Origin of the sequence: Mycobacterium cookii (genome assembly GCF_010727945.1) — a bacterium.
In the GTDB taxonomy this organism is placed as follows: Bacteria; Actinomycetota; Actinomycetes; order Mycobacteriales; family Mycobacteriaceae; genus Mycobacterium; species Mycobacterium cookii.
This window is the reverse complement of the sequence record NZ_AP022569.1, coordinates 975,305-1,084,377: the sequence shown is the minus strand read 5'-3', so window position 1 is coordinate 1,084,377 and position 109,073 is coordinate 975,305. Positions and strand designations below refer to the sequence as shown.

General features: G+C 65.9%; 125 protein-coding genes and 3 pseudogenes (2 of these 128 running past the window's edge). 64 read left to right on the top strand and 64 right to left on the bottom strand.

The window, feature by feature from the left end; all coding sequences use genetic code 11:
- Together G6N27_RS05290 and G6N27_RS05285 are read right to left on the bottom strand one after the other, a co-directional pair.
- Positions 1–593, bottom strand: the 5' portion of a protein-coding gene (locus G6N27_RS05290) for an SDR family oxidoreductase (protein ID WP_163775397.1). 352 nt of this gene lie to the left of the window's left edge; 593 of the gene's 945 nt are visible here — the first part of the coding sequence; its start codon is at positions 591–593; its stop codon lies beyond the left edge, outside the window.
- Positions 594–631: 38 nt separating this feature from the next.
- Positions 632–1,261, bottom strand: coding sequence for an NADPH-dependent F420 reductase (locus G6N27_RS05285; RefSeq protein WP_163775396.1), 630 nt, complete (start codon positions 1,259–1,261; stop codon positions 632–634).
- Between the two features lie 95 nt (positions 1,262–1,356).
- On the opposite strand from G6N27_RS05285, the gene G6N27_RS05280 reads away from it, so the two are divergent.
- Complete coding sequence (locus G6N27_RS05280; RefSeq protein ID WP_163775395.1) at positions 1,357–1,839, top strand: MarR family winged helix-turn-helix transcriptional regulator; 483 nt, start codon at positions 1,357–1,359, stop codon at positions 1,837–1,839.
- 220 nt (positions 1,840–2,059) lie between these two features.
- Positions 2,060–2,407, top strand: a complete 348-nt coding sequence (locus G6N27_RS05275) for a DUF732 domain-containing protein (RefSeq protein ID WP_163775394.1) — start codon at positions 2,060–2,062, stop codon at positions 2,405–2,407.
- Positions 2,408–2,429: 22 nt separating this feature from the next.
- On the opposite strand, the gene G6N27_RS05270 is transcribed toward G6N27_RS05275, so the two are convergent.
- The 4 genes from G6N27_RS05270 to hadC form a co-directional block, all read right to left on the bottom strand.
- Positions 2,430–2,858 (bottom strand): cellulose-binding domain-containing protein, encoded by a 429-nt coding sequence (locus G6N27_RS05270; protein ID WP_163775393.1) that lies wholly within the window; start codon positions 2,856–2,858, stop codon positions 2,430–2,432.
- Positions 2,859–2,975: 117 nt separating this feature from the next.
- Positions 2,976–3,287 carry a type II toxin-antitoxin system PemK/MazF family toxin gene (locus G6N27_RS05265; RefSeq protein WP_163775392.1) on the bottom strand — a complete coding sequence of 104 codons (312 nt, stop codon included), beginning with the start codon at positions 3,285–3,287 and terminating at the stop codon, positions 2,976–2,978.
- On the bottom strand, positions 3,277–3,510 hold the full coding sequence (locus G6N27_RS05260) for a hypothetical protein (protein WP_163775391.1): 234 nt from the start codon (positions 3,508–3,510) through the stop codon (positions 3,277–3,279). Before G6N27_RS05260 ends, G6N27_RS05265 begins: the two co-directional genes overlap by 11 nt.
- A 45-nt stretch (positions 3,511–3,555) precedes the next feature.
- On the bottom strand, positions 3,556–4,080 hold the full coding sequence (gene hadC / locus G6N27_RS05255) for a (3R)-hydroxyacyl-ACP dehydratase subunit HadC (protein ID WP_163775390.1): 525 nt from the start codon (positions 4,078–4,080) through the stop codon (positions 3,556–3,558).
- A gap of 282 nt (positions 4,081–4,362) precedes the next feature.
- Between hadC and G6N27_RS05250 the strand changes: the two genes are divergently transcribed.
- Positions 4,363–5,844: a biotin carboxylase gene (locus G6N27_RS05250; RefSeq protein ID WP_163775389.1), complete on the top strand. Its 1,482-nt coding sequence runs from the start codon at positions 4,363–4,365 to the stop codon at positions 5,842–5,844.
- A complete protein-coding gene (locus tag G6N27_RS05245) occupies positions 5,841–7,022 on the top strand; it encodes a serine hydrolase domain-containing protein (RefSeq protein WP_163775388.1) in 1,182 nt (393 codons plus the stop codon). The genes G6N27_RS05250 and G6N27_RS05245 overlap by 4 nt, the downstream gene beginning before the upstream one ends.
- A gap of 15 nt (positions 7,023–7,037) precedes the next feature.
- Here the strand turns inward: G6N27_RS05245 and G6N27_RS05240 are convergent.
- Positions 7,038–7,282, bottom strand: a pseudogene (locus G6N27_RS05240) (hypothetical protein).
- Between the two features lie 35 nt (positions 7,283–7,317).
- Positions 7,318–7,965 (bottom strand): SOUL family heme-binding protein, encoded by a 648-nt coding sequence (locus G6N27_RS05235; RefSeq protein ID WP_372512997.1) that lies wholly within the window; start codon positions 7,963–7,965, stop codon positions 7,318–7,320.
- A 114-nt stretch (positions 7,966–8,079) separates the two neighbouring features.
- Here G6N27_RS05235 and G6N27_RS05230 point away from each other — a divergent pair, with 114 nt between their 5' ends.
- Both G6N27_RS05230 and G6N27_RS05225 read left to right on the top strand, forming a co-directional pair.
- A complete protein-coding gene (locus G6N27_RS05230) occupies positions 8,080–8,718 on the top strand; it encodes an FKBP-type peptidyl-prolyl cis-trans isomerase (protein ID WP_163775386.1) in 639 nt (212 codons plus the stop codon).
- Between the two features lie 43 nt (positions 8,719–8,761).
- Positions 8,762–9,685 (top strand): NADP-dependent oxidoreductase, encoded by a 924-nt coding sequence (locus G6N27_RS05225; RefSeq protein ID WP_163775385.1) that lies wholly within the window; start codon positions 8,762–8,764, stop codon positions 9,683–9,685.
- 25 nt (positions 9,686–9,710) lie between these two features.
- Here G6N27_RS05225 and G6N27_RS05220 read toward each other — a convergent pair whose 3' ends face one another.
- Both G6N27_RS05220 and G6N27_RS05215 read right to left on the bottom strand, forming a co-directional pair.
- Entirely contained in the window at positions 9,711–10,649 is a 939-nt protein-coding gene (locus G6N27_RS05220) for a lytic transglycosylase domain-containing protein (RefSeq protein ID WP_232064865.1), read from the bottom strand.
- 10 nt (positions 10,650–10,659) lie between these two features.
- Complete coding sequence (locus G6N27_RS05215) at positions 10,660–11,040, bottom strand: DUF732 domain-containing protein (protein ID WP_163775384.1); 381 nt, start codon at positions 11,038–11,040, stop codon at positions 10,660–10,662.
- A 95-nt stretch (positions 11,041–11,135) separates the two neighbouring features.
- Between G6N27_RS05215 and G6N27_RS05210 the strand changes: the two genes are divergently transcribed.
- Entirely contained in the window at positions 11,136–11,552 is a 417-nt protein-coding gene (locus tag G6N27_RS05210; RefSeq protein WP_163775383.1) for a ferritin-like domain-containing protein, read from the top strand.
- Here the strand turns inward: G6N27_RS05210 and G6N27_RS05205 are convergent.
- The gene (locus tag G6N27_RS05205; RefSeq protein ID WP_163775382.1) at positions 11,531–13,042 is read right to left on the bottom strand and encodes an FAD-dependent monooxygenase; all 1,512 of its coding nucleotides are present in this window, start codon (positions 13,040–13,042) and stop codon (positions 11,531–11,533) included. The genes G6N27_RS05210 and G6N27_RS05205 overlap by 22 nt on opposite strands.
- Before the next feature lie 168 nt (positions 13,043–13,210).
- On the opposite strand from G6N27_RS05205, the gene G6N27_RS05200 reads away from it, so the two are divergent.
- Genes G6N27_RS05200 through katG form a run of 3 tightly spaced genes read left to right on the top strand, consistent with a single transcriptional unit; the run spans position 13,211 to position 16,659 of the window.
- Complete coding sequence (locus G6N27_RS05200; RefSeq protein WP_163775381.1) at positions 13,211–13,903, top strand: phosphorylase family protein; 693 nt, start codon at positions 13,211–13,213, stop codon at positions 13,901–13,903.
- A gap of 55 nt (positions 13,904–13,958) precedes the next feature.
- Positions 13,959–14,414, top strand: coding sequence for a Fur family transcriptional regulator (locus tag G6N27_RS05195; protein WP_179963351.1), 456 nt, complete (start codon positions 13,959–13,961; stop codon positions 14,412–14,414).
- 37 nt (positions 14,415–14,451) lie between these two features.
- The gene (gene katG / locus G6N27_RS05190; protein WP_179963350.1) at positions 14,452–16,659 is read left to right on the top strand and encodes a catalase/peroxidase HPI; all 2,208 of its coding nucleotides are present in this window, start codon (positions 14,452–14,454) and stop codon (positions 16,657–16,659) included.
- A gap of 60 nt (positions 16,660–16,719) precedes the next feature.
- Here katG and G6N27_RS05185 read toward each other — a convergent pair whose 3' ends face one another.
- Complete coding sequence (locus tag G6N27_RS05185) at positions 16,720–17,094, bottom strand: NYN domain-containing protein (protein WP_163781367.1); 375 nt, start codon at positions 17,092–17,094, stop codon at positions 16,720–16,722.
- 42 nt (positions 17,095–17,136) lie between these two features.
- Between G6N27_RS05185 and G6N27_RS05180 the strand changes: the two genes are divergently transcribed.
- Both G6N27_RS05180 and G6N27_RS05175 read left to right on the top strand, forming a co-directional pair.
- Positions 17,137–17,937, top strand: coding sequence for an alpha/beta fold hydrolase (locus tag G6N27_RS05180; protein WP_163775380.1), 801 nt, complete (start codon positions 17,137–17,139; stop codon positions 17,935–17,937).
- Complete coding sequence (locus G6N27_RS05175; protein WP_163775379.1) at positions 17,934–19,103, top strand: PP2C family protein-serine/threonine phosphatase; 1,170 nt, start codon at positions 17,934–17,936, stop codon at positions 19,101–19,103. The genes G6N27_RS05180 and G6N27_RS05175 overlap by 4 nt, the downstream gene beginning before the upstream one ends.
- Before the next feature lie 12 nt (positions 19,104–19,115).
- Here G6N27_RS05175 and G6N27_RS05170 read toward each other — a convergent pair whose 3' ends face one another.
- Positions 19,116–19,763, bottom strand: coding sequence for a hypothetical protein (locus G6N27_RS05170; RefSeq protein ID WP_163775378.1), 648 nt, complete (start codon positions 19,761–19,763; stop codon positions 19,116–19,118).
- Between the two features lie 67 nt (positions 19,764–19,830).
- Between G6N27_RS05170 and G6N27_RS05165 the strand changes: the two genes are divergently transcribed.
- Positions 19,831–20,997, top strand: coding sequence for a glycosyltransferase (locus G6N27_RS05165; protein WP_163775377.1), 1,167 nt, complete (start codon positions 19,831–19,833; stop codon positions 20,995–20,997).
- A 3-nt stretch (positions 20,998–21,000) separates the two neighbouring features.
- On the opposite strand, the gene G6N27_RS05160 is transcribed toward G6N27_RS05165, so the two are convergent.
- A complete protein-coding gene (locus tag G6N27_RS05160) occupies positions 21,001–21,762 on the bottom strand; it encodes a DUF1906 domain-containing protein (protein ID WP_163775376.1) in 762 nt (253 codons plus the stop codon).
- A gap of 7 nt (positions 21,763–21,769) precedes the next feature.
- Positions 21,770–22,615: a class I SAM-dependent methyltransferase gene (locus G6N27_RS05155; protein ID WP_163775375.1), complete on the bottom strand. Its 846-nt coding sequence runs from the start codon at positions 22,613–22,615 to the stop codon at positions 21,770–21,772.
- 61 nt (positions 22,616–22,676) lie between these two features.
- Here G6N27_RS05155 and G6N27_RS05150 point away from each other — a divergent pair, with 61 nt between their 5' ends.
- The 3 genes and pseudogenes from G6N27_RS05150 to G6N27_RS05135 all read left to right on the top strand — a co-directional run bounded on the left by G6N27_RS05150 (position 22,677) and on the right by G6N27_RS05135 (position 25,382).
- Positions 22,677–23,726 carry a class I SAM-dependent methyltransferase gene (locus tag G6N27_RS05150; RefSeq protein WP_163775374.1) on the top strand — a complete coding sequence of 350 codons (1,050 nt, stop codon included), beginning with the start codon at positions 22,677–22,679 and terminating at the stop codon, positions 23,724–23,726.
- Positions 23,609–24,544 (top strand): annotated as a pseudogene (locus G6N27_RS25200) (alpha/beta fold hydrolase). The gene G6N27_RS05150 and the pseudogene G6N27_RS25200 overlap by 118 nt, the downstream one beginning before the upstream one ends.
- 28 nt (positions 24,545–24,572) lie before the next feature.
- Positions 24,573–25,382: a glycoside hydrolase family 16 protein gene (locus tag G6N27_RS05135; protein ID WP_163775371.1), complete on the top strand. Its 810-nt coding sequence runs from the start codon at positions 24,573–24,575 to the stop codon at positions 25,380–25,382.
- A 65-nt stretch (positions 25,383–25,447) separates the two neighbouring features.
- Here G6N27_RS05135 and G6N27_RS05130 read toward each other — a convergent pair whose 3' ends face one another.
- Positions 25,448–25,792 carry a hemophore-related protein gene (locus G6N27_RS05130; RefSeq protein ID WP_163775370.1) on the bottom strand — a complete coding sequence of 115 codons (345 nt, stop codon included), beginning with the start codon at positions 25,790–25,792 and terminating at the stop codon, positions 25,448–25,450.
- Between the two features lie 150 nt (positions 25,793–25,942).
- Here G6N27_RS05130 and G6N27_RS05125 point away from each other — a divergent pair.
- Positions 25,943–27,234 (top strand): annotated as a pseudogene (locus tag G6N27_RS05125) (acyltransferase family protein).
- Here the strand turns inward: G6N27_RS05125 and tpx are convergent.
- Positions 27,218–27,721, bottom strand: a complete 504-nt coding sequence (gene tpx / locus G6N27_RS05120) for a thiol peroxidase (protein WP_163775369.1) — start codon at positions 27,719–27,721, stop codon at positions 27,218–27,220. The pseudogene G6N27_RS05125 and the gene tpx overlap by 17 nt on opposite strands.
- Positions 27,722–27,849: 128 nt before the next feature.
- On the opposite strand from tpx, the gene G6N27_RS05115 reads away from it, so the two are divergent.
- Positions 27,850–28,674: a glycoside hydrolase family 16 protein gene (locus G6N27_RS05115; protein WP_163781365.1), complete on the top strand. Its 825-nt coding sequence runs from the start codon at positions 27,850–27,852 to the stop codon at positions 28,672–28,674.
- Between the two features lie 4 nt (positions 28,675–28,678).
- Here the strand turns inward: G6N27_RS05115 and G6N27_RS05110 are convergent, their stop codons facing one another.
- The 3 genes from G6N27_RS05110 to G6N27_RS05100 are packed head-to-tail and all read right to left on the bottom strand — an operon-like array spanning position 28,679 to position 31,685.
- Positions 28,679–30,202 carry a glycosyltransferase family 39 protein gene (locus tag G6N27_RS05110; RefSeq protein ID WP_163775368.1) on the bottom strand — a complete coding sequence of 508 codons (1,524 nt, stop codon included), beginning with the start codon at positions 30,200–30,202 and terminating at the stop codon, positions 28,679–28,681.
- A gap of 47 nt (positions 30,203–30,249) precedes the next feature.
- Positions 30,250–31,011 (bottom strand): hypothetical protein, encoded by a 762-nt coding sequence (locus tag G6N27_RS05105; RefSeq protein ID WP_163775367.1) that lies wholly within the window; start codon positions 31,009–31,011, stop codon positions 30,250–30,252.
- Positions 31,012–31,070: 59 nt separating this feature from the next.
- Positions 31,071–31,685: a TetR family transcriptional regulator gene (locus G6N27_RS05100; RefSeq protein ID WP_163781363.1), complete on the bottom strand. Its 615-nt coding sequence runs from the start codon at positions 31,683–31,685 to the stop codon at positions 31,071–31,073.
- 210 nt (positions 31,686–31,895) lie between these two features.
- On the opposite strand from G6N27_RS05100, the gene G6N27_RS05095 reads away from it, so the two are divergent.
- From G6N27_RS05095 to G6N27_RS05080, 4 genes are read left to right on the top strand one after another with little or no spacing between them, the layout of a single operon-like run.
- Complete coding sequence (locus tag G6N27_RS05095; RefSeq protein WP_163775366.1) at positions 31,896–32,600, top strand: hypothetical protein; 705 nt, start codon at positions 31,896–31,898, stop codon at positions 32,598–32,600.
- Positions 32,597–33,370 (top strand): hypothetical protein, encoded by a 774-nt coding sequence (locus G6N27_RS05090; protein ID WP_372512998.1) that lies wholly within the window; start codon positions 32,597–32,599, stop codon positions 33,368–33,370. The genes G6N27_RS05095 and G6N27_RS05090 overlap by 4 nt, the downstream gene beginning before the upstream one ends.
- The gene (locus G6N27_RS05085; RefSeq protein ID WP_163775365.1) at positions 33,367–33,966 is read left to right on the top strand and encodes a cytochrome c oxidase subunit 3; all 600 of its coding nucleotides are present in this window, start codon (positions 33,367–33,369) and stop codon (positions 33,964–33,966) included. Before G6N27_RS05090 ends, G6N27_RS05085 begins: the two co-directional genes overlap by 4 nt.
- Positions 33,967–33,969: 3 nt before the next feature.
- On the top strand, positions 33,970–34,248 hold the full coding sequence (locus tag G6N27_RS05080) for a cytochrome C oxidase subunit IV family protein (RefSeq protein ID WP_163775364.1): 279 nt from the start codon (positions 33,970–33,972) through the stop codon (positions 34,246–34,248).
- Here G6N27_RS05080 and G6N27_RS05075 read toward each other — a convergent pair.
- A complete protein-coding gene (locus tag G6N27_RS05075; RefSeq protein ID WP_163775363.1) occupies positions 34,243–35,304 on the bottom strand; it encodes a phosphotransferase family protein in 1,062 nt (353 codons plus the stop codon). The two genes, G6N27_RS05080 and G6N27_RS05075, sit on opposite strands and share 6 nt — an antisense overlap.
- Positions 35,305–35,368: 64 nt before the next feature.
- On the opposite strand from G6N27_RS05075, the gene G6N27_RS05070 reads away from it, so the two are divergent.
- Genes G6N27_RS05070 through G6N27_RS05060 form a run of 3 tightly spaced genes read left to right on the top strand, consistent with a single transcriptional unit; the run spans position 35,369 to position 37,182 of the window.
- On the top strand, positions 35,369–35,815 hold the full coding sequence (locus G6N27_RS05070) for a tautomerase family protein (RefSeq protein ID WP_163775362.1): 447 nt from the start codon (positions 35,369–35,371) through the stop codon (positions 35,813–35,815).
- A gap of 10 nt (positions 35,816–35,825) precedes the next feature.
- Entirely contained in the window at positions 35,826–36,821 is a 996-nt protein-coding gene (locus tag G6N27_RS05065) for an LLM class flavin-dependent oxidoreductase (RefSeq protein ID WP_163775361.1), read from the top strand.
- Positions 36,822–36,837: 16 nt separating this feature from the next.
- The gene (locus G6N27_RS05060; protein WP_163775360.1) at positions 36,838–37,182 is read left to right on the top strand and encodes a DoxX family protein; all 345 of its coding nucleotides are present in this window, start codon (positions 36,838–36,840) and stop codon (positions 37,180–37,182) included.
- A gap of 51 nt (positions 37,183–37,233) precedes the next feature.
- Here G6N27_RS05060 and G6N27_RS05055 read toward each other — a convergent pair whose 3' ends face one another.
- The 4 genes from G6N27_RS05055 to G6N27_RS05040 form a co-directional block, all read right to left on the bottom strand.
- Positions 37,234–37,590: a DUF732 domain-containing protein gene (locus tag G6N27_RS05055; RefSeq protein WP_163775359.1), complete on the bottom strand. Its 357-nt coding sequence runs from the start codon at positions 37,588–37,590 to the stop codon at positions 37,234–37,236.
- 219 nt (positions 37,591–37,809) lie between these two features.
- The gene (locus G6N27_RS05050; protein WP_163775358.1) at positions 37,810–38,982 is read right to left on the bottom strand and encodes an LLM class flavin-dependent oxidoreductase; all 1,173 of its coding nucleotides are present in this window, start codon (positions 38,980–38,982) and stop codon (positions 37,810–37,812) included.
- Between the two features lie 83 nt (positions 38,983–39,065).
- Positions 39,066–39,758 (bottom strand): Rv0518 family GDSL lipase, encoded by a 693-nt coding sequence (locus tag G6N27_RS05045; protein WP_372513004.1) that lies wholly within the window; start codon positions 39,756–39,758, stop codon positions 39,066–39,068.
- Positions 39,759–39,913: 155 nt separating this feature from the next.
- Positions 39,914–41,146, bottom strand: coding sequence for an acyltransferase family protein (locus G6N27_RS05040; RefSeq protein ID WP_163775357.1), 1,233 nt, complete (start codon positions 41,144–41,146; stop codon positions 39,914–39,916).
- Between the two features lie 217 nt (positions 41,147–41,363).
- Between G6N27_RS05040 and G6N27_RS05035 the strand changes: the two genes are divergently transcribed.
- The 6 genes from G6N27_RS05035 to G6N27_RS05010 all read left to right on the top strand — a co-directional run bounded on the left by G6N27_RS05035 (position 41,364) and on the right by G6N27_RS05010 (position 45,263).
- Complete coding sequence (locus G6N27_RS05035) at positions 41,364–41,756, top strand: tautomerase family protein (RefSeq protein WP_163775356.1); 393 nt, start codon at positions 41,364–41,366, stop codon at positions 41,754–41,756.
- Complete coding sequence (locus tag G6N27_RS05030) at positions 41,753–42,709, top strand: NAD(P)H-dependent flavin oxidoreductase (RefSeq protein WP_163775355.1); 957 nt, start codon at positions 41,753–41,755, stop codon at positions 42,707–42,709. The genes G6N27_RS05035 and G6N27_RS05030 overlap by 4 nt, the downstream gene beginning before the upstream one ends.
- A gap of 5 nt (positions 42,710–42,714) precedes the next feature.
- A complete protein-coding gene (locus G6N27_RS05025; RefSeq protein ID WP_163781358.1) occupies positions 42,715–43,344 on the top strand; it encodes a nitroreductase family protein in 630 nt (209 codons plus the stop codon).
- 195 nt (positions 43,345–43,539) lie between these two features.
- On the top strand, positions 43,540–43,998 hold the full coding sequence (locus G6N27_RS05020; RefSeq protein WP_163775354.1) for an STAS domain-containing protein: 459 nt from the start codon (positions 43,540–43,542) through the stop codon (positions 43,996–43,998).
- A gap of 55 nt (positions 43,999–44,053) precedes the next feature.
- Complete coding sequence (locus G6N27_RS05015; RefSeq protein WP_372513005.1) at positions 44,054–44,569, top strand: hypothetical protein; 516 nt, start codon at positions 44,054–44,056, stop codon at positions 44,567–44,569.
- 19 nt (positions 44,570–44,588) lie between these two features.
- Positions 44,589–45,263, top strand: a complete 675-nt coding sequence (locus G6N27_RS05010) for an alpha/beta hydrolase family protein (protein WP_163775352.1) — start codon at positions 44,589–44,591, stop codon at positions 45,261–45,263.
- Here G6N27_RS05010 and G6N27_RS05005 read toward each other — a convergent pair.
- A complete protein-coding gene (locus G6N27_RS05005) occupies positions 45,210–46,478 on the bottom strand; it encodes an esterase/lipase family protein (protein ID WP_163775351.1) in 1,269 nt (422 codons plus the stop codon). The two genes, G6N27_RS05010 and G6N27_RS05005, sit on opposite strands and share 54 nt — an antisense overlap.
- Before the next feature lie 163 nt (positions 46,479–46,641).
- Here G6N27_RS05005 and G6N27_RS05000 point away from each other — a divergent pair, with 163 nt between their 5' ends.
- On the top strand, positions 46,642–47,859 hold the full coding sequence (locus G6N27_RS05000; protein WP_163775350.1) for an acyl-CoA dehydrogenase family protein: 1,218 nt from the start codon (positions 46,642–46,644) through the stop codon (positions 47,857–47,859).
- A gap of 3 nt (positions 47,860–47,862) precedes the next feature.
- On the opposite strand, the gene G6N27_RS04995 is transcribed toward G6N27_RS05000, so the two are convergent.
- Positions 47,863–48,441 carry an XRE family transcriptional regulator gene (locus G6N27_RS04995; RefSeq protein ID WP_163775349.1) on the bottom strand — a complete coding sequence of 193 codons (579 nt, stop codon included), beginning with the start codon at positions 48,439–48,441 and terminating at the stop codon, positions 47,863–47,865.
- 120 nt (positions 48,442–48,561) lie between these two features.
- The gene (locus G6N27_RS04990) at positions 48,562–49,629 is read right to left on the bottom strand and encodes an amidohydrolase family protein (RefSeq protein ID WP_163775348.1); all 1,068 of its coding nucleotides are present in this window, start codon (positions 49,627–49,629) and stop codon (positions 48,562–48,564) included.
- 141 nt (positions 49,630–49,770) lie between these two features.
- On the opposite strand from G6N27_RS04990, the gene G6N27_RS04985 reads away from it, so the two are divergent.
- Together G6N27_RS04985 and G6N27_RS04980 are read left to right on the top strand one after the other, a co-directional pair.
- Positions 49,771–50,685 (top strand): alpha/beta fold hydrolase, encoded by a 915-nt coding sequence (locus G6N27_RS04985; RefSeq protein ID WP_163775347.1) that lies wholly within the window; start codon positions 49,771–49,773, stop codon positions 50,683–50,685.
- Positions 50,686–50,788: 103 nt separating this feature from the next.
- Positions 50,789–51,988 (top strand): MFS transporter, encoded by a 1,200-nt coding sequence (locus G6N27_RS04980; protein WP_232064982.1) that lies wholly within the window; start codon positions 50,789–50,791, stop codon positions 51,986–51,988.
- Here G6N27_RS04980 and G6N27_RS04975 read toward each other — a convergent pair.
- Both G6N27_RS04975 and G6N27_RS04970 read right to left on the bottom strand, forming a co-directional pair.
- A complete protein-coding gene (locus G6N27_RS04975) occupies positions 51,973–53,238 on the bottom strand; it encodes a competence/damage-inducible protein A (protein WP_456320142.1) in 1,266 nt (421 codons plus the stop codon). The two genes, G6N27_RS04980 and G6N27_RS04975, sit on opposite strands and share 16 nt — an antisense overlap.
- 10 nt (positions 53,239–53,248) lie before the next feature.
- Positions 53,249–53,557 (bottom strand): MTH1187 family thiamine-binding protein, encoded by a 309-nt coding sequence (locus G6N27_RS04970; protein ID WP_163775345.1) that lies wholly within the window; start codon positions 53,555–53,557, stop codon positions 53,249–53,251.
- Between the two features lie 38 nt (positions 53,558–53,595).
- On the opposite strand from G6N27_RS04970, the gene dtd reads away from it, so the two are divergent.
- Both dtd and G6N27_RS04960 read left to right on the top strand, forming a co-directional pair.
- Positions 53,596–54,027, top strand: coding sequence for a D-aminoacyl-tRNA deacylase (dtd, locus tag G6N27_RS04965; protein WP_163775344.1), 432 nt, complete (start codon positions 53,596–53,598; stop codon positions 54,025–54,027).
- A gap of 12 nt (positions 54,028–54,039) precedes the next feature.
- Positions 54,040–54,960 (top strand): class I SAM-dependent methyltransferase, encoded by a 921-nt coding sequence (locus G6N27_RS04960; RefSeq protein WP_163775343.1) that lies wholly within the window; start codon positions 54,040–54,042, stop codon positions 54,958–54,960.
- Here G6N27_RS04960 and fadD1 read toward each other — a convergent pair.
- Genes fadD1 through G6N27_RS04925 form a run of 7 tightly spaced genes read right to left on the bottom strand, consistent with a single transcriptional unit; the run spans position 54,957 to position 61,386 of the window.
- Positions 54,957–56,531: a fatty-acid--CoA ligase FadD1 gene (gene fadD1 / locus G6N27_RS04955; protein WP_163775342.1), complete on the bottom strand. Its 1,575-nt coding sequence runs from the start codon at positions 56,529–56,531 to the stop codon at positions 54,957–54,959. The two genes, G6N27_RS04960 and fadD1, sit on opposite strands and share 4 nt — an antisense overlap.
- Positions 56,524–56,943 carry a Zn-ribbon domain-containing OB-fold protein gene (locus G6N27_RS04950; RefSeq protein ID WP_163775341.1) on the bottom strand — a complete coding sequence of 140 codons (420 nt, stop codon included), beginning with the start codon at positions 56,941–56,943 and terminating at the stop codon, positions 56,524–56,526. Before G6N27_RS04950 ends, fadD1 begins: the two co-directional genes overlap by 8 nt.
- A gap of 1 nt (position 56,944) precedes the next feature.
- The gene (locus G6N27_RS04945; RefSeq protein WP_163775340.1) at positions 56,945–58,147 is read right to left on the bottom strand and encodes a thiolase family protein; all 1,203 of its coding nucleotides are present in this window, start codon (positions 58,145–58,147) and stop codon (positions 56,945–56,947) included.
- Positions 58,144–58,581, bottom strand: coding sequence for a MaoC family dehydratase (locus G6N27_RS04940; protein WP_163775339.1), 438 nt, complete (start codon positions 58,579–58,581; stop codon positions 58,144–58,146). The genes G6N27_RS04945 and G6N27_RS04940 overlap by 4 nt, the downstream gene beginning before the upstream one ends.
- Positions 58,581–59,078: a MaoC family dehydratase gene (locus tag G6N27_RS04935; RefSeq protein ID WP_163781354.1), complete on the bottom strand. Its 498-nt coding sequence runs from the start codon at positions 59,076–59,078 to the stop codon at positions 58,581–58,583. Before G6N27_RS04935 ends, G6N27_RS04940 begins: the two co-directional genes overlap by 1 nt.
- Before the next feature lie 2 nt (positions 59,079–59,080).
- Positions 59,081–60,208 (bottom strand): acyl-CoA dehydrogenase family protein, encoded by a 1,128-nt coding sequence (locus tag G6N27_RS04930; protein WP_163775338.1) that lies wholly within the window; start codon positions 60,206–60,208, stop codon positions 59,081–59,083.
- Positions 60,208–61,386 carry an acyl-CoA dehydrogenase family protein gene (locus tag G6N27_RS04925; protein ID WP_163775337.1) on the bottom strand — a complete coding sequence of 393 codons (1,179 nt, stop codon included), beginning with the start codon at positions 61,384–61,386 and terminating at the stop codon, positions 60,208–60,210. Before G6N27_RS04925 ends, G6N27_RS04930 begins: the two co-directional genes overlap by 1 nt.
- Before the next feature lie 100 nt (positions 61,387–61,486).
- Between G6N27_RS04925 and G6N27_RS04920 the strand changes: the two genes are divergently transcribed.
- Positions 61,487–62,353 (top strand): TIGR03619 family F420-dependent LLM class oxidoreductase, encoded by an 867-nt coding sequence (locus G6N27_RS04920; RefSeq protein ID WP_163775336.1) that lies wholly within the window; start codon positions 61,487–61,489, stop codon positions 62,351–62,353.
- Between the two features lie 4 nt (positions 62,354–62,357).
- On the opposite strand, the gene G6N27_RS04915 is transcribed toward G6N27_RS04920, so the two are convergent.
- A complete protein-coding gene (locus G6N27_RS04915; protein ID WP_163775335.1) occupies positions 62,358–63,095 on the bottom strand; it encodes a glucose 1-dehydrogenase in 738 nt (245 codons plus the stop codon).
- 87 nt (positions 63,096–63,182) lie between these two features.
- Between G6N27_RS04915 and G6N27_RS04910 the strand changes: the two genes are divergently transcribed.
- Together G6N27_RS04910 and G6N27_RS04905 are read left to right on the top strand one after the other, a co-directional pair.
- Positions 63,183–63,641: a hypothetical protein gene (locus G6N27_RS04910; RefSeq protein WP_163775334.1), complete on the top strand. Its 459-nt coding sequence runs from the start codon at positions 63,183–63,185 to the stop codon at positions 63,639–63,641.
- 100 nt (positions 63,642–63,741) lie between these two features.
- The gene (locus G6N27_RS04905; protein WP_163775333.1) at positions 63,742–64,872 is read left to right on the top strand and encodes a nitronate monooxygenase; all 1,131 of its coding nucleotides are present in this window, start codon (positions 63,742–63,744) and stop codon (positions 64,870–64,872) included.
- On the opposite strand, the gene G6N27_RS04900 is transcribed toward G6N27_RS04905, so the two are convergent.
- Complete coding sequence (locus G6N27_RS04900; protein ID WP_163775332.1) at positions 64,873–65,082, bottom strand: Rv1893 family protein; 210 nt, start codon at positions 65,080–65,082, stop codon at positions 64,873–64,875.
- 17 nt (positions 65,083–65,099) lie between these two features.
- Positions 65,100–65,543: a hypothetical protein gene (locus G6N27_RS04895; protein ID WP_163775331.1), complete on the bottom strand. Its 444-nt coding sequence runs from the start codon at positions 65,541–65,543 to the stop codon at positions 65,100–65,102.
- 235 nt (positions 65,544–65,778) lie between these two features.
- On the opposite strand from G6N27_RS04895, the gene G6N27_RS04890 reads away from it, so the two are divergent.
- The 4 genes from G6N27_RS04890 to G6N27_RS04875 are packed head-to-tail and all read left to right on the top strand — an operon-like array spanning position 65,779 to position 69,505.
- Positions 65,779–67,041, top strand: coding sequence for a cytochrome P450 (locus G6N27_RS04890; protein WP_163775330.1), 1,263 nt, complete (start codon positions 65,779–65,781; stop codon positions 67,039–67,041).
- Between the two features lie 9 nt (positions 67,042–67,050).
- Positions 67,051–68,064 carry an alcohol dehydrogenase catalytic domain-containing protein gene (locus G6N27_RS04885; protein WP_163775329.1) on the top strand — a complete coding sequence of 338 codons (1,014 nt, stop codon included), beginning with the start codon at positions 67,051–67,053 and terminating at the stop codon, positions 68,062–68,064.
- On the top strand, positions 68,061–68,627 hold the full coding sequence (locus tag G6N27_RS04880; protein ID WP_232064862.1) for a YceI family protein: 567 nt from the start codon (positions 68,061–68,063) through the stop codon (positions 68,625–68,627). The genes G6N27_RS04885 and G6N27_RS04880 overlap by 4 nt, the downstream gene beginning before the upstream one ends.
- A 2-nt stretch (positions 68,628–68,629) precedes the next feature.
- A complete protein-coding gene (locus tag G6N27_RS04875; RefSeq protein WP_163775328.1) occupies positions 68,630–69,505 on the top strand; it encodes an LLM class F420-dependent oxidoreductase in 876 nt (291 codons plus the stop codon).
- Positions 69,506–69,514: 9 nt separating this feature from the next.
- Here G6N27_RS04875 and G6N27_RS04870 read toward each other — a convergent pair whose 3' ends face one another.
- Complete coding sequence (locus G6N27_RS04870) at positions 69,515–70,696, bottom strand: DUF7159 family protein (protein WP_179963348.1); 1,182 nt, start codon at positions 70,694–70,696, stop codon at positions 69,515–69,517.
- Between the two features lie 411 nt (positions 70,697–71,107).
- Between G6N27_RS04870 and G6N27_RS04865 the strand changes: the two genes are divergently transcribed.
- On the top strand, positions 71,108–72,091 hold the full coding sequence (locus G6N27_RS04865) for an esterase family protein (protein ID WP_163775327.1): 984 nt from the start codon (positions 71,108–71,110) through the stop codon (positions 72,089–72,091).
- Positions 72,092–72,118: 27 nt separating this feature from the next.
- On the opposite strand, the gene G6N27_RS04860 is transcribed toward G6N27_RS04865, so the two are convergent.
- Together G6N27_RS04860 and G6N27_RS04855 are read right to left on the bottom strand one after the other, a co-directional pair.
- Entirely contained in the window at positions 72,119–72,697 is a 579-nt protein-coding gene (locus G6N27_RS04860) for a hypothetical protein (protein WP_179963347.1), read from the bottom strand.
- Positions 72,687–73,076 (bottom strand): RagB/SusD family nutrient uptake outer membrane protein, encoded by a 390-nt coding sequence (locus G6N27_RS04855; protein WP_163781345.1) that lies wholly within the window; start codon positions 73,074–73,076, stop codon positions 72,687–72,689. Before G6N27_RS04855 ends, G6N27_RS04860 begins: the two co-directional genes overlap by 11 nt.
- 283 nt (positions 73,077–73,359) lie before the next feature.
- Between G6N27_RS04855 and G6N27_RS04850 the strand changes: the two genes are divergently transcribed.
- The 3 genes from G6N27_RS04850 to G6N27_RS04840 all read left to right on the top strand — a co-directional run bounded on the left by G6N27_RS04850 (position 73,360) and on the right by G6N27_RS04840 (position 75,712).
- Complete coding sequence (locus tag G6N27_RS04850) at positions 73,360–73,812, top strand: SRPBCC family protein (protein ID WP_163775326.1); 453 nt, start codon at positions 73,360–73,362, stop codon at positions 73,810–73,812.
- Positions 73,809–74,315 (top strand): nuclear transport factor 2 family protein, encoded by a 507-nt coding sequence (locus G6N27_RS04845; RefSeq protein ID WP_163775325.1) that lies wholly within the window; start codon positions 73,809–73,811, stop codon positions 74,313–74,315. Before G6N27_RS04850 ends, G6N27_RS04845 begins: the two co-directional genes overlap by 4 nt.
- 74 nt (positions 74,316–74,389) lie before the next feature.
- Positions 74,390–75,712: a cytochrome P450 gene (locus G6N27_RS04840; RefSeq protein WP_179963381.1), complete on the top strand. Its 1,323-nt coding sequence runs from the start codon at positions 74,390–74,392 to the stop codon at positions 75,710–75,712.
- Here the strand turns inward: G6N27_RS04840 and G6N27_RS04835 are convergent.
- From G6N27_RS04835 to G6N27_RS04825, 3 genes are read right to left on the bottom strand one after another with little or no spacing between them, the layout of a single operon-like run.
- A complete protein-coding gene (locus G6N27_RS04835; RefSeq protein WP_163775323.1) occupies positions 75,702–76,574 on the bottom strand; it encodes an acyl-CoA thioesterase in 873 nt (290 codons plus the stop codon). The two genes, G6N27_RS04840 and G6N27_RS04835, sit on opposite strands and share 11 nt — an antisense overlap.
- A gap of 15 nt (positions 76,575–76,589) precedes the next feature.
- On the bottom strand, positions 76,590–77,483 hold the full coding sequence (locus G6N27_RS04830) for a dienelactone hydrolase family protein (protein WP_163775322.1): 894 nt from the start codon (positions 77,481–77,483) through the stop codon (positions 76,590–76,592).
- Positions 77,484–77,540: 57 nt separating this feature from the next.
- The gene (locus G6N27_RS04825; protein WP_163781343.1) at positions 77,541–79,334 is read right to left on the bottom strand and encodes a CocE/NonD family hydrolase; all 1,794 of its coding nucleotides are present in this window, start codon (positions 79,332–79,334) and stop codon (positions 77,541–77,543) included.
- 182 nt (positions 79,335–79,516) lie between these two features.
- On the opposite strand from G6N27_RS04825, the gene G6N27_RS04820 reads away from it, so the two are divergent.
- Positions 79,517–79,963, top strand: coding sequence for a nuclear transport factor 2 family protein (locus tag G6N27_RS04820; RefSeq protein ID WP_163775321.1), 447 nt, complete (start codon positions 79,517–79,519; stop codon positions 79,961–79,963).
- Between the two features lie 14 nt (positions 79,964–79,977).
- Here G6N27_RS04820 and G6N27_RS25600 read toward each other — a convergent pair whose 3' ends face one another.
- Both G6N27_RS25600 and G6N27_RS25595 read right to left on the bottom strand, forming a co-directional pair.
- Positions 79,978–80,952, bottom strand: coding sequence for a hypothetical protein (locus G6N27_RS25600; protein ID WP_163775320.1), 975 nt, complete (start codon positions 80,950–80,952; stop codon positions 79,978–79,980).
- Entirely contained in the window at positions 80,880–82,379 is a 1,500-nt protein-coding gene (locus G6N27_RS25595) for an ATP-binding protein (RefSeq protein ID WP_163775319.1), read from the bottom strand. The genes G6N27_RS25600 and G6N27_RS25595 overlap by 73 nt, the downstream gene beginning before the upstream one ends.
- A 105-nt stretch (positions 82,380–82,484) precedes the next feature.
- Between G6N27_RS25595 and G6N27_RS04805 the strand changes: the two genes are divergently transcribed.
- Complete coding sequence (locus tag G6N27_RS04805; protein WP_163775318.1) at positions 82,485–83,969, top strand: FAD-dependent oxidoreductase; 1,485 nt, start codon at positions 82,485–82,487, stop codon at positions 83,967–83,969.
- 10 nt (positions 83,970–83,979) lie between these two features.
- Here the strand turns inward: G6N27_RS04805 and G6N27_RS04800 are convergent, their stop codons facing one another.
- The 8 genes from G6N27_RS04800 to G6N27_RS04765 form a co-directional block, all read right to left on the bottom strand.
- On the bottom strand, positions 83,980–84,327 hold the full coding sequence (locus tag G6N27_RS04800; RefSeq protein ID WP_163775317.1) for a DUF732 domain-containing protein: 348 nt from the start codon (positions 84,325–84,327) through the stop codon (positions 83,980–83,982).
- Positions 84,328–84,440: 113 nt separating this feature from the next.
- A complete protein-coding gene (gene phoU / locus G6N27_RS04795; RefSeq protein ID WP_163775316.1) occupies positions 84,441–85,088 on the bottom strand; it encodes a phosphate signaling complex protein PhoU in 648 nt (215 codons plus the stop codon).
- A gap of 86 nt (positions 85,089–85,174) precedes the next feature.
- Positions 85,175–85,417: a hypothetical protein gene (locus G6N27_RS04790; protein ID WP_163775315.1), complete on the bottom strand. Its 243-nt coding sequence runs from the start codon at positions 85,415–85,417 to the stop codon at positions 85,175–85,177.
- 174 nt (positions 85,418–85,591) lie between these two features.
- Complete coding sequence (locus tag G6N27_RS04785) at positions 85,592–86,044, bottom strand: SRPBCC family protein (protein ID WP_163775314.1); 453 nt, start codon at positions 86,042–86,044, stop codon at positions 85,592–85,594.
- Positions 86,044–86,877 (bottom strand): 1-acyl-sn-glycerol-3-phosphate acyltransferase, encoded by an 834-nt coding sequence (locus G6N27_RS04780; RefSeq protein ID WP_163775313.1) that lies wholly within the window; start codon positions 86,875–86,877, stop codon positions 86,044–86,046. The genes G6N27_RS04785 and G6N27_RS04780 overlap by 1 nt, the downstream gene beginning before the upstream one ends.
- An 8-nt stretch (positions 86,878–86,885) precedes the next feature.
- Positions 86,886–88,022 carry an amidohydrolase family protein gene (locus G6N27_RS04775; protein ID WP_232064861.1) on the bottom strand — a complete coding sequence of 379 codons (1,137 nt, stop codon included), beginning with the start codon at positions 88,020–88,022 and terminating at the stop codon, positions 86,886–86,888.
- Positions 88,023–88,024: 2 nt separating this feature from the next.
- The gene (locus G6N27_RS04770) at positions 88,025–89,377 is read right to left on the bottom strand and encodes a type I glutamate--ammonia ligase (RefSeq protein WP_163775312.1); all 1,353 of its coding nucleotides are present in this window, start codon (positions 89,375–89,377) and stop codon (positions 88,025–88,027) included.
- Between the two features lie 22 nt (positions 89,378–89,399).
- Complete coding sequence (locus tag G6N27_RS04765) at positions 89,400–89,894, bottom strand: carboxymuconolactone decarboxylase family protein (RefSeq protein WP_163775311.1); 495 nt, start codon at positions 89,892–89,894, stop codon at positions 89,400–89,402.
- Between the two features lie 559 nt (positions 89,895–90,453).
- On the opposite strand from G6N27_RS04765, the gene G6N27_RS04760 reads away from it, so the two are divergent.
- Positions 90,454–91,017 carry a hypothetical protein gene (locus G6N27_RS04760; RefSeq protein ID WP_163775310.1) on the top strand — a complete coding sequence of 188 codons (564 nt, stop codon included), beginning with the start codon at positions 90,454–90,456 and terminating at the stop codon, positions 91,015–91,017.
- 61 nt (positions 91,018–91,078) lie between these two features.
- On the opposite strand, the gene bfr is transcribed toward G6N27_RS04760, so the two are convergent.
- Positions 91,079–91,576 (bottom strand): bacterioferritin, encoded by a 498-nt coding sequence (bfr, locus tag G6N27_RS04755; protein ID WP_163775309.1) that lies wholly within the window; start codon positions 91,574–91,576, stop codon positions 91,079–91,081.
- Positions 91,577–91,847: 271 nt separating this feature from the next.
- Between bfr and G6N27_RS04750 the strand changes: the two genes are divergently transcribed.
- A complete protein-coding gene (locus G6N27_RS04750; protein WP_163775308.1) occupies positions 91,848–92,030 on the top strand; it encodes a (2Fe-2S)-binding protein in 183 nt (60 codons plus the stop codon).
- Between the two features lie 3 nt (positions 92,031–92,033).
- On the opposite strand, the gene G6N27_RS04745 is transcribed toward G6N27_RS04750, so the two are convergent.
- Genes G6N27_RS04745 through G6N27_RS04730 form a run of 4 tightly spaced genes read right to left on the bottom strand, consistent with a single transcriptional unit; the run spans position 92,034 to position 95,109 of the window.
- Positions 92,034–92,792, bottom strand: coding sequence for an enoyl-CoA hydratase/isomerase family protein (locus G6N27_RS04745; RefSeq protein ID WP_163775307.1), 759 nt, complete (start codon positions 92,790–92,792; stop codon positions 92,034–92,036).
- Between the two features lie 10 nt (positions 92,793–92,802).
- Entirely contained in the window at positions 92,803–93,501 is a 699-nt protein-coding gene (locus tag G6N27_RS04740; protein ID WP_163775306.1) for an EthD domain-containing protein, read from the bottom strand.
- Positions 93,502–93,512: 11 nt separating this feature from the next.
- Positions 93,513–94,139, bottom strand: coding sequence for a PaaI family thioesterase (locus G6N27_RS04735; protein WP_163775305.1), 627 nt, complete (start codon positions 94,137–94,139; stop codon positions 93,513–93,515).
- 34 nt (positions 94,140–94,173) lie between these two features.
- Complete coding sequence (locus G6N27_RS04730; RefSeq protein ID WP_163775304.1) at positions 94,174–95,109, bottom strand: hydrogen peroxide-inducible genes activator; 936 nt, start codon at positions 95,107–95,109, stop codon at positions 94,174–94,176.
- Between the two features lie 107 nt (positions 95,110–95,216).
- On the opposite strand from G6N27_RS04730, the gene G6N27_RS04725 reads away from it, so the two are divergent.
- Genes G6N27_RS04725 through G6N27_RS04710 form a run of 4 tightly spaced genes read left to right on the top strand, consistent with a single transcriptional unit; the run spans position 95,217 to position 98,124 of the window.
- Positions 95,217–95,804, top strand: a complete 588-nt coding sequence (locus G6N27_RS04725) for a peroxiredoxin (protein WP_163775303.1) — start codon at positions 95,217–95,219, stop codon at positions 95,802–95,804.
- A 2-nt stretch (positions 95,805–95,806) separates the two neighbouring features.
- Positions 95,807–96,343, top strand: coding sequence for an alkyl hydroperoxide reductase (locus G6N27_RS04720; protein ID WP_163775302.1), 537 nt, complete (start codon positions 95,807–95,809; stop codon positions 96,341–96,343).
- A gap of 21 nt (positions 96,344–96,364) precedes the next feature.
- Positions 96,365–96,844 carry a nucleoside deaminase gene (locus G6N27_RS04715; protein ID WP_163775301.1) on the top strand — a complete coding sequence of 160 codons (480 nt, stop codon included), beginning with the start codon at positions 96,365–96,367 and terminating at the stop codon, positions 96,842–96,844.
- A complete protein-coding gene (locus tag G6N27_RS04710; RefSeq protein ID WP_163775300.1) occupies positions 96,841–98,124 on the top strand; it encodes an alpha-amylase family protein in 1,284 nt (427 codons plus the stop codon). Before G6N27_RS04715 ends, G6N27_RS04710 begins: the two co-directional genes overlap by 4 nt.
- Here G6N27_RS04710 and G6N27_RS04705 read toward each other — a convergent pair.
- Positions 98,109–98,540, bottom strand: coding sequence for a DUF1810 domain-containing protein (locus G6N27_RS04705; RefSeq protein ID WP_163775299.1), 432 nt, complete (start codon positions 98,538–98,540; stop codon positions 98,109–98,111). The genes G6N27_RS04710 and G6N27_RS04705 overlap by 16 nt on opposite strands.
- Between G6N27_RS04705 and G6N27_RS04700 the strand changes: the two genes are divergently transcribed.
- Positions 98,541–99,797, top strand: a complete 1,257-nt coding sequence (locus tag G6N27_RS04700; protein ID WP_163775298.1) for an alpha-hydroxy acid oxidase — start codon at positions 98,541–98,543, stop codon at positions 99,795–99,797.
- A 2-nt stretch (positions 99,798–99,799) separates the two neighbouring features.
- Here the strand turns inward: G6N27_RS04700 and G6N27_RS04695 are convergent, their stop codons facing one another.
- Entirely contained in the window at positions 99,800–100,267 is a 468-nt protein-coding gene (locus G6N27_RS04695; RefSeq protein WP_163775297.1) for a hypothetical protein, read from the bottom strand.
- Positions 100,268–100,297: 30 nt separating this feature from the next.
- A complete protein-coding gene (locus G6N27_RS04690; protein ID WP_163775296.1) occupies positions 100,298–100,891 on the bottom strand; it encodes a TetR/AcrR family transcriptional regulator in 594 nt (197 codons plus the stop codon).
- Positions 100,892–101,089: 198 nt separating this feature from the next.
- On the opposite strand from G6N27_RS04690, the gene G6N27_RS04685 reads away from it, so the two are divergent.
- The 8 genes in view from G6N27_RS04685 to G6N27_RS04650 are tightly spaced (at most 40 nt apart) and all read left to right on the top strand, a layout consistent with a single transcriptional unit that may run on beyond the window.
- On the top strand, positions 101,090–101,752 hold the full coding sequence (locus G6N27_RS04685) for an HAD-IA family hydrolase (protein ID WP_163775295.1): 663 nt from the start codon (positions 101,090–101,092) through the stop codon (positions 101,750–101,752).
- 40 nt (positions 101,753–101,792) lie between these two features.
- Positions 101,793–103,019, top strand: a complete 1,227-nt coding sequence (locus G6N27_RS04680; RefSeq protein WP_163775294.1) for a sedoheptulose 7-phosphate cyclase — start codon at positions 101,793–101,795, stop codon at positions 103,017–103,019.
- Positions 103,020–103,047: 28 nt separating this feature from the next.
- A complete protein-coding gene (locus tag G6N27_RS04675; protein ID WP_232064860.1) occupies positions 103,048–104,400 on the top strand; it encodes an ATP-grasp domain-containing protein in 1,353 nt (450 codons plus the stop codon).
- Complete coding sequence (locus G6N27_RS04670) at positions 104,401–105,465, top strand: D-alanine--D-alanine ligase family protein (protein WP_163775293.1); 1,065 nt, start codon at positions 104,401–104,403, stop codon at positions 105,463–105,465.
- Positions 105,462–106,244, top strand: coding sequence for a TauD/TfdA dioxygenase family protein (locus G6N27_RS04665; RefSeq protein WP_163775292.1), 783 nt, complete (start codon positions 105,462–105,464; stop codon positions 106,242–106,244). Before G6N27_RS04670 ends, G6N27_RS04665 begins: the two co-directional genes overlap by 4 nt.
- Before the next feature lie 28 nt (positions 106,245–106,272).
- Entirely contained in the window at positions 106,273–108,588 is a 2,316-nt protein-coding gene (lon, locus tag G6N27_RS04660; protein WP_163775291.1) for an endopeptidase La, read from the top strand.
- Between the two features lie 9 nt (positions 108,589–108,597).
- Positions 108,598–108,987 carry a nitroreductase/quinone reductase family protein gene (locus G6N27_RS04655; protein ID WP_163775290.1) on the top strand — a complete coding sequence of 130 codons (390 nt, stop codon included), beginning with the start codon at positions 108,598–108,600 and terminating at the stop codon, positions 108,985–108,987.
- A gap of 2 nt (positions 108,988–108,989) precedes the next feature.
- Positions 108,990–109,073: the start of a TfoX/Sxy family protein gene (locus tag G6N27_RS04650; protein ID WP_163775289.1), read on the top strand. It continues 249 nt past the right edge of the window; 84 of the gene's 333 nt are visible here — the first part of the coding sequence; the start codon lies at positions 108,990–108,992; its stop codon lies beyond the right edge, outside the window.

Here is a 109,073-nt window from a genome sequence, read left to right as displayed (position 1 = left end):
TCTCCCGGGTAGCCGGCGAAGTTCCTCTCCTGCGCGAGCGCGATCAGCCCCGGAAGGAAGCCGGCACGATCGGTTGTGCTGTGCGCGATGAGCGGAAGCCGCACGATCGAAGACCGCACTCCCCGCTCGGCGAGGCCGACCACCGCGCGTTCCACGACGTTACGAACACGCAGCGTGCCCTTGTGCTCCTGGCCGCTGGGAAGAGCGGGGTCTTCCTCGGTGGCCGGTCGGCCCAGGTTTCCAGGCGAGCCGATACTCCCCGCTGCGACCAGCGGCTTTCCCGTCCCTGCCAATGCGTCGCCGTACGCGAGCATGATCGGCAGCTCCGCGGCGGCCACGGCGTCGATCCCGCCGGAGGGAAGCAGGTCTTGCCGGTGTGCGACATGGATGACCCCGTCGGAGTCCGCAGCCGCCTCCTTGAGCCCGTCGAGGTCCTCGAGTTCGCCGCGACGCACCTTCGCGCCGAGCGCGGACACCGCCGCCGCGGCGGCGTCCGACCGGGCCAGGCCGGTGACCTCATGTCCGGCACCAATCAGCTCGGGGATGATGTGCGAACCGGCGTGGCCGGTCCCACCAGCGATAAAAACGCGCATGTGAGTGTCCTTCCGAGGTAGGTGGTGGAGGCCGTCGTCTAACTGACGAGGTTGACGCCGAGGGCGAAGTTGGTGTGCTTGAGGGAGTGGGTAAGGCCCATCTCCAGCAGGCCGGCGTTCTCCAGTGACCGCGCCATCGGCAGCTGTCCGGCGTCGAACGGACGCAGTCCCAGGCTCTCGATGAACACCGACACATGCGCCTTGGCCTGCGCGTCGTCGCCGGCGATGAACACATCCAACGGGCGACCCTCGGCTGAGCCGGCGGCCAGAACATTGGCAAACAGGGTGTTGAACGCCTTGACGACATGCGCGCCGGCCGGGGCGGCCTTGGCGATCTCCTGCGCGCCGGAACTGCCGTCAGGGGTGACAAAGCCCGTGAGATCGGGGGCGACGGGGTTGGTGATGTCAATGACGATCTTGCCGATGAGTGCGTCCCCGTACTCGCTAACCACCGCCGCCGCGCTGCCGTACGGCACGGCGAGGATAACGATGTCCCCCGCCGGGGCGGTGCCGGCCGTCCCAACGGTGGCGCCGCCGAGTGATGCGGCCAACTCCTTCGCTTTGGCCGGGTCGCGGCCGATGATCTCGACCGCGTTGCCGCCGGCGATCGCCCGCTCGGCCAAGGCGCCGGCCATGTTCCCCAGGCCGATGATGCTGATGCTGCTCATGAAAGTCCCGTCTCGGTTGATGACCAAAAGGTTGATGGTTCAACCATATGGAAAGATTGGTGATGCGTCAACCAATTGGGGTAGCATGGAGATCGATGGAACCGAACTGGCTGAACGCTCATGAAGACCGTGCATGGCGAGCCTTCATGCACGGCCATCATCAGCTCGTGGCACACCTGAACCGCGGCCTCCAGCAATCAGGCCTGTCCGGCGCCGACTACGAGGTCCTCGCGGCGCTCTCGGCTTACGACGGGGACCGCATGCCCGCCCGCGACCTGTGCAAAGCCCTGAGCTGGGAAAAAAGCCGGGTGTCTCACCAGCTGCGGCGGATGCAGCAGGACGGCCTGATCAGCCGCGAGCCCAACCCCGACGACGCCCGCAGCACGCTGGTCTGCCTGCTAGACGCCGGCCGTGCCGCCATCAAGAAGGCGGCACCCAGCCACGTCGAGGACGTCCGCCGGAATTTCATCGACCTGCTCACCCCGGCTGAACTCGACACGCTCGCGACCCTCAATGAACGGGTCCTGCACCACCTGGCCGCAAACTACGACTCCCCCGCCGAAAACGAACCTTCTTAACCTCAACCTGCGACCCCTGCGCCGACGCATCGGCTTCATCACGAGTGACGACCGACCCGTCCCCCGCCCCGCATGCGGCATTCGTCCCGAAAGATCCGACGCAAGCCTGGCCGCCATCCGCCAAACACGGGCGGGTCTAAACGCGGCATTAATCGCAGTTGTCTGCAAAATGAACTAAAGTAGGTGAAAAGGTAAACAGCAAACGAACAGGGGATCTCTCGTGATCGGGAAACTGCTGGTCGGCACCCTTGGAGCCGTCATCTCCGTAAGCTTGGCCGCGCCAGCCGGCGCCAGCCCGGCACCGCAACCCAACGCCGTTCCGGACTTCTTGGCCGCCGCACGCGCAGCGGGCATCACCGGAGCGGACCCGGCGATGCTGGCAGACGGCTACAGCGTGTGTCGGCAACTGTGGGTTCTGCAAGCCCCCGGTACTGAGGTGGCCGCGGGCTTGGTGCGCGACCATCCGACGCTGACCAGCGAGCAAGCGGGACATTTCGTGATGGCCGCATACAACGACCTCTGCCCGCAACCCGGCACGTTCGACTACTGGGCATACAGCACCAGCTGAAAATCAGGCGGTCTCCCAGCCTCTAGCTGCAGAGATACTGCCTGTTCAACATGCAATTAGACGGTGGCGAGTACGAGCCGGACACGACGCCTCTGAAACCGCCTGTGGCTGAACTACCGGGTGCAATGGTGAGGTTCCAATTCGCGGGGCTGAGGACGTAGTGCGTGCCCGATTGTGCGAGGGTGCTATTCCACGTGTGAGAGATGGATTCGTTCGCCGGCAAGTCGAATTCAAGCTTCCAGTCGGACAGCGGCGCCGCGCTCGAGTTGATAACAGTGAAGTGGGCGATGAAACCCGTTTGCCAGGCATGCTCCACCGACAACGTCGCCGTGGCCGCAGCCGCGTGCGCCGCGGGTGTGACGGCGAGTCCAACGACGGCAACCATCAATGCCGACATGGTTATGTGCAGCACTGTGCGCCCGCGCTTCACGCAATTGTCCAGTCGGGCCATAGGGCCAACGTTAGGCGCAGGCAGGCGATTTCGGCCTTCGCATCGCGGCTAGGCTGCGGGACCTTTGCCCAACCGAAACCGTCGCGAGATGTCGGCTTCGATCCCCAGGCGCTGCGGTCATAGATCCAGGACGATGCGCAGTGCGGCGTCCACGCGGCGTATCTCGTCGCGGCTGAGGAATCCGACACTGCCGCCGAGCCGAGCAGGGTCGACGGCTGCGGTCTGTTCGGCCAGTACGCGGGTTGTCGTTGTGCCGATCTGGATCTCGGGTCGGAAGCTCGCGGCGCGCGCCGACGTGGACGTCGGTGCGACGAGCCAGGTCGACAGCGGTAGTTGGTCTGACTGGACTACGACGACGTAGCGCGAGCCGGACTGTTCGTGACCGCGACTCCCCCGCGGCGCGCGCAGCTCAAATACCTCACCACGCACGCAGGGTCTCCATATCGCGCAACACCTGCATTGCTTCAGCGCGATCTACTTCGTCCTGTGCGAGCCGCTCCGCTTCGGCGCGAATTGCCTCGCCCGCCTTTCGTCGCGCGGCCTCAATGAGAGCGGCCCGGACGGCTGCCGAAACCGGTGTCCCATCGCTCGTCAAAACCCGCAGTGCTTTTGACGTGTCGTCGTCGGGCCGAAAGGTGATCGTGTCTGCCATCGCGAAAGTGTACGACGTTTTGTAAGACAGCGATGCCGCCGCGAATTACGGCGAGTTCGGCCCCTGCCAGCCGGGAGTGCGCACGTGTCGGCCCTCAGCATTGTCCCAAGTCAGATACTCGGACATATCCTCGTGGCGACCCATCATGGTTGTCGACGCTTCGAGGACCATGTCGCCGTGCTGATCGGTGCAGACGCTGCGCGTCGTGACAATGTCAGCGCCGAACCGCTCGTCGACCGACTCGACATACATCGTCCCGCGAAGTACATCGCCGGCCACGATCGGTCGATGGTAGCGAAAGCGCTGCTCGACCTGGATCATCTGAATCTCGTCCATGCCGACGTCGACATTGCTGAGAAAATGCCGCTGAATGAGCGAGGCGAATATCGCCGGGAACGTCGGTGACGCGACGACCGCTACGTAACCCATTTCGGAGGCGGCATCGTCATCGAACGTGGCGGGATCGTTCGCCTGCACGGCCCTGGCGAAATCGCGTACATCTTCTCGCCCGACGACGAATGTTTCGGGATAGGGCCACGCCATGCCTTCGATGTCCGTTTTCAGGGCCATTGCTAGGACCCTACGGCGCTGAACGCCAGACCGACACATTACGCGTCTTGCCGGACTATTGCATTTATCGACAGCCCGTGGCCAGTCCTTCTCCCCTGCCGAATAGCTTCTGCGTATTGCGCTGCGGCCCAGCGTTATTCGGCAACAGGCCAGGCTCGGCGGTCCTCAACGCCGAACCGCGGACGCATACGGCCATCGGCGGGTGCACACTTGTCGCATGGATGTCACCGAACTCGCCACTGCCGCGCCGACCACCGCGCCTACGCGCCGGACGCGGCCGACGTGACCGCGCCGCTCGGCGGTTCGGAACCCGCGCCGCGCCGCGTGCTGAACGGCATCTCAGACGTGCGCGCGTTCTTTCACACCAACGCGGTGCCGCTGTACTTCATCTCACCGACCCCGTTCAACCTGCTCGGTATCGACCGCTGGGTGCGAAACTTCTTCTATCTGAACTACTTTGACTCTTTCGAGGGCGCACATTCGCGCGTGTTCGTGCCTCGGCGGCGCGACCGGATCGATTTCGGGTGCATGGGCGACGTGTGCAACCACCTCCTGGGTGATCCCGAGACACTTGAATTCATCGCGCGACGAGGCCTCGGCGGCAACGCCTGCTTTGTGATGCTCGACGGGGACACCGAGGCCCTCGCGCGCCAGGCGGGGCTCAATGTCATGCACCCGCCGGCGGAGCTGCGTCATCGTCTCGGCTCCAAGATCGTCATGACCCGCCTGGCCAATGAAGCGGGTGTGCCGAGCGTGCCGAACGCGATCGGGCGGGTCGGCTCCTACGACGAACTGACGGCGCTCGCGAACAACGCCGGGCTGGGCGACGATCTCGTCGTCGAGGCCGCGTACGGCGCCGCCGGCAGCGCGACTTTCTTCGTCCGCGGTCAGCACGACTGGGATCAGTGCGCCGGCGACCTGGTCGAGCAGGAAGTCAAGGTCATGAAGCGCATCCGCAATGTCGAGGTGTGCATCGAAGGCACCGTGACCCGCCACGGCACCGTGATCGGCCCCGCGATGACGAGTCTCGTCGGTTACCCGGAGCTGACTCCAACCAAGGGCGGCTGGTGTGGCAATGACGTGTGGGGCGAGGTGCTGCCGCCCGCGCAGAAGCACGTCGCGCGACAGATGGTGCGGAAGCTCGGCGACGTGCTGCGCCGCGAGGGATACCGCGGCTATTTCGAGGTCGACCTGTTGCACGATCTGGACTCTGACGAGCTCTATCTCGGGGAGGTGAATCCGCGGCTGTCCGGCGCGAGCCCGATGACGAACCTGACCACCGAGGCCTACGCCGACATGCCGTTGTTCCTCTTCCACCTGCTCGAATACATGGACGTCGATTACGAACTCGACGTCGACGAGATCAACGAGCGGTGGGAGCGCGGCTACGGCGACGACGAGGTCTGGGGTCAGCTGATCATTTCGGAGACCGCAACCGATGTCGAGCTCTTCACCGCCACCCCGCGCACCGGAGTGTGGCGCCTCGACGAGGAGGGGCGCGCGTCCTTTGCGCGCCAAGGCAACGACTCGGCCACGCTGCTCGACGAGTCCGAGGCCTTCTTCATGCGTGTCGCGGCGCCCGGCGACTTACGTTGCGAGGGAGCTCAACTCGGCGTGCTGATCACCCGGGGGCACCTGCAGACCGACGATTACCAGCTGACCGAGCGCTGCCGACGCTGGGTGAGCGCCATCAAGGCGCAGTTCGTCTCCACGCCCCTGACGCCGGCCACGCCAATCGTCTCGCGGCTCGTCGCACGAGCGTGAGCAACCGGCCGGCCGGTATCACTTTGGGCAACTGGTTGTCGGCGCCACATTCGCACTGGTCCTTCCAACACGTCGAAGACTTCGTGCCGACCGCGTTGATTGCGCGCGGGACCGGGCCGACGGTGGCGTTGCCCGCCGCCAAAGCTCCGGTCGGCGAGATCCGCGTCACCAGCACGCACGGTGCGGCCACCACCGTCGATGCGGTGATGGCTGCCACCGCTACCGATGGCTGGGCGGTGGCGTACCGCGGTTCGGTGGTGGCCGAGGAATACCTCGACGGAATGGTGCCCCGGACCCGGCACCTGCTGTTCTCGGTGAGCAAGTCACTGGTGGCAGCCGTCGTCGGTGCGCTGCACGGGGCCGGCGCGATCGATCTCGACGCGCCGGTCACGACATTCGTTCCCGCCCTTGCGAATTGCGGCTACGCCGGTGCGACGGTCCGCCACCTGCTGGACATGCGGTCGGGAATCGCCTTCTCGGAGAACTACGACGACCCGGCCGCCGAGATCCACCTCCTGGACCAGTCGATGGGGTGGGCGCCGAAAAGCAGCCCGGACGGTCCCGCCACGCTGCAGGATTTCCTGCTGACCTTGCGGCGGAAATCGGCGCACGGCGGCCCGTTCGAATATCGCTCCTGTGAAACCGACGTCCTCGGCTGGATCTGCGAGGCCGTCGGCGGTCAACGGATGCCCAAACTGATGTCGGAGCTGCTGTGGAGCCGTATCGGCGCGCAACACGATGCCACCATCGGCGTGGACACGGTCGGCACTGGACTCTTCGACGGCGGCATCAGCGCCTGTCTCACCGACATGATCCGGTTCGGTTCGCTGTTCTTGCGCGACGGCGCCTCGTTGACCGGACAGCAGGTGGTGCCGGCGGCGTGGATCGCGGACACCCTCGACGGCGGGCCCGACTCGCGACACGCATTCGCCGCCAGCCCCGACCACGACACCGATTTGCCCGGCGGGATGTACCGCAACCAGATGTGGTTTCCCTACCCGGGCAGCAACGTGGTGCTGTGCCTCGGCATGTGTGGCCAGATGATCTACGTCAACCGCGCCGCGGAGATGGTCGCCGCCAAGTTGTCCACCCAGGAACATTCGCACGAGCCGCACATGTTGGACACGCTGCGCGCTTTCGACGCGGTGGCATACGAACTCGCCGGAATCACCAATTAGCTTGCCGCGCAGGCGCTAACCCGGTTCGGACACCTCGGCCTGCCACCGTTCGCGGCGTTGCTCGTCGGTCTGCTCCCACCACGGCGGCGAGCCACGCTCCCCCAGAGCGACTTTGGCGGCGTGCCCTTGGTGCGACCCACATCTCGGCGCCACGCCATCAGTATCCGGACGAGTTCGGTTCGACGGTCCTCAGGAATCGACGGGTCGGTGGCACGCCATCGGTGACCATCGATGACGACGCAATGCCCGTCACCCGTCATCTACGGTCCGCTCACCCGGTGATGGTATTCGCTTGCTAGGCAGCGGGTCTGACCGGTATGACGATCTCGGTGCGGCGCAGGAAGGGCAGGGTCCACGGCGGATCGTAGAACCACACGGCGGGCGAGTCGGTCGCTTCCAATCCCTGGTCATGCAGTGTCTGCACCAGAGCCGCTGTCTGCGCGGCGAGCGCGTCGGGGCTGGTGCTGCCGGAAAACCGGCGCACAGCAATGGTTTCGGCCGGGGCAGTCACCAAGCTGACCGCCGGGTCGTCCGGCGCAGGCAGCGACTCCAGCGTCTTGGCGCTGGGCATGAAAAACCGGATCACCCATTGCCCTTCGGGGCTGGCGTATTGTGTGACCGGCGCCGTCATCGCGATCTTCTCGCCGCGTCCGCCGCGGAACTGCGCGACGACCGGTGCCCGCTTCGGGGCGCCGATGTCGACGTGGTTCGCGCCGAAGATATAGCCGGCCAGGCGCTGAAACCCGATCCGCCGCGCGGATTCCTCATCGGGGTCGTCAACCGTTGTCTCGGCGGCGACCCGCGCTTCGTAGCGTCGTAGCTCCACGCCGCCTGGAAGCCGCTGAGTGCTGTGGGCGGGCTCCTCGGTGAAGCCACGAAACCCGACCACCGATCCGCCGGCTTCGATGATGCTCTTGGCAATCTTCACGACCGCTGTCAACACAGCCATCTCCCTTTCATATTCGGCAGGGTTATAGCGGAAAGCCTAGTTTCGACATTCACCAGTTGCCTAATAGCCGGCTTTGAAGACCGGTCACCCGGCTGTAGCGTCACGCCGGTGAACTCTTCGCGTGTGTCCTCCTCCATCGTGCTCGCAGTCTGCGCGGCCTCAGCCGCTATGGCGCTGACGGCGTGCAGCTCCGACAAAACACCCCCATCGGCCAAATCGTCGTCCAGCTCGCCCGTTTTCAGCGAACCGGCGGCACCTGCTCCCGCCGAGCCGGCGACCACCAACAGCAGTTGCCCGACGGCGGCACCGGCCAGCGGTGGCGCCCCCGAGTGGACGCTGACGGGTGCAACCGGCAGCGTCGCGGTCACGGGTTCCACGGACGCCGCGGCACCGCGCGTCGACGTGACAACGCCGTTCAGCGTGGCCCAGACCGAGGTGCACACCCTGCGCGCCGGCGACGGGCCGGTCGTCGCACCTACCGCCACCGTGTCGGTCTGCTACATGGGCGTCGACGGACGCGACGGCAAAGTGTTCGACAGCAGCTATCAACGCGGCGCTGCGGTCGACTTCCCCCTTGACGGTGTCGTTCCGGGTTTCCAAAAGGCCATCGCCGGGCAAAAGGTCGGGTCCACCGTCGGAGTCGCGATGAGCTCTGCGGATGGCTACCCCGACGGTGAGCCCCGCGCCGGAATCCAGAAGGGCGACTCGCTGGTTTTCGCGATCAAGATCCTCAGCGCCTCCAGCTGACGCGCGCGTTTACGCACGACGGGCGGCGGGGTAAGCGCGGGCCATGGTGAAGGCTTTCGGTTACAGCAGCAATGGCGGACCCGACGTTCAGGAGTTCCTCGACCTCGAGATGCCGAGCCCGTTGGCGGGTGAACTGCTCGTCGAGGTCCGCACCGCCGGCGTGAACCCCGTCGACTGGAAGATTCGCTCCGGAATGCTCGGCGCCGCCAGCCCCGGCGATCTGCCCGCGGTGTTGGGGCGGGAAGTATCCGGCGTGGTTCGAGAAGTCGGTCAGGACGTCGACGGCTTCGCGGTCAACGACGAGGTCTTCGGCAACGTCGCGCCCGGCTCGGGCGGTTATGCGGAGTACACGTTGGTGTCGGCCTCGACCGCGGCGCACAAACCGCCCCAGGTGTCGTTCCATGACGCCGCGACGCTGCCGGTGGCGGCGGCCACCGCCTATGACGGGGTAAGCCAACTGAAGCTCGATGAGGGCGACACGCTGTTGATCAACGGCATCGGCGGTGGCGTCGGCGTCGCGGCCGCTCAGATCGCCCGGGATGCCGGCATCAACGTCATCGGCACCGCGAGTGAGGACAAGCGTGCGCTGGTGGAATCGCTAGGCGCAACGCTCGTCCCGTACGGCGACGGCGTCGCCGACCGTGTCAGGCAACTGCTGCCGGACGGCGTCGACGCGATTTTCGACCTGGCCGGTGGTGATGGGCTGCGCGCCGTCGCGGATCTGCTGTCTGATCGGGAGAAGTTGATCACCGCCGGAGATCCGGTCACCGCGGGTGAGCTGGGCGGGCGCATGATCGAGCGCGACGGCACGGGCCGCGTCCTCGAGATCGTGGGACGCCTGGTCGCCGAGGGCAAGCTCGATCCGCACATCGAAGACGTCCGCCCGCTCGACGAGGCAGCCGACGCGATCGCCGCAGTCGAGGTCGGCCACGCCAAGGGCAAAGTCGTGATCGAGGTCAGTTCTTAGCCAGACGTGCGGGGTTCGTCGCCAATTACTGCGGGTGCGTCGCCACGTAGTCGGCGGCCGGGATCGGCGATGTCGCGGCGTAGCCGATGGGCATCAGCACGTCTCCCGCGGTCGTGCGGCAATAGACGTCCCACCGGTAATAGCTTGCGAACGCCGCCGGGTCGCCTGCGATCAGGGCGGCGTACTGGTCAACCGCGCGCACGTATTGATTCGCATGGTTGTAGCGGTAAATGGCGTGATCGCGATCGGTGGCGAAACCGTTCGCGGCGAGATACCGACCCGCGGCCAGGATGCTGTCGTGTGGCGAATGGATATCGCCGCCCTGGCCGTAGGCGGCGAACGTCCCCGGCAGGAACTGCATGGGGCCCTGCGCGTCGGCGGTGCTCACGCCGTCGATGCTGCCCAGCCTGGTTTCGATGAGATTGATCGCGGCCAGGTAATTCCAGCTGACGCCGGTCTCGGAGTCGGCCTGGTGATAGAAGCCCAGCAATTGGTCGGCCGGCGCCGGCGGCACGATGCGCCACGCGGGCAGGGTGGTCCTGGTGGGTGTCATCGCGTCGAGTTGCCGCCGGGCGTCGACGTTGCGGTCGTAGGTATCGATCAGATCCGCCGGGATGCGTGGTCGCGTCGTCGCATCCCACTGCGGGTGGCGCCCGATCGCACGATAGGCAGCTTGCTGGCGATGGGCCGCCGCCGCGAGCGCCGGCTCGCCAGTCGACGGGTCGCGCAAGGCGTGCTCGTCGGCGACCAGGTCGTCGGCCAGCTGCGCGGGGTCCGCAGCCAGCCGCGGCTGCGCACCCGGAGGGGTGTTCGGCGCCGCGGCGACCGCGACCGTGGTCGACGGCGCCGGTGCGGCGGCGGCCGGCGGCGCGGGCGGCCCTGGCGGCTGCGAGCACCCGGCGACGGTCAGGATCGACGCGCCGAACGCAACGGCCGCGACGTGGTATTTGACGGTGACGCTCATGGTCACGTGTCTACAGCGCTGCCGGTAGGGGCGGCAATGGGAAGTCGATTGGCGGGGACCACTGCTGCGTCGGCGGCGTTGGAACAATTCCCCACGTGTGCTGCGGACAAAAGACGTTCTCCGAGATTTGGGTGAACTTCGTCGCGGCGTCGTCCGTCAAGCCGGCATTCTCCTGGGTCATGCTTTTGACGACATCAGCTTGCGAATTGCCTTGGTCCATCAACTCGCATGCCCGGCGGCCGCTGGCGATGGCGGCGGGACCGTTGTTATAGGTGATGCCGGCTTTGTTGAGAGCGCCGAGAAATTTGGCATCGGGGTTGGGATCGGCGTGCGCCGGGGCAGCCAGGCCGATGAACGCGGCCGAGGTCAGGTAGACCAGCTGAGATCGCATGACCCCATACTCGTACAAATCGGCACTCCGGTACAGGAACACTGAGCGAATAGTCAAACGTTTGAGCCCGACGTGTTCCGTGAAACCTAGCGCGCATGGATACCAGCGCTTTCATCGAAAAACTCAACGAGGACCTAGGCACCGAGTACCAGTCGATCGTGCAGTACATCCAGCACATTGCGACGATCAAAGGCCCTGAGTTCCACTCGATCACCGAAGAACTGGCGAATCATTTGGGCCAGGAACTGCAGCACGCGAAAATCCTTGCCCAGCAGATCGATTTTCTCGGTGGCACCCCGACGGTGAAAGTCCCCGACGTTCCCGATGTCACCGACGGCGCGGCAGCCCTCAAGGCTGACGTGGAACTCGAGCAGCGCCAGCTTGATCGCTATCGCAAGCGGGTCACGGAGGCTAACGAACTCGGGTTGCCCGATGTGGCAGAGGCGCTGCGGCCGCTGCTGCAACAGACGCAGGACCACGTCCGCGAACTTCAGGATGCGCTTGAGCAGTAGCGGCTCGGCGCCCCGAACCATCGGGTGAGCGCCTCGGTTAACCCGGCGTCGCTTCCGTCGCCAACCCAGGCGACATAGCCGTCGGGCCGAATCAAGACACCAGTCGGCGCAGTGACCATCCCGAGTACTGGAAGTTGCCACCCGCCAACATATTCCGCATCAGCACGCTGCACCCGATCCGCCCAGGAGTTCGCCGCCAAGCTGGCGTTGTCCAAGTCGAGTAGTACGCCACGACCGTCGTGCAGCAGGCGGTAAACGCGCGTCGAGGCGCTATCGACGTGCAGATCCAGGTCGGGCATCCGGCGGCCGAGCAATGGGTGGCCGTTGCCTAGATCGTAGTGAATGTCCAGCCCGGACATCATCGCGGCGAAGCGCCGACGCGGCTCATCCGTACTCAAGAGATCAGACATGATGTCGCGCAACGCTTTTGTGCGATCGCTGTCCGGACGACGTAGCAACTCCATCTGCGCCATCGTGTTTCGCAGCACTCGCGCAGCAATCGGATGCCGTTCGGTGTGGTAGCTGTCGAGCAGGCTGTCCGGCGCGAACCCCTTCACCACCAGCGCCAGCTTCCACCCGAGATTCACCGCATCCTGCACACCGGTGTTGAGGCCCTGGCCCCCGATCGGGTGATGCACGTGCGCGGCGTCGCCGGCCAGCAGAACTCGCCGATCGCGATAGGCGGCCGCCTGTCGGGCCATGTCAGTGGACCTGGAAATCCAACGGGGACTGTGAATTCCGTAATCTGATCCGTAGGCGCAGACCAGGGCCGCCCGGAGATCGTCCATAGTCGGTTCGTCGTCGGTGACGATGTGCCGTTCGGTCACCATGATCCGCACCGCGCCGCCGTCTGCCACCTGACTCATCGAGTGGACCCCGAGCGCGTCGTGCCGGATACCCCACGGCGGCGTCCGACCCGGCTCACCCGGCATCGCGACCTGAGCAAGCAGATAGCTCATCGTCGGGTCCCACCCCGGGAACTGGATGCCCACCGATTTGCGGACCGCGCTGCGTCCCCCGTCGCTACCGACCAGATACTCCGCGCGCAGCCTCGGGCCATCCGACAGTTGCGCATCGACACCGGCATCGTCCTGCGCGACGCCGATCACCTCATGCTCGTGGGAGATCGGAACGCCCAGCTCCTCCACCCAGTTGGCCAGTAGCTGCTCAATACGGTTCTGCCACAACGCAAGTCCGTAAGGATGTCGGGTCGGGAAATCGCTGATGTCCAACCGAATCTGCGAGAAACCCGCGACCTGCGCCACCTGACCCAGCGACAGGAAGCGATCGGCGATGCCGCGCTGATCGAGCACCTCGATGGTTCGGCAATGCAAACCGCCGGCGCGGGAGCCGACCAGATCCTGGTTGCGGCGCCGCTCGACGATCGCGACGTCGACTCCTGCCAGTGCCAATTCACCCGCCAGCATCAGGCCTGTCGGGCCTCCCCCAACGACGATGACCGAATGGTCGAATGTCGATTCTTTACGCATGCGGCAATCCCCGGTGTGCTGAATTCTGTCGTCGGCCAGGGATTTTGCAGCATCGCCCGGGTCTTGCCGCAAGCCCCGGTGTGCGCTATATGTTGAAAGTGAGGAGATGAATTCTCCGACTTCCCCATTGCTTCCAGAAGCGCATCGGCGTCTGCCTACGATCACACCGTGATCGGGTTCGTCTGCGCGATGCCCATGGAGTTGCGGCCGTTACGCCGCAGGCTCGGGCTTCGTCGGTCCAGCGTCGGCTATACCGGCCGCATCAACGATCGCGCGGTCATTGCGGTGGTCACCGGCATCGGCACCGCCGCTGCGGCCGGCGCCACCGCGCGGCTACTGGGCGCGGCGGAGGTGGAATGGGTGATCGTCGTCGGCATCACCGGTGCAATCGAGAACGACGTGCCGATCGGAACGCTCGTGCTGCCCGACCGCGTCGTCAACGGCGCCACCGGATCGGCGTATCACCCGCGACCGCTCGGCGTCGGCGACGGACACGGGACGATGTGGACGACCGATGAGTTGCTGTTGGATCCTGCGGTGCTCGCGGACCTGCGGGCGCAAGGCGTCGTGTCGCTGGACATGGAGACGGCCGCGGTGGCCGAGGTGTGCGACGGGCACGGTGTCGCGTGGTCGGTGGTTCGGGCGATCAGCGACCGGGCCGGCGACGGCGACGTGGACGCGGACATCGTGAGCCTCACCCGCCCGGACGGCACGGCGAAGCTGTCGGCGGCCGCTCGATATCTGGTGCGGCACCCCCGTGCTCTCCCCCGCCTGGTGCGTCTTGCCAACGGCTCCCGGCTCGCGGCCGTCCGTGCGGCGGACGCGGCAATCCTGGCCGTAAGCAGGGTGATTAATTCTTGACCAACTCCAGATTAGGTCTTGACTGGTTCCAGACAACAGCGGCATATTGGGGGTCGTGTCGTCGACGTCGACGGATTACTCGGCTCAGCTTCGGCTGGCCGATCTGCGCGTGACCCGGCCCAGAGTCGCGGTGCTGGAAGCCGTCCACGATCACCCGCACGCCGACACCGAGACGATTCTGGCGGCAGTTCGAGCCAGACTCCCCGAAGTCTCGCGGCAGGCCGTGTACGACGTCCTCAACGCCTTTACCGCCGTCGGTCTCGTTCGGCGGATTCAACCCCTGGGCATGGTTGCCCGCTACGAATCCCGGGTCGGCGACAACCACCATCACGTGGTGTGCCGTTCCTGCGGCGTTATCGCCGACATCGATTGCGCGCTCGGTGACGCGCCGTGCCTGACTCCGTCCGACGAAGACAACGTGCTCGACGGCTTCATTCTCGACGAGGCCGAAGTCATCTACTGGGGTCTGTGCCCCAGCTGTTCGAGCGCAACTCAACGATCACAACCGTGATCACAGCCCCACCCCACCCACCCCTGGAAGGAACACAGTGTCATCCGATACAACCCACAAGGGCAGCGAGAGCGAGAACCCGGCACTATCTGCGCCAGAGCCGAAATCGCATGCGCCACTGACGAACCGGGACTGGTGGCCCAATCAGGTTGACGTGTCACGGCTACATCCCCAAGTGGCGCAAGCGAACCCGCTCGGTGAAGACTTCGACTACGCCGAGGCATTCTCCGGACTCGATGTCGACGCGCTGAAAGCCGATCTGGTCTCGGTGATGACGACCTCGCAAGACTGGTGGCCGGCCGACTACGGCCACTACGGCGGCTTTTTCATCCGGATGAGCTGGCACGCCGCTGGCACCTACCGCATCTACGACGGTCGCGGCGGCGGCGGGCAGGGCATGCAGCGGTTCGCCCCGCTCAACAGCTGGCCGGACAACGGCAACCTGGACAAGGCGCGCCGGCTGCTCTGGCCGGTCAAGAAGAAGTATGGCAACAAGATCTCGTGGGCCGACCTGCTGGTGCTCGCCGGCAACGTGGCCCTGGAGTCGATGGGCTTTCAGACGTTCGGGTTCGCCTTCGGACGCGAAGACGTGTGGGAACCCGAGGAGATCCTGTTCGGCGAAGAGGGCGAGTGGCTGGGAACCGACAAGCGCTACTCGGGCAAGCGCGACCTGGCAGAGCCGTACGGCGCGACCACGATGGGCCTGATCTACGTCAATCCCGAAGGGCCCGAAGGCAAACCGGACCCGGTGGCTGCCGCGGTCGACATCCGCGAAACGTTCGGGCGGATGGCGATGAACGACGAGGAGACCGCCGCGCTGATCGTCGGCGGGCACAGCTTCGGCAAGACGCACGGCGCCGGCGACGCCGACCTGGTCGGACCCGAGCCCGAGGCGGCCCCGATCGAGCAGCAGGGCTTCGGCTGGAAGAGCGCTTACGGCAGCGGTAAGGCCGAAGACGCCATCACCAGCGGCCTCGAGGTGGTCTGGACCAAGACGCCGACCAGGTGGGGCAACGGATACCTGGAGAACCTGTACGGCTACGAGTGGGAGCTGACCAAGAGCCCCGCCGGTGCCTACCAGTTCGTCGCGAAGGACGGCGCAGGGGCGGGCACCATCCCCGACCCGTTCGGCGGACCCGGGCGTGCCCCGACGATGCTGGTCACCGACATCTCGTTGCGGGAAGACCCGATCTACCGCGAGATCACCAAGCGCTGGCTGGATCACCCCGAGGAGCTGGCCGAGGCCTTCGCAAAGGCGTGGTACAAGCTGCTGCACCGTGACATGGGGCCGATTTCCCGCTACCTCGGACCGTGGATCCCCGAGCCGCAGCTGTGGCAGGACCCGGTGCCGGCGGTCGACCATGAGCTGGTCGACGACAAGGACGTCGCGGACCTGAAGAAGAAGGTGCTCGACTCCGGCCTGTCGGTGCCGCAACTGGTCAAGACGGCGTGGTCGTCAGCGGGCAGCTACCGCAACACCGACAAGCGTGGCGGCGCCAACGGTGCGCGTGTTCGCCTTGAGCCGCAAAAGAACTGGGAGGTCAACGAGCCTTCCGAGTTGGGCAAGGCGCTGGCCACGCTGGAGAAGATCCAGCACGACTTCAACGGCTCCGCTTCCGGTGGGAAGAAGATCTCGCTGGCCGACCTGATCGTGTTGGCCGGGTCTGCGGCAGTCGAGAAGGCCGCCAAGGACGCCGGATACGACATCACGGTGCACTTCGCGCCGGGCCGCACCGACGCCACGCAGGAGAACACCGACGCGGAGTCGTTCGCGGTGCTCGAACCGCGGGCCGACGGCTTCCGCAACTACGCGAAGCCGGGTGAAAAGGCACCACTGGAGCAGCTTTTGGTGGAGCGGGCCTACTTGCTCGGTGTGACCGCACCGGAGTTGACGGTTCTCATCGGTGGGCTTCGTGCCTTGGGCGCCAACCACGGTGGCAGCAAGCACGGCGTATTCACCGACAAGACGGGCGTGCTGACCAACGACTTCTTCGTCAACCTGCTCGACATGAACACCGAGTGGAAGGCATCGGAGTCTGCGGAGAACGTCTACGAGGGTCACGACCGGTCCTCGGGCGCGCTGAAGTGGACCGCGACGGCGAATGACCTTGTGTTCGGGTCGAACTCGGTGCTGCGCGCGTTGGCCGAGGTCTACGCACAGGATGACAACAAGGGGAAGTTCGTCGAGGACTTCGTCGCCGCGTGGGTCAAGGTGATGAACAACGATCGGTTCGACCTCAAGTAGCGGCCGATCGTCAGAGTTGAGCTGCACCCCGCGAGCGACATGTTCGCGGGGTGCAGTGCATCAGGCGTCGATCGGGTCGATGAGATCGCGGAACTTCGCCGCGGGATAGACCGCAGCGCCTGCGCGGCGGACCCGCTCGGCCAACGTGGCGTCGGAGGTCACCACGGTGATCTCGCTGGGCCGATCATCGGCGGCCACCAATCGGACGATCTCGTCGTCCGCCGAATTCGCGGCGGCCTTGGGCGCGTTGTGAATTGCGATCGACGCCGAGTGGATCGACGTCGGATGCTCGAAGACCACGGTCACAGTCTGGCCGTGCGCCGATGTCCACTGCTCGAGTTGTCGGACCAGCCGTACTCTGGCGCTCTCCCGGTCCTTCCACCAACCGTCTGGCCGAGAGCCGATGACATTCATCGCGTCGACGATCCACTGCACAATGCCGACGGTACTGATGAACAACGGTGGCAGTATGAGCACGTGAGCTTGCAAGCGCGAAACAACGTGAGGATCGCCGGAGTCGAGGACGGTCCCACGATCATGCTCGCTCACGGCTTCGGGTGCGATCAGCACCTGTGGCGTCTGGTGGAGGCCCGCCTTGCGTCGAGCTTCCGGTTGATCCTGTTCGATCACGTCGGCTGCGGTGCGTCGGATCCCACGGCCTGGGATCCCGAGCGTTACGAAGCGCTGCAAGGGTATGCCGACGATATCCTCGGCATCCTTGACGAGTTGGACGAGCACGATGTGACTTTCGTGGGCCACTCGGTCGCCGCCATGATGGGCGTGCTCGCAGCCGCGACCGATCCGAGCCGCTTCGCCAGTCTGGTGCTACTCACTCCCTCACCGTGCTATCTCGACCAGGGCGACTATCGCGGTGGATTCTCCCGCACCGACATCGACGAACTGCTGGACTCCCTGGAGAGCAACTACCTCGGCTGGTCGCGAGCGATGGCGCCGGTGATCATGGGCGCGCCGGATCAACCGGAGCTTTCCGACGAGCTCACCGAGAGCTTCTGCCGCACCGACCCGGCATGCGCCCGGGTATTCGCGCGGACCACGTTCCTGTCGGACAATCGTGCTGACCTCGCCCGAGTATCGGTGCCCACGCTGGTGATCGAATGCGCGCATGACACGTTGGCGCCGCGCGAGGTCGGCGCCTACGTGCAGCAGCGAATCGACGGCAGCGAGCTGGTCACTCTCGACGCCGTCGGCCATTGCCCCCAGCTCAGCGCCCCGGACATCACCGCACAGGCCATCGCGGCGTTCGCCGGCGCGACGTGACACCGGAACCGGTTGCCGGCGAAACGGCCGAGGACCTGTACGAGAATGCGCCCTGCGGATACATCGTCGCTCGACCTGACCGGAGCATCGTCACGGTGAACGGCACGCTTTTGGCGTGGCTTGGTTACGAGCGAAACGCGTTGATCGACAAGCCTTTCACCGATCTGCTGGCTACCGGCAGCCTCATCCACTACGAAACCCATTTCGCGCCCTTGCTGCAACTGCAGGGCCGGCTTGCCGGCGTCACCGTCGATGTGGTGACCGCCTCGGGTATCCGGCTTCCGGTGTTCCTCACCGCCAACATCAAAGCGGACGACGACGGCCGACCGATCCTGTTACGCATAACGTTTCACGACGCCGGCGATCGACGCTCGTACGAGCGAGAACTCCTCGACGAACGGCAGCGGGTCGAACGCGAACGCGCGCGAGTAGAGCTGTTCGCCCGGACCCTTCAACGCTCGTTGCTGCCGCCGTTGCTGTCACCTCCTGCGGGCATCGATGCGTCCGCTCACTATCACGCGGCCTCCGCGGACGATGTCGGCGGGGATTTCTACGACTTGTTCCCGCTCGCGCATGACAAGTGGGCGTTCTTCATCGGTGACGTGAGCGGCAAAGGCGCGGGGGCTGCCGCGGTGACCTCATTGACGCGTTACACGCTACGGGCCGCCGCGGCCTTCGACGCCGACCCGGTGGTGGTGCTGCAGAACCTGCACACGGTGCTGAGTCAGGAGTTTCGCGATACCGTAAATCAGTTTGCCACAGTGATTTTCGGCATTCTTACGCCATGCGACGACGAATTCGACGTGCAGATGGCGAGCGGGGGGCATCTGCCTCCGTTGATAATCGGCGCCGACGGCGAGGCACGCTACGCGGATGTCATCGGCGGTCATCCCGTCGGCATTCCCATGGAGCCCAGATTTGTCTCTACTCGAATTCGACTGGGGCCGGGCGATACCCTCGTCCTCTACACGGACGGGCTGACGGAGGCGCGGGTAGGCGGCGGCGCCGAACGCTACGACAACCACGGCGCATTGCTGGAATTCGCCGCCGCCCACGCGCCGACGACCGCGTCAGCCATAGTCGTCGCGATCCAATCGCTACTCGACGACTTCGGCTCGGGCGTCGAGGACGACGTGGCCGTGTTGGCGCTGGGCGTACCCCTTTGACACCGCACGGCATCATCCGTCGATCTGGCCGGAGATTCCACGTTCGATGCCGGCCTGCGTCGCGGGCGGCAACACCAGCAGACCGTCGAGCTCCCGGCGCGCCACGTCGTACGCGCGCCGGCGTTCTTGCGGTGTCGCCGCCGCGTCGGACGCGACCCGCAACAAACTCTGGGCCCGAGCAAGTCGCTGCTGTGCGTCCGGGGAAAAGTCGTTGCGCCGCCGACGTTTTGCTTCGGCCTCGGCGATATCGAATGCGGTGACATACTCCTCGACGGCGCTCAGGTACCGTGCCGCGGAATCCGGATCGTCGAGAAGATCCTCGGCCTTGGCCGGCCGCAGGAAGTCTGCTCGGAGCTTGGCCTTGTGGAACGCGACGGTGAGCGGATTGGTCATGTCCGTCATCAGCGGGAAGTCGAGCAGCTTGGCATGGTCGAGCTCGTATTCGAGCCAACGGGTATCGGTGCGATCGTGTTCTCGTACGACGCGGGTCAGCGAGCGCCATTGCGCGGCCTGATTGGCGGCCTTTCGAACCGGACCCGGCTGCGGGGCCGGCTCGGCCGCGGGCTTTCTGGCCGAGAACGCTCTGATCGCGGCGATGATGACGCCCGCCAGCGGCGCGATGATGAGCAGCAGCTCGGCCAACCGGAACAGCAGTCCCATCCCACCAGGATGCCACCAAGCCGCGCTACACTCGGCGCCGCTGCGTTCCCCAGGTGAGGTGTGACCGATGAAATGTGTCGTGGTCAGCTACGGAAGTCGAGGTGACATCGAACCCTGCGCCGTGGTCGCTCGCGAGCTGCTGCGCCGAGGCCATGACGTGCGCGTGGCGGTCCCGCCGAACATGCTCGACCTGGTGGAGTCGCAAGGGCTGGAAGCGGTCGCCTACGGGCCGGATTCGCACGAGCAACTCAACGCGCTTCCGCAGTTCATGGCCCAGATGGCGAACCCCTACGAAGCGCTGCCCGACATCGTGCTGCGCGTCGGCGAGATCTGGTCGGACAAATGCGCGGTGCTGGCGTCGTTGACAGAAGGCGCCGACGTGCTCCTGACCGGAATGAACGAGCAACGGCTGGCCGCCAATATCGCTGAATATCAGCGCATTCCATTGGTCGCACTGCACTTCTTCCCCGCTCGGCTGCAGCCGTCGGGTCTGTTGCACGCACAGATCACCGAGCTCGCCGAAGACCCCCAGCGCCGCGCGCTCGGCTTGCCGGAGTCGACCGGTCCCACGCCGCCGTCGCTGGAGATTCAGGCCTACGACGATCGTTGCCTGCCGGCGCCGGCGACGCAGTGGGTGGAACCGGCCGCTGAACGGCCCTTCGTGGGGCCGCTGACGCTGGAGTTGCCCGCGGATACCGACGAGGAAGTCCTGTCGTGGATCGCCGACGGCACACCCCCGATATATTTCGGCCTGGGCAGCACGCCGGTCTCCTGCCCTGATGAGACGGTCGGGATGGCCGTTGCGGCGTGCGCGCAGCTGGGTGAGCGCTTGCTGGTGTGCTCCGGGCCGAACGATTTCTCGCACCTCGAGCACTTCGACCACGTGAAGGTCGTCAGCGCGGTCAACCACGCGGCTGTCTTTCCCGCCTGCCGTGCGATCGTCCATCACGGTGGCGCCGGCACCACCGCCGCGGCGCTGCGGGCCGGGGTGCCGATGTTGATCCTGTGGCTCTGGCTGGATCAACCTGTGTGGGCGGCGGCTATCGAGCAGCTGAAAGTTGGTGTGGCGCGCTGCTTCTCGCAGACAACGGAGCGGACGCTCGTCGCAGATCTTCGGTCCTTACTGGCGCCGCAGTATCTTGCCCGAGCTCAAGAGATCGCGCCTCAGACCATTGCACCACACGAAAGCGCCACTCGTGCTGCTGATTTCGTGGAGCACGCCGCGCAACACTGAATCTCAGCGGGCGAGATCCCACTGTCCGTAGTCGGCGGCGAGTACGTCGTCGATGTCCACATGGATGCCGCCCAAGAGTGGGCCCGGTTCGGACGGGGTGTTCACCACGGCCTGATACAGCACCGCCGCGGGCTCGCGCTGGCCATGAGACCAGGCCTTGGTCTGCCACGCCCAGCGATGTCCCGCGGTGCTGGAATGCCCGATCACGCCGTCGTTGATCGACCACGCGCACGCCTGAGCATGCCCGTAGATTCCGGTCCGCTCGATGCCCAGTACGGAATTGATGCCGCGAAACCAATTGACTGCCAGGCTGTTCCAGATGTCGGCGTTGATGTCGTCGTCGACGCTGAAGAAGATCGGCGCCGAACCGCTACCGCCGGCCGCGGTGTGGATCTGCAATGCGGTGTGCGCGTCGGCCACGCCACCGTCGAAGCCGCGGGTGAAGTCGGACGGCGCTGACCCGTTCGGCTTGCCGTACTGGAAATTGCTGACGATGTGCAGTCCGGCCGCGCGCAACGAGTCGGCGTAGTCGCGGGTCAGCGGTTTGGCCTCGAAGTCGACGCCGGGTCGTGCGGTGGACACGTAGTTCACCACGCCTGCGTAGCCTGCGGCCTTGATCTCGGCGGGCGCGATCCTGCGCTCGGCGAAGTCGATCAGCCTGATGGTGTCGGCCGAAGCTCTGGGCTCGTCGAGCATGCCGGCCGGCCCAAGACTCAGCGCGACGGCTGCAGATCCGTATTTGATGAACTCGCGACGGGTAACCATGGCGGCCTCAGTGGGTGAGCAGGGCGGCCGCGCTCCACGGTCGCTTACCCGGGTGGCGTGGATCGGGTTGCGGTCCCCATGTGGCCGGCCGCATAAAGAACGGCAACCGACGGAACCGCTTGGCGGCCAACATCAGTGATTCGACTTGACGCACCTGCCAACCGTGGTCCTCGAACCAGGCCACCCCGTTGTCGGGCGCGAACTTGAACGGCGCGTTCTGCAGCATGCCGGACATCTTCTTGTTCATCATCTCCTTCAATCGCGCACCGCCGAAGTCCAACATCCACCAGGCCACCTCGGGCCGCTGGATCGAGTCGGACAGCGCGGCGACCTCGCTGTCGTCCAGGTAGTGCAACAGACCTTCGCTCAGCACCAGGGCTTTGCTGACGCCGTCGAGCGCTTCGTTGAAGAACGCGTCGCGCGCGGCGGGATCGGCCAGGTCGACGGCCATCCGGGTCAACCGGCATCGCGGTGTCTGATCGGCCAGCAGTTCCGTCTTCTCATCCAGTAACGGCGCGAGATCGGCCTCGATCCACGGAAAATCGGGCGGTAGGTCCAGTCGATACGGCCGGGTGTCCAAGCCGGCTGCCAGGTTCAACACCCGATCGCAGCCGTCGGCGATTGCCGCGGCGATCGCGTCGTCGATGATCTTGGTACGTGCGATCAACCACCACCCGCTGCGGCTCGTCAGCGGGGTGTTCGCGACGATCGCGCGGCCCTGCTCACCGGCCAGACGCTCGGCCAGCGAATCCCGGAACAGCGCGTCAGGCCGTACCGACTCGGTAGCCCGGTAGAGGGCCGTCCATCGGGCGGTGTCGCTGACGTGCGTGATCAAGTGCCCGGCATCTGACATAGCTTGCGTTATAGCACCTGGCCGCTGGTGGAACCGGGGTCGGGTCGTGTACAAGAGTCTCATGGAGGATCCGGCCATCAGGTCTTTCGATCCGTCCATGCTGGGCGACGCGATGGCCCGTCGGCTCTACCGCCGATCGGTGGTGACGGCGCAGATCACCGTGCCCGCCGTCCCGAGCATGATCGACGAGTACATCACGATGTGCGCCAATGTCTTTGCCGCCGCAGGCGTCCAGTACACCGCCGAACAATCCGCGCAATTGAAGACGGTGCTGGCCGCCGAGTTGGCCAAGGCCTACACGACGTCGCACCGCTCGAACATCGTGATCTCGTTCCACGCTCCGTTCGGCATCACGATGAATTACCGCGTCGCGACCGAATCCGTGACCATCGGCGGCGCCTACGACGGCTGGGTGGCAACTCGCGGCGAGGGACCGCTGTTCGGCGTTGAGCCCGACGCCCGAGTGTGGGCTCTGGCTGGTGAGGCGGCCGACCCCGCCGCTCATCCGATTCTGGACGTCGGTGCCGGAACCGGGCGTAACGCGCTGGCTCTGGCGCGGCGCGGCCACCCGGTCGATGCCGTGGAGATGAGCCCGAAATTCGCGGACATCATTCGTGCGGAGGCCCAACGCGAATCCCTACCGGTGCGCGTGCTGGACGGCGACGTCTTCGAGACGATGGACGGCGTCCGCCGCGACTATCAGACGATCATTCTGGCCGAGGTCGTGCCCGATTTCCGGACCACAGCCGAGCTGCGCGGCATCTTCGAACTCGCAACAGATTTCCTGGCACCGGGTGGTCGTCTGGTGTTCAATTCGTTCTTGGCGCGCCGCAGCTATACCCCCGACAGCGCGGCGCTCGAACTCGGGCAGCAGTGCAACACGATGATCTTCACCCGCGACGAATTGGCCACGGCCGCATCTGAATTGCCGCTGCATCTGATCGCTGACGACTCGGCCTGCGAGTACGAGAAAGCCCATCTGCCCGACGGGGCATGGCCGCCCACCGACTGGTTCGAAGGGTGGGCGCACGGCCTCGACGTCTTCGACCTGGAGCCTCAGGATTCCCCCATCGAGCTGCGTTGGCTCGTCTATCAGAAGGATCTGCCGTGACCGAGTCGATCCGCTTCGTCGCGGCGAACGGCCTGGATTTCGCCTACCTCGAAGACGGTTCCGGGCCGCTGGTGTTGATGCTGCACGGATTTCCGGACACCGCACACACCTGGGACGACCTTCGCCCGCGGATCGCCGCCAAGGGATATCGCGCCGTCAGCCCCTACACCCGCGGGTACCACCCCACCGCGATCCCGGACCGCGACGCCGACCAGGAGACGTTGGCGCACGACATCCTCGCGCTGATCGACGCGCTCGGGGCCGACCAGGCCATTGTCATCGGGCACGACTGGGGGGCCGCGGCCGCCTAAGGCGCGGCCGCGCTCGCACCCGATCGGGTCACGAAGCTGTTTGCGCTCGCCATCCCCCACCCGGCCACCCTCAAGCCGTCACTGAAAAAGCTCTGGGGTGTGCGCCATTTCGCCGCATACAAAATGCCGGGTGCGGCAAGCCGTTTCGCGCGCGACGACTTTGCGGCGCTGCCCGCGATCTGCAAGCGGTGGTCGCCGGACTGGAACCCCAGCCCCGACGAATTCGACCCGGTTCGCGAATGCTTCTCGAACCGCGCGAGCCTGAACGCGGCATTCGGCTACTACCGGAAGCTCTCGCCGATACCCAGCGCCGCATTGAAGGCGACGATCACCGTGCCCACCGTCGTGTTCGCCGGGCTCGACGACCCCGTTGCCGAGCCCGCGGACTATCGGCGCGCCGCCCGGATGTTCAGTGGCGACTATGTTGTCGAAGAGGTTCCGGGCGGACATTTCATGCACCGTGAGCACCCCGACGTTTTTGCGGAGCGACTCCTGGCTCATCTGTGACAGCCGGCGCTGCTATGGTGCTGTGCTTATGCCGCAGATGGATCGTCGCACCTTCATGTTGATGACGGGCTTCGGCGTGACGGCGGCCGCGGTGCCCGTCCCGCAGGCCCGGGCATATCCGCGACCGCCCGCCGCGCCGGCCGGTGGCTACATCTTTCAGGACGAGTTCGACGGAGCGGCCGGCTCGGCCCCCGACCCCGGTAAGTGGGCGGTGGCCACGGCGCGCGAAACGATCAAAGACCCGACGTTCTGGGAGCTGCCCGAACACATCGGGCAATACCGTGATGATCGTCGCAACGTGTTCGTCGACGGCAAGTCCAACCTGGTCCTCAAGGCCGCCAAGGATGGACCCACGTTCTACAGCGGGAAGGTGCAAAGTCACTGGCGGGGCGGCGTCGGTCATATCTGGGAAGCCCGGATCAAACTGGACTGCCTCACCCCCGGCAGCTGGCCCGCCTACTGGCTGGGCAACGACGACCAGGGCGAGATCGACATCGTCGAGTGGTATGGCAACGGCAGCTGGCCGTCGGCCACCACCGTGCACGCCAAGGCGAATGGCGGCGAATGGAAGACCCACAACGTCGCGATGGACAGCGCGTGGCACACCTGGCGCTGCCAGTGGGATTCCGCCGGTATCCGGTTCTGGAAGGACTACGCCGACGGCGCGCAGCCGTACTTCGACGTCCCGGCCGATTCGTTACCGGATTGGCCGTTCAATGGCCCCGGTTACACCGTCTACCCGGTGTTCAACCTCGCCGTCGCCGGATCCGGCGGCGGCGATCCCAGCGGAGGAAGCTATCCCTCACAGATGCTCATCGACTGGATTCGGGTCTGGTAGGACCTTCAAAAGCAAATGACGCGGTGAACCTGCAGGTTGCAGATTCACCGCGTCACCGCGAAGCGTCAGAAGTTGTTGCAGGTGGCAGCAACAGTGTTGATCACCGGGATGAACGCTCCCGCCTGGGCCGGGTGAGTGGCTTGGGCGTTCTGAGCCTTCGCACGGCGGGCAGCGGGTGGCGAAGCGAGGTAATCCTGCAGAAAACTCTGCGCATCGGGGTGGCTGTCCAGGATGTTGGCAAAGCTCGGGTTCTGCGCCTGGAGCGCAGCGTGCACCTGCCCGTAGTTGCAGGTGGTGTTGATCGCCTGTTCCGACAGCCCGTCCGCGGACGCGATCCCCGCGCCAGCGAGCGCCACCAACGCCAGACCCCCGGCTGCAGCAGCCAGCTTGCTCATTGAACGCGTGACCATATAAGGAACACCTTCCGGATATATATCGCCGAACCTCGGCGTCGAGAACCTCAGTTTACCGGAAGGAATCGACGGTCGACCTTGTCGCGGATTGGACACACAAACCTCACAGGTCACACTTAGCCCTCCTTATACGGGTAGCTTGCGGATATGCCCGACGGCCCGAGCCGCGATTCGGCGGTCGACTTCTACCGCGCGTCGGGAGTGGTCCTCATCGTTCTGGGGCACTGGCTGGCCGGTTCGGTGACCTACCGCACGGATCTTTCGGTCGGCAGAATCCGCTCGTCGACCTGCCGTGGACGCAGTGGTTGACATGGATCTTCCAGGCCGTGCCGACCTTTTTTCTGGTCGCCGGTTGGGCCACCGCGGTGTCGTGGACCCGTCGGCGGACCGACGCGGGGCTGTCGCGGCAGGCCTGGTTGCGGCATCGAGTCGCCCGGGTGCTGGGACCGTCCGCGGCGTACGTCGTGCTGGTATCCGCCGTGGTCGTGCTGTTGCAGATCGCTCACGTGGCGAGCTCGACGCTGGAGTACGCGGGCTGGGCGATCGCAATGCATCTGTGGTTTCTTGGTGTCTACCTTGTCGTGGTGTCACTGACACCGATTGCGGTTGCCGCGCAACGCCGTTGGGGACTGCTGGTGCCCGCGGTATCGGCGGTGATCCTGGTGGCTGTCGACGTCGCCCTGCGGCTCGGCCTGATCTCGCATATGGGCTGGCTGAACTACTTACTGTGCTGGGGCGTGCTCTATCAACTCGGAATCGCCTGGCGGAACGGATTATTGACGGGGCCTCGGCCCGTCCTGCTTGCCGTCGGCTCAGCAGCTGTCTTGGCGCTGTTGATCTGGCAGGGGCTGTACCCGGTCAGCATGATCGGCGTTCCCGGCCAGGCGGTGCAGAACACCTCGCCGCCTTCGGCGGCGATGCTGGCATTCGGGTGCGCGCAGGCCGGACTGGTGATCGCCCTGGCGCCGGCGTTGAATCGCCTCCTGCGCGGCAGCGCGGTGCAACGGGTGCTGACTCTGGCGAACAGCAACGTGATGGCGCTGTACCTGTGGCACATGATCCCCGTCGTGCTCGTGGCGATCATCGGCTATCCGGCCGGACTGTTGCCGCAACCTCCGGAGGGCACCGCCGCGTGGTGGCTGGCACGGTTGGAATGGGTGTTCGTGCTCGGCCTCGTGACAGCGGCAGAGCTGGCGCTGTTGTGGTGGGGCCGAAGACTTTTCGCGGCGCCACTGCCAACGTTCAGTGCGGTACCCGGCCGCTGGGCGGAGCCGGCGACACTGGTGGGCGCCGCATCGGCGGCGTATGGGCTGGCGTACCTCGCCGCGGCAGGCTTCGCTCCGGACGGGAACTTCCCCTGGTTGGCCGCGGCGACCTTCGCCGCCGGGGTGCTACTTGTCGCGCTTGCCCCGTCGCGGGCTGCTATCCCGACGAGCTGAGTGCGGACAGCGCCGCATCGTAATTGGGCTCCTGGGCGATCTCGGGCACCAGCTCCGTGTACGCGACGTTGCCGTCGGCGCCGATCACCACGACGGCCCGGGCCAGCAGTCCGGCGAACGGTCCGTCGGCGATGGTGACGCCGTAATCCTGGCCGAAGTTGTCCCGGAACGCCGACGCGCTCTGCACATTCTCGATGCCCTCGGCGCCACAGAACCGTGCCTGCGCGAACGGCAGGTCGTTGGACACGTTGATCACGGACAGACCGCCGGCGGAAGCCTTCTCGTTGAAGGTGCGCACGCTGGTGGCGCAGACCGGCGTGTCGACCGACGGAAAGATGTTCAGCAACACGGGCTTACCGCTGAACTGGTCGCTGCTGACCGCGCTCAAATCGGATCCGGTCAGGTGAAAGTCAGGGGCTGACGCGCCGACGGCGGGCAGCTCACCCACGGTGTTGATCGGGTTTCCACGCATAGTTATCTGTGCCATGGCCACAGTCTGCCAAGCTCGGCGAATTGACGTCGGAGCGGGTCTGCCGACCTAGTCCTTCGCCCGACACGTCGCGGACTGTCATGCGCACACAACGGCCCGCTATATATGGTCTACGTGTGCCTGAGATGAATCGACGGAACGTCATGATGACGGTGGGGCTGGGCGCACTGACAGCCGCGATGCGACTCCCGCAAGCCTGGGCTCACCCGTCTCCGCCGGCCGCGCCGGCCAACACGCCTGGGTCTTACATCTTTCACGACGAGTTCGACGGACCGGCCGGCCAAGGTGTCGACCTGGCCAAATGGACGCCCCAGACCTGGCAGGACGACGTGTACCCGCCGGTAGACGGGATCTACAGCGCCGGGAACGTCTTTCTGGACGGGAATTCGAACCTGGTCCTGAAGGCCACCAAGGTAGGCGACCAGTACTACACCGGGAAACTGCGGGGCAATTGGCGTGGCTCCATCGGAACCACCTGGGAAGCGCGGATCAAACTCGACTGCCTCTACCCCGGCTTGTGGCCGTCGTTCTGGACCGTCAACGAGGATCCGCAACCGGACGGCGAGGTCGACCTCTTCGAGTGGTACGGCAACGGCCAATGGGCTCCCGGCACCACCGTCCACGCGGCATCCAACGGAAAAACCTGGGAAGGAAAATCGATTCCCGGGATGGTGGACGATGCCTGGCACACCTGGCGCATGCGCTGGGACGAGGAAGGTTTCAAATTCTGGCGGGACTACGTCGACGGAGCCAAGCCGTACTTCGCCGTGCCACCCAAGCCCATCCACGTGTTCGGCGCGCCGCCCGAAGACAAGCGGTGGCCCTTCAGCAATCCGGGCTACTGGATGTCGCCGATGTTCACCCTCGCGGTCGGCGGTGTGGGCGCCGGCGATCCCGCAGCGGGCACCTTCCCGTGCCAGATGCTCGTCGACTACATCCGGGTCTGGTAACGACTCACCGCACCGCCTTGATCACCTGAACCAGGTTGAACTGCCACCGCTCGACCAGCCGGAATCCGAGGTCGCGTGGAACCGCGAAGGCCGGGGTCGCGCCGTAGAGCGGGCCGGGCGGGATAGCCGAACCTTGCTCGTGAGCGGGCACCGACGTGTCTGCCTGAGTGATGATCCACACCACCCCGCACCGGCCGAGTGGCTTCGCGACCACCTCCGGGATGAGATTGGTGTCGAAGACTTCCCCGTGGTCTGCCGCGCGCTGCCAGAGCGTGAGGTCGACCAGCTTCCGATACGCGTCTGGCCGCGCCGCCAGCAGCGGACGCATCGGTGCAGGCATGAACGTCACCGTGTCGTTGACGAGCAAGCAGTCACCAGGTGCTGCTTTCGCGCCGATCAGATCGGCGACCTGGCTGTAGTCCATTCCATATTTCGCATATGGATTCCGTTGCGCTGAAACATAATTCGGCGCCGCAGCCATGACGAAGAGTGCGAGTACCGCCGCAACCGCCCAGGGTCTGGCGGCCACTGCGGCGATGCAGACACCAAGGACCAGCGCCATCGCCGGCGCGGTGAAGGCCAAATAGCGCGGCGTGTAGATGGGGTGGACCAACGCCGACCAGCCGACAATCAGCGCGGTCGGTATCAGCAGCCACGCGATCGCCAGGATCAACAGTTGTCGACCAGTCGATGTCAGGCGGGTGGGCGCACGCAGCCACAACACCGCGGCCGTCGCCACCACCAGTGCCGACAACAGCGCGAACAGCGGGCTTCGTTCGAAATACTGTTGAATCGTCACGTCTTCGATCGTCCGGTGTCCGATCGGTGCGACCCATTTGATCTGGCCCGCCTGGCCCAGGGCCGCGATCACCAACGGCGTGACAGCGCAACCGGCCAGCACCGATGTGGCGGCAAACCTGACCAGGACTCTTCGCTCGGGCTTGAGGGCGCAGAGGAAGGCGGCGTGCGCCAGACACAGCAGCAGCACGTACACATCGAGCAGGCTCGATGTCACCAGCAGGATCCCGTAACACAGCCAGCCCCAATGGTTGTCGCGCCGAGCGGCATACACGAGGGCGACCGTCAGCCACACGGCGGCCATCATCGACAGCGCGTAGGGCCGCGCTTCGATGCCGGCCCAGGTGGCCCGCGGCAAGATCGCGCAGACAACGCCGGATGCCACGGCCGCGGTGCGGGGCATGCATTGTCTGCCCAGGACCACGACGCCCGCCGCAGCACCACCGACCGCCAGACCGCTGGGTACGCGAGACCAGAACTCCGTTGGTGGAACTACTTGGAACCAGGCGTGCATGAGGAGGTAGTACAGGCCCTCGACCGCGTCGACGTTGTTCAACATCTGCCACAGCTGAGGCAGCGAACGACTGTAGGACGCCGAAATGGTCGCCGCCTCGTCGTACCAGAACGACGGACGGCCCGCCCCGGCGAGACTGACCACGGCGCCGAATACCCCGACGAGCAGGGGGTCGAGTGCCGCTGGCGTCTTCGGGAGATCTTTGCGGTCAGTCATCTGGAATCGTCGTTATGTTGCCAGACGTGGTTCCGCCGTGCGGACCGCTAGCGTCGGGCCGCGCGCACTTTGTACGTCGACGGCCAGGACTGCCGCGACTCGTCGCCCACCAACGCCGTGCCTTTGCTTCCGACCTTGATCGCGTATGCCTCCTGACCGGCGCCGACTTCGCGGTTGGCGTGTTCGGTGGCCAGGTAATACAGCTCGTCGATGGTGGCTTCGTGATAGGCGACGAACGTGGTTTTGCGTTCGATGTCGCCCGCGCCGGCGGTCATCAGGTCAGGCAGGATCTTGGTCGCCAGCGCTCCGAGCGCCAACAGCGTGAACGGAATCACCCAGGACAAGACGTAGGTCAACGACGCCTCGGTCCACAGAATCGGCGGAATGGATGCCGACACCGTCATGGCCCCGAAGACACCGATCCACAGCCAGTTCAGCCGCGACGTGACTCGCCCGAACACGTCGCTGTCGACGACGCCCTGGGGCTGACCGGCGGCGGTGAACTCGTGGACGAACGACGAGCCGGTCAGCACACCCACGACAGTGACCAGCAGGATCCCCGCGATACTCAGCGGCAGCACCCAGCGTTGCACGGCCGAGTGGCTCGCCAGCAGGGTCAGCGCTGCGACGGCCAAGAATGTTGCCACAGAACCGATTTCGAGTACGCCGGCGGATGTCCTGGCGATTCGGCCGGCCGCCAATCCCACTGCTGCTATCACGAGCGCGACGACTGCCGCGACCAGCAGCGGCACGTTGCCGACCAGCGTCCAGTAAACGATCCACGGTGCGAAGCCAAACAGAATGCCCACGGTTGGCCAGTGTATGAGCGAGGCCACACCGATCGGTTCGCCGGGTGCTGTGCTGGTGCTCAGCGCTGCAGACTGCGCAGGGTGCTCTTGGCGAACTTCCTCAGCACCTCGTCGCGGCCCGGACCTGATTGCCTGGCGCTGATCAGCTGTGCGTGTAGACCGATCAAGAAGAACGCGGCGCTGTCGTACGCGTCGACGTCGTCGTACAGTTCGCCGCGGCTCCGGGCGCGCTCGATCTCGGCGGCCAGCAACACGAACGTCGGGTGTTGGGTCCAATTCTCGTCTTTGGGTGCTGCCGGCGAGAAGTAGAGGCTTATGACGTCACGGAATAGGGCTGCGCCCCAGCGGTTTTCGAGGGCCACGACGAGCTTGATGATTTCGTCCAGGACGTCCGGCAGGGTGCGGCGGGTGTCGAGGAATCGGCTGAGTTCTGCCGCGAGGTAGTCCTCGTCGCGGCGGATCAACTCGAGCAGGACGTGTTCTTTGGTCGGGAAGTGGAAGTAGAAGGTGCTACGGGCAACCCCGGCCGCTTCGACGATCGCGTTGATATCCGCCGAGTTCGCGCCGGCACGCTGGAATTCCACGATCGCAGCGTCCAGCACCCGGGCGCGCGTTTGGCGGCGCTGAGCTTCACGGCTCGTCGTGGTGTCCGGCACGTGGCCATTCTGCCGTATCGGCGCCATTTGCTGACAGGTGTCACTCGAAATTGGTGGTCGTGTGGAACTCCGGTGTAGTCATTCGCCTTGACTGCGAGCCAGTTCGAGTCCAGTGATCGGTCGGAGCATGTCTGTGCTTGGTTCCGAAATGCCGTCGATTTCGTTGTCATTTGTCAGCGAACGTGCTAGAACAGCTGAATTCGCATCAGGTGAGGCAGGACGGCAGCGATGAACACCAAGGGTCAACGCATCCTGTTGTGGACCGCGCCGCCGGCGGTAGCCCTGTTTGTTCTTGCCTATCTGGCGTTCCCGGTGTTCTCACCGCCGCTGTCGCCGACGTTGACACCCGAGCAGGTCGCCGCATTCTTCCGGGGCAACGTCACCGGCGTCCTGGGTGTGGCGCTCCTCTGCAACCTCATTGCGTGCTCTCTGGTGCCGCTGTTCGCGGTGACGGCTGTGCAAATCTCGCGAGCCGCCACGTCGAGCACCGTCCTGACATACGCGTATGTCATCTGCGTCGGCGTCGGGACGACCGCTTTCATCCTGGCCGACTACTGCTGGGGCATGGCCGCTTTCAGGCCCGACCGCGATCCGCAGCTGACCAGCCTGCTCAATGACATGGCATGGTTCTTCTTCATCGCGCCGGTCGGCACCATCATGGTGCAGAACCTCTGCTTCGCGCTGAGCGTGTACCTCGATGAGCGGCCAGAGCCGATCTTTCCGCGCTGGGTGGCGCATTTCAACGTCGCGACCGTCGCACTGCTGGCTCCGAGCGCGTTCTCGATCCTCTACAAGTCGGGCCCGCTCGCATGGAACGGCCCGCTGTCTTTCACCCTGCGGTTGACCACATTTGCCGTCTACATCGTGGTGATGTTCTGGGCACTTCTGCGTGCGGTGCGACGCCAAGGCGATGATCGGGTGGTTCTCGCGTGAGCAGCGGTGTCGCGACCGCCCCTCAGCCGGCGCCGAACCACGCACGGTCCTGGCGCTCGAATCGCAAACTCGACCAGTGGATTGCGTTTTGGAGCGTGCCGTTCTTCTTCAATGTGTTCGGGCTGGTGTTCGTGCCGCTGAGTTGGATGATGCCGCCGCGGTCGCCGAGCAGTCCGACACCGCACATCGTCGACTTCATGCACTCCCACAACCTGCTGATCGCGTGTCTGATCCTCACGCTGTCCTACGGGCTCGCGCCGGTGTCCAACGGTTGCTATCTGATGCAGGTCAAGCGAATGTCGGTCAGCCCTGCATTCCGCTATTCGATGATGATCGGCGCGATCACCGGCGCGATCGTCGGCATGCTGTTCCCGATGTTCTGCTTCGGCCTCGGCGCCTTTCGGCCCGGCTACAGTTCCGCGGTCTTGACGATGCTCTACGACTTCGGCTACCTGGCGTTCATCGGCTCACTGGGATGCTTCTGCGTCATGTGGATGGCCTTCGGATTGGCCATCATTCTCGACGAGAACAACATCCTGCCAAAGTGGTTGGGCTACTACACCATTTGGCAATACGTGACCGAGCTGATGGCCGCCCCGGTCTGGATCACCAAGACGGGGCCGTTCGCCTGGAACGGCCTGATGACCTTCTGGTTCGCCATGGTTCTCTACGTGTCATGGCAGATCATCGTGTACGTCTGCATCTTCAAGGCGATCAAGAACCAACCGGAATCCGAACTCGACAACGCACCGTCGAGGATTGACGCATGACCGACGTTGCCGCCGACGTCGACCAGACTCAGCGGTCCGCCCGCGCTGAAGGTCACGTCCCCGGGGAATCCAGCATGTGGTTCTTCGTCATCGGCGACCTGCTGATCTTCGGCGTGTATTTCGTTGGCTACATGTACTTCCGGGGTCAGAATCACGAACTGTTCCTCACCAGCCAGGCACGGCTGAATGTGGACATCGGCGCCGTCAATACCATCGTGCTGCTGACCAGTTCACTGTTCGTGGCGCTCGGCACCGCGGCGGCGCGCGCCGGCGACACAGCCGAGGGCCTCCGGAGGTTCTGGGTCGCGCTGGCTTTCGGCGCGGCGTTCCCGCTGCTCAAGATGTTCGAGTGGATCCCCGAGATCAGCGCCGGCCTGACGCCGGGAAAGAACTTGTTCTTCATGTACTACTTCGTGATGACCGGGATGCATCTGTGCCACGTCCTGCTGGGTCTGGTCATCATGGGCTTCGTCATCCGCAACTTGAAAACATCGACGCCGCCGAAGGGTTCGTTCATCGAGACCGGCGCCACGTATTGGCACATGGTCGATGTGTTGTGGCTGGTCCTGTTCGCTCTGCTCTACTTGATGAGGTAGACCGTGACGTCACTGATCCGCAATCCGCTGACGATCGTGTGGGCACTGCTCGTCACGGTCACCGTCGCGTCATCGTTGATCGCCGTCGACGGCGGAGCCTCGCACCAGATCAACACCGGCGTCACGACCATCGTCTTGCTGATCGCCGCGGTCAAGGCGCAGCTGGTGATCTGGCATTTCATGGAAGTCCGTTGTGCACCCGCCTGGCTCAAGGCCACTAGCAGCGGATGGGTAGTCGTGCTGTTTGCGCTACTGCTGGGTCTCTACTTCGCCGGTCTATAAGCCTTGCGCCAATTCCCATGCAATCTCCGCCATCTCGCGATAGCGCTGGCGATATTCGTCGCTGCCGGCCCGCGAATCCGCCGCATTGCCATCGACGCCCCGCCGCCAGACCCCGGCGGTGATCGAGGCCAGCCGGAACATCGAGAACACCACGAACACGTCGAGCGAGTGCGAAAGCTCGCCTCCGGCATGCGCGCAGTAGCTGTCGAGGAACGTCTGCTCGTCGGGAAGCCCGGTGCCGGTGAGGTTCTCGCCGGCGACGCCGCTTCGGCCGCCCGGTCCACCCGGCACGTGATACGTCACGCAGAAATAGCCCAAGTCGGCCAGCGGGTTGCCGATCGTCGACAGCTCCCAGTCCAGCACCGCCACCACCCGCGGTTCGGTCGGGTGCAGCAAGACGTTGCCCAGCCGGTAGTCACCGTGGGCGATGCACGACGGCGGGTCATCGGACGGCAGGTGCTCCGGCAGCCAGGTCGCCAGCAGATCCATCGCCGGCATGTCCTCCATCCGTGCGGCCTCCCACTGGCGAGTCCACAGCGCCACCTGGCGTTGCATATAGCCCTCGGGCCGGCCGAACCCCTCCAGACCGACGGCACGCCAATCGACGCGATGCAGCGCGGCAAGCACGCGGGCGAGGTCCTCGTACACCGCCGCGCGGTGCTCGGGAGTCTCCTCGCGCATCACCCGGTCCGGAAAGATCCGCCCCGCAACGTGATCCATCACGAAAAATGGCGTACCGAGCACGGTGTCGTCGTCGCACAGCAGCCGCATGCGCGGTACCGGCACGTCCGTGTCAGCCAACGCGGCCATCACCCGGTGCTCGCGCTCCACTTCGTGAGCCCGCGGCAACAGCTTGCCCGGCGGCTTCTTGCGCAGCACGTGTTCGCCGCCGGCGGTTTGCAGGTGAAACGTGGGGTTGCTCTGCCCGCCCTGGAATTGGCGAATCTCCAATTGCCCGTCGAAGCCGGGCAGCCGCCCGCGCAGATACTTGGCCAACGCAGCCTCGTCGAAGCGATGCGCGGGCAGCACCGGCACCAGCTCTGCCATCCCCGCCATCTGCGGCCCCTTGTTGATGCGTGCGTGAACGTCCGCGAGAACCCTACCGAGGAGTGACCTGGCGATGCCGATGATCGACCTGACCTATGTGCGCGGCTCGCTGCACCAGCAGGCTTTGGGCCGGCTGACCGACGAACTGGTCACTGCGTTGCTGCGGGCCGAGCGAGTCCCGGACACCCCGTTCCTGCGCGAGAACACGTTGGTCTACCTGCATGAGCTCGATTCGACGGCGCTATCGGTCGGCGGCCGTGGCGAAGGTGCGTCCCGATTCCGCGTCGAAATGACGGTGTTCGACGGCGCGCTGTCGAAGGACCGCAAAGAGCAACTCGCGGCCGACGTTCACGTTGCGGTGTGCGCTGCCGCGGGCATCGAGCCGGACGGCGACCGGGCGTTTCACGTCTGGACGCTGATTCACGAGATCCCCGAAGGCAATTGGGCCGGCGGCGGCAACATCGTCTACTACCAACAGGTCAAAGGTCTGGTCGCCGACGACCCGACGGTCGGTGAGTAGGGTCCGACTCATGGACATCTCCTGTGCGTTCGCCACCTCATCGGACACCCCCGCGCACGTCGAGTTGGCCGAGACGCTCGGCTTCCGGCGGGCATGGCTCTACGACTCCCCCGCGCTGTATCCCGACGTCTGGATGATCCTGACCCGATGCGCTGAGCGCACGTCGCGGATCGGACTGGGTCCGGGTGTGCTGGTGCCCAGCCTGCGTCATCCGATGGTCAACGCCGCTGCCATCGCCGAGCTTGTCGACCTGGCGCCGGGTCGGGTCGCGGTGGCCGTCGGATCGGGTTTCACCGGGCGGTTCTCGCTGGGCAAGCGGCCGCTGCCGTGGCGTCAGGTCGCCGACTACGTTCGCTGCCTGAAGGCGCTGCTGGCCGGTGAGACCGCCGAATGGGACGGCGCCGCGATCCGCATGATGCATCCGAGTGGCTTCGGGGCGAAGCGGCCGATCGATGTCCCGATCCTGATCGGCGCCGACGGCCCCAAGGGCCTGGCCGTCGCCGCCGAACTCGGCGACGGGGTGTTCTCGGCCGCCGTTCCTCAGCCCGACGCCGTCCAGGCGTCCGACTGGCGGGCGCTGTTGGCCTTCGGCACGGTGCTTGACGACACCGAGGAGCTGACCTCTGATCGGGTCGCCGATGCGGCCGGACCGGGAGCCGTGGTGATGTATCACGCCATCTACGAGCGCGGCGGCGCCGCAGCGGTCGACGGACTGCCGGGCGGACGCGGCTGGCGTGCGGCGATCGAGTCGCATCCCGCCAACGAACGACACCTCGCCATCCATGAGGGCCACCTCGTCAAAGCCAACGCCCGTGACGAACCCTACGTCGCCGATTTGCTGCCGCTGGCCAGCGCCGCGTCGTTGACGGGCACCGCAGACCAGGTGTCGGCGCGCATCGGCGAATTCGCGGCGGCCGGCGTCACCGAAATCGCCTATCAGCCCGCGGGATCCGACATCGAGCGGGAACTGCGTTCTTTCGCATCCGCCGCCGGGCTGGTCGGCTGAGGTTTACCGTTTAGCGATGATCGCCAAAGTGGTCGTCACGGCGCTGCTCGCAGCGATGTTCGCGTTCGCGGGACTGATCAAGGTTGCCGGGGTACGCCAATCGCTGGCCATTCGCGACCACCTCGGAGTCGACCCGATGCAATGGCGGCTGATCGGCTCACTCGAACTCGCCGGTGTCGCCGGGGTCTTGGTGGGCCTGAGGTGGGCGCCGATCGGTATCGCCGCGGCGATCGGTCTCGCATTACTTGTGTTGGGCGCCATCGTGTTTCACGTGCGGGCATCCGACAGTGCCACGGACACCGCCCCCGCGGTGATCGGCCTGGGTCTGGCGGTCGCTACCGCCTTCCTGCAGTCGACGTAGCCGGCTAGGCGATGGTCCAATCTTGTGCCCTGACGCGCTTGCGGGCGGCCATCAGTACTCGTCCGGGCAGAAGTGCCACTCGGCCGCGTGCACGACATACTGCGCATCGCTGACGCTGACCGCTGCACCGCGGGAGACCTCGCCGGCCACGATGTCGCCCTCGCTGCGGCCATTGGCCAGCCAGGTGCATATGTCCGCGCCGAGTTGCCCGGCTTGGGCAATCGTCAGGTCCTTGACGGAGTAGTTGATGTCAACAAACATCGCCGCCGCGTCATGATCACCCTCTGGCCCGCTGAACGCGCCGTTGGGGCCGGCGGATGCCAGCCCCGCGCCCATGATGCCGGTAGCCATAGCCAGCGACGCCGCTGCCAAGTGACGTGCGGTGGTCGTAACTGCCAGCCCTCTCATCAGTGATTCATACGCGCAACTACACGCCGCTGTGGAGGGCATTTAGGCCTTACAACAAACACACCGCGCTCGAGTTGATGAACGCAATCGACCTGATGAACTTCGATAACCAGCGCAACATGCGATGACGGCGGCACAGGTGCACACGTCACGGCTAGTTAGCTACGGGTCCGTGCCAGGGTAAGGATATTCGCGGTAGCCGTACCGCAAAACAGCAGGTTAGACGGGTTTAATTTGCTGCTTCTCTTCCTCATACTTCTTGGTCATGTGCTCGACGGCCTGATTCTGTGACTGCGCCAAGCCTTCTCGCGCTTCGCTGGCGCGCGCGGCGGCATCCAGTGTCGGCTGCGCCTGACCCTGAAAATGCGGAATGACTTCGGCGGCGATCAATTCCGCGGAGCGCTTGGTCGCCGCGGGGTTGGCCCACTCGTGGCCCATCTGCAGCATGCAGCCGAATCCGCCGGATTGGTCCCACATTCGTTGCACCTGCTCGCGGGCCCGCTCTGGCGAGCCGATCACGCCCGCGCCGTTGTCGTTGATCACGTCGATCATTTCGTCGATCTGCTCACCCGGCATGGTCATCTGCGGGAACGCGGCAACCTTCTGGAAGTAGTTGAACCACGGTGCGAGGCCGAACTTGACATCCTCGCGGGCCTGCTTGTCGGTCTCTGCGACGTGAAACGGCCCGACCAAGCTCCAGTTCCGCCGATCGACCTTCGTGCCGTACACCGCGGCGCGCTCCTCGACGATGTCCCAGTGGTACTGCAGTGCGTTGAAGCCCTCGATGGTCAGCGTCGCGCCGATGGACAACAACCCGATCCCGTGCCTGCCGGCCAACCGCGCTCCGGTCGGCGACGCCACCGCGGCGACCGCCAGCGGGATGCCGCCATCGGAATACGGGGCGAGTTGCAGCTTCGCGTCGTGCAATTCGTGGGTGGGCGTTTTGGCCGACACGGTCTCCCCCGCCAGCAGCCGCACCACGATGTCGAGGTTGGTCTCCAGTAGCTCGCGGGTGTCGGTGGGGTTGAGTCCGATCATTGCCGAATCGGTGGGCAGGGAGCCCGGTCCGACGCCGCCGATGATCCGGCCGTGGGTCAGATGATCGAGCAGCATCAGCCGGTCGGCCACCCACAACGGGTTGTGGTATGACAGCGAAATCACCCCGGTGCCGAACCGAATCCGCTTGGCGCGCTCGGCAGCCGCGGCGATGAAGATCTCCGGCGAGCTGATGATCTCGCTGCCCGCCGAATGGTGTTCGCCCAGCCAGACCTCGTCGTAGCCGACCGCATCGAGGTGTTCGATGAACTCGAGATCGCGTTGCAGCGCCAGTGTCGGGTTGGTCCCGGCGCGATGAAACGGTGCGATGAAATACCCAAACCGGAGCTTGCTCATGGAGGTCCCCTAGCAATCGAGTTGCTCCAGAACCTTAATCGCCTCAGGCGCCGCGAGTTAACGGTTTAGCGCGTGTGCACGGATCAGCTGCGTCTGGACAGCTGCGCACGGATCAGCGGGGCGATCTTCTCGGCCATGTAGGCGTGGCCGGCGTCGTTGGGGTGCACACCGTCCGGGCCGATCAGGTCGGGCCGGTCCACGAACCAGCCCTCACTGATCGGGTCGATGAACGTCGCGCCTACGTCATTCGCCTGCCCGCTGAGGATGTCGCGGACGTAGAGCACGTCGATCGGCGGGTCGGCGTTCGTCCACGGCGGGCCGATCACCAGCAACTTCGACGACGGTGCGATGCGGCGGGCCACGTCGAAAGTGTCGTGCGCCATGGCCGACATCTGCGCCGGGTCGACGCCGTGGTCGTTGCGGGAGCCGAAGAACACCACCAGGGCGTCGTCGGGGTGGACGGCGCGATTGGTCAGATCCTCGAAAACGCTGCCGTGGTCGCCGCGTACGACGTAGCCGGCTCGTCCTTCGGACGCGACGTTGGGCACGACCTGCATGCCCTGACGTGACAGCGTGAGCCAGGCGCGGTTGGTCCACGCGCTGGTTCCCCAACCGCCTTCGTCGGTGCCGGTGGTGTAGGAGTCCCCGACCACCGCGACGTGGTCGATCGGGGTGCCGCGAGCCACCATTTGATACGGCCGCGGCGGGCTGGGGCGGTGGCCGGACAGGCTGACCAAAGCAGCAACCGAGATGACCACCGTGGCGACATGACCCACCGCTACCTTCACAGCCCACCACCTTGCACCCGTATAAGCGGCATCGTAAAAGCACAACGACGAATTTCCTTGACGACGCGCGCCGGTGAAGCCCCCATGCGTCGACGCGGCGCTGAAACACCCTCGCGCCACCCGGAATCGTACTTGAGCTGGTTTCAGCCCGCGCGCGCTGAGCGCGGCGTCACTCGCCCCTCGTGGGCGCCGTCGATCGACTGCAGCTTGCCGCTCGACGGGTGCACCTCGGCCTCGGGTTCGGCCCTGCGACGTCCGTCGCCGACCATCCGGCGCATCCACCGGCGAGCCGGTTCCTCGACGATCAGATACAACGCCGACGAAAGGGCGAAGATGATCGCGAGCAGGCCGAGGACGATCCACTTACCGTCGCTGCCGAGCAGGTCGAGCTGAAACTGCTCCGCCGTCCATATCCATGCGGTGTGGACCAGTTCGTGAACCATGTACACGCAGAACGACACTTGCCCGCCGAACACCAGTGGTCGCACGGACAGTGCCGCCGGCAAGCTGCCCGTGCCGATCGCCAGCGTCATCACCAACGGCACGAACAGAACGTCGACAAGTCCCGCGGTGTCGGTCACCCCGTGCAGGGGATGCGCGTCGAATAGGTACAGCAGACCCACGACCGCGGCGATCAGCAGCAGCGACGCATAGCCGGCCGCGCGGCGACCGCGATCCGACGGGCGCAACCTGCTGACCGCGGCCGCGACCAGAGCCCCGGCGGTGAACTGCATGACGATGCGCGGCAGCCAACTCCACGGGGTGTAGAACTGTCCGGTCACCAGCAGCAACACCACCGGCGGCAGGGATGCGGCGACCGCCAGCCACAGCAGGCTGCGCGCGCGGGTGGCGTTGGCCAGCCGGAAGATCACCAGCACCAGCACGCCGAACAACAAGTAGGCCAGCCACTCGGCGCTGATCGACCAGGCCGGACCGTCCCAGCTGGAACCGTCGAAGAACGGCTGGAACCACAACTGGACCAGCAACACCTGGCGCACATAGCTGATCGCGTTGAAACCACTGAAGTCCTGCCACGGCACATGGCCGACATGCAGGGTGAAAATCACCCACAGCGCGGCCAGGTGCAGGGTCACCAGATACACCGGCCACACCCTGGCCAGCCGCAGCCACAGGAAATGCAGCGTGGCGCGGGTTGACCAGGATTCGCCCATGCGATCGAGGTAGTTCCAGGTCAGCACGAATCCACTGAGCATGAAGAACAGATCCACACCCTGGGCGCCGCAGTTCAGCACCGGCGCGAGCGCGTCGCGGAAACCGGGCATCGCGTCGCGCAGCAGTGGGCGGAAGTGGAAGAGCACTACCCAGACCGCGGCGACGATCCGAAGCCCGGTGAGGGACTTGATCTCTCCGCGCACGACATTCTTTCCGTGGGAACCTGAAATGCTTCGTTCAGCACCGACGCATCGTCACAATTGACGGCGTTTGGGAGGCTATCAGTGCGCCTGCGTGATAGCGAGTTGTCGACCCGGTGTGCCTTGGTCTCAATATGGACGCATTGTCGCAGGCAGGACTCCTAGGTGTGTGGTGCAGCGGCCTTTCCCGGCCGCTGCTCATCCGGCTAGCGTCAAGGTCATGCCGCTGCTGTACGTCGACCTGATCGAGGGTCGCTCGCCCGCCGAGATCCGCACGCTGCTGGACGCCATTCACGACGCCGTCGTCGAGGCATTCGCGGTGCCGACGCGCGACCGCTATCAAGTGGTGCGCACCCATCGGGCCCACGAGATCGTGGTGTGGGACACCGGCCTTGGAATCGACCGGTCGTCTCAGCTGGTTGTGCTGCACGTGGTGAGTAGACGGCGCTCTACGGAGATGAAGCAACGGTTCTACGAGTTGGTGGCCGCCAACCTCGCCGCGCGGTGCGGGGTCGACTCGGCAGATCTGGTCGTGTCGGTCACCGAGAACGATGATGCTGACTGGTCGTTCGGCCATGGCCGGGCGCAGTTTCTGACGGGAGAGCTGGCATGAAAACTCGGCTCACGGAGTTCTTCGGCATCGAACATCCGATCGTGTCCGCGCCGATGGCGCTCATCTCCGGAGGCCGGCTCGCGGCCGCCGTCACGTCCAGCGGCGGTCTGGGCCTGATTGGTGGTGGTTACGGCGACTCGGAGTGGCTCGAGCGTGAGTTCGGTCTGGCCGAGGGGACGCGGGTCGGATGCGGGTTCATCACCTGGAGCCTGGCCCGCTCGCCGGAGTTGCTGGACGAGACGTTGCAGCGCAGGCCGGCGACGATCATGTTGTCTTTCGGTGCGCTGCAACCGTTCGCCGAGCGCATCCACGCGGCCGGGGTTCCGCTGACCGCGCAGGTTCAGACCCTCGAGCACGCCCGTCAGGCTCTCGACGCCGATGCGGAGATCCTGGTCGCGCAGGGCGGCGAGGCCGGTGGTCATGGAATGACGGCCCGCTCGACATTCACCCTGGTGCCCGACGTCGTCGACCTTGCCGCGCAACGTGCGCCCGACACGCTGGTGCTGGCGGCCGGCGGCATCGCCGACGGGCGCGGGCTCGCGGCGGCACTGGTCCTGGGTGCCGATGGCGCGGTGGTGGGTACCAGGTTCTGGGCGTCGCCCGAGGCGCTCGTGTCGCCGCGCGCGCATGAACGGGGCCTTCGGGCAGGCGGCGACGATACGTATCGGACGCGGGTCTACGACGCGGTGCGGCAGCTGGACTGGCCGCCCGAATACAACGAGCGGGCGCTGAGCAATCCCTTCGTCGACGGCTGGCACGGTAACGAAGCGGAGCTGATGACCGCGCTGCCCGAGGCGATCGAGACTTACGAAGCCGCAGTCGCCACAGAGGATTTCGAGGCCGCTGCCATACTCGTCGGCGAGTCGATCGGTCGCGTCGACGCGGTACGGCCCGCGGCCGACATCGTCACCGACATGGCGGCAGACGCCGACCGAATCCTGAAAGGGCTGTGACGACAGTGGATCTGGCAACGGTTGACGAGTTACTGACCACCACCCGCTCGGTGCGCAAGCGGCTCGACCTGACCCGGCCGGTCGGGCGCGACGTCATTCTCGAATGCATCCAACTGGCGATGCAGGCACCCACGGCCAGCAACGCGCAAGACTGGCGGTGGCTGGTCATCACCGATCCCGACAAGCGCGCAGCGATCGCCGAGATCTACCGCGGCATCGGCGCCGAATATCTCGCCCATGCCGCCAAGGATACGACCGACCCGCAGACCCAGCGCGTGTACGCCAGCGCCTTCAGCCTGACCGACACGCTGGGCCAAGTCCCCGTACACGTCATCCCATGCCTGGACAACCGCATCGACAACTCCTCCATGCTGACCGCCGCGTCGGCGTGGGCGTCGATCATCCCGGCCGGCTGGAGCTTTCTGCTGGCGCTGCGGTCGCGCGGTCTCGGATCGGTGTGGACGACAATGCATTTGGCCAAGGAGCGGGAGGTCGCCGCACTGTTGGGCATACCCGAGACGGTCACCCAGGCCGCACTTTTCCCGGTGGCGTACACGATCGGCACAGACTTCCGGCCCGCCGCACGGCCCCCGGCAGAGACCGTGACCTACTGGGACGGGTGGGCGGAAAACTGACGGCGCTCAGGTGTGTGTGAGTGGGTGAACGCTCGTCCTCTAAACGGGCGCGAAACATTCTTCGAAAATCGTTTCTTACCGAAGTATTAAACGCTGCTCCCAGTGACCTTAGAGTAGGCAATTAGCGTCTCAAAGTGTTGAGGGCATACCTCAGCACATATTGCCGAAATAGTTTCTGCGAACGGGGGCGCTCTCATGAACGAATCGGTGGACACCGCAACCACCTATCTGGCACCCCGGCACGCCCATCTTCCTTTCGAGTGCGGTGGTGCGGCTGTGCGCGCGCAGTGTCGCCACCTGGCCACAGTCATCACCGTCAGCGGCGCCGTCGACACCAACAACGTCGACCGGGTCAGCGAATACGCCAAGCGCTTCATGCTGCCGGATAAGGCGTTCGTGCTCGACCTCTCCGGTGTGGACACCTTCACCGCGCACGCGGTCCGTCTGCTGTACAGCATCGACGCCTCCTGCAGTGCCGCCGGTGTGGAATGGGCAGTCATTCCCAGCCAAGCGGTGAACGTGACCCTGCTGGCCACCCACGAGGACGCCACCTTCCCCATCGCGGAGACGGTGCACGAGGCGCTGCATTACTTCGCCGACGCCAACTCGGCGCGTCGCCGGCTGTTGCTGCCGCTGCTCACCAAGACCGCGTAATCGGGAAATTCGGCTCCGCCGCGCGTTTCACTGAGTCCGTATGCTGGCTTTTGTGATGTCCTCGTCAAAGTCTGTCGCCGCTGCGGCGATTGTGATGCTGGGCTGGGGCCTTTCCACCGGTCTTGCCAGCGCTGACCCGCCAGCTCCTGCTCCGGCTCCCGCGCCGTCGCCCGGGCAGGCTCCCGCCGGTGGCCCGAAGACGACGATCGACCACGACGGCGTGTTCAACGTGGGGACCGACATCGTGCCCGGCATCTACACTTCGGCCGGTCCGGTCGGCACCGGCGTCTGCTACTGGAAACGGCTCGGCGACGACGCCAAGCAGCCGCTCGACAACGCGATGAGCAAGAAGCCCCAGGTCGTCCGCATCGAGCCGACCGACAAGACATTCAAGACCGACGGCTGCCAGGCCTGGCAGAAGAACGACGCGGCGGTCGTCGACCCCGGCAAGTCACCGGAGCAGGCCAGCATCGGGCTGGGCATCCTCAACTCGCTGATCGGCGGGGGCGGGGGCCCACCTGCGCCGCCCGCGGCTCCCCCCGCGCCCGCTCCCGCGCCGCCGAAGCCGTAACAACCTAGCCCGCAGAGGCATGCAGACCGTCGAGTACGCCGCCGGTCGGTTTGCGGACGTCGTCGGCAAACCCTCGCGATCGACGGTCCTGTTGTGGCACGGTCAGCAGGCCGACGCACGCGCATCGGTGCGGCCCTTTGTCGAATTGTTAGCCGGCCACGGCTTGGGCGTGGTCTCCCCGGACTGGAATTCCTACGCGGACGACGGCGGGCGTGCCGACCTGCTGGCCTCGGTGCGGTTCACCCGCGAGCGGGCCGACAATCCCGACGGCGTGGTGCTCGTCGGCTGGTCGATGGGTGGCGTGGCAGCCGCCGGGCTGACCATTGCGGCCCGACGGTTCGGGGTGGCTTTCGCGCACACCGTCTGCCTGGCCGGCGCGTTCATGGTGGCCGACCCGATCACGGGCACCGTCCCGGCAACCCAACTGCGCGGCGACGCGCCACGCTCCCCCTTCACGCTGCTGCACGGCGTCTCGGATCGTGTCATCCCCACCGCGGTGGCCCACGAATTCGCGTCGGCCCTCCGACACCACGACTGGCCGGTCGAGGTAGCCGAGCTGGCTGCCGACCACGGATCGATCGCAGGCGCGGTGTATGACGCGGCGGCCGGGCGCTACTCCGCTGCCACCGATGCGGGAACGCTAGCCGTGGCCGCAGGCGTCGCGGCTCGTATCGCCGACGCCAGCAGTCGGTAAGGGCGTCAGCCAGTCGCGCAGCTTCGCGTAGACCGAGGGATGGTTCAGCAAGTCGAAGTGGTGCAAACCGCTCAGCGTGATCCCGTGCTCGGCGTCGAACGGGATTCGACGCCATTTACCCTGTCCCGCAGCACTTTTCGGTCGCACCAGGTGATCGCCGGCGATCTTTCCCAGCAGCGGCGGCGCGACCGTCGTTGCCACGAAGTGATAGGTGGCGTGCGGGAGGAACGGCGCCTCCCGGCAACGGTCGTTCAGGAGTTCGTCCGGGTCGGCGTCGAGCCAGTCTTCGTCGAGGCACGCGCCATAGCGCAGATCTTTCACCCCGTCGCTTCGGGCATTCAAAAATGCTGCGATAGCGCGGGTTTCGGGGAGCTTGGCCAGCGCCCAGGACGCGACGTGCACTCCCTTTTCCAGATCGGCGCCCAGATGTGGCGAGCCGAGGCACACGACCCGACCGACGGCGTCGGTCCAGCCGAGTTGCTGCTGGGCGCCGTAGTGGCACGCGCTGCGGACTACCAGTCCTCCCATCGAATGGCCGACCAACACCACCTCGGTGACGGGCACGGGCCATTGGTCATGCAGCAGGTCGAGGATCTCCGCGAGCGTCCGGCCGTTGACCGAGATGTGCAGTCCGGTGTTGTACCGCAACATGATCGGGGTGTAGCCCAGCTCGGCGCGCAGCCGGTCGGCGTAGCTGCGGCTGTCGCCGCCGTCGCGCGGCGGCCGCGACCACGCCTGTTCGGTCATGCACCAGCCGTGCACGAAGACCGCGACCCGGTTGGTCGCCGCGGGAAACGCCGCCGCCAGCGAATCGGCCGTCAGCGCGATCGATTCGCCGTCGTGCCGGACCACCATCGCACCGGCCAGTGGGTTCTCCCGGTCGGCGAGCTCGTCGCCGTAGATGCCGTTGACCGCGGCGATCGCCGCCGCGACGGTATCGCTGCGCGACTCCAGGGCGTCGTGTGTCTCGTCGCCCCAGATCTCGGCGGCGACGATGCCCGCGGCGCGGGTTGCGCCGCGAAGGCCGCGGTCGACGCCGCTGTAGATCGCCCGCGTCAGCCCGTCGTGGATCGTCCTGGTCGGTGTCGCCGACGGCCCGATGGAATCGAAGACGCGACCGGCGATGCCGGCGTGCATCCCCCGCACCAAGGCGGTCAGCACCGACGTCGCTTCGCCGGCCAAATCCCCGACGGCCCGGATATCAGTGCGCTGCATATCGCCCCCTCTGGGTGAACGCGTGTCAAAATGACTCGACAGGTCGTCTAGCTGCTCAAACCCATTCGTTGAAGCCGGGTCTGAGCTGTCGGCTTGTTCACTCAGTATACAAACGTTTACTGTATGTGTCAGTTGTCGAATTAGCCAAGCGCTAGGAGCCGTGATGGACGCCGCCTTCTCGTTGGAGTTGTCCGATGAAGTGGTGCAGGTACGCGACTGGGTGCACGAGTTCGCCGACACGGTGATCCGCCCCGCGGCTGCCGAATGGGACGAACGGGAAGAAACCCCCTGGCCGATCATCCAAGAGGCGGCCAAGGTCGGGCTGTACACGCCGGACCTGTTCGCCCAGATGGCCGGCGAAGCGACCGGCATCGGCATGCCGACGGTGTTCGAGGAAATGTTCTGGGGTGACGCCGGTATCGCGCTGTCCATCATGGCCACCGGGCTGGCCGCGGCCGCACTGGCCGCCAATGGCACCCCCCAGCAGATCGGCGAGTGGTTGCCGCAGATGTTCGGCAGCCCGGGCGACCCGAAGCTGGCCGCGTTCTGTTCGTCGGAACCCGGCGCCGGCTCCGACGTCGGAGCCGTCCGCGCCAGAGCCAAGTACGACGAAGCCGCCGACGAATGGGTCCTCAACGGCACCAAGACATGGGCGACCAACGGCGGGATCGCCAACGTCCACGTGGTGGTGGCGTCGGTGGAACCCGAACTGGGCACCCGCGGCCAGGCGACGTTCATCATCCCGCCCGACACCAAAGGCCTCTACCAGGGTCAGAAATTCAAGAAGCACGGTATCCGGGCGTCGCACACCGCCGAGGTGGTGCTCGACGACGTCCACATCCCCGGCGAGCTGATCCTGGGTGGGCGGGAGAAATTCGAACACCGGATCGCCAAGATCCGCGAAGGGCATCGGACCTCAAGCCAGGCCGCGATGATGACGTTCGAACGCACCCGACCCACTGTCGGGGCGATGGCCCTCGGAATCGCCCGTGCCGCTTACGAATACGCGCTGGACTATTCGCTGCAGCGCGAGCAGTTCGGCCGCAAGATCGCCGAATTCCAGGCCATCGCGTTCAAGTTGGCGGACATGAAAAGCCGCATCGACGCGTCCCGCATGCTGGTCTGGCGGGCCAGTTGGATGCAGCGAAACAACAAGGCGTTCGAATCGGCTGAGGGTTCGATGGCCAAGCTGCACGCCAGCGAGACAGCGGTGTACGTGACCGACGAGGCGATTCAGATCCTCGGTGGCAACGGCTACACCCGGGACTATCCGGTCGAGCGGATGCACCGAGATGCCAAGATCTTCACCATCTTTGAAGGCACCAGCGAAATTCAGCGACTCGTCATCGCTCGGGCGCTGACCGGTCTGCCCATTAAGTGAGCGCTAGTGGGCGTGGGCCTCTTCGCCGGCGCCGTTCATGGCCAGGTCTTCGTCCCAGCCGTTGACGCGCTCGTCGGCCGACTCGGCCGGCGCGGGCTCCAACTCGCCTTCGTCGAGGCCGGCGACCAACCGGATCGCGGCGATCAGCTGCTGAACCAACGGCGTCTGCGCGTCAGTGGGGGTGCCGCCCTCTTCGAGCTCGTCGGGCAGGCCGATCGGCAGGCCCACACCGTTGGCGGCTTCGTGCGAAGACAGCTTCGCGTGGATACGGGCGTTGTAAAGCTGTTGCCCCAGAGTCGATCCCGGGGCATCCGCGGCCCGCTCCATCAGGTCGTCGTAGCGTCGCCGGACGTCGCTGAGCGCCATCATGACCGTCGGGGTGGACCTGCCGTGGCTGGCCGCCTCGGTCAGCGCGGCGCGGAGTTTGCGCATGCCGGTCAAAACGATCTCGGCCCGCTTCTGAAATTTCTTGTCCTCTGGAAAGGGCAGAGAGTCGATCGCCGCCCGGTACATGTGCATCGCCGCCTCGGCGAGACTCACTATGGTTTGTGCTTCACCGTCGTGCTTATCGAATTCGGCCATGGCCTCTCAATTCTGTGATGGTCTCCAGCGTCGACCCGCTCAACAATAGTGCGCTGGCTCACGTCTGGCAGTTCCGCCTCGGGCGGCGCGGACGGGGGCGACGGCCCGGGTCGGGTTGGGCTAGTTGAGACCGTAGAAACGCTGCGCGTTGAGCCCGCCGATTTTCTCGCGTGCGGTTTCGCTGATGTCGGAGCGGGTGCGCAGATGCTTGGTGCTTTCCGGCCATTCGCCGTCCCAGTGCGGGTAGTCGCTGGCGTACATGATGAAGTCGTCGCCGAGCACGTCGATGACGCCGGGCAGGATCGGCTCCTCCGACTCACACGTCACGAAGATATTGCCGGCCCGAAGATAGTCCTGCGGGTCGCGCTGCCAGCCGCGTTCGATCCAGTCGCCGCGTTTCTCGAAATGCTCGTGCAGCCGGTCGATGAAGAACGGCACCCAGCCGACACCCGCCTCGAGAAAGGCCACCCGCAACTTCGGGTGCCGGTCGAACACACCGCCGGAGATCATCGCCGTCATCGCGGTCATCTGGTCGAACGGAAAGCTGATGCAGTGCACCTGGATGTAGTTGGTGAAGCGATCCACGCCGATCTTCGGCAGGTGGACCCCCGGCGCGCCGTGAATGCCCAGCGGCATGTCGAGCTCGACCGCGGCGGCGTAGAACGGGTCGAGGTCGGGGTGGTCCAGGTTGCGCGTCTTGAGCGCGGGTGGCACCAGTGTGGCCACCAAGCCGAGACCTCTGGCTTCGCGCATGACGTCGATCGCCAACTGCCCGTGCTCGATCGGGGTCACCGCGACGCCGTGTAGGCGGCCGGCCGCCGGTGCGCAGAAGTCGGCGATCCACTGGTTGTAGAGGCGGGCGAAACCGGCGGCGAACTCCGGGTCCTCGAGGCTCGGCGCGCAGAGCCCGAGGCTGGGATACAGCACCATGGTGTCGATGCTGTCGCGGTCGGCGTCCCCCAGCACGCCCTCGACCGATCGGCAGTTGATGTCCGATGCCGTGCTGATCCCGTGCTCGGGTGGGCAGCCCGCGCCCGGGCCGCGGTCTTCCGGATAGTTGCGGCCCTCGATGACCAGCCTCGGCCTGCGGTCGGCACTGACCGTGACGCGCTGCGGCCAGCGCTTCATCGCTTCGATCGCCAGCGACGGGTTCTCCGCTACGTGTCCGTCGGCGTCGATGATGTGCATCAGTCACTCCCGTCGGCAGCATCCCGTCGTCGTATGCAGCGTGCCCCACCGGCGGCGTCACCGCGTCCGAATCGTCGCCGAAGCCGCCGGTTGTTGAGATATCCGGAATGTGACCTGGGCGGTCCGTGTAACACTGCGTTAATGGCTTACGCAATTGCCCGGCCCAAGCTGGAAGGCAACATCGCGGTCGGTGACGATCGTCAGCTCGGTTTCGCCGAGTTCGGCGACCCGCAGGGACGCGCTATCTTCTGGCTGCACGGCACCCCCGGTGCACGACGGCAGATTCCGGCCGAAGCACGGGTCTACGCCGAGCAGAATCACATCCGTCTGATCGGCATCGACCGACCGGGCATCGGGGCGTCCACGCCCTATCAGTACGACGCCGTCGTCGACTTCGCCGATGACCTGCGCACGGTGGCCGACACCCTCGGCATCGACAAGATGGCCGTGATCGGTCTGTCCGGCGGCGGTCCCTACACGCTGGGATGCGCCGCGGCGATGCCCGATCGGGTGGTCGCGATCGGCGTCCTGGGCGGGGTGGCACCGACAGTCGGTCCGGAGGCGATCAGCGGCGGACTGATGTCGCTCGGCACGCAGCTGGCGCCGCTGCTCAAGGTCGCCGGATTGCCGATCCGGCTGGCGGCAGCGGGCTTCATCCGACTGCTCAAGCCGGTCGCCGAGCCCGCGCTCTACCTCTACGCGCGGGTCTCCCCCGAAGGCGACCGGCGGCTGCTGGTGCGGCCGGAGTTCAAGGCGATGTTCCTCGACGACCTGCTCAACGGTTCCCGCAAGCAATTGGCGGCGCCCTTCGCCGATGTCGTCGTCTTCGCCAAGGACTGGGGATTCCGACTGGACGAGGTGAAGATCCCGGTCCAGTGGTGGCACGGCGACGCCGACCACATCGTGCCATTCGCCCATGGACAGCACTGCGTCGCGCGTCTGCCTGAAGCCGAGCTGCACGTCATCCCAGGGGAAAGCCATCTCGCCGGTCTGGGCCGCGCCGAGGAAATTCTGCAGACCATGAGCAAACTCTGGGACAGCATCGAAAAGACCTGATCCCGGTCCGGCCGCACCGTGTTAGATGGTGCGGGTGCCGCGAAATCAGCCGCTCACCGGTGACCAGCGCAACTCGTTCATCGCCGCGCTGCTGGGCTGGACGATGGATGCCTTCGACTACTTCCTCGTCGTACTCGTCTACGCCGACATCGCCAAGACCTTCCACCACACCAAAGCCGAAGTCGCGTTCCTGACCACCGCCACATTGCTGATGCGCCCGGTCGGCGCCCTGTTGTTCGGATTGTGGGCCGACCGCGTTGGCCGGCGACTGCCGCTGATGGTCGACGTGGTGTTCTATTCGACGGTCGGATTTCTGTGCGCGTTCGCGCCGAACTTCACTGTGCTGGTGATCCTGCGGCTGCTCTACGGCATCGGCATGGGCGGCGAATGGGGCCTGGGCGCCGCGCTCGCGATGGAGAAGGTGCCCGCCGAGCGCCGCGGGTTCTTTTCCGGTCTGCTGCAAGAGGGTTACGCGTTCGGGTATCTGCTGGCGACAGTGGCGTCGCTGCTGGTGATGGACTGGCTGGGGTTGTCGTGGCGCTGGCTGTTCGGGCTGAGCGTAATACCGGCGCTGGTCAGTCTGATCATCCGGTACCGGGTTCAGGAATCCGAGGTGTGGGAAGCCGAACAGGACCGAATGCGACTGACCCAGACCAGTATTCGTGATGTGGTGCGCGACGCTGCCATTGTCCGCCGGTTCGTCTACCTGGTGCTGCTGATGGCGGCGTTCAACTGGATGAGCCACGGCACCCAGGACGTGTATCCGACCTTTCTGCAGGCCACCCACAACGCCGGCGCGGCGCTGTCGCACACCACCGCTAAGTCGATCGCGGTGGTGTACAACATCGGCGCGATCCTCGGCGGGCTGCTGTTCGGCTCGCTGTCGCAGCGGTTCGGCCGCCGCTACACCGTGGTGTTCTGCGCGGTGCTGGGGTTGCCGATCGTGCCGCTGTTCGCCTATTCGCACACCGCCGGGATGCTGTGCCTCGGTTCGTTTTTGATGCAGTTCGCGGTCCAGGGCGCGTGGGGCGTCATACCGGCACACCTGACCGAGATGTCACCGGATGCGATCCGCGGCTTCTATCCGGGTGTCACCTACCAGCTGGGCAATCTCATCGCTGCCTTCAACCTGCCCATTCAAGAACACCTCGCCGAGACGCACGGCTACCCGTTCGCTTTGGCCGCGACGATCGTGCCGGTGCTGATCGCGGTGGCGATCCTGACGGCGATCGGCAAGGACGCCACCGGAATTCAATTCGGCACCAAGCACACCAGCGCGGTCGGTGATCACCCCAGCGCTTGACGCAGCATGTGCATCGCCACCGTCGTCGACCGCTCCCGGATGTCGGATCGGTTGCCCGGCAGCAGAAGCGTTCGCGTCGAGGACTCGCCGTCGGTCAGCGCGATCGTGAAGCAGACGGTGCCCACCGGTTTGTCGTCGGTGCCCCCGCCGGGCCCGGCGACGCCGGTGATCGCCACCGCGGTGTCGGCGCCGAAACGCCGCAGCGCACCGTCGGCCATCGCCTCGGCGACGGGCTCCGAGACGGCGCCGTGCTCGTCGATCAGCGCCGGATCGACGCCGAGTAAGTCGGCTTTGGCTTCATTGGCGTAGGCCACCAGTCCGCCGGCGAGGTACGCCGACGAACCGGGTCGCTCGGTCAGCCGTGCCGACAGCAGTCCGCCAGTACACGATTCGGCGGTCGCGATGCGGCGACCGGTCAGCAGCTGCGCAACCTGGTCGTCGATCTGGGAGCCGTCTTCGGAGAAGATCTGTTGCCAGTGCCGGTCCCGGAGGTAGTCGCTCAACCGGCGGTAGGTGTCGGCGGCGTCCGGCTCGTAGCGGGTGACCATCTCGATCTCGCCGCGCCGCAGACATGTGGTGATCTCCAGCGCGGCGAAACCCGGGACGTCCTGCTCCGCCTCCCGGAGGGTCTCGGCCAGGCCGGACTCCGGCAACCCGAACATTCGGATGGTGTCCTGGCGGTATACCGTGCGACCGGCCACGGCCTGCTGAAAAGCGGGCAACTCGACCGCGGTGCGCCACATCGGCTGCAGTTCGCGGGGTGGACCGGGCAGCACCAGCACCGTCGGCGCGCCGGGAACGATCACGCCGGGCGCAGTACCCACCGGGTCCAGCACCACCGCCCCGGCCGGGACCATGGCCTGCTTGCGGTTGGCGGCGCGCACCGCGTCGAAATCGCCCGCCCCGACACCGACGCGCGACATCAGCTTCTTCAGGATTGCCGCGATCTTGTTCTCCAGCTCGGTATCGAGCACCAGCTCGCGTCCACAGAATTGCGTGACGATGGCGACCGTCATGTCGTCGGCGGTCGGCCCGAGCCCGCCGCTGGTGACGATCAGGTCGACGCCCTCGTTCGCCATGAAGCGCAACGCCGCTTCGATGTCGGCGGCGCGGTCACCGCAGATCGTGGTATGGGCGAGTTCGACGCCGAGCTCGAGAAGCCGGTCGGCGATCCACGGCCCGTTGCGGTCGGCGACCCGACCGGTCAGAACTTCGGTTCCGGTGACAACAATGCCCGCGCGTGCACTCACCGCTATGACACTAGGCGCGCTCGGCGAGGTGACGTTCCACCGACTCGGTCTTGCTGGTCATCGCGTCGGTGACACCGGATCGCCAGTCCGCCTTGATCACCACGCTGACCCGCGACGCGCGGGCCGCCACCGCCTCGACGGCTCGTTCGACGACGGCCATCACCTGGCCCCAGCTGTCACCCTCGATCACGGTGAACATCGCGTCGGTCTTGTTCGGCAGACCGGACTCGCGCACCACCCTGACCGCCTCGGCGACGAGTTCGCCGACACCCTCACCGACCCCGAGCGGCGTCACCGAGAACGCGACCAATACAGACACATCACGACCCTACTCGCGCCGCATGGCAGCATCGGGCCATGCGGGTTCTGGTGCAGCGGGTCTCGTCGGTGACGGTCTCCGTCGACAACAGCGTCGTCGGCTCGATCGAGCCGGAAAGCCAGGGCCTGCTCGCGTTCGTCGGGGTGACCCACGGCGACGATGTCGACAAGAGCCGGCGGCTCGCCCAAAAGCTCTGGCAGCTCAGGATTCTCGACGACCAGCGTTCTGCGTCCGACATCGGCGCGCCGATCGCGGTGGTCAGCCAGTTCACGCTGTACGCCGACACCGCCAAGGGTCGACGGCCGTCGTGGAACGCCGCCGCGCCGGGGTCGGTGGCCGAGCCGCTGGTCGACGCGTTCGTGCAGGCGCTGCGGGACCTGGGCGCCGATGTGCAGACCGGGATCTTCGGCGCCGATATGCAGATCGCCTTGGTCAACGACGGCCCGGTCACCGTGCTGCTGGAGCTGTGAGAGGTTGGTGGGATGAGCGGATCGCAGGACAAGTGGGGTGTGGACCGTTCCGAGGACGACACCTGGGACATCGTCAGCAGCGTCGGATACACCGCGCTGCTGGTCGCGGGTTGGCGCGCCCTGCACGCGACGAGCGAACACCCCTTGGTGCGCGACGACTACGCCCGGCTTTTCATCGCGGCGTCGGCGGACCCGTTCCTCAACGGTGCGCTGGCTGACCCGGGCAGCTCCGAGGGCGCGACGGCCTTCCCCCGGTTGTACGGGGTGCAGACCCGGTTCTTCGACGACTTCTTCTCGTCGGCCTCCGAGCGTGGCATCCGCCAGGCCGTCATCATCGCGGCCGGCCTGGACTCGCGGGCATATCGACTGCAATGGCCCACCGGCACAACGGTGTTCGAGGTCGATCAGCCGAAAGTTCTGGAGTTCAAGGTACGGGTGCTCGCCGAGCACGCCGCAGAACCTGCGGCCGACCGGCGCGACGTCGCCGCCGACCTGCGCGACGACTGGTCGATACCGTTGCGGGACGCGGGCTTCGACACCGGGCAGCCGACGGCCTGGTCGGTGGAGGGCATTCTGCCGTACTTGACCGGCGACGCCCAGGACACCTTGTTCAGCCGGATCACCGAGTTGTCGGCGCCGGGCAGCCGGCTCGGGATCGGCGCGCTGGGCTCGTGTCTCGACCAGGACCGCCTTGCCGCGCTGGAAGGCGGCTACCCGGGCCTCAACCTGTCCGGTGACGTGAACTTCTCCACGTTGACCTACGACGACTCCACGAAAACCAAACCGGCACAGTGGCTTGCCGATCACGGCTGGTCGGTGGACCCCGTTCGCAGCAACCCCGAACTGCAGCGCGACTACGGGCGTACCCCCGCTCCGGTCGACCTGCAACTCGACGAGATCATGCACTCCGAATACATCACGGCGACGCGTTAGTCGGCCACCCGATATGCGGTGCCCCGGCTTGCCCGTTCCCACAGCACGCCGCCTTCGGCCGTCACGCCCGCCCGGATCAGGTCGCGTTTGAGGATCTTGGTGGTCGCCGTCTTCGGAAGATCGTCGTTGATCCGCACGAAGCGGGGCCAGGCCTTCGGCGACAGGTCGGACTGCGTGGCGAGAAATTTCTCGAATTCGTCCGGAGTCAATGATTGGCCGTCGTTGAGGACGATGGCGGCCATCACCTGGTCGCCGACCTCGTCGCGAATTCCGTACACCGCAACCTGATTGATCGGCTCCAGCCGCTGCAGGATGCGCTCGATGGGCGCGGCGGCCAGGTTCTCGCCGTCCACCCGCAGCCAGTCGGAGGTCCGCCCGGCCAGATAGATCCAGCCGTCGGCGTCGCGGTAGGCCAAGTCGCCCGACCAATACATGCCGTGGCGCATCCGTTCGCCGGTGGCCGCCGGGTCGTTGTAGTAGCCTGCGAACGGACCCGAGCCCTCGGTGTTCACCAGCTCGCCGACCGCCTCGTCGAAGTTCGCCAGAGCCCCGTGTTCGTCGAAAATTGCTGTCGCACATTCGGTTACGGTGGCCGAATTGTAGATGGCGACACCGGGGTATCCCTTGCCGATGGATCCGGGTGGGGTGCCGTCCTCGCGGGTGATGATCACCGCGAACTCGCTGGAGCCGAAGCTGTCCACCACCCGGCAGCCGAATCGCCGGGCGAACTCGTCGATGTCGCGATCGGACGCCTCGTTGCCGAACGCGATGCGCAGGGTGTTGTCCGCGTCGTCGGGACGTTCGGGCGTGGCCAGCAGCAGGGCCAGCGGCTTGCCGACGTAGTTCAGGTAGGTGACGCCGTGGCGACGGACATCGGCGAGGAATCTCGACGTCGAGAATCGCGCCGGCACCATCGTCGCGCCGCTGCCGATGGCCACCGCCCACCCGGCGGCCACGCCGTTGGAATGGAACAGCGGCATCGCCAGGTAGCACACGTCGTCGGCGGTCACGTCGTACTGGCCGACCAAGCTTGCGCCGCACATAATCGCCATCACGTGCGAGAAGCGCACCGCCTTGGGGTCGCCGCTTGTTCCGGAGGTGAAGATCATCATCAGGGTGTCGTCGAAACCGACCTCGCGGTGCGCGACGAGTGGCGGAGCGTCGGAGACCGCATCGAGGTAACGCGGCGACGCCACGTCGATCACGGTCACGTCGTGCAGGTCCACGCCGTCCAGCAGTGCTCGATGATCGGAATCGACAAGCAGCAGTTGGCAATCCGAGCGCCGGATGTCGGTCGCCAGCCCGGCCCCGCGCCGGGTGGTGTTGATCCCGCACAACACGTAGCCGCCCAGCGCGGCCGCCGCCATCGAGCGCAGCATGGCCGGTGAGTTGGCCAGCAATGCACCGACATGCAGTGGACGGGTGGGGTCGGCCAGACCGATCACCATCGACGCCTCGGCGGCGGCCTCGGTGAGATGTTGACGCCAGGTCCAGGTTTGGTCGCCGTAGGCCACCGCGGGAGTGTCGTCGTGCAAGCGGGATCGCAGCAACTGCTGGACGGTCTCAAACATCGCCGGACTCCGGTCGGTAGCGCAACAGCGTGACGCCGGTATCCGCAACGTCGCAGAACACCGGGCTCACCCGCATCCCGATCCGAACGTCGGCCGGGTCGACGTCGACCAGCTCGGTGCTGAATCGGGGTCCGGCGTCCCATTCGACGACGGCGAGGATCTGCGGCACCGCGTCAGCCCACGGCGGTCCGGTCGGCCGGCGTGCCACGGTGAATGTGTAGACGGTTCCTGCGCCGTCGATTTCGCGCCACTCCAGGTCATCGGCCAGGGTGCCCGGGGCCAGCGTCCGCGGGTAGAAGACGTAGCGGCCCAGCGACGGCGAATACTGCACCAGGATGCGGTGTTCGGTGAGCGCCCGCCAGAACGGCTTGGATACCGGCGTGGCCTCGGGAAGTGGTGCGGCCGCGGTCATCTCAGTAACCCCCCAGAACGAGCGCGACCTGTTCGCTCATGATGCCGCCGGTGCCGCTGACGAATGCGTGCCGGCAGCCGGCGACCTGCGCCTGCCCCGCCCGTCCCATCACCTGCCGCGCGGCGTCGACGACGTGATGCATACCGCCGGCCATCCCGGCCTGCCCGAACGACAACTGTCCGCCCGCGGTGTTGAGTGGGAAATCGCCGCGGAACGTCAGGTCGCGCTTGTGCACCCAGGCCATGCCTTCGCCTTTGCCGCAGAACCCCGCATCCTCGAGGGTCATCAGCACAGTGATCGTGTAGCAGTCGTACAGCGAGGCCATGTCGATGTCGGCGGGCCCGAGGCCGGCCATCGCGAAGGCCCGCTCGGCGGCGCGGGCCACCGGCGTGGTCATCAGGTCGTGCGCGTATGTCGCTGTCTTGAAGGCGATGTGCTCGCCGAAGCCTTTGATCCAGACCGGCCGGTGACGCCCTCGGCGTGCCACCTCGGCGTTGGCGATCAGAACGCCGGTGCCGCCCTGGACCCGCATCACGGTCTCGAGCATGTGGATCGGGTCGGCGATCATCGGGCTGGCAAGGACGTCGTCGACGGTGATCGGCTTGCCGTGGAACACCGCACCAGGATGCGCGCACGCATTCGCCCGCTGGTCGACCGCGATCTTGGCGAGAGCTGTTGGATCGTAACCGAATTGAGCGCTGTAGCGCTGGGCGATCTGGGCGTACGGCCCGTTCTGCCCGACATTGCCGTAGGGGATCTCGAACTCGGCCTGCGGCGAACCGTATTTGTTGCTCGACGCGCCGTACCAGCTGGGCGGCGACGGTGGGTGGCGGGTCGACGTCGGCAACACCGCGGAGCCGGGCACGACCGCGAGCACCGCGTCGCACAGACCGAGTTCGACCGCGACCGCGGCCCGCCACACCATCCCGGCGGACGTCGCGCCCCCCAGGTCGACGCGTTCACCGAAATCGATTGGCAGGCCCAGATACTCGGACAGCGTGGCGGGGGCGAACATGTCGGATTCGGCCAGGCCGTGACACACCAGGCCGTTGACGATCCGCGCGTCCACACCGGCATCGTCGATCACCATCTTCGCCAGCAGCGCGTACTGGTCCAAAGTGAACGCGGGCGGGCGGGTTTGCTTGCGTTCGGCGGGCAGTTCGGCGATGCCGATGATCGCCGCCTCACCCCGCAGACCCGTCACGACAGGTCTCCGCGCAGCGGCAGCGCCACCGTGGCGGTTCCCGGCATCAACACCGTGTCATCGCGTCGGCCCGCGATCTCCAGGTCGACCAGACCGGCGTTGTCCGAGAGGCGTTTCGCCGTCACCGATCCGCCGAAGCTCAGTTCTTCACCGGGAAAGGCGACCGCCCGGTTCTGCACGGCGTAGTGCACCAGCTTGCCGCGCCCCCCGATCCAGTCGGTGATCGCCCGGGCCAGCAGCGCGGCCTGCAGCGGTCCCTGCACGATGACGTCGTCGTAGCCCTCTTTTGTTCGGGCCCAGTCCTTGTCGTAATGGATGCGGTGCCCGTTGTACGTCGCGGCACTGAAGAAGAACAATTGCCGTTCGTCGACCGTCACGTTGAGTGTCGGCAACGCGTCACCCGGCTGCACATCCTCGTAACAGAGCTGGCTCATCACACTCCCTCGGAAGGCCGGGCGATCATCGATGTTGTTGCCTCGGCGACCAATTCGTCACGCTGGTTGCGGTACGCCGTGCGCCAGGTGACCAGAACGAACCGGCCTGAGCGGCCCTGCTTCTCCACGATCGACTCGATGGTGCGGACCATGGCGATCTCGTCGCGGTGATACGCCGGGCCGTGAAACGTCGTGTTCTCACCGCCGGCCATCCGACGGGGGGCGCGCGGAAACGCGAGGCTGCCGGATATCGCTCCCGACGAACCGTCTGGCCGCAACCCGTCGAGGGCGGTGACCCCCAGCACGGCGTACTGCAGGTAGAGCGGCGGGCAGATGATGTCGCGGTAACCTTGCGCGCGAGCATATTCGGGGTCGAACCACAGCGGATTGTGATCACCGACCGCCGCGGCCCACCGTTGCCAGTCGCGTCGGTTGACCTCCCCGGCCGCGGTGGCGGCCACCGTGCCCACGCGTGACGCCGACTCGTCATCGATCAGACTCACGCTTCGTCCTCCAGCCAGGTCGCCGCGACGTCCGCGCCGCCGCCCAGCGTCGACAACACCCGGGCCCGCTCGGAGAACAAATGCAGGTCGGTTTCGACCACATAGCCCATGCCACCATGCAACTGATGCGCGTCGAGGGTGATGAGTTTCGCCGCGGTCGCCGCATGCATTCGGGCAATCGCGGTCTCACGGGTGGCGGTGTGGCCCCTGTCGATCTGGAACACCGCCGACTGAGCGGCCAGCCGTGCCGCGGCCAGCGCGATGTGCATGTTCGCCACCAGGTGTTGCGCGGCTTGAAATGACGCGATCGGGCGGCCGAATTGCTTGCGCGCCATCGTGTAATCGACCGTGCGCTGCAGTACGGCTTCGCCGACGCCGACCAGGTCCAGCGACAGCAGCGCCACAGCGGCGTTGGCCACCCGGCGCAGATCGTGTTCGGCCAGACCCGCATCGTCGGCCCCGGCCAGCACCGCGTTGGGGTCAGACACCTCGACATCGTCGAACGCGATGTGGAATGCGCGGTGCCCGCCCATCAACCGCAGCGGCTCGATCCACAGCCCTGCGGCGGCCAGCGGCACGACGAACGCGATGACCCGCTCCCCCTCCGCGGCTGCGCACACCACGAGGTGATCAGCCACGTCGGCATCCATGACGAAATCGACGGCGCCGCTGAGCCGCCAGCCGCCGCCCCAGGCCTGCGACCCCGCGCGAAGCGTCGACGCGGTCACCGCCGCATTGCGCATATCCGACAAACACGTTGTGGCACTGATGTTTCCGTCAGCCAGTGTCGGCAACCACGCCGAGTGCTGATCGGCTCCGCCGAGCAACTGGATGGCCAGCGCGGCCTGCACCGTGCCGTGCACGATTGTCGGGCACAGGCCACGGCCCGCCTCGACGCAGAAGATCCCGACGTCGGACAGCGAGCCGCCGGCGCCCCCATATTGCTGTGGCAGCGACAGCCCGAACACGCCGGCGTCTGCCAGCGACCTCCACAGGCGGGCCGGCATCGACCGCGGTTCGGCCTCGCGGAGTTGGCGGACCAGGCTGATCGGGCATTCGGCGGCAAACAGCGCGGACAACATCGTTGCCAGGTCGCGCTCGTCCTGATCGGGTAGCAGTTTCATCAGCGTCCGTACGAAGGCATGCCGTGGCCGCGCTGCGCTATCACGTCGCGCAACACCTCGTTGGTGCCGCCGCCGAACCGCATCAGTGGCGACACCCGGTAGAGCCGTTCGAATTTCCCGTCCTCGGGCGCGCCGGGACTGAGGTAGGCCAGCAGGCCGTCGGGGCCCAGCACGTCGATGGCCAAATCGGCGATCCGCTGGCGTAATTCGCTGCTGAATACCTTCTCGACGCTGACCTCGACGGTGGGGATCACCCCGCTGTCCAGCAACGAGGCCGCCTGATACCCCATCAGCATGGCCACCTCGACATCTGCCTCAGCCTGAGCCAGTCGGCGGCGTAAACCGGCGACGTGCAATGGCACCGCACCGTCTCGTCGCGGCCGACGGGCCAACTCGTTCAGCTCGTCGAGCGCACGGCGCAGATCGCCGGCATTCGTCAGCGCGCCGCGCTCGAGATCCAGCGCCCCGGTGATGTAGGTCCAGCCGCGGTTCTCTTCCCCGATCAAGTTGCCGACAGGCACCCGCACCTCGTCGAAGAAGGTCTCGTTGGTGCGATATCCCGACCAAGCGTAGAGCGGACGGATGTCAATACCGGGCAGGTCGGTCGGAACCATGATCACCGAGATACCCCGGTGTCGTACGGCGTCGGGATCGGTTCGCACACACAGCCATTCGTGGGTTGCCCGATTCGCGACGCTGTTCCAGATCTTGGACCCGGTGATCACCCATTCATCGCCGTCACGCACCGCCCTGGTGCGCAAGCTGGCCAGATCGGTGCCCGCCTCGGGTTCGGAGTAGCCGACCGCGCAGATCAGCTCCCCCCTCGCGATCGGCGGAAGGAATTCGAGCTTGTTCTGTTCGGTGCCGTGCCGCATGATCATCGGCGCGACGGATGTGACGGTGAGGTCCGGACCCGGAACGCCCCAATACTCGAACTCGCGCATCAGCAGATGCTGATAGACCGCGCCGAGTCCCAGACCGCCGTATTCCGCCGGCCAGTTCAGCCCGAACCAGCCCCGCTCGCCGATCCTGCGCCGGAAGGCCGCGACTTGCCCGTCGGTCAATTCCTGGCCGTGCTGGGCCAGTTCGGACCGCAGCGCCGGCGTGACGTTGGCCCGCAGAAAGTCACGCACCTCGGCCAGCCAGGCGTCCTGCGCCGCGTCCAGTTCGAAATCCACTATCCATTTAGTAGCGCGTCCCGTCTGACTGCGCGCGGGATTGAAGAAAAGGAACCTAAGGTACTACGACAACCCGAACACCGAGCGGGAAAGGCATGCCATGCAATTCTGGTCTGGCACACCGTTTATGGCGACGACCGATGCGTTGGCGATTGCCCGGATGCTCGACGAGGCCGGATACGACGGCGTCATCTGCGCGGATCACCTCATTTATCCGCGCAACCTGACGTCGCCGTATCCGTCGCCGGCCGGAGTCCCGCCATGGCATCCGGAGACAGCCTGGCCGGATTCGTGGATCATGATCGGCGCGATGTCGTCGATCACCCGGCAGCTGCGGTTCTCCAACGCCATCTATGTCGCCCCGTCCCGTCCGCTGGTGGCTGTCGCGAAACAGGTGGCGACCGCGTCGGTCATCTCCGGCGGCCGGGTCTCGCTCGGTGTCGGCGCCGGCTGGATGCGCGAGGAATTCGAGGTGCTTGGGCAGGATTTCAGGACTCGCGGACAGCGGCTCGACGAAATGATCCCGGCGTTGCGCGCGCTGTGGCAGGGCGGCTGGGTGTCCTGGAGCGGTCGCTACTACGACGTGCCCGAGCTGATGCTCGAGCCTCATCCGCCCGCGCCGGTGCCGATCCTGTGCGGCGGCGAATCGGAGGTGGCGTTGCGCCGCGCCGCGCGCCTGTGCGACGGGTGGGTCGGCGCCGCCTACGCCTGGGACGACGCGGTCCGGTACGTCGACAAGCTGACCGCGTTGCGACGCGAATACGGCCGGGACGGCGAGCCGTTCGAGATCATGCTGGCGCTGCTCGAAATCCCGTCGGCCGACCTCTACCGACGCGCCGAAGACCTCGGCATCACCGCGGTGATGTGCGCGCCGTGGATGGCCGAGAACGTCGAGCCGAGCGACCAACAGGGCTGCCGCGCCGCCATCGAACGGTTCGCCGAAACCGTGATCGCACAGTGTCGATAACGAGCTAGAACTTGTGCGGTACGTCGTTGATCAGGCCGCCGTCCATGACGAACTCGGACCCGGTCGAATACGACGATTCGTCGCTGGCCAGGAACACCACGAAGTGGGCGACCTCGTCGGCGGACCCGGGGCGACCGAGCGGGACGGTGACCATGTCGTCTGGAAAATGCTTGGTCATCGGGGTGCGGATGAAGCCGGGGTGGATCGAGTTCACCCGGATGTTCTGCGACGCGAGTTCGAGGGCGGCGGATTTGGTCAGGCCGCGCACCGCCCACTTCGAGGCGACGTATGGGTGCACCATGACGGCGCCGCGCAGGCCCTCGATCGACGACACGTTGATGATCGAGCCGCCGCCCGCGGCCTTCATCGGCTCGACAACGGCCTGGATACCGTGGAAGGTGCCATTGAGGTTGACGTCGATGACCTTGTTCCACTTGTCCACGTTGAACTGACCCAGCTGGCCGAGCGCCACAATGCCGGCGTTGTTGACCAGCACGTTGAGCTTGCCGAAGTCGTCGACCGCGGTGGACACCGCAGCGGCCCACTCGTCGGGCGCAGTGACATCGAGGTGGACGTAACGCGCGGCTTCGCCGAGTTCGTCGGCGAGCTTCTTGCCGTCATCGTCGAGAATGTCGCCGATCACCACTTTGGCGCCCTCGGCGACCAGTGCGCGGGCATCAGCCGCGCCCATCCCCCGAGCGCCGCCGCTGATCAAAGCTACTTTTCCGTCTACGCGTCCCATGGGGCGTCAGGCTACCGCAGGGCGGTGCGGAATTAGAACTTGTTCCACCGCCGGACCGGCTGCCCCGTGCTGGGCAAGAATCGAGCGATGACCATCGCGACCTCGTTACTCACCGCGTGCAGCGGGTTCCTGCTCGCCGTGTTGTGGATGGATCTCATGTTCGATGCGCAGGTTCTCACCGATCGACATGACCTGCCCGAATCGGCTCTCGGCTCGATCGCGGGCTATTACCGGCGCGCGGTCACCGGATCCCGACCGATGAGTCGGCTCATCCCTGTCGTGATGGCGGTGCTGGTCGGGGCCTTGGGGTTCCGCGCGGTTCGTGGCCATGACCCGGGCTGGTTGGTGGCAACGTCGGCTGCGCTCGCCGGTGCCCCGATGGTGCTGGCCCTGACCCACACCGTTCCGAATGCGGTCCGACTCGGCAGCCGGGCGGGCAGCACGACCGACCAAACCGCGCTGGCGCGATCGATCTGGCGTGATCATCTGGTGTGCGCGGCCTGCATGCTCGCGTTCCTGGTGCTGTGGGTGACCCGAGAGGGGTGAGGTAAGCGGGCCCCGGGGGGTCACGGCACGAGAATTCCGTACTAAACTAGAACACGTTCCAATTACGTCGCCCACAAGCAGACCAGTAAGGGATCTCCGTATGCACACTCCAATCTGCGACGAACTCGGCATCGAGTTTCCGATCTTCGCGTTCACGCACTGCCGCGATGTCGTCGTCGCGGTGAGCAAGGCCGGCGGTTTCGGGGTGCTGGGAGCGGTCGGCTTCACCCCGGAGCAACTCGAGATCGAGCTGAAGTGGATCGACGAAAACATCGGCGACCACCCGTACGGCGTCGACATCGTGATTCCGAACAAATACGAGGGCATGGATTCGCACCTGTCCGCCGAGGATCTGGCCGAGACGCTGCGCAAGATGGTGCCCCAGGAGCACCTGGACTTCGGGAAGAAGATCCTCGCGGATCACGGCGTGCCGATCGAGGACAGCGACGGCGACAGCCTGCAACTGCTGGGCTGGACCGAGGCCACGGCTACCCCGCAGGTCGAGGTGGCACTCACGCACCCCAAAGTGAAGATGATCGCGAACGCGCTCGGTACTCCGCCGCCGGACATGATCAAGCACATCCACGACGCCGGTCTCAAGGTGGCGGCGTTGTGCGGATCGCCCTCTCAAGCCCGTAAGCACGCCGACGCCGGGGTCGACATCATCATCGCGCAGGGCGGTGAGGCCGGTGGGCACTGCGGCGAGGTGGGCTCAATTGTGTTGTGGCCGCAGGTTGTCAAAGAGGTGGCGCCGGTGCCGGTGCTCGCGGCCGGCGGCATCGGCAGCGGTCAGCAGATCGCCGCGGCGCTGGCGCTGGGTGCGCAGGGCGCCTGGACCGGATCGCAGTGGTTGATGGTGGAGGAATCCTCGAACACGCCGGTGCAGCAGGCCGCCTACGTCAAGGCCGGCAGCCGCGACACCGTGCGCAGTCGTTCGTTCACCGGCAAGCCGGCCCGGATGCTGCGCAACGACTGGACCGAGGCATGGGAGGCCCCGGACAACCCGAAGCCGCTCGGAATGCCGTTGCAGTACATGGTTTCCGGCATGGCGGTGCGGGCAACGAACAGGTATCCGAATGAATCCGTCGACGTCGCGTTCAACCCGGTCGGTCAGGTCGTCGGGCAGTTCTCGAAGGTGGAGAAGACCTCCACGGTCATCGAGCGTTGGGTGCAGGAATACCTCGCGGCGACCAGCCGGCTCGATGAGCTCAACGAAGCAGCCGCAGTCTGATCAGTCCTCGTCGTCGGTGAAGACTTCCTTGGTCCGCTCGGCGGCGTATGTGGCGATGTCGATGGAGTTGTGCACGATGTCGCCCACGCCGCCGGCGATGTCACCTTTGATGATGTGACCGGCGTTCTCGACGATGTCCGATGAGCGCTCGACGGCGTTCTGCACGATGTCGCGGGCCGCGTCGATGGCGTCTTTCGGCTTGAAGGCCATGGTTGTCTCCTGCGTCTTTAGGGGAAGTGCGTGATGCTGGTGTCGGACGGGAATCCGCCGCCTTGGCCGTTCGGGGCCCCGCCGCCGGTCAGTTGGCCGATCTGCCAGCCGTGTTCGGTGCAGAGCATCGGTTGCCCGTCGGGTGACTGGGCCGATGATCCGCGCGGGTTGTCGCACTTGGCGCCGACCTGCTGGACGCCGTGCAGCGGGTAGGTGATCACCCAGTACCCGGTCTGGGCTGCCGGAAACTGGTTGATGATGAAGTGGCACGCCTCGGCCTGACCGCCCGGCCCGCGCCCGAAGATGAACCGTTCGTAGTTGTCGCAGGGTGCGCCGAGCGATGCGTCGTAGTTCATCCCCGGCACGTCGCCGTCGTAGCGCCCGTTGTCGGCAATGGCGGCCGGGGCCAGGCCGACGGCTGAACCCGTGATCGCAGTGGCGACGAGCAGTTCCCGAATCATGACCCCACCTTCGTCCGCGTCACTGGGCCATTCGGCGAGCCCAGCGACCTGAAGGTCAGCATAGTCAGTGCAGTTGGTGCCACAAGGGCATTTGGCCCAGCGACGTGGAGGCCGCGAGAACACGTTCCAATCCGTCCTCGGCAATCCGGCGAGAACCCGTTCCAACTCGGGTGTCCCGATGCTTTACTGGGCCAGAACACGTCATAGCCAAGTCGTTTTCATAGGAGTGCCACTGATGCCGACTCCGAATCTTCCGCCCGGATTCGATTTCACCGATCCCGACATTCACGCCGAGCGCCTGCCGGTCGAAGAACTGGCCGAGCTGCGGCGCACGGCGCCGATCTGGTGGAACGAGCAGCCGCTGGGAGTGGGCGGCTTCGACGACGGCGGTTTCTGGGTGGTGTCCAAACACAAGGACGTCAAGGAGATTTCGCGACGCAGCGACGTCTTCTCCAGCCTGCAGAAGACGGCGCTGCCGCGCTACAAAGACGGCACGGTCGGCGAGCAGATCGACCGGGGCAAGTTCGTCCTGCTGAACATGGACGCGCCCCAGCACACCCATCTGCGCAAGATCATCTCTCGTGGATTCACCCCCCGTGCGGTGGAGCGCCTGCGCGACGATCTGCGTGAGCGCGCCCGGCGCATCGTGGAAACCGCGGCCGCCCAGGGATCCGGCGACTTCGTCGAACAGGTGTCGTGCGAACTTCCCCTGCAGGCCATCGCCGGGCTGCTCGGTGTGCCGCAAGAGGATCGGATGAAGTTGTTCCACTGGTCCAACCAGATGGTCGGCGACCAAGATCCCGAGTTCGAAAGCAACGACGCGATCGGCGCGTCGGTCGAACTGATCATGTACGCGATGCAGATGGCGGCCGACCGCGCCGCGAACCCCGGCCCCGACATCGTCACCAAGCTGATTGAAGCCGACGTCGACGGCCACAAGCTCTCCGACGACGAGTTCGGGTTCTTCGTCATCTTGCTGTCAGTCGCGGGCAACGAGACCACCCGCAATTCCATCACCCAGGGCATGATGGCCTTCACCGAATTCCCCGACCAGTGGGAGCTGTACAAGAAGCAGCGTCCGGCCACCGCGGCCGACGAGATCGTCCGGTGGGCCACCCCGGTGACGTCGTTCCAGCGGACCGCCCTGCAGGACTACGAGCTGTCCGGCGTGCAGATCAAGAAAGGTCAGCGCGTCGTAATGGTGTATCGCTCGGCCAATTTCGACGAGGACGTATTCGACGACCCGTTCGCGTTCAACATCCTGCGCGACCCCAACCCGCACGTCGGGTTCGGCGGTACCGGAGCGCATTATTGCATCGGGGCCAACCTGGCGCGGATGACGATCGACCTGATGTTCAACGCCATCGCGGACGCCATGCCTGACCTGGAATCGGTCGGCAAGCCCGAACGTCTGCGCTCGGGTTGGCTCAACGGCATCAAACACTGGCAGGTTGACTACCACAGTGATGCCGCGGCGAAATGTCCTGTCGCGCAGTAGGCTACGGCCATGCCGTCGCATAAAGCAGTCCAGGTCAAGTCCGCGGGCGCACCACTGGAGCTCGCTGACGCCGAGACGACGCCGCCGTCGCGCGGCGAAGTGCGGATCACCGTCGGCGCGTGCGGGATATGCGGTACCGACGCGCACTTCGTTGCCGGTGACTTCCCCGGCTTGTCCTGGCCGTTGACCCTGGGCCATGAGATCGCCGGCAAGATCGCCGAAATCGGCGACGGCGTGCAAGATTTCGCGGTCGGTGATCGGGTCGCCGTCGGCTGGTTCGGCGGAAACTGCAACCACTGCGCCCAGTGCCGTAAGGGCCTGTTCATCCACTGTGTGAACGCCAAGGTGCCCAGCTGGCACTACCCGGGCGGCTACGCCGAGTCGGTGACCGTGCCTGCCACCGCCCTGGCCCGGATACCGGCGGAGCTCTCCGACGCCGAAGCCGCTCCGATGGGCTGCGCCGGTGTGACGACCTACAACGCGCTGCGTCACACCAAGGCGCTGCCCGGTGACCGGGTCGCGATTCTCGGCGTCGGCGGACTCGGCCACCTCGGGCTGCAGTTCTCCCGGGCAATGGGTTTCGAGACGATCGCGATCAACCGCGGCACGGCCAAGAGAGACGACGCGATCAAGCTGGGGGCGCATCACTACATCGACGCCACCGACGGCGACGTAGCGGAATCGTTGAACGACCTCGGTGGGGTCGCGGTCGTGCTGGGCACCGCGGGCGCCTCGAAGGCGATGGCCGCGACGGTCGGCGGTCTGCTGCCCCGGGGTGAGCTGATCACCATCGGCGTAACACCGGAGCCGCTGCCGATCAGCCCGCTCCAGCTGATCACGCCGGGGCTCAGCATCGTCGGCCATCCGTCCGGGACGGCCAGCGAGATCGAGGACACCATGCATTTCGCCGTGCAGTCCGGTGTGCGCGCGTGGATCGAAGAGCTTCCGCTGACGCAGGCCGCCGACGGCTATGCGGCGTTGGAGCAGGGCCGGGCGCATTACCGCACCGTGCTGACCATGTGACCCGCGCCGACCGCGAACAGTGGAGCCTCGAGGGCTCCGACGGCGAGCTGCTGATTCACACCGGCGTCGCCGGTCCGGCCGCGGCCATGGGCCACCGGCTCACCCTCGCGATGCGGCGATGGCGGGCGACGACGCAGTGGCACTCCGGCGAGCCAGTGGACGCGAGATTGGCCGTCGACGTGGGTTCGCTGGAGGTCGTCCGCGGTGAGGGCGGCGTCACCCCGCTGTCCGGCCCGGAGAAGGTAATCGTCCGCCGCAACGCGTTGGGTTCGCTGGACGCCCGAAAATATACTCGAATCCTGTTCTCCGCCAACACTATTGAGAAGACAGACGGGGGCTATCGGCTGACCGGCGCCCTGACGATCCACGGCAAGACCCGGCCGCAGGTCGTCGACCTCGGCGTCGACGATCAAGGTGACAGCTGGGAGTTGTCCAGCGAGACCGCCATCAGGCAATCCGACTTCGGCGTAAAGCCGTATTCGCAAATGCTGGGCGCGCTGAAGGTCGCCGACGACGTCACGGTGTCGTTCGCCGCGACGCGCGCCAAAGACGCAACGAACTGACGATGCGGATCGGAGTGGTGTTCCCGCAGACCGAGATCGGCGCTTTCGGCGCCGGCGCGGTTCGCGCCTACGCCCAACACGTCGAGGGTCTGGGATATGCGCACCTGCTCGCCTACGACCACGTCGTCGGCGCCGACCCGGCGGTCCACGCCGGCTGGAACAGCCCGTACGACCTGCACAACACGTTCCACGAGCCGCTGGTGCTGTTCGGCTACCTCGCCGCGGTCACCTCCACGCTGGAACTGGTCACCGGCGTCGTGATCCTGCCGCAGCGGCAGACCGTCCTGGTCGCCAAGCAGGCGGCCGAGGTCGACCTGCTGAGCGGCGGACGGCTGCGCCTGGGCGTCGGCCTGGGCTGGAACGCCGTCGAGTACGAGGCGCTGGGGGAAGACTTCTCGACCCGCGGCAAGCGGTGCGACGAGCAGGTGGAGTTGATGCGCAAGCTGTGGACCGATGCCAGCGTCAGCTATCGGGGCACCTACCACCAGCTGACCGGAGCCGGGCTGGCGCCGCTGCCGATCCAGCAACCGATTCCGGTGTGGTTCGGCGCATCCTCGCCGCGGGCCTTCCGCCGAGCCGGTCGCCTCGGTGACGGCTGGTTTCCCATGGTGGGCCCGGGCCGCAAACTCGAGGCCGCCCGCCAACTGGTCGAGCAGGCCGCGACGGAGGCCGGACGAGACCCCGCCCGACTCGGCATGCAAGGTCAGGTTTCGTGGAACGGCAACGACGATGATCTGGCGGCGGGCATCCGATCCTGGGCGCAGGCAGGCGCGTCACATGTCGCGGTCAACACCATGGACGCCGGGCTGGCCACCGTCGAGCAACATCTCGACGCGTTGACTCGAGCAGCCGCCATCGCCAGGGAATTCGCGGATTAACGGGTTCGGTCAGGGCTGGGCGGGTGGCGGCGGCTGCGGTGGCGGCTGCTGGTCTGGATCCTGCCCGTGCAGGCGTTGCAGCAGCTTGGTCAGCAGTGGGTGCGGGTTGGGGTCCGGCGGGGGCGGCGCCGGCGGTGGCGGTGGCGCGGGCGGCGGAACCGGAGCGGCGGCGGGAACCTCGACGACCGGCGCGGGCGCTGCGACCGGCTGCTGGACGACCGGAGCCTGGACCGGCTCTTCCTTCACCACGGGCTTGGGGGCCGGTCGCGCGGGCGGCGGCGCAACCGGCGGCGGTGCCGGGACGACGGCGACCCGGGCCGGCGCGGCCCGATGCACCACCGGTTGGACCGACCGATGCGGCACCAGATGCGGACCCACCGCCAGCGACAGCGACGCCACGAACGTCACCGCGCCGGCCGCCAGCATCGTCAACGCCCCGGCGTACGAGGTCTGCCGGGAGGCGCCATTGTCATGTCGCCGGCTGTCGACGGCCTCGGTCATCGCGTCGTCGGTGAATTCCGTGCTCTGAACTGACGCCAGCGCCGCGCCCCGGGCCAGTGCCAATTCCGCGCCGGGCTGGGCGATCACCGGGACCGGCAGTGTCTTCTTCAGTTGCCTCGACAGCGCGTCGAGATCGTCATCTGGACCGACGATCACGATGCCGCCGGGCTGCCAGGTACTGCGGTCGAACAGCGCGGTCAACCAGTGCACCAGTGCACCGGGGCCGCCGGAGAGTTGCTTGATGGCCGTCTGCGCCTCGTCGTCGCACAGATCCACCATCACGACGATCGTCGACTCGCCGTCCAGCACGCAGACGGCGGCCTTGTCGTATCCGATCATCGGGGCGATCGCGCGGGCCAACATGTCGCACGCGTCATGCAGTCGTACCGGAACGATGTTGTCGAATCCGGCGTCGGTCAGCGATTCCAGCAACAGAGCCGACTCCGCGGCGGCCTCGTCGCTCCAGGTCACGCCGACGACGTGCAGGCGCTGGTCGTGACCCGTGGCGGCAGCCTGCGCATCCAGCAGCGCCGCGTTCGCCTGCTCAGAGGTGTAGACCGCCTGCAATCCGGTGGCAGGACGCACCTCGAAGTCGTCGTGGTCGAGGATCGTGCCGTCGGCGTCGCGGCCTTCGACCAGGACCCAGCCGACTGACGTCGACGTCAGCGACAGTCCAAGTACCGTGTCCAAATCTGCACCTCAATCGCGGCCCGATGCCCGTGCGCCGCACGCAGCGACAAGACCGTCGATGCGGTGGTTCGTGAGCGGCGGAAGGACCGGGACGGCGTGGTCTCATCGGTCTATCTCGGGTCACCCTACGCGGTTAGGGCGACGAAAAGCGACCTGGGATCGCCAGTATTGTGCGTTTGCGCAATGACCTGCGGCATTGCCGCGCAAGTGCTGCGGCGGGATGGTTTTCGCCGCGGAATTGCGCCGCCGAAAGTTGCCACACACAGCCGATTGACACGAATAACACCGGCTCCGCGCAGGTGGCGGCGTTTCACGCCGCATTTGCGACACCTTTGCGTTTACGTCGACATCTGGTCGACCGCACGGTAGGTTTTGCGATAGTGCGTGACGCCGTCGACAAGGGGCCTGGTAATGCCAAACGTTAGCGAAAAAATGCGTGGTTGGGTGCGGCGACTGGGGGTCGCCGCGATTTCTGCCGCCACGCTGCCCGGCCTGATCGGCCTCGTCGGTGGCGACGCCACCGCGGGGGCGTTCTCCAGGCCTGGGCTACCCGTCGAGTACCTGCAGGTGCCGTCGGCGTCGATGGGTCGCAGCATCAAGGTCCAGTTCCAGCCCGGTGGGACCAACGCGCCCGCGGTGTACCTGCTGGATGGTCTACGCGCCCAGGATGACTACAACGGCTGGGACATCAACACCCCCGCGTTCGAGTGGTACTACCAGTCCGGGCTGTCGATTGTCATGCCGGTCGGCGGGCAGTCCAGCTTCTACACCAACTGGTACAAACCGGCCTGCGGTAAGTCCGGCTGCTTGACCTACAACTGGGAGACCTTCCTGACCAGCGAGCTGCCCGGATACCTGGCCTCGCAGAAGAGCACCAAGGCGACCGGAAGCGCCGCAGTCGGCATCTCGATGGCCGGCTCCTCGGCGATGAACCTGGCGATCTACCACCCGGGCCAGTTCATCTACGCAGGTTCGCTGTCCGGCTACCTCAGCCCGTCCACCGGACAGGGCGCGATCGGCCTGGCGATGGGTGATGCCGGCGGCTACAAGAAGGAAGACATGTGGGGGCCGGACAGCGACCCGGCGTGGCAGCGCAACGACCCCACGGTCAACGTCGCCCAACTCGTCGCCAACAACACCCGGCTCTGGGTGTACTGCGGCAACGGAACTCCGAACGAATTGGGCGGCGCCAACCTGCCCGCCACGTTCCTTGAGAGCAACTTCATGATCGGCGGCAACAAGAAGTTCCAGGACGCCTACAACGCCGCCGGCGGCCACAACGCCGTGTTCAACTTCCCGGCCTACGGCACCCACAGTTGGGAGTACTGGGGAGCGCAGCTGAACGCGATGAAGCCCGACCTGCAGGGCGCCCTGGGCGCTCACGCCGGCGGCTGATACCCGCAAATCCCGTCGCGGACAGGTTCAACGCAGCCGGTCGGTGACATCGACCCACGCTGTCGAGTCGTGACGGTGGTCGGTCGTATCGCGGCACTGCCCGTGGATGCGCGCGACACCGTTGGTCGCGGAGTTTTCCTCGCGGTACAGCAGCGCGCTGACGCCGTCCTTGGACATGTTGCGGCCGAACAGATGCTGGTTCGGCGGCGGGCCCTCTTTCCAGCCGTGCGCAACCAAAGCCGCTGCGACACCGCGGAAATACGCGTCGGCGTCAACGCGGGCGGGCAGCACGAAATTCAGGTAAACCGTTCCCTGGTACGGCGGATCGTCGCGGTTCTTGCACGACATCAATAGGTAGCCCGCCGTGGGCTGCTCCAGAGCGGCGATCGCGACGATGTCCTTAGCCTGCCCGACGACCTCGGTCTGGGTTTGTTCGTCGGTGGCGGCGGGTCCGGGATGCTCGACAATGTCATCGGTCGACGAACGCAACCAGTCGATGGTCAGGGACGCCGCACCTACCGCAGCCAGCAGGGCGGCGGCGATCAGTAAGCGCGCAGCCGATGAACGACGGCGCTCGGCGGAGCTGCCAGAGGAGTCAGCCTCCAAGAGCCGCGAGGAGCTCCTTGATCCGGGCCGCTTCTTCGTCGGTCGGGACTTCCTCTGCTTCGATGGCGTCGAGCAGATCGGCCGTGAGCCCCGCGCCGTTCGCTGTTTCCAGCGCCGAGAGCTTCGCGCGCCGCCGCACGACATAGAGCTGCTGGCCCAAGGTCGCGCCCGGCGCCTCGGCTGCCATCGCCATCAGATCGTCGTAGCGTGTCCGAACTCCGCTGAGCGACACGATGACTGACGGTGTCGCCCGCCCGCGAGATGCCGCCTTGGTGAGCGCCGCCTGCAGCTTGCGCAGGCCGGACAGGATGACGTTCGCGCGGCCGGAGAACTCCGGATCGCTGGTGTCGGGCAACGCGTCGATCGAGGCGGAGAACATCTGCATCGCCGCCTCGACCAAGCTGACAATGACGGGCGCTTCGCCGTCATCCGGTCCGCCGTCGTTCTTGGACCGCTTTGTGCTCTGGTAATCGTCGATGATGATCACTCCGCTTTGATCGTGACATGGAGACTTCGAAACGCTAGCGCGGATCACCCGTCTGTTCAAGGGATGGCTACCGGCGACGATTCGGTCGAAATCGGTCCCCCGTTTTCACTGAGAACGCCGGTGAACATCGGCATTTCCGGCTACCGGCACAGTGCAAGCGTGCTTGGATCGGCCCATGCAGGGCTCCGCGACCGTTCACATGGCAGCACCGGCCGACAAGATCTGGGACCTGATCGCCGACGTCCGCAACGTCGGCCGGTTCTCCCCCGAAACGTTCGAAGCCGAATGGCTCGACGGGGCCACCGGCCCCGCGCTCGGCGCCAAGTTCCGCGGGCACGTCAAGCGCAACGAGATCGGGCCGGTGTACTGGACGACGTGCCGGGTGACGGCCTGCGAGCCCGGCCGGGAATTCGGCTTCGAGGTTCTCGTCGGCGACCGCGCGGTGAACAACTGGTTGTACCGACTGGCGCCGTCGAAAGGGGGTACCGACGTCACCGAGTCGTTCCGGATGAGTGCCTCACCGTTCGTCAACCTGTACTTCTTGTTCGGCGGCTTCCTGCGGCAACGACGCAACGTCCGGGACATGACCAACACGCTGCACCGGATCAAGGATGTGGCCGAGGCATGAGCGGACAGTGGTCGCGCGACGAGATCGACTCGGCCTTCGAACATCACAAGCAGGTCGTCGTCGAGATCGGGTCCAGCTGGGACTGGTCGCGATTTGCCGACCAATTCACCGACGACGCAACCTATGTCGAGCACACCTACGGCACCCTGCACGGCCGCGAGCAGATCCGCGACTGGATCGTGTCGACGATGAACGTCTTCCCCGGCAGCGAGATGCCGTTCTATCCGACGTCCTGGCATTCCATCGACACCGACCGCGGCTGGGTGTTCTGCGAGTTCCAGAACCGGATGCGCGATCCCGGCGACGGAAGCATCCATCAGGCGGCCAATCTCTCGGTGATGAAATACGCCGGCAACGGATTGTGGAGTTACGAGGAAGACGCCTACAACCCGATGAATTTCCTGCCGATGGTGCGCGACTACATTCAGCGATCGCAGGCCATGGGCACCGTCAGCGATGACGCAATCCGGTTCGCCAAGAACATGAACTGGGAACTGAGCTGAGCGCTGCCGCTCGCCGCGCGTCGTAGGCTGGCGTCAGCACTGCCCCGGCGACGTGGAGGGCCTCACCCGTGGAAATCGCACTCAAGCAGAGATTGCACTGGCTGACGCTGCACGGTTTCGTCCGCGGCGTCGCCTCGCTCGGCGCGCGGCGCGGCGATCTGCAAGCGCGGTTGATCGCCGACGCGTCGGTCAAGGCCGACCCGGAGCCGTTCTACGAGCAGGTCCGGTCCCGCGGTCGTCTGGTGCACTCCCGGATCGGCTACATCACCGCAGACCACGCGATCGGGCACGAACTACTGCGCTCAGACGACTTCCGGGTGCTCTCCATCGGGTCGAACCTGCCGGCGCCGCTGCGCTGGCTGGAGCGTCGCGTCCGCGACGACCTGCTGCACCCGTTGCGTCCGCCGTCCCTGCTCGCCGTCGAGCCGCCGGACCACACCCGCTACCGCAAGACGGTGTCGTCGGTGTTCACCCAGCGGGCGGTCGCCGCATTGCGCGACGGGGTCGAGCAGACCGCGGACTCGCTGTTGGATGAGTTGTCCCGCGAGCCCGGCGTCGTCGACGTCGTCGACAGGTACTGCGCGCAACTTCCGGTGGCGATCATCAGCGACATCCTGGGGGTGCCCGACCGCGATCGGCAGCGCATCCTCGAGTTCGGCGAACTCGCGGCGCCCAGCCTCGATTTCGGACTCCCCTGGCCGCAGTACCGTCGAGTGCAGCGCGGGATTGCCGGGTTCAACTTCTGGCTCGACGAGCATCTGGGACAGCTGCGCCGGTCCCCCGGTGACGACCTGATGAGCCAGCTGATCCGCAAAGCCGAAAGTGGCTCGCCGGAAACATATCTGGATGAAGACGAACTGCGGGCGGTCGCCGGTCTGGTCTTGGCGGCCGGGTTCGAGACGACAGTGAACTTGCTGGGCAACGGGATTCGCCTGCTGCTGGACAACCCCGGGCATCTGCACACCCTCAGTCAGCGGCCCGAGTTGTGGCCGAACGCCGTCGAGGAGATTCTGCGGCTGGAGTCACCTGTGCAGCTGACCGCGCGGCTTGCGTTGAACGACACCGAGATCGCCGGTATGCCGGTCGGGCAGGGCGAACTGGTGGTGGTCTACGTCGCCGCGGCCAACCGCGATCCGGCCGTCTTCGGTGACCCGAATCGGTTCGACATCGAACGGGAGAACGCCGGTCGGCACCTGGCTTTCTCCGGCGGACGGCACTTCTGCCTTGGGGCGGCGCTGGCTCGCGCCGAAGGTGAAGTGGGGCTGCGGGCCTTCTTCGACCGCTTCCCCGAGGTGCGCTCCGCGGGTGCCGGCAGTCGTCGCGACACCCGGGTTCTGCACGGCTGGTCGACGCTGCCGGTTGCGTTGGGCCCGGCGCGGTCGATGGCTAACCGCTAGCCCGTCCGCCGAAATAGCACTCCAGCGTCATGGTGCAGACCAGTTGGCCGTTGCGGTTGAACATGGTGCCCTGGGACAATCCGCGACCGCCGATGCCGCTGGGCGAATGTTGTTCGTAGAGAAGCCAATCCGATAGATCTGGCGGGTGGTGAAACCACATGGCCAAATCCATCAACGCCGAGAACCCCGGTCCCAGTGGCGTCGTACGGCGTGCGACCATCGCTGACTCGAGCAGCGTGCGGCCCGCGACGAAGGCGGCCAAACAGTCGGCGATCACCGGATCGGCCGGCGCTATGCCGTTGGGTCGCCACCACATGCGGATAGCTGCCGGCGGCGCATCGGCGAGGTCGGCTGCGATCCTGGCCGACGGGTCGACGTATCGATAGTCGATGGGTTGCTCGCGTACCCACCAGCCACCGAGTTCGTCGGCGTAGTCGCTGTGCTGCTGGGCGAAGCCCGGCACGGATTCGGGCTCCGGCAGATCTGGCGGAAGCTGTTGGTACACAACGTTGTCGACGGTCTTGCTGAACGACGCGACCCCCTCCAGCAATACCGACCCGAACTGCCTGGCGGTGACGCGCCGAGCCGAGAAGGTACCGCCGTCGTGCAGCGCGGTGACCTCGAAGTCCACCGGCTGCCGGGCGTCGCCGGCCCGGAGGAAGTACATGTGCATGCTGTGTGGCAGGCGGCCGGTCACGGTGCGGCTGGCCGCCATCAGGGCCTGGGCGGCGATGTGGCCGCCGGAGATGTGATGCGCGATCTCGTCGATCTGCTCGCCGACGAAGAACTCTGCGTTGACCTGTTGGAGGTCGAGGGAGTCAAGGACCTGACTCAGCGTGATGACGGGAGGCGGGGTGGTCACGCACGCATCATGCCGTTAAGAAAGGTAGCGGCCAAACCACTCCAGCACGCGACGCCAGGCGTCCTCGGCGGCCGCGGCGTTGTAGCGCGGCCCGCTGTCGTTGAAAAACGCGTGGTCCGCGTTGGGTTCGACGACGATGTCGTGCACCAGCCCGGCCCGCTCGAGGGCCGCTCGTGCCGCCGGTTCCGAATCCGTGACGCGCTTGTCCAGAGCTCCGTAGAACGCCAGCACCGCGGTGGCCTTGTCACCGCTGAAATCGGGGTTGTCGGGAAGTGGGCCGTAGAACGGCACCGCGGCCGACAAGCGCGCGTTGTGGGATGCCAGCAGCTGCCACACCAGCCCGCCGCCGAAGCAGAAACCGACCACCGCGATTTTGCCGCCGGGAACCCGATTCTGCAGTTCGGTGATACCTGAGTTCAGGTCTGCGAGGAAGCGGTCCTGGGGAGCGGCGGCGAGCGCGGCGGTGGCTTTGGCGGGGTCGGTGAACTGGCCTGTGCCACCCTCTTCGGACAGCAGGTCGATGGCCAGCGCCGAGTAGCCGGCGCCGGCGAACCGTTCGGCCACCGAGTGCACCCAGTCGTTGAGGCCCTTGTTCTCGTGGATGACCAGCACACCGCGGCGGGCATTGTGCGCCTGCGCCCAGGCGCCCTGCAGTTCGCCGCGCGGGCCCGCCCAGGTGATCGGCTCGGTGGGCAGCGCCTGCTTCGACCCCGGCGGCTCAACGCCCTCGCCCGAACCCGAGTGCAGCGGTCGGGTCTGATGGTCTGTGCATCCCGCGATCAACGCGCCCGCGGCGCCAGCGCTCAGGCCGAGCAGCGCCAGCCGACGGATGGCCTCGCGTCGAGTCAGCAGCCCGTCGACGTGGTCGGCGGCGATCTCCTCGGCGATGTAGCGCTGTAACGACGTCATTCTGGCGAGTATGCGCCATAACCCGCTATGTCGCGCGGACGGCGTTGGGGCTGCGGCTCAGTCGATGCTGTCCGGATCGGCTACCGGTATCAGCAGGTGCGACGGCGTCGGTCCGCCCTGGTGCAATTCATAACTGCCGCCGGCCAGGGCGCGGCGCGCGGGCACGGTCGGGACCAGATGCGGGAAGTCGAACGTGGTCACGGTCAGACGCAGCCGGTGGCCCGCCTCGAGCACCGCGGCGGTGGGGAATATCTCGACGTCGTAGCGGGTCAGCTCCCCCGGAACGACGGGCTCGACCGCTGCCCGGGTGCTGAGGTGATGCGGCTTGAGCACGGTGCCGTCGGGCAGGTACCAGGTGCGCTCCGGGTCCAATGCGCGGTGCGAACCCAGCAGCGCGCCCTGAGTCAGCGGCCGGCTGGCGCCGTCGGGTGCGACGTCGTCGAGGTGGGCGACCCACAGCGTTTCGGTGGTCGTCGCGGTGGCGAGCAGGGTGAGCGTGATCGGACCGGCGATCAGGGTCGGCGTCGCGAACGCCTCGGTGGTGTAGTGCAACGCACCGCGATGCACGCGCCGGTTGTCCTGGTCGTAGCGGGTGCTCCCGCCGCGCTGGGCGCGGATGAAGCTGGTCATCCCGAGCGTCCACTGCTCGACACTTCGACCGGCCACCGGGCCGCGTCCCACGTATTTGATTGTGGCCGTGGAGGTTTCGGGCGCGCTGTCGGCGGTCAGCCGGCCATCACGGGAGAGATAGAACCGGGTGGGCGTCGCCGCGGGAAGCGGATACTCGCGGGCGTGGAACCAGCGCGGGCTGCCGATGGCCTGGAAGGTCAGCGGCGACCCGGAGATCTCCGCCTCGGCGGCGTCGTTGAGCCAGTAGTCGAACCAGCGCAGCTGAATCGCTTGCAGATGCAGACCGCCGTAGTCCGAGACGTGGTACCAGGGGCCCATCATCAGCCGGATCCGCTCGGACACCGGCTGGCCGGGTTGCATCGGCTGCTCGTCGTGGCGGCCCGCGTACGCGTTCTGCAGCGCGGTGTAGTTCAGCGGCGCGCCGCGCTGAAAGGCGTCGTGCCAGCCACCGACGAGGAAGACCGCCACGTTGTTGGCGACGATGTCCGGCAGCACCGTGGCGGGACGTAACGCATCCCAGAACTCTTCGTCGAAGGCGGTGTCGCCGCCGGCCACAGCATCGGCGATCAACGGCCGGAAGAAGCCACGCTGAGCACGTCCGCGCTCGCGCACCGCGGCGACCCCGCCGGCCCGCGGCCGGGGATGCTTGCCCAGATGGACCACTTCCAACATCGGGTTGACGACGTTGAGCAGCCGGTACACCCCGCCGTAGGCACGCACGGTGCGCAGGTGCGGCGCCCCGCCCATCGCGGCCGCGTCGCGGTAGAAATCGCGGGCGGCCATCACCGGGAAGATCGCCTTCAGCGGCGAATTCGGGCCGACGGCAGCGGCGGTGAACAGCTGGTTGATCGCCAGGTAGGACACCCCGAACATGCCCACCCGACCGTTGGCGTTGGGCAGCTTCGATGCCCAGTCGACCAACTCGACGCCGTCCTGCCTCTGGCGGTCGCCGAACATTTGGAACGAGCCGCCGGAGACACCGCACCCCCGGACGTCGACCATCACCTCGATGTAGCCGCGTTTGATCAGGTACGGGGTCGGTCCGCCGCCGATCTGAGCGGCCGGCGGCGGGGCCTTCTTGCCGTACGGCGTCATCGACATCAGCACCGGGAACGGACCGGCGGCAGGCTCCCCGGTGTCGCGGTCGGTGGGGTAATGGATGTCGACGCGCAACTCCACCCCGTCGCTCATCCGCACCCCGACGTTGTGCCGGATGCCCACCCCGTACTGCGCCGCTCGCGGTGTCCAGGGCGGCGAGAACGGCGATGGACTGGTCTTTCGGACACGTCTACGCATCGATCGCAGCGTCGGCATCCCTACCTCCTGCACGCGTTGTTGCCTGGGCAGACTGTAAGGATGCGCGGATCGTTGCGCGCCACGGGGTTGCCTGTCAGCCTTGGTCCATGTCGGTGGACGAAGCGGTGCGTGGGTTGTGGCGGGCGTTGTCGAGCCGGGACTGGGACGGTGTCAAGACGTTCCTGTCCACCGACTGCATCTACGTCGACATGCCGGTCGGCCCGACGCTGGCCGCCCGCGGACCCGACGACATCGTCAAGCGGCTCAAGGTCGGGCTCGAACCGCTGGCCGGGTATGAGAACCACGACGGGGTGCTGGTGTCCAACGGCGCCGACGCCATGTACGAGCACTCCGAGACCTGGCGGTGGGCAAGCGGGGAAACCGCTGTGCTGCAGTTCGTTTCGGTGCACCGCGTCGACGACGACGGCAAGGTGTCGCTGTGGAAGGACTATTGGGACATGGGCGGCATGACCGCGCAGGCGCCGCCGACGTGGCTGGAGGATCTCGCGGCCGCGGACACGTCGTGGATCTTTGATGCGACGGGGTTGATCTGACAGTCCCCGGCAACTCACCTAGGGTCTTCGAGTCCTGCACGGGCCTGGTCGATTTGGTCGTATGCGTAGGTCGCCATAGCGGCGGTGGTCATCGTCTCACCCTTGCGGGCGAGCGATTCATAGATGGGGTCGCCCAGGACTTCGCGCAGGTGGGTGATGGTGCTGTTGAACTCGGGTAAGGCCATTGTCGTGAGGGGGCTGATGGCGAACCCGGCGATGGTGGCCGCCGGTTCATAGCGGCCGAGCCGGTCGACTAAGGCGGCGAGGATAGCCAGCGCGCTACGGATCAAGGTGGTGTTGCCCGCGTCGTGGTAGTTGCGGATCGCCACAGTGAAGTAGTCGAGCGCGGTCAGCGGGTCGCCGTACTCGGCCTCAAATTGGGACAAGGTGCTCGTCAGGAGTGACTCGTCGTAGCGGTTGCCGCTGTCTTGAGCGATCATCAAGCCCCGCCGCAGGGCGTTTAGCGCTCCAGCGGGATCGGGGTCGCGGAAGGCGAGCCCGTAGGCGTATAACGCGAACGAGAGCACATACGGGTTATCGGTGGCTTCGGCGGCGTCGATCACGCCGTTCGCGGCGGCCCTCGCCCCATCATCGCAACGGCCGAACGCCAGCGCGAGCACGAGGGATGTCCTGGTGAATGCATGAGCGTCGCGACCGCGTGCGAGTTGCGCGCGGCACAACTGGGCCCACCGTTCGGGCTGGCCGACGGCCAGGTACGCAGAGCCAAGCACGCCTGCGAAGCCGAACGGCACCTCGCGGCCGCCGCTGCCGATCACCAGCTGCTGGGCGGCCTCGGTGTAGCGGACAGCGGTCTCGATCCGTCCGGTCGTCCAGCACTGCGCCGCCAACACGTACAGGAACGCGAGCCGGGGATGGTCGACGGCCTGGGCGGTCTCGATGAGCTGTTCGGCCCAAGTTATCGGCTCGTACTGTTCGACCCATACGCCGAGGAACGCCGCGTAGGTGGCGATGGTGGCGGCGACATCCAAATCTCCGTGGTCGGCGGCCCACCGAAACGCGGTGCGCAGATTGGCCAACTCCGCGCTGAACCAGCTGTAGGCCTCCCCCTGGCGCGGGCTATCCCACAAAGCCAGGACGTCGGCTTCGCGCGCTGCGAAGTGGCGAGCATGCGCGGTTCGCACGTCATTCGCCGCCCCGCTCGCGACGAGTTGCTCCTCGGCGAACTGGCGAATCGTCTCCAGCATCGCAAATCGGGTCCGCCCGAAGACCGATCAGCGACCAGCAGCGACTTGCGCACCAGGGCATCGAGCAGATCCAGGGTGGCGAAGTCATCATCGGAACCCGTGACGGCGCAGGCGCTTTGCAGGTCGAATCCCCCGGCGAACACCGAACACAGTTCCAGCAGCGGTTTCTCGACGTCATCGAGGTGGTCGTAGGACCACGCCACCGCGTGACGCAATGTTTGGTGGCGTGACAGGCCACGCCGCGACCCGACCAGCAGCCGGAACCTGTGATCGAGACGATCACGCACCTCGCTGGCGGTCATCGATGCCATCCGCGAGGCCGCCAGCTCGATGGCTAACGGGATCCCGTCGAGTCGGCGACAGATCTCCGTCACCGCGGCCGCGTCGCAGGCGTCGGCCACCGAGAAGCGTGGCGATACGGCTTGTGCACGTTCAATGAACAGGGAGACCGCGGCAGAGTCGATTCCCGCGTCGGCAGCCAGTGACGGCACCGGCCATAGTTGCTCGTCGGCGACCCTGAGTCCTTCGCGGCTGGTTGCCAGAATCGTCACGGTCTCCGAGTGCGTCAGGATTTCCTCAACCAAACCGGCTGTGGCGTCGAGGATGTGCTCACAGTTGTCGAACACCAACAACCTGACCCGGCCCTCCAACGCGGCCGCCACCGACTCGCTCACGCTCTTCCCGGGCTGTTGGGTGATACCCAATACGGCAGCCACCGCGTCGGGCATAGCCGATGGGTCAGCGACCGCGGCCAACTCGAAAACCCAAACTCCATCCGTGAATTCATCGGCTAGCCGTCCCGCTACTTCCAGCGCCAGCCGGGTCTTACCGACCCCACCCACCCCGGTCAGCGTGACCAGCCGATGAGCCTTCAGCGCGGCTTGCACCTCACCGACCTCGGACTCGCGCCCGATGAAACTCGTCGTCGCAGGGCGCAGATTCCCCGGACTCACATCCAGAGCTCGCAACGGCGGAAAGTCGGTGCGCAGGCAGTCGGCTCGAACCTGGAACACCTGGATTGGGATCGGCAGGTCCCGCAGCCGCCGCGGCCCTAGATCGATGAGATCAACACCGCTGAGCAGACCCGCCGTCGAGTCGGCCAGCAAGATCTGGCCACCATGCCCGGCGGCCATCACGCGCGCGGCACGATTCAGCACCACACCGAAGTAATCCCCGCCCCGCAGCTCGGCTTCGCCGGTCGCGATCCCCATCCGCAAATCACTTTTTAGAGCGAAATTTAAGTAGTCGATTACTCACGCCTGCACCGGTGCTGCGGCCCCACAATTGTCATCTCTCCGAGTAAAGGTGGTGGTCTGATGTCCGCGCCCCTGTCCTCGCCGGTGGAAACCTGCGACGTGTGCATCGTTGGAGCCGGCATCGCCGGACTGAACGCCTTGTTCGCCGCGAGCCGGTACTTGTCGCGGGACCACAAGGTGATCCTTATCGACCGGCGGGCGCGCGCAGGCGGCATGTGGGTAGACGTGTACTCCTATGTGCGCCTGCATCAACCACATCCGATGTTCACCGCGGGCAATATCAAGTGGACCCTCGGCAAGGATCGCGCGCACCTGGCGACCAAAAGCGAGGTGCTCGACCATTTTCAGCACTGCCTCGACGTGATAAGGGAGCGCGTGCAAGTCGACGAGTACTTCGGCTGGAACGTCGAGTCGGAGGAAGAAGCGAACGGCACGGTGCGGGTCGCTTGTCGAGCTGCCGACGGCCAGGTGCTCGTTGTCGAAGCCAAGCGGCTGATCAAAGCCTCCGGCTTGGCAGTCACGCCGAACGAACCGCTCGCCATTTCCAGCAAACGCGTTCATTCGGTGTCGCCCGACTCCTGCGACTTCCGGGCGGGCGACATCAGGGATAGCGACGCGCCGATGTGGATCATCGGAGGCGGAAAAACCGCCATGGACACCGCACACGCACTGATCACCGCATACCCCGGTCGCGAGGTAAACCTCGTGGCCGGGCGGGGAACATTCTTCGCCAGCCGCGACAACCTGCTGCCGAGCGGCTCCCGGCGTTGGTGGAAGGGCACACCGCTCGCCACCGTCGCCGCAGAGATGGGACGCCGGTTCGACGGCACGAACGAATCAGAGGTCCACGCGTGGTACCGAGCCACCTATGGCACGTTCTTGACCCCCCAGGCGGACAACTTCGTGTTGGGAGTGCTGTCGGAGGCCGAGAACCGCACGATCTCTGCCGGCCTCAACGATGTCGTCATGGACTATTTCGAGGATGTGGTCGATCGCAATGGCACGACCGAGGTGATGTTCCGCAGCGGATCGACGAAGACGATCCAACCTGGAAGCTGGGTCGTCAACTGCACCGGATATGTCGGACTCACCGGCGACTACCCGTACGAGCCGTACGTTTCGCCCAGTGGGGCGGTCGTTTCGATCAACATGCGTTCGGCCATGCTGCACTTACCTGCATTCGCGGGATACTTCCTGGGCCACTTGCTGTTCTTGGACAAGATCAAGGAGATCCCGCTCTACGAAGTCGATTGGCAACAACTGAGGCACAAGTCGGCGATGGCATTTCCCTATGTGCTCTTCGCGCTCGTCCAGCACAACCTCAGCCTTATCTACGACAGCGTCCCCCGTCGCGTGTTCAACGAAAACGGACTCGATTTCGATAGGTGGTACCCGCTACCGCGTCGCTTGCCGGGCTTGATGCGGTTCACGCTCACGCACCGTCGAGAACGCGAACGCCAGCGCCGTGTCCTTGACACAGTCCGGGAGCGTTTCGATATCCGCTGCGGTCCGCTCAGTGACGAATACGCGACGGGATTGCTCTAAGTGCCTCGACTCAGCAGTGGGGCGCCCAGCACCGCTGATTGGGGCAATAGACCGCACGCGCGATGTTCACCATGGATCCGACGTCATGCACGTGGATGTTGTCGGGGTCCAGATTGGCGTGGACGTTGTTGGCAATCTGCTGTGGCGTCCAACCCCACCCGAGATCGTCACAGATGAGGTACGCCGTCCCGATGAGCGCCTCCTCGTGGCCCGGCGGCCAACTGAGGCCGGCGCCGCGCAGTTGATCGAGGTACGAGTCATCCCTCGGATCGGCAGTCGCCGTCGCAGCGCTGGCAGCGAGGGCAGCGCCGGCGATCAACGGAATGGTGAGTGTGGCCAGCCAGCGAGGTGGGGTCATGTGATCCGCTTTCTTCCGCGTTGATGTTGCCGTCATTGTGCGAGCCCTGGGCGGCAAACACATGACAAATAGTGAAATGTCGGAAGAAGCTTTTCAGGTGCCGCCGACGGGCGTCAGGCATCAAAGGGTTCGCCGGTCGCCTGGAAAATGACCCGGCGACCGATTTCGACGGCGTGATCGGCGAAGCGTTCGTAGAAACGCCCCAACAACGCGACATCGACGGCGGTGCCCACGCCGTGACCCCAACCGTCGTCTTTGAGCAGGGTGAAGAGATGTTGGTGCAGCCTGTCTATTTCCGCGTCGTCGCGGCCAATTTGCGCGGCTTGTTCGGGATCACGCGACAGCACGACCTCTTTCGCGCTGTTGCCGAGGTCCACGGCGATCCTGCCCATTTCGGCGAAGACGCCGTTGACTTGAGTCGGCAGGGTGCGGTCAGGGTGCCGGCGGCGAACGATCTCGGCAACGTGTCGTGCCAAGCCGCCCATGCGTTCGGCGTCGGCCACGTTCTGCATACAACCGACGACGATCCGCAAATCGCCTGCGACAGGGGCCTGCAACGCCAGCAGCACAAAGGCAGCCTCCTCTGCGTCGCTGCGCATCTGCGCGAGTTCCTCGTAGTCGGCGATCACCTGCTCGGCAAGCTGTAGGTCCCCATGCAGCAGCGCGTCGGTAGCCCGCTCCATCACCAAACCGGCCAGACCGCACATCCGGCTGAGCGTCACGGTCAGCGAATGAAGTTGCTCGTGGAACACCGTTCGCATGCCCCAACCCTATGAGGACAGCACGCGACCACACCATCGAATGGCACGGATCCGGCGTCAGCGCATCGCGCTCGCTTCTGCAGCCGTCAGGCGGGGCGTGGCGCCCACTCGCGGCAAATGGCTCCGGCTTTCGGCCCGGTCGGTTGGCAGACCACCGTCGCTCGCGATTGCGGCCCGGTCAACTCGACTTGCTGGCATTGCGCCGACGCACCGATGCATGACGTGGGATCAGCGTGGGCCTGCGCAACCAGATCGACACCACTGACCGCCCCGATGATCGCCATCTCAGCGGCGCCGATAAGCAGCACTCGCTGGGTGAATTTCCTCATCATTTCCTCCTCGTTGAGGAATGCTCCGGAGCCTTCTGCCGGAGAACGTCAGAAATTCGCAAATGTGGCCTGTGCGGGCGTTTTGTCAGTATGTGCCTGAAGAGCGCCCAAGATCAATGTTTCGACGATGTTTCTTCGATGTTTCGCGAAGAGTCCGTCGGGCGCGCAGAAATATCAGTGGTTGCGGCTCGCGGCGGGCTCGCTCAATTTCTTGAGGCGTTTCAGGGTGTCCGTCGCGATGCGGCTCACTTGGCGGACGGCGACCCGGTCGGCGATGTAGCCCCAGAGTCCGCCCGGTGCCTGATACGACAGCCGGAAGATCACCTTCGTCCGGCCGTCTTTACCGTCGCGCAGCCGGATTCGGCCGCGCATGGTCACGCCGGTGATGCCCACCCAGGCGAGGTCGCGCAGGTCGTCGAACTCGACGATTTCCATCAGGCCGCCGACCGGCACCGAGCCGACCTTCCAGTGCACGAAATAGCGGGCGCCGACGCCGGGCGGCTGGTCGTTGGCGCTTTCCCAGCGCTCCAAGTTGGTCATGAAGGAGGGGTAGCCGTCGGGATCGCTGACGATCTTCCAGACGGCGTCGCGGTCGGCGTTGATGACGTTGCGGCGTTCGACTCGCATCAGCCGATCACCGGAAACCGTCGTCGGGCGGCGAGCCGGTCGACGCCGGCCTGCAGGCTGGCCATCACCTTGTCGTGTACCGCCTGGTCGTCACCGTCGACTTCGATGGGATGTTGGACTTCGATGGCGATCTTGGTGGGCAGCGGAAGATGCCCGGCCAAGTCGCTGATGTTCAGGCCCCACGGCAACGCCAGCGATATCGGAATGCTCTTGAGCCGCAGCGTTTTGTCCGCTCTGAGCAGCTTGGCGAGCCACTGGCCACGATTGAGGAACAACGCGCTTTCCTGCCCGCCCACGCTTGCCACCGGCACGATCGGTACCCCGGCATCGCGGGCCAGCTTGACGTATCCCATGCGCCCGTCGAAGTCGACCTTGTGACGCTCCCACGACGGCCGGAAGACCTCGTAGTCACCACCGGGATAGACCAGCAGCGCGGCACCGGATTCCAGTGCCAGACAGGCGTTTTCGTGGTTGGCGGCAACGGTACCGAACTTGCGCAACCAGCCCAGCGGCGGCGCGGAGACGACAAGGTTGTGGGCCAGTTGGTAGAACGGTCGCTCGACGCCGAAGTAGGAGCAGAACGCAAGCGTGAACACGAACGTGTCGGGCGGGACGTTGCCGCCGCTGTGGTTGCCGACGAGCAGCACCGGCCCCTCGGCGGGGATCCGATCCAGGTGCTGGACATCGGCCCGGAAGTACAGCGACGCCAGCAGCCACGTACCGGGCAACTGGTCGCGGATGTAGTCGGGATCCCGCTGGTCGAGGTCAGCCTTGGGGACCCGCGACGTGATCTGTTCGCGGGCCCACTCCAGCGCCTCTGCTAGGCCGGCCATAGCGGGGTCTATACCCTGGTGTCGTCGTCTCTAACCCCGGCGTCGAGCCGGTAAATGCGTTCGGCATTGACGTGGGCGATGAGGTCGACCACGCGTGCCGCGTCGGCCGAACTCCAGTCACCGTTGTCGACGAATCCGCTGAGCACGCGATCAATACCCTTGCGCCACAACGTTGTGCCCAGGTAATGCAATTCGGCCGGACCGAATGCGTCCGACGAGTAGACGATCTTGCGGAACGGTGCCAGTTCCAGCAGTCGGGCGATGAACGCCGGTGCGCGCGCGCCCAGGTGGTTGACGCTCAGCCCGCCGTCCAAATAGACGTTGTTGAACGCTTGGGCTAAATAGCCGGCCTCCCGCTCGTAGGGATAGCAGTGCAGCAGCACGATCGGCGTATCGCCGGATTGGCGGAGGAAGTCCAGCAGGTAGAGCGGATTGGCCTTGTGCAGATCGCAGTCGCGATCGCCGAAACCTACGTGGAATTGCAATGGTTTACCTACTCGTAGCGCCTGGTGCAGACCGAAGCGCAGCAACACCCGATCGGTCAGCCGTTGGCCGCCGCTGTCACGCCACCGGTCGGCGGCCTCCGCGACCTCGGCCGCCGACGGCTCGCTCAGGTCACCGTCGAAACCGCCGCGATAGGCAAGGACGGATTTGGTGCCCACCACCGCCGCCGTGCGCTGCCTCAGGATTTGTTCGAACGCCGAGGCATAGTCACCCGCGGCTTTCGCGGCTTGTTCGGCCACTTGTTCGAGGCGGACCACCTCGTGCGCCCGGCCGTTCGACAGCTCGGCAACCTGCGACACGTCGGCCACACCGTTGGCGTAGCCGGTGTCGATCAGCCAGTCGCTGACGCCGGCCGCCTGCAGGAATACCCGCGCCAGCTCGGCTTCGGTCAGCTGGCTGCGGCGTCTCCAATAGTCGTGCGGCTCAGCGTGTTCAGGCAGGCCGAGCAGTGGGGCGCAGTGTGCCCGCACGGCGAAGCCGATCTGGGTGTCGAATCCTGAGTCGAAGTCGGCGAGCGGCGCGGTGTTGGCCTCGTTGAGCGCGTTCTCGAAGCGCAGCCGGTCCCCTGCCCCCAACCAGCAACCGTGCGCGTGCTGGTCGATCAGCGGCACGCCGGCGATGTGGTCCGCCAGAGCCGTCACCCTTACACGCTCCAGGCCATCCGGAACTTGTCGGCCAACTGCTCGCGGTTGAGGTGGGCGTAATGCTCGTGCTCGAAACGCCGGACGGTGACGACGGCGTCGACGGCGGGGTCGCCGAGGATCGACCGCAACAGTTTGGAAGTATCCAGTGCGGCAATCACTTTCGCCTGCGCGTTGGGCAGCCGCACGATACCGGCACGATTGCGCTCCGCGTCGGTCAACGCTGCCGGGTCGACCTTGGTCTCCGCCGGAAGCACCGCGCTTCGGCTGATGCCGTCCAGCGCCAGGCCCAGGATCGCCGCCGTTGCGAGGTACGGATTGGCGGACGGGTCAACGACTTTGACCTCGGCATTGCCGCCGTACGGATTACCGTGCCCACCGACCACGAATCGCAGCGCCGCTTCCCGGTTCTCGGTACCCCAGCAGGCATACGCGCCGGCCCAGTTGCCAGGTTGCAGCCGCAGCCCGGACACGATCGAACCGCACAACACGCCCTGGGCCGCCGGCAGACCGCCCAGCACCCCAGCTATCGCGCTTTCACCCTTGCTGGTCATCCCGTGGCTGCCTGCCCCGTCGGAGAACAGCGGTCCGGACGAATTGGTCAGCGAAAAGTGTTGGTGTGCGCCGCATCCAGCGCTGCCCACGAACGGGGCCGGAGACAGGCTGACCCGCACGCCGTAACGCCTGGCCACGCGGCCGATGATGACGCGGGTCAAAACCAATTGGTCAGCCGCGGCGACCGGGGACTGCGGCGTCAAGGAAATCTCGAACTGATTGGCTCCGTACTCGGGGTGGAGTTGCTCGATCGCGACGCCCGATACCGCCGCCGCGGCAACGACATCGCGGACAAACGCCTCGTGTTCGAGCACACCCGCCAGCCCGTACTGGGCCCACAGCGTCGACGGCAACGGGTGACCGTTCGGTTCGACGAGCAGGAACTCGATTTCATGGCCGACCAACGCGGTGAGTCCGGCTTCGGCGAGTGCGGCCTCGACACGAGCCAGCGTGCCGCGGCTGCAGGCTGGGACGGGCGTGCCGTCCTGTTCGAAGAACGATCCTGGTGCCCAGGCCAGCCCGTCGCCGAGAAGACGCAACGCGGTCAGGTCGATCCTGATTCGCTGATCACCGACGACGCTGTTCTGTTGGGTGAAAGCGATGCCGGTCTGGTCGACGGCGAAGCCGTGCCACACCGGGCTGGCGCCGAGTCCGGGATCGGCGAACGCGTTGGTCCGCCGGATCGGCACGGTCTTGGCCTGGGTGAGCCCGGCCGGGTTGACGACCGTGCCGATGACCGCATTCACGCCCTCGCCCTCGAGTTGGGCGATGGCCGCTGCGGCGAGCGGTGTCGTCGTCATGCGGGCTACCGGGCCCGGCGGTTCATACCCGGCTTGGCAGGGTCAGCTTGCAGGACTGACCGATGTCCAGCGTCCGCAGAACCCGGCCCATGCCTACCCACAGTGCGCACGACAGCGCCAGATCGGCGAGGAGTTCTTCGGAAAAGTGTTCGCTGCAGCGACTCCAGAAGTCTTCGTCCTCGCGCAGCTTGGTGTGTTCGGTGGCAAACCGGTGGGCGAATTCCGCGGCCAGTCGTTCTTGGTCGCTGTAGCCGGGCCAGGTCCGCCATTCCTGAGCGTGGTCGTAGAGAGCCTCGTCCACACCGGCGGCCGGCCCGTCGGCGTCGCGAGTGTTGACGCAGACGACGCATTCGTTGCTGTGCGCGATGACCGTGCGGGCGAGTTCCCGGGTTCGCATCGGCAACCGGTTCTTGCTGTAGACCGCGTTGGCGAATGCCCCGATCGCGCCGCCCAAGTCCGGAGATTTCAGGACCCAGCCGACCAGGTCGTCTTCAGCGAATGTTCCGATGCGACTCATGGCCGAGATGGTACGCCCGGCCGTCATGTCTCGGACTCCAAACGCTTCGACATGCTCGACGAGCCGCTGCGTCATCGGCGGTTATGGACGGGTCGTGAATAAATGGCGTCGGCCCTTTTTTGAAACCTAAAATTTAGATATAGGTCTAGCTCCATTCAATTTCTAGACATCTATGAAATACCTCACGCTGACGGGTCGAACGGAGCCCTGCTCATCGCGTCGTCAATAACGACTCTGGGGGTTCGTCGGCCGAAACCTGCTGCATGGCAAGGTAACCCGGGAAGATTCAGCAACGAGCCGAGTGAGCGTCTGCGCTGTTGTTTTGCCATTCGACCCCAATTTTTCTCCTGAATGCAGCCTAAGTGGTCACTAATAGACACTCAGACTCGTGCAGAATTTACATACATAATCAGCGTTCTCTCAGATAGGCTCGGGCGGTCGGCGAACCGTTGCGGGTGTTGGGCGTAAAAGCTCATATGCGAGACGCCGACGACAGGGCCGCCGCCCCATGTACGTCCATATCGTCCATATCGACACACACCTGAATGGAGGCTCGCACGTGAGTCTGAACGCTCGTATCTCAGCGCCGCACGGCCGCAAGATGGCGGTAAGTTTTTGCACGGCCGCTGGTGCCGCCGTTATTGCCGCGTCGTTCAGCCTGGGGACCGCTCCGGTGGCCGGCGCGGACGTCTCCGATGCGGATGCGGTCAGCTCCTTGGTCGGGGCACTCGACCCGAGTGCGTTGAGCGCCGCCAGCCTCGCCGAAGCGGCTCTCCCCGCAGCGACCGAGACTGTGCCCGTCGCGAATGCGATCAGCTATTTGATCGACGCATTGGACCCTGCGCAGTTCACCGCCACGGGCGCACCGGCGGGGGTGTTCGGGCTCGTGGGCTACTACCTCGACTTTTACCTGTTCGGGCCCACCAGCATCGACCCTGCAGTGGATGCCTTCCTCGAACCGTACGTCGTAGACTTGGTGAATTCGTTGGGATCCACCGCCGCAAGTGCCGCGACCGCGGGCGTTGATCCGGTCAGCGAATTGGTTGGGGCGTTCGACCCCGGCGCGTTCGGCGCGTTCGACTCGGTCGTCGACGGCTTGTTGGGTTCTGCCACGCTCTTCTGATCTCGGTCGCTTTGGCTGGCGAGGGCCGACTTGGCCCCGCCAGCCAAAGCGCTTCGGCGCCTCAGTCGCCGGCCTGACCCGTTGTCGGTGGACGCGAGACGCACTGAGCGGAGTACAGCTCTTCGCCGAGCTTGTCCATCAACTGAAGCTGCGTCTCCAGGTAGTCGACGTGGTTCTCCTCGTCGGCGATGATGCCCTCCAGCAGGCTGGCGCTGGTCGAGTCCTGCTTCTCGCGGCACATGATGACGCCCGGCTTCAGACGGTTCAGCACGTCGTACTCGATCGCCAAGTCGGCTTCGAACTGCTCGCGCAGCGTCTGACCGATGCGTAATGAGAAGAGCCGCTGGTAGTTTGGCAGCCCGTCGAGCAGCAGGATCCGGTCGGTGATGGCCTCGGCGTGCCGCATTTCGTCGAACGACTCTGCACGAGTGTGGCCGGCCAATTCGGTGAATCCCCAGTTCTCCTGCATCTTGGAATGCAGGAAGTACTGGTTGATCGCAGTCAGCTCGCTGGTCAGCTGCTCGTTGAGCAGGCGCAAAACATCAGGATCACCTTGCATGATCGCTCCTCCATGTCCCCTGAGACTTGTTTCGAGTCGCGGCGGTCGACAGTGAAGTTGGGCTGGAACATCACCACGCGCCGTCCATGAACGTAGTCGAGTCTACGGCTGTCGGCGCGCTGATTCGCCCGGTGTGGCCGGACCAATTTCACTAAAAGTGCTGGTCAAAGCCTTACCTAAGTAAGGATAGCCTTCGCGAAGGAAGTTAGGTTAGACTTCCCTACATGCTGGCTGACCGGTCATCAGAAACCCAGGCAACGGGGGTTCGCTGATGTACGTGTGCCTGTGCGAAGGGGTCACCAGCCAGACCGTTTCCGAGGTGGTCGCCCAAGGGGCATCGACGTCCAAAGAGGTCGCCACAAAGTGTGGAGCGGGCCTGGACTGTGGACGTTGCCGGCGCACCGTGCGGGCCATCATCGAGGCCGCCGCACAACTGCAGCCGACCGGCTCGTAGCGATCAACTCTGCTTCTTCGCGGTGAAATCCGCGAGCGCTGCCGCGTTCGCCTGACCACCCAAAAGCTCTGCAAAATGCGCGTTTTCCCGCTCGGTCGCCGCCGCGATCTCGGAGCGGATGGGTTCGACCATCGATTGCTTGACCGCGATCAGGCTCGGAATCGGACGCGAGGCAAGCGTTTCGGCGTAACTGCGGGCCTGTGCGATCAACTGATCGGGCTCGCAGACCTTCCACGCCAGGCCCATCGAACGGGCTTCGTCGGCGTCGACCCACTCCGAGGACATCAACAGCCATGCAGCGTTCTGCCGGCCGATCAACTGCGGCATCAGATACGACGACGCCGCCTCCGGAGCGACGCCCAAGCTGGTGAACGGGCACTTGAGCCGGGCCATCGAGGACATGAAGACCAGGTCGGCATAACCCAGGATGGTGGCGCCGATCCCGACGCCGACACCGTTCACGGCGCAGACCAGCGGCTTGGGAAAGTGCGTCAGCGCCTCGATCATCGTGGTGAAATGCGAGCCTTGGTTGGCCATTTCGGGGTCGGTGATGCGAGCCTGCATCTCCTTGAGGTCATTGCCGGCGCTGAACGCGCGTCCGGCCCCGGTCAACAGCACGACCGCGACGTCCGGGTCGGCGGCGGCAGATGTGAGCGCCGCGGCGGTGGCCTCGTAGAGCGCCTCATTGAACGCGTTGAGCGCGTCGGGCCGGTTCAGGGTGAGCGTACGGACCCGATTCTCATCGTCGACCTTGAGTATCACCGGCGTCTCCTCAACTGTTGAAAGGCGTCTTCAGCACGTAGCGACTGGTCGGGATGGTGTCGATGTTCTCGTTGGCGCCGAAAGCGGTTGTGCTGGCGACCATTCGAGATAGCCGTTGCTGTAGGTCGGTGTCGTCCGACGCACCGAAGAACGCCTTCAGATCGGTGATCGCCTCAACCGGGAACAATTCTTCGACGATGCCTGCCAGTTCCGGCGCATGCGGGGTCAGCGGGCGCACCACGGCGTTCTGGGTGTAGCCGAAGGTGGACTGGGTTTCGATCGCCACTTGGGTGTGGTCGTGCTGCCAGCGCTGCAGCCAGGTCCCCCGGTCAAGCCCGGCGGGTCGGCGCAACAGCGCAATGTTCGCCAAACCTGTTGTTCGACTGCCTAATTCGAGCGGTGCGAGCAGCGGGACGGACTCGGTCACCAGATACGCGGCGAGCGCATCGCACTCGGCCGTCAGCACCTCGAGCGCCGCGGCGATCTGGTCGCCGTAGCACTGTTGGGTCCACATGCTCACCACCGCGGCCCCCGGCGGATCGAGCGTCGTCAGCGTCATCAGTGAATGGCGGACCGCCGCGTCGCGGACATTGACGGTCAGGCCGGTCACGCCGAGTTCGAGGATCGCCTCGGCGACCGGTCCGCGCTGGCGTTGGCACCAGTCGTCGTCCCGGTCGGCGGCCATCAGCACCGCGACGACTTTCTCCATCGCCTTGCCTCCTACTCGCCGCGGGCCCAGCGTGGCTGGATGAACACGCCTTCGGCTTCGACGGTCACGCCATGGTCGTCGGCGAGGTGGCCCGCCGCGAAGGTTTTCACCCCGTCGACGCGGGTGGTCGCGGCTTCGGCGTGCAGGTCCCCGAGTCGGGTGGCGCGCAAGTAGCGAAAGCTGATCGTCCCGGTCAGCCGCGGGTTGATGCCGTCGCTGGCGGCCTCGCCCAGTAGATGGTCGAGTATCAGGGCGGCGACTCCGCCGTGCACATGACCGGGCGGCCCTTCGTACGCGGCGCCGAGATGAAAATCGCACCACGAGGTGCCCGAGCTGTCGTGCTGGATCTCCACCGGCGGCGCGATCGGATTGCGGATACCGATGACGGCGTTACCCCAGGCCATCCGCTCGCCGCTGGCCAGGTAGCGAACCCCGAACGAGCCGTCGAGCTGCTTACGGCGTAAACGGGCGGTGGCCGCGTCGATTTCGGCTTTGGCCACCGCGACGTCGGCGGCCTCCACCTGGGTCCGGACCGTGGCGTCGATGAGCTCCCGGACCGACTGGGCCAGCGGCTCGTAGACGGCACGCAGTCGTTCGACGTCCTCGGCGCTGATGTTCTCCAGCGTGAAGTCCAACATGAGGCGAAACTAGAACACGTTCACATCCCGGTCGCTACCGGGCCGGGCGAACCTGCTTGTCGCCGCACAACAGCTCGCCCATGAGCCCGGCGAGCTGCCGATACGGTGCCTCGCGGCCGCTGGACGATCGGAAGACCAGCCCGATGCGGCGGCCGGGACGGGGCGTAGCGAAATAGGCCAGCTCCAGCCGGCTGCGGGCGGTCTCGACGGGCACCGCACTTTGCGGGATCAACGTGACGCCCAGCCCGCCCGTCACGCACTGCACCGCGGTCGCCAGCGATGCCGCCCTGGTGTTGGCCAGGTCGGCGTGCACGCCCGCCTTGCGGCACACATCGAGGGCCTGGTCGCGCAGGCAGTGCCCCTCGTCGAGCAGCAGCAGCGGCAGGTCCGCGAGCGCGGTTGGCTGCACGCGCCGCTTGCCCGCCAGCGGATGCCCGGGCGGCAGCGCGAGTACGAAATCCTCGTCGTAGATCGGTATTTCGGTGATGCCGCTGGTCTCGGCCGGTAGCGCGATGAGCGCCGCGTCGACGGACCCATCGCGCAAGCCGCCGAGCAGTCGCTCGGTCTGGTCTTCGATGAGCCGCAAGCTCAGGCCGGGCAACTGGTCGGCCAGGCCGGCGAGCAGAGTCGGCAGCACGTACGGCGCCACCGTCGGAATCAGGCCCAGCCGGATGCTGCCCTGCAGCGGGTCGGACGCACCCGCGGCCGCCGCCGAGAATGCGGTGGCCGCCTCGATCACCGCTTGGGCCTGCGGCAGCAGCTGCCTGCCTTCCGAGGTGAGAAAGACCCGGCGGGTGGAGCGCTCGATCAGCGGCACACCCAGACCGGTCTCCAGCGCGGACAGGGCCTGCGAGAGAGTCGACTGGCTGACGCCGAGAGTCATTGCAGCACTGCCGAAATGCTGCTTCTCCGCCACGGCGACGAAGGCCCGCAGGCCAGCAATCGTGGGCTGATAAGTCTTATCGGTCATACTTATCAATATAGTGGGAAAGATCACCTTTTGTTCAAAGTCCCGATCAGGCAAGATGGTGTCAAGATCAAATCTTGACTTAATCCAAATTGACTGAGGAGCGACTCATGGCACTGCTGACCATCGGCGACCAGTTCCCCGCCTACCGACTGACCGCGTTGATCGGTGGCGACCTCACCAAGGTTGACGCCAAGCAGCCCGAGGATTACTTCACCACAATCTCCAGTGGCGACTTCGAGGGCAAGTGGCGGGTCGTGTTCTTCTGGCCGAAGGACTTCACCTTCGTCTGCCCCACCGAGATCGCCGCGTTCGGAAAGCTCAACGACGAGTTCATCGACCGCGACGCCCAGGTGCTCGGCGTCTCGGTCGACAACGAGTTCGTGCACTTCCAGTGGCGGGCGCAGCACGAAGACCTGAAGAAGCTGCCCTTCCCGATGCTGTCTGACCTCAAGCGCGACCTGTCCGAGGCCACCGGGGCACTGAACGCCGACGGCGTCGCCGACCGGGTGACCTTCATCGTCGACCCGAACAACGAAATCCAGTTCGTGTCGGTGACCGCCGGTTCGGTGGGGCGCAACGTGGACGAGGTGCTGCGGGTGCTCGACGCCCTGCAGTCCGACGAACTGTGCGCGTGCAACTGGAAGAAGGGCGACCCGACGATCGACGCCGGCGAGTTGCTCAAGGCATCGGCCTGATCATGAGCATCGACAATCTCAAAGACGCGCTCCCTGAATACGCCAAGGACCTTAAGCTCAACCTCGGCTCGATCAGCCGCAGCACGGTGCTGAACTCCGAGCAGCTGTGGGGCACCTTGCTGGCCAGTGCCGCGGCGACCCGGAATACCCAGGTGCTGGCCGAGATCGGCGCCGAGGCGGCGGACAACTTGTCGTCGGAGGCCTACCAGGCGGCGCTGGGCGCCGCGTCGATCATGGGCATGAACAACGTGTTCTATCGCGGCCGGGGCTTCCTCGACGGCAAGTACGACGACCTTCGTCCTGGCTTGCGGATGAACATCATCGGGAATCCGGGCGCGGACAAGGCCAATTTCGAACTGTGGTCGTTCGCGGTGTCGTCGATCAACGGGTGTTCGCACTGCGTGGTCGCCCACGAGCACACGCTGCGCGAGGCCGGCGTCGAGCGGGAAGCGATCCTGGAGTCGTTGAAGGTCGCGGCCATCGTCGCCGGGGTCGCCCAGGCGATCACCACCGCGCAAACGCTGGCCGCCACCGGATAGCACCGCCCGTAGACTTCGGCTGTGGTGGTCAGCCAAGTCGATGTGCATCGGCTGCGCCGTTGCGTCGAGTTGGCCCGCATCGCACTGGAGCAGGGTCACGCGCCCTTCGGTGCGATGCTGGTCGGCTCGGACGGCCGGATTCTCTACGAGGACTTCAACCGCACCACCGACAACGACCTGACCCTGCACGCGGAGCTGGGTGTCACCCGCTGGGCGGTCGCGAATCTGGCTCCGGTGCAACGCATTCGGGCGACCGTGTACACATCGTGTGAGCAATGCCCGATGTGCGCCGCAGCGCACGCCTGGGCCGGGCTGGGGCGCATCGTGTATGCAACGTCGTGCGCTCAGTTGACCGGCTGGCTGGCTGAGTGGGACGCACCAGCACCGCCGGTGGCGATGCTGCCGATCGGCACGGTCGTGCCCCGGGTGGTGGCCGACGGACCGGCGCCCGAACTCGAGGACGAGATGAGAACCCTGTACGAGGCCAGGTACCGCCGTTGACCGCGCCCGCCTGGGTTGAGCATGTGATCTGGTGGCATGTCTATCCGCTGGGCTTCGTCGGTGCTTTCCCTGCTGATACCCCGCCGGAACCCGGTGAGCACCGACTGCGTCGGATAGCCGGCTGGTTCGACCACGCCATCGAGCTCGGTGCATCGGGGATCGCGCTGGGACCGATCTTCGCTTCGCGCACACACGGTTACGACACCACCGACCACTACCGCATTGATCCGCGGCTCGGTGACGACGATGATTTCGACCATCTGATCACCGAGGCGCGGCGGCGGGGCCTACGGGTACTGCTCGACGGGGTGTTTAACCACGTCGGCTTCGAGTTCGACGCCGACGCGCGCTGGTTGCGCGGGCGCCCAGGCAGATTTCACACCTTCGAAGGCCATGGCGACCTGCTGACGTTGAACCACGACAATCCCGACGTCGTCGATTACGTCGCCGACGTGATGGCGCACTGGCTTCGGCGCGGAGCCGACGGGTGGCGGCTGGACGCTGCATACGCTGTGCCGCAGAGTTTTTGGGCGACGGTGCTGCCAAGGGTCCGCCGGCGTCACCCCGAGGCGTGGTTCGTCGGCGAGCTGATTCACGGTGACTACGCTTCCGCCGTTCGCGAAGCCGGATTCGACTCGGTCACCCAGTACGAGCTGTGGAAGGCGATCTGGAGCGGGCTGAACGACGGAAACTTCTTCGAGCTGGATCATGCGCTGCAGCGGCACAGCGACTTTGTGACAAGCTTTGCGCCGCTGACGTTCATCGGCAACCACGACGTGACTCGGATCGCGAGCCGGCTTCAGCGCCCCGAGCATCTCGCGCACGCATTGGTGATCCTGATGACGGTGGGCGGGGTCCCCAGTATCTACGCGGGCGACGAGTTCGGATACCAGGGGATCAAAGAAGAGCGATTCGGCGGCGACGATGCGGTGCGTCCAGAATTCGGCACTCCCCCAGCACAACTCGATTCTCGCGGGCTCGAAATATGGTCTCTTCATCAGTACCTGATCGGGATGCGACGCCGCCACCCGTGGCTGCACCGCGCCTCGACCTCCGCACTGCGGCTGGAGAACCGGCAATACCTGTACCGGACCAGCCACGGTGACCAGTCTCTGGTCGTCGCGCTCAACATCGACGACAAGAACATGGAAGTGCGGCTGGACTCCGGCTCGGCGGAGGTGATCGCCGGAAGCGGGGCACCGCCGCCGGAGTCCGTCGACTCGGTGTCCGTCGAGCCGCACGGCTGGCGGGTTCTGCGGCCGGTTCACGACAACCGCTGAAGCGTCAGCGGATCCTCCTCGCCATCGTAATAGCGCGCCAGCAGCTCGACGAACTCGCTGTTGTCGTCAGTCGCGCGGCCGAACAACGTCATCGACGACCGCACCTTCATGTCGTCGGGCGACCCGAAGATCTGCCCGATCGAGCGGTCCTGGACCGCGTTGACCAGCCGGGTGCATTCGCGCAGCCGCGGTCCGAGCAGGTCGTGGCGAAGATAGGCCCGTGCCTCGTCGAGTGAGGAGATCGCGTAGCGAGCCGCCGTAGGGCTGCTGCCCAGGCCGGCGATCTGCGGGAAGACAAACCAAATCCAGTGACTGCGCTTGTGGCCGGCCCGCAATTCGTCGACGACTTGCGTGTACACCCGTGCCTGCGCGTCGACGAAACGCTGCAGATCGAAGGGGTCGCTTGCGGATTGCATATGACCTACGTTGACACAGTGGTCGAACGGCGGATACCGAAGGTGCGCGACTTTGCGCCGCTGATCCGATTCCGCACACCTCGGTTCGACCGCGTGCAGCGTCGGCTCGACGACGCCCAGACCATCCATGATCTGCGCCGCATCGCCAAGCGGCGGACGCCGCGCGCGGCCTTCGACTACACCGACGGCGCCGCCGAGGACGAGATCTCTCTCGGTCGGGCACGACAAGCCTTCCGCGACATCGAGTTTCATCCGACGATTTTGCGCGACGTCAGCACGGTCCGGACTGGATGGCAAGTACTGGGCGGGCCCGTCGCGCTGCCGTTCGCGATCGCGCCGACCGGATTCACCAGGCTGATGCACACCGAAGGCGAAGTGGCCGGCGCCCGCGCTGCCGAGCGCGCCGGCATCCCGTTCTCGCTGTCGACGCTGGGCACCGCGTCGATAGAAGACGTGGTCGCCGCTGCGCCTCAGGGCCGCAAGTGGTTTCAGCTGTACATGTGGCGTGACCGGGACCGGTCGATGGCGTTGGTGCGCCGCGCCGCCGAAGCCGGCTTCGACACGTTGCTGGCTACCGTCGACGTCCCGGTTGCCGGTGCGCGACTGCGTGACGTGCGCAACGGGATGTCGATCCCGCCGTCGTTGACGCTGCGGACCACGCTCGATGCCGCGGTGCGGCCGCGCTGGTGGTTCGACCTGCTGACCACCGAACCGCTGTCCTTCGCGTCGCTGGATCGCTGGTCGGGAACGGTCGGCGAGTATCTGGACCAGATGTTCGACCCGAGCCTGACCTTCGACGACCTGGCATGGATCAAAGCGCAGTGGCCGGGCAAACTCGTCGTCAAAGGCATCCAGACCCTCGACGACGCGCGGGCGGCTGTCGATGTCGGCGTCGACGGCATCGTGTTGTCCAATCACGGCGGCCGGCAACTCGATCGGGCCCCGGTGCCGTTTCATTTGCTGCCCGCGGTGGCGCGCGAGCTCGGCGCGCACACCGAGATATTGGTCGACACCGGCATCATGTCCGGTGCCGACATCGTGGCCGCCGTCGCGCTCGGTGCGCGCTGCGCGTTGATCGGTCGGGCATATCTGTACGGGCTGATGGCCGGCGGTGAGGCCGGCGTTCGTCGCGCGCTCGACATCCTGTCCGGGCAGCTGATCCGCACGATGAAACTGCTCGGCGTCAGTTGCCTGGAAGAACTGTCGGACCGGCACGTGACACAGTTGCACCGGCTTGCACCGGTGCGACCGACCTGAACTCAGGCGATCCGGAACACCGGATACTCGTCGACGATGCCTTCGAAATCCGAGAGCGGCGCGCCTTTGTCCACCGTGAAGAACGGACGCGCGCCCGGTGCCAGTTCGAGGTATCGCCGCAGAATCGCGGGGCGATCGGTCGAGGTGTCCTCGACAAGTGACACTTCTTCGGGCTGCCCACGCTTCAGCACCGCGCGACCGTCACCACCGCGCAGATTGCGCACCCAGTTGCTCCGATGGCCGAGCATGGCGACCAGGTAGCGCTGGCCCTGATAATCGGCGACCACCACCGGGAACGAAATGATGCGTCCCGATTTGTGGCCGCGCACCTCGAGTGTGGCCGCCCCACCGGGGCCGAACCCCCGCGCGAAGGCCTTGGCGCCCAAACGGTTCGCGATCCGCGCCGACCAGCGCGGGCGACCGCCGCGATATTGCCACCGCTGCAGTGCGCTGATCAGGCCCAAGGGCATGCGCCAACAATACCGACCAAGTCCAGGCTGTCAGCGCTTGAATGCCTTCCGGCGTTGCGCGCTGCGCAGCACGATGTCGACCGCGGCCGCGATCACGTCGTCGTCCGGCAGGGTCCCGAACATGATCGACGGACAGGCCACCACGCCGGTCAGCATCGACAGGGCGGCCTCGAGTTCGGCTCCGTCGAGGATCTCCCCGAGCATCGCGCGCATCTGTCCCTGGCCGGAGTTGTTGATTTTGTCGCGGATAACCCGCATCTCCTCGACCGAAGCCCACTGCGCCATCCCGGTCAGGATGAGGTCCAGACGCATCTCGGTGATGCCTCCGCGGAAGGCTTCGAGTTCGCCGATGATGTCGTCGCGTAGATTTCCGGTGCGTTCGTGGTGCGGGAGTTCGCCCAGCGCATCCACCGCGAGCACGATCAAGTCCACCCGCGACGGCCAGTGCGTGTACAGAGTTGTTTTCGAGTAGCCGGCAAGTTCGGCCACCCGCGCATGGGTCACGGCGTCGGAACCTTCGTCTGTCAGCACCCCGAGGGCCGCGCGCGAGACATCCGCGCGGGTGCGAGCCACCCGCGCGTCCTCGCCGGGACCCGGCGTCTTATCGCCCGGTCCGGGTGCCATCTGAGCACTCCACCTTTGCGCCGGCCTTTCCTGAGTTGAACCGCCCCAGAAAAGCTAGCCGATGAAGGCCTGATTCTGTAATGGAAGATTCCGTCACTAATGTACGTTTAGACCAGTAGTGTACCGGGAAGTGGTTACCGTACGGGTTGGTCAGATAGCCGGCCCGGCCGGATTGCCCATTTCACAAGAAGGAACTCCATGTCTGCCATCCTTTTTGGCTCGATCAGCACGCTCGTCGACACCTCAGAACTGCAGCGCCGTGCGTTCAACGAGTCGTTCGAGGCCCATGGCCTTGACTGGCAATGGTCGCAGCCTGACTACGTGTCGATGCTCGAGTCGAACGGTGGTGCGCAACGCATCGCCGACTACGCCGAGGCGCGCGGCGAGGACGTCGACGCCGACGCCGTGCACACCACGAAGTCGCAGATCTTCCAGGAATTGCTCGTCACGGCAGGACTCAAGGCGCGGCCGGGGGTCGTCGCGACGGTCAACGAGGCGAAGCGCCGCGACGTCAAACTCGGCTTCGTCACGACCACCTCGCCGGAGAACATCTCGGCACTGCTGGAGTCGTTGAGCCCCGACATCGACGCCGACACGTTCGACGTGATCGTCGATCGCGATTCGGTGGCAAGCCCCAAGCCGGACGCCGCGGCGTATCTGTTCGCGCTGGAGCAACTCGACGAGGATGCCGATTCCGCCGTGGCGATCGAAGACAACGTCGGCGGGATCGCCGCCGCGTCGGCCGCCGGCGTGAAATGCGTTGCCTTCCCCAACGAGAACACTGCGGACGGCGACTTCGCGGCGGCCGCCGACACCGTCGACGCCCTCGACCCAGAGCAACTCGTCGGCCTCGTCGCCTAAGCGCCCTATCCCCCATCCTCTTTCCCCAAGGACATCCTTAATGAGCGATTTGCAAGCGCGAGTCACCAGCAGTCCCAGAGCTTTTCACGTCGAAGGCTACGAGAAGATCGAGTACGACCTGGTCTACGTCGACGGCGTCTTCGGGCCGGACAGCCTTGAACTGGCGGAGACCTACCGGCCGTACGGTCGGGCGCTGATGGTCGTGGACGAAACCGTCTACGACCTGTACGGCAACCAGATTCACGGCTACTTCGAACGGCACGGCATCGACCTGACTGTCATGCCGGTGCAGATCCGGGAGACCGCGAAGTCACTCGAGACGTTCGAGAAGATCGTCACGCGGTTCAACGACTTCGGACTGGTTCGCACCGAGCCGGTTCTCGTCGTGGGTGGCGGGTTGATCACCGATGTCGCGGGGTTTGCCTGTGCGAGTTATCGCCGCAACACCCCCTACATCCGGATTCCGACGACGTTGATCGGTCTCATCGACGCCAGCGTGTCCATCAAGGTCGCCGTCAATCACGGCAAGCACAAGAACCGGTTGGGCGCCTACCACGCGTCGCAGAAGGTTCTGCTCGACTTCTCGTTCCTCAAGACGCTGCCGGAGGATCAGGTCCGCAACGGGATGGCCGAGCTGATCAAGATCTCGGTGGTCGGCAACACCGAGATATTCGAGCTGTTGGAGGCCCACGGCGTCGACCTGCTGCAGACCAGGTTCGGGTATCTGGACGGGACGCCCGAGTTGCGTTCTGCGGGTGAACGTCTCACGCACCAGGCGATCGCCACCATGCTCGAGCTCGAAGCGCCCAATCTGCATGAGATCAACCTCGACCGGGTGATCGCGTTCGGGCACACCTGGAGCCCGACCCTGGAGCTCACTCCCCCCGACCCGTTCTTCCACGGCCACGCCATCAACATCGACATGGCGTTGTCGACGACACTGGCCGAGCAGCGCGGCCATCTGTCGGTCGACGAGCGCGACCGGGTGCTCGGATTGATGAGCGACCTGGGCCTGGCACTGGACAGCCAGTACTTGACGCCGGAACTGCTGAGCACAGCCACGGCCGCCATCTTGAAGACCCGCGACGGCATCCTGCGGGCGGCTGTGCCGGCACCGATCGGCCGTTGCCTCTTCCTCAACGATGTCGGCGTCGAGGAGCTCGCCGAAGCCCTGGTGTTGCACAAGAAACTCTGTCTGGATTATCCCCGCGGTGGTGACGGCGTCGACATGTTCACCTCGACGACGTATGGCAGCTGCCATGCATGATGTTGTGCCGCTGCGGAATACACCCGTCATGTCGCCGGAACATGCATCCGATATGCGGGTCGGTGCGCCCACTGACGTCCGTGGTGGCAACGTCATCCGGACGCTGGCCACACTCGCCGGCCTGCTGATCACCCTGCCGATCGACGCTCTGCTCGTCGCCGTCGCGCTGCTGTGGCGCGTGAAACCGCCCGCCGCGGCGCGGCCCCGCACATTCCCGCGCACCGTGCTGATCTCCGGCGGCAAGATGACCAAGGCGCTGCACCTTGCGCGATCGTTCCACCGCGCAGGGCATCGGGTGATTCTGGCCGAGACCGCGAAATACCGGTTCACCGGTCACCGCTTCTCCCGGGCGGTGGACGCCTTCTACTGCCTTCCCGACCCGGCTGAGCGCGGTTACGACGATGCTCTCTACGAAGTGATCCGCTATGAGGCCGTGGACAACTTCATCCCGGTGTCCAGCCCGGCCGCCAGCGTCCACGACGCGCGGGCACGCTACGCCCTGGACGACATCTGCGAGGTCATGCACGCCACCGAGGACGTGGTGCGCATGCTCGACGACAAGGCGGAATTCTCCAAAGTGGCAGTCGCATTGGGGCTTCGAGTACCCGACTGGGTGCGGATCACCGATCCCCGCCAGATTCTGGACTTCGACTTTCCGGCGGGGCGTAGCTATGTCTTGAAGCGGATCGCGTACAACCCCGTCGGCCGGTTGGACCTTCCTCGCTTGTCCAGGCGTACGCCGCAACGCAACGCGGCATTGGCGCATTGGCTGTCGATCTCGGAAGAGAATCCGTGGATATTGCAGGAGTTCATCGCCGGACGTGAGTACTGCACGCACGGAACCGCCGTCAACGGGCGACTGCAGGTGCACGTCTGCTGTGAGTCGTCGGCATCCCTGCTCAACTACGCGGCGGTCGACAAGCCGGAGATCCGCGCGTGGGTCGAGCAGTTCGTGACCGCACTGGGCGTCAGCGGGCAGTTCTCCTTCGACTTCATCGAGGGCGACGATGGCAATGTCTATGCCATTGAATGCAATCCCCGCACCCACACCGCCATCACGACGTTCCACAATCACACCCGGCTCGCATCGGCGTATCTCGACGACGGGCATCCGACCGTCACGCCCGTCACCGGCGCCCGCCCGACGTATTGGATCTATCACGAGATATGGCGCCTGCTGACCGAGCGCGGCCGGCGCGCACGGCTGAACAGCATCCTGCGGGGCCAGGATGCCATCTTCGCGTGGTGGGATCCCCTGCCGTACTTCATGGTGCACCACGTCCAGATCCCGGCGCTGCTGATCGACAACCTTCGCCACCGCCGGGGCTGGGCCAAGATCGACTTCAACATCGGCAAGTTGGTCGAGCCGGACGGAGACTGAATGTCCTTTGCTGCCAAGCCTTTACGGCTCCTGCACCTGGTCGGCTCCGCGGTGGACGACTTTCATGCCGACCTGTCTCGGCTGTACGCCGGAGCATGCCTGGACGCGCTAACAGGGTCGACAGACTACGTCGCACAGGTGGCCTACATCGCACCGGACGGATCATGGCGGTTCCCAAGGGATCTGAGCCTCCGCGCGATCGAACAAGCCCCGGCCCTGACGCGCGAGGATGCCGTCGAGTGGATCCAGGCGCTTGAGGTGGACGCGATGGTCCCGCAGATGTTCTGCATCCCGGGCATGACGACCTACCGGGCGTTATTCGACGAACTCGGTATCCCCTACCTCGGCAACCCGGCCGACGTGATGGCCGTCGGCGTCAACAAAGTCAAGACGCGGTGCACCGTCGCGGCCGCCGGGGTCGCGGTGCCCGCCGCAGAGATCCTCGGCCCCGGTGAGCGGCCCGCGCTGCCGTATCCCGTGGTGGTCAAGCCGGTCGACGCCGACAACTCCGTCGCGGTGTCCCTTGCGCGTGGCCCCGACGATTACGCCGCCGCTGCCTCGTCGGCACTGGAACACAGCGGCGCCGCGCTGGTCGAGGCGTATGTCGAGCTGGGCCGAGAAGTGCGCTGCGGCATCATCGTTCGTGACGGCGAACTGGTCTGCCTGCCGCTCGAAGAATATGCGGTGGACCCCCATACCAAGCCGATTCGGACGCCCGAGGACAAACTCGCCCGCACCGAGAACGGCGAGCTGTATCTCGTCGCGAAAGATCCCGCCAAGGCCTGGATCGTCGACGACGACGATCCGCTGACCCAGCAAGTCTGGGACGCGGCACGACGCTGCCACGTCGCGCTGGGATGCCGGCATTACAGCCTGTTCGACTTCCGCATCGACCCCGACGGCCGTCCCTGGTTTCTGGAGGCCGGACTCTATTGCTCGTACTCCCCCGGCAGCGTCATTGCCGTGATGGCGGCTGCCGCCGGCATCGGCGTGCGCGATCTGTTCGAGATCGGGCTGGCCGAATTGAAACACGAAGGGGCGCCATGTTTAACGTCACCGCGATGACCCCAATCGGTGCCCGGCTCACCGGTGTTCGGGTCGATACCCTCGACGCGGCGTCCGTCGCGCAGGTGCGGTTCCTGCTCGCCGAATACGGTGTGCTCGTTCTGCCCGGTCAGCACGCCGACGATGCGGGCTTCCTGCGTTTTCTGCGCAGTTTCGGGCCAACCATGTTCACCGTCGGGGAAACTCCGGTGCCCGGGCATGACGAACTCAACGTCGTCAGCAATGTCGGGAGGTCGAAGCCGCCGCGATCGAGCTTCCACACCGACACGAGCTACGTCGCGAAACCTCCGGCCTTCACCGCCCTGCGGGCGGTCGCCGTGCCCGAGCGCGGCGGACAGACATTGTTCACCAATCAATATGCGGCCTACGACACCTTGCCCGTCGATGTGCGACAGGAATTGCTCGGACGGACCATCACGCACGTGGTGACCGGTCTGGAGCTCGGGCCGGATGAGGAGACGTCGGCCACCCATCCGATCATCGACGTTCACCCGCTGTCCGGGCGCACCTACCTCTACCTCTCCACACCGCAGCGCTGCGCACGGGTCAGCGGTATGTCGGCAGAACAGGCCGCCAATACGGTGGGCTTTCTGTTCGCGCACTGCACCCGCCCCGACAACGTCTACCGGCACACGTGGTCGCCTGGCGATGTCGTGATCTGGGACAACCGGTGCGTCATGCACTGCGCCGACCACGCCGGCGTTCGCGGCGACCGGGTTATGCACCGCGGCATGATCGCCGACGTCGACCGGGAACAAATTGGATCCGGTCCAGGTTGAGCGCAGCAGGCTTAACTTTGGAGGATTGATGGCTGAAACCAAGTCAGTGCCGGTGTTGTTCGTCAGCGACCCGATCGTGCTGCCGGGAATGGTGGTGCCCATCGCGCTGGACGACGCCGCCCGCGCTGCCGTCGACGCTGCCCGGGCCACCGAGTCGGGCACGTTGCTGATCGCGCCCCGGCTCGACGACCGCTACCCGTCATACGGCGTGCTCGCAACGATCGTGCAGGTCGGGCGTATCGCGGGCGGCGGCACCGCCGCGGTGGTCCGGGGCGAGCGGCGCGCCCATATCGGCACTGGGGCGAGCGGCCCGGGCGCCGCACTGTGGGTCGAGGTGACCGAGGTCACCGACCCCGAACCCGACGACGAAACCCGTTCGCTGGCAGCTGAATACAAGAAGCTCCTGCTGGCGATGCTGCAACGCCGGGAGGCGTGGGAGCTGGTCGACGTTGTCAACCGGTTGACCGACCCGTCGGCGCTGGCGGACATGGCGGGCTACGCCTCGTATCTGACCGGCGTGCAGAAGCGTCAGCTGCTGGAAACCGAGAATGTCGCCGAACGGTTGCGGACGCTGATCGACTGGACCGGCGACCACTTGGCCGAAGTCGAGGTCAACGACAAGATCGCCGAAGACGTCCGCGACGGCATGGAGAAGCAGCAGAAGGAATTCCTGCTGCGCCAGCAGTTGGCGGCCATCCGCAAGGAGCTCGGCGAAGGTGAGCCTGAGGGATCTGATGACTACCGGGCCCGCGTCGAGGCGGCCGACCTGCCGGACAAGGTTCGCGAGGCCGCGCTGCGCGAGGTCGGCAAGCTGGAACGCTCCAGCGACCAGAGCCCCGAGGGCGGCTGGATCCGCACCTGGCTGGACACCGTGCTCGACCTGCCGTGGAACGCCCGCACCGAGGACTCGACCGACCTGAAGGCGGCCCGCGAGATCCTGGACGCCGATCACCACGGCCTCGACGACGTCAAGGACCGCATCGTCGAATACCTGGCCGTGCGTGCGCGGCGTGCTCAGCGCGGTCTGCAGGTTGTCGGTGGGCGTGGTTCCGGCGCCGTGATGGTGTTGGCCGGCCCTCCCGGGGTCGGCAAGACATCGCTGGGTGAGAGTGTCGCCCGCGCGCTGGGTCGCAAGTTCGTCCGCGTCGCCCTCGGCGGTGTGCGCGACGAGGCCGAGATCCGCGGGCACCGGCGTACGTACGTCGGCGCGCTGCCCGGCCGGATCGTCCGCGCCATCGGCGAAGCGGGATCGATGAATCCCGTTGTGCTGCTTGACGAAATCGACAAGGTCGGCTCGGACTTCCGCGGCGACCCCAGCGCCGCCTTGCTGGAGGTGCTGGACCCCGCGCAGAACCACACCTTCAGAGATCACTACTTGGATCTGGATCTGGACCTGTCCGATGTGGTGTTCCTGGCGACGGCCAACGTCATCGAGAACATCCCGTCGGCGCTGCTGGACCGGATGGAACTGGTGCAGATCGACGGCTACACCGAGGACGACAAGGTGGCCATCGCGCGCGACTTCCTGCTACCGCGGCAACGTGACCGGGCCGGGCTGACCGACGACGAGGTCGCCGTCACCGACGCCGCGCTGCGCAAGATCGCGGCCGACTACACCCGCGAGCCGGGCATGCGGCAGTTCGAACGGCTGCTGGCCAAGGCGCTGCGCAAGGTCACCACGAAGATCGCCGACGAACCGGTGACGATCGACGAGCCGGACCTGGTGGATTACCTGGGCCGCCCGCGTTTCACCCCGGAGTCCGCCGAACGCACGGCGGTGCCGGGCGTGGCGACCGGCCTGGCCGTGACGGGGCTCGGCGGCGACGTGCTCTACATCGAGGCCGGCGCCAACGAGGGTGAACCGGGTCTGCAGCTGACCGGCCAGCTCGGCGACGTCATGAAGGAGTCGGCGCAGATCGCGCTGTCGTATGTGCGCTCGCACGCAGCGGAATTAGGCGTCGACCCCGAGACGCTGAACCGGCGGATTCATGTGCACGTGCCCGCCGGCGCCGTCCCGAAGGACGGCCCGTCGGCCGGTGTGACGATGGTGACCGCGCTGGTGTCGATGGCGACCGGACGACAGGTCCGCGCCGACGTCGGGATGACCGGCGAGGTGACGCTGAACGGTCGGGTGCTGCCGATCGGCGGGGTCAAGCAGAAGCTGCTGGCTGCCCAGCGGGCCGGGCTGTCGACGGTGTTCATCCCGCAGCGCAACGAGCCGGATCTCGACGATGTGCCCGCCGAGGTGATCGAGGCGTTGGACGTCAAACCGATGACCGACGTCGCCGAGATCGTGGCCCAGGCGCTGGAACCGGCGCAGGAGGCCGTCACCGCCGCGGCGTAATCTGCGGTGATGCCTGATCTGCAGCAACTCAAACGGCGCGTCGTCCACACCGCTCAACGCCTGGTGGTCAACCCGATTGGTCGTCGGTCACCGATGACCATGCTGGAGACCACCGGGCGCAAGTCGGGCCAGCCGCGCCGCACCGCGATCGGGGGCCGGCTGATCGGCAACCAGTTCTGGCTGGTCTCCGAGCACGGCGAGCACTCGCATTACGTGCTCAACATCAAGGCCAATCCGGCGGTGCGGCTGCGGCTGCACGGCCAGTGGCGCACCGGCACCGCTCACCTGCTGCCCGACGATGACGTGAACGAGCGGCTCAAGGGCCTGCCCGGGGTCAACAGCGCGCTGGTGCGGCTGATGGGCAGCGATTTGCTGACTATCCGGGTCGACCTGGACTGAGCATGGCGTACGACGCCGACCTGGCCGACCGGGTCCGGGAACTGCTGGGCCCGGTGCGCGGCGTCGACGAGATTCGGATGTTCGGC

Excerpts from the sequence above, each read along its gene's own strand:
- G6N27_RS04785 (WP_163775314.1), bottom strand. The coding sequence starts at position 86,044 with ATGCGAGTCGAACGCCGCAACGTCATCAACGCCGACCGCGACGCCGTC.
- dtd (WP_163775344.1), top strand. The coding sequence starts at position 53,596 with ATGCGGGTTCTGGTGCAGCGGGTCTCGTCGGTGACGGTCTCCGTCGAC.
- G6N27_RS05055 (WP_163775359.1), bottom strand. The coding sequence starts at position 37,590 with ATGAGAGGGCTGGCAGTTACGACCACCGCACGTCACTTGGCAGCGGCG.
- G6N27_RS05270 (WP_163775393.1), bottom strand. The coding sequence starts at position 2,858 with ATGGCCCGACTGGACAATTGCGTGAAGCGCGGGCGCACAGTGCTGCAC.
- G6N27_RS04950 (WP_163775341.1), bottom strand. The coding sequence starts at position 56,943 with ATGACCGCGGCCGCACCACTTCCCGAGGCCACGCCGGTATCCAAGCCG.
- G6N27_RS04985 (WP_163775347.1), top strand. The coding sequence starts at position 49,771 with ATGGCTTACGCAATTGCCCGGCCCAAGCTGGAAGGCAACATCGCGGTC.
- G6N27_RS05210 (WP_163775383.1), top strand. The coding sequence starts at position 11,136 with ATGGATACCAGCGCTTTCATCGAAAAACTCAACGAGGACCTAGGCACC.
- G6N27_RS04855 (WP_163781345.1), bottom strand. The coding sequence starts at position 73,076 with ATGTTCTCCGCCTCGATCGACGCGTTGCCCGACACCAGCGATCCGGAG.
- G6N27_RS05220 (WP_232064865.1), bottom strand. The coding sequence starts at position 10,649 with ATGAGCGTCACCGTCAAATACCACGTCGCGGCCGTTGCGTTCGGCGCG.
- G6N27_RS04695 (WP_163775297.1), bottom strand. The coding sequence starts at position 100,267 with ATGCCCTTGGGCCTGATCAGCGCACTGCAGCGGTGGCAATATCGCGGC.
- G6N27_RS05015 (WP_372513005.1), top strand. The coding sequence starts at position 44,054 with ATGTCCTCGTCAAAGTCTGTCGCCGCTGCGGCGATTGTGATGCTGGGC.
- G6N27_RS04980 (WP_232064982.1), top strand. The coding sequence starts at position 50,789 with ATGGATGCCTTCGACTACTTCCTCGTCGTACTCGTCTACGCCGACATC.
- G6N27_RS05155 (WP_163775375.1), bottom strand. The coding sequence starts at position 22,615 with ATGTCAGATGCCGGGCACTTGATCACGCACGTCAGCGACACCGCCCGA.
- G6N27_RS04820 (WP_163775321.1), top strand. The coding sequence starts at position 79,517 with ATGTCGGTGGACGAAGCGGTGCGTGGGTTGTGGCGGGCGTTGTCGAGC.
- G6N27_RS04915 (WP_163775335.1), bottom strand. The coding sequence starts at position 63,095 with ATGGGACGCGTAGACGGAAAAGTAGCTTTGATCAGCGGCGGCGCTCGG.
- G6N27_RS04885 (WP_163775329.1), top strand. The coding sequence starts at position 67,051 with ATGCCGTCGCATAAAGCAGTCCAGGTCAAGTCCGCGGGCGCACCACTG.
- G6N27_RS04685 (WP_163775295.1), top strand. The coding sequence starts at position 101,090 with ATGTCTGCCATCCTTTTTGGCTCGATCAGCACGCTCGTCGACACCTCA.
- G6N27_RS04665 (WP_163775292.1), top strand. The coding sequence starts at position 105,462 with ATGACCCCAATCGGTGCCCGGCTCACCGGTGTTCGGGTCGATACCCTC.
- G6N27_RS05110 (WP_163775368.1), bottom strand. The coding sequence starts at position 30,202 with ATGACTGACCGCAAAGATCTCCCGAAGACGCCAGCGGCACTCGACCCC.
- G6N27_RS05150 (WP_163775374.1), top strand. The coding sequence starts at position 22,677 with ATGGAGGATCCGGCCATCAGGTCTTTCGATCCGTCCATGCTGGGCGAC.
- G6N27_RS04845 (WP_163775325.1), top strand. The coding sequence starts at position 73,809 with ATGAGCGGACAGTGGTCGCGCGACGAGATCGACTCGGCCTTCGAACAT.
- G6N27_RS05070 (WP_163775362.1), top strand. The coding sequence starts at position 35,369 with ATGCCGATGATCGACCTGACCTATGTGCGCGGCTCGCTGCACCAGCAG.
- G6N27_RS04770 (WP_163775312.1), bottom strand. The coding sequence starts at position 89,377 with ATGACGACGACACCGCTCGCCGCAGCGGCCATCGCCCAACTCGAGGGC.
- G6N27_RS04700 (WP_163775298.1), top strand. The coding sequence starts at position 98,541 with ATGACCTACGTTGACACAGTGGTCGAACGGCGGATACCGAAGGTGCGC.
- G6N27_RS04960 (WP_163775343.1), top strand. The coding sequence starts at position 54,040 with ATGAGCGGATCGCAGGACAAGTGGGGTGTGGACCGTTCCGAGGACGAC.
- G6N27_RS04655 (WP_163775290.1), top strand. The coding sequence starts at position 108,598 with ATGCCTGATCTGCAGCAACTCAAACGGCGCGTCGTCCACACCGCTCAA.
- G6N27_RS04750 (WP_163775308.1), top strand. The coding sequence starts at position 91,848 with ATGTACGTGTGCCTGTGCGAAGGGGTCACCAGCCAGACCGTTTCCGAG.
- G6N27_RS04875 (WP_163775328.1), top strand. The coding sequence starts at position 68,630 with ATGCGGATCGGAGTGGTGTTCCCGCAGACCGAGATCGGCGCTTTCGGC.
- G6N27_RS04705 (WP_163775299.1), bottom strand. The coding sequence starts at position 98,540 with ATGCAATCCGCAAGCGACCCCTTCGATCTGCAGCGTTTCGTCGACGCG.
- G6N27_RS04890 (WP_163775330.1), top strand. The coding sequence starts at position 65,779 with ATGCCGACTCCGAATCTTCCGCCCGGATTCGATTTCACCGATCCCGAC.
- G6N27_RS04995 (WP_163775349.1), bottom strand. The coding sequence starts at position 48,441 with ATGGCCGAATTCGATAAGCACGACGGTGAAGCACAAACCATAGTGAGT.
- phoU (WP_163775316.1), bottom strand. The coding sequence starts at position 85,088 with ATGCGAACGGTGTTCCACGAGCAACTTCATTCGCTGACCGTGACGCTC.
- G6N27_RS05050 (WP_163775358.1), bottom strand. The coding sequence starts at position 38,982 with ATGAGCAAGCTCCGGTTTGGGTATTTCATCGCACCGTTTCATCGCGCC.
- G6N27_RS04830 (WP_163775322.1), bottom strand. The coding sequence starts at position 77,483 with ATGACGTCGTTACAGCGCTACATCGCCGAGGAGATCGCCGCCGACCAC.
- G6N27_RS04725 (WP_163775303.1), top strand. The coding sequence starts at position 95,217 with ATGGCACTGCTGACCATCGGCGACCAGTTCCCCGCCTACCGACTGACC.
- G6N27_RS04735 (WP_163775305.1), bottom strand. The coding sequence starts at position 94,139 with ATGTTGGACTTCACGCTGGAGAACATCAGCGCCGAGGACGTCGAACGA.
- G6N27_RS04800 (WP_163775317.1), bottom strand. The coding sequence starts at position 84,327 with ATGACCCCACCTCGCTGGCTGGCCACACTCACCATTCCGTTGATCGCC.
- G6N27_RS05215 (WP_163775384.1), bottom strand. The coding sequence starts at position 11,040 with ATGCGATCTCAGCTGGTCTACCTGACCTCGGCCGCGTTCATCGGCCTG.
- G6N27_RS04940 (WP_163775339.1), bottom strand. The coding sequence starts at position 58,581 with ATGAGCCAGCTCTGTTACGAGGATGTGCAGCCGGGTGACGCGTTGCCG.
- G6N27_RS04910 (WP_163775334.1), top strand. The coding sequence starts at position 63,183 with ATGACCATCGCGACCTCGTTACTCACCGCGTGCAGCGGGTTCCTGCTC.
- G6N27_RS04920 (WP_163775336.1), top strand. The coding sequence starts at position 61,487 with ATGCAATTCTGGTCTGGCACACCGTTTATGGCGACGACCGATGCGTTG.
- G6N27_RS04990 (WP_163775348.1), bottom strand. The coding sequence starts at position 49,629 with ATGCACATCATCGACGCCGACGGACACGTAGCGGAGAACCCGTCGCTG.
- G6N27_RS04865 (WP_163775327.1), top strand. The coding sequence starts at position 71,108 with ATGCCAAACGTTAGCGAAAAAATGCGTGGTTGGGTGCGGCGACTGGGG.
- G6N27_RS04720 (WP_163775302.1), top strand. The coding sequence starts at position 95,807 with ATGAGCATCGACAATCTCAAAGACGCGCTCCCTGAATACGCCAAGGAC.
- G6N27_RS04680 (WP_163775294.1), top strand. The coding sequence starts at position 101,793 with ATGAGCGATTTGCAAGCGCGAGTCACCAGCAGTCCCAGAGCTTTTCAC.
- G6N27_RS05260 (WP_163775391.1), bottom strand. The coding sequence starts at position 3,510 with ATGGCAGACACGATCACCTTTCGGCCCGACGACGACACGTCAAAAGCA.
- bfr (WP_163775309.1), bottom strand. The coding sequence starts at position 91,576 with ATGCAAGGTGATCCTGATGTTTTGCGCCTGCTCAACGAGCAGCTGACC.
- G6N27_RS04930 (WP_163775338.1), bottom strand. The coding sequence starts at position 60,208 with ATGAAACTGCTACCCGATCAGGACGAGCGCGACCTGGCAACGATGTTG.
- G6N27_RS05075 (WP_163775363.1), bottom strand. The coding sequence starts at position 35,304 with ATGGCGGGGATGGCAGAGCTGGTGCCGGTGCTGCCCGCGCATCGCTTC.
- G6N27_RS04730 (WP_163775304.1), bottom strand. The coding sequence starts at position 95,109 with ATGACCGATAAGACTTATCAGCCCACGATTGCTGGCCTGCGGGCCTTC.
- G6N27_RS04780 (WP_163775313.1), bottom strand. The coding sequence starts at position 86,877 with ATGGCCGGCCTAGCAGAGGCGCTGGAGTGGGCCCGCGAACAGATCACG.
- lon (WP_163775291.1), top strand. The coding sequence starts at position 106,273 with ATGGCTGAAACCAAGTCAGTGCCGGTGTTGTTCGTCAGCGACCCGATC.
- G6N27_RS25595 (WP_163775319.1), bottom strand. The coding sequence starts at position 82,379 with ATGGGGATCGCGACCGGCGAAGCCGAGCTGCGGGGCGGGGATTACTTC.
- G6N27_RS05010 (WP_163775352.1), top strand. The coding sequence starts at position 44,589 with ATGCAGACCGTCGAGTACGCCGCCGGTCGGTTTGCGGACGTCGTCGGC.
- G6N27_RS05160 (WP_163775376.1), bottom strand. The coding sequence starts at position 21,762 with ATGGTTACCCGTCGCGAGTTCATCAAATACGGATCTGCAGCCGTCGCG.
- G6N27_RS05085 (WP_163775365.1), top strand. The coding sequence starts at position 33,367 with ATGACCGACGTTGCCGCCGACGTCGACCAGACTCAGCGGTCCGCCCGC.
- G6N27_RS05165 (WP_163775377.1), top strand. The coding sequence starts at position 19,831 with ATGAAATGTGTCGTGGTCAGCTACGGAAGTCGAGGTGACATCGAACCC.
- G6N27_RS04905 (WP_163775333.1), top strand. The coding sequence starts at position 63,742 with ATGCACACTCCAATCTGCGACGAACTCGGCATCGAGTTTCCGATCTTC.
- G6N27_RS05005 (WP_163775351.1), bottom strand. The coding sequence starts at position 46,478 with ATGCAGCGCACTGATATCCGGGCCGTCGGGGATTTGGCCGGCGAAGCG.
- G6N27_RS04895 (WP_163775331.1), bottom strand. The coding sequence starts at position 65,543 with ATGATTCGGGAACTGCTCGTCGCCACTGCGATCACGGGTTCAGCCGTC.
- G6N27_RS04740 (WP_163775306.1), bottom strand. The coding sequence starts at position 93,501 with ATGGAGAAAGTCGTCGCGGTGCTGATGGCCGCCGACCGGGACGACGAC.
- G6N27_RS04675 (WP_232064860.1), top strand. The coding sequence starts at position 103,048 with ATGTCGCCGGAACATGCATCCGATATGCGGGTCGGTGCGCCCACTGAC.
- G6N27_RS04900 (WP_163775332.1), bottom strand. The coding sequence starts at position 65,082 with ATGGCCTTCAAGCCGAAAGACGCCATCGACGCGGCCCGCGACATCGTG.
- G6N27_RS05205 (WP_163775382.1), bottom strand. The coding sequence starts at position 13,042 with ATGCGTAAAGAATCGACATTCGACCATTCGGTCATCGTCGTTGGGGGA.
- G6N27_RS05020 (WP_163775354.1), top strand. The coding sequence starts at position 43,540 with ATGAACGAATCGGTGGACACCGCAACCACCTATCTGGCACCCCGGCAC.
- G6N27_RS04690 (WP_163775296.1), bottom strand. The coding sequence starts at position 100,891 with ATGGCACCCGGACCGGGCGATAAGACGCCGGGTCCCGGCGAGGACGCG.
- G6N27_RS05225 (WP_163775385.1), top strand. The coding sequence starts at position 8,762 with ATGGTGAAGGCTTTCGGTTACAGCAGCAATGGCGGACCCGACGTTCAG.
- G6N27_RS05170 (WP_163775378.1), bottom strand. The coding sequence starts at position 19,763 with ATGGGACTGCTGTTCCGGTTGGCCGAGCTGCTGCTCATCATCGCGCCG.
- G6N27_RS05280 (WP_163775395.1), top strand. The coding sequence starts at position 1,357 with ATGGAACCGAACTGGCTGAACGCTCATGAAGACCGTGCATGGCGAGCC.
- hadC (WP_163775390.1), bottom strand. The coding sequence starts at position 4,080 with ATGGCCCTGAAAACGGACATCGAAGGCATGGCGTGGCCCTATCCCGAA.
- G6N27_RS04850 (WP_163775326.1), top strand. The coding sequence starts at position 73,360 with ATGCAGGGCTCCGCGACCGTTCACATGGCAGCACCGGCCGACAAGATC.
- G6N27_RS04765 (WP_163775311.1), bottom strand. The coding sequence starts at position 89,894 with ATGAGTCGCATCGGAACATTCGCTGAAGACGACCTGGTCGGCTGGGTC.
- G6N27_RS05095 (WP_163775366.1), top strand. The coding sequence starts at position 31,896 with ATGAACACCAAGGGTCAACGCATCCTGTTGTGGACCGCGCCGCCGGCG.
- G6N27_RS05130 (WP_163775370.1), bottom strand. The coding sequence starts at position 25,792 with ATGGTCACGCGTTCAATGAGCAAGCTGGCTGCTGCAGCCGGGGGTCTG.
- G6N27_RS05000 (WP_163775350.1), top strand. The coding sequence starts at position 46,642 with ATGGACGCCGCCTTCTCGTTGGAGTTGTCCGATGAAGTGGTGCAGGTA.
- G6N27_RS05135 (WP_163775371.1), top strand. The coding sequence starts at position 24,573 with ATGCCGCAGATGGATCGTCGCACCTTCATGTTGATGACGGGCTTCGGC.
- fadD1 (WP_163775342.1), bottom strand. The coding sequence starts at position 56,531 with ATGTTTGAGACCGTCCAGCAGTTGCTGCGATCCCGCTTGCACGACGAC.
- G6N27_RS05065 (WP_163775361.1), top strand. The coding sequence starts at position 35,826 with ATGGACATCTCCTGTGCGTTCGCCACCTCATCGGACACCCCCGCGCAC.
- G6N27_RS05030 (WP_163775355.1), top strand. The coding sequence starts at position 41,753 with ATGAAAACTCGGCTCACGGAGTTCTTCGGCATCGAACATCCGATCGTG.
- G6N27_RS05115 (WP_163781365.1), top strand. The coding sequence starts at position 27,850 with ATGAATCGACGGAACGTCATGATGACGGTGGGGCTGGGCGCACTGACA.
- G6N27_RS05285 (WP_163775396.1), bottom strand. The coding sequence starts at position 1,261 with ATGAGCAGCATCAGCATCATCGGCCTGGGGAACATGGCCGGCGCCTTG.
- G6N27_RS04670 (WP_163775293.1), top strand. The coding sequence starts at position 104,401 with ATGTCCTTTGCTGCCAAGCCTTTACGGCTCCTGCACCTGGTCGGCTCC.
- G6N27_RS05035 (WP_163775356.1), top strand. The coding sequence starts at position 41,364 with ATGCCGCTGCTGTACGTCGACCTGATCGAGGGTCGCTCGCCCGCCGAG.
- G6N27_RS04790 (WP_163775315.1), bottom strand. The coding sequence starts at position 85,417 with ATGAGGAAATTCACCCAGCGAGTGCTGCTTATCGGCGCCGCTGAGATG.
- G6N27_RS04805 (WP_163775318.1), top strand. The coding sequence starts at position 82,485 with ATGTCCGCGCCCCTGTCCTCGCCGGTGGAAACCTGCGACGTGTGCATC.
- tpx (WP_163775369.1), bottom strand. The coding sequence starts at position 27,721 with ATGGCACAGATAACTATGCGTGGAAACCCGATCAACACCGTGGGTGAG.
- G6N27_RS05060 (WP_163775360.1), top strand. The coding sequence starts at position 36,838 with ATGATCGCCAAAGTGGTCGTCACGGCGCTGCTCGCAGCGATGTTCGCG.